Genomic DNA, 115,343 nt, shown 5'->3' on the forward strand with positions numbered 1-115,343 from the left:
ATGAAAGTCCATAAGACAACAAAAGTGAGTAAAAAGTATCTACATATACAGTTTACACCAAAAAGCCGGGAGAACCGGAATATAAGAGAATGCTCGTTCATATCCATAAACATTGGTTCCTAAATTCTCTCCTGTTCTTTTTGCTAAATCAATTTTTCTTCGAGTTGCAATGGGATCGCCATGAATTCCTAAAACGTGAAGAAACTTTTTCTGGTCAGCATCTGCAGGTAATAAAGAAGCTAAAACCGCAGCGCGTGACGCTACTAGCGGACGTCTTGCCCACCAAACATGAAGATAATAAATAGGAGGTAAAGCTGTCATTGAGCGTCTTTCTCTAAGACTTTCTAAGCCAATTTCAGCTACGGGTAACCACTCTTCAATTAAACGTCGTGTCATTCTTTATTCCTCTAATCTTTATGTGGATCTGTTAACAAACACCGCAGCGCCATTAATACCCGTTTGGGATTTTTACGGTGCATGGACATTCCCAGCCAATAAGCTGCTTCTTCCTTACTCATCTCTTCAATTCCCTCAGCACAGCAGCGCATATTTTCCCGATTTCGCATTGGTGCTAATACCCGGAACATTAAACCAATTCTCAAAGCATTTTCTTCATCAAGCTCAAACTCTTTCTGTTTATCTTGTTGCAAATTAATTAAATCAATATCGATTTGCTTAAGCTGTCGCAATAAACGATATTCAATTAAAGCTAAATTTCTGCCTTTAAGTCCGGCAACACGTTTGGGGTTTTTGAGATGAGGTGTAGCAGGCGTTGGTAACTGCCAAATTTCTAAGGATAAATCGCTTCCGGGCAGTTTTTCTACTTTTAACTGATAGTGAGGTTTACTCACATTTCTAGTGAAAGAATTATGGTGATTTGAAAATTGAATGAATGGAAGAACAGAACTAACCATTGTTTAACAAGCCTCTGCATATGCTTCTACAAAAGCAGCACCAGTTGCAAATCTAGTCAGCTTTTCCGTCATCTTTTTCGGTTCGTCTCCGTTGAGATCTAGCCCACTCGCATAGGTTAAGGTAAAGGTGATCTCTAGTTGAGTTTCTGAAGCTGCACGCAGTTGAGGTTGTAAGAAATCTTTAATCGGTTGAGCATCACTTACCTGCCCTTCAAATTCGATACTGAAACTACTGCTATTAGTAGTTTCATATTCAGCAGTCAGTTTTACTTGTTTATCTGCACCTGATACGGTATTGATTGCCCCAAGCAGCTTAAACCCATCACTATTATCAAAAATCCTTAAACTCAGCAGGCTAATTTTCTTAATTTGTGCGCCCTGTGCATCTTCCCAGATTTTAGTCAGTGCTTCCCGCAATGGTGCTTCTGCTTTAAACACACGAGGATGAGAAAGTGAAAGTGTAGGGGTTTGCTCTGAGTTGGTAGAAAGAATGCTACCATTACCATAACTTCCACCTTGTTCTCCTGCGTTGAATATTTTAGTTGGACCAACTTTATAGGAGCTACTTTCCAGAGAAGTGTTTTGGTTCTCAGTCGGTTTCGTTACAGCAGGACGAGGCCAAATGCGATGTTCTTTAGCATAAGTTGTTGTGTAAATAATCGACTGCTCGTCAATTTTTATTTCCGCGTAGGGGTCGCCCTTTCCTAACAATAAATCTCCACTTTGATAAACATAAAGCTCCTGTTCAATTCCCAACCTTACCATCTTTACAAAGGGGTCATTACTGAGCATGATAGGAAAACGGGGGTTTTTGCGAAACTCTGCTCTCAATTCTGCTGTACTGATTTGTCCTTTTTTTAATTTTGTCTGATCCCTGACATATTTCGGCGCAGGAGGGTCATTATTAGGGGGAAGCAATTTTTGATTATCCATCAGCGCTTTGACGATTTCTTGCTGTCCATTTCCTGGTCGTTCGGAAGCAGAAGGTAAATCAAAGGCTGTATGAGCTAAATCAACGCTTGCTCCATCTAGGCGATCGCGTGACGGATAAAAAAGATGGCGATAACACTGCTGAATCACAATCGCTACTTCCTGTTCAGACTTCTTGTAAAGCTCGTTAACTTTATCCTGCTGGTGTTCTGGTAATTGCCCTAACCGATCTGGTTCGCGCATCGCTTCTAATGCCAAGCGATAGATCATCTTATTTTTCATCTCATCACGGCTGGCATCATCGGCGACCAAAAACACCAAATTATTTTGTAGCTGACGGAACTTTCCTTGAGAACCTTGAGTGCGGAAAATATTCTCCACCAAATGTGGCACAGTCACCGCGTCATTCCGAACAGTTTCAGCGTCATAACTGATCAGAACCAAATAAGGTCTTCCATCCCCTACATCGTCCCCTACATCATATGCACCACCGGCAAAAGGAATTAAATTAAAGGTTTTTCCAGTAAAAATCTCACGAATACGGTCTTGTAATTGCGTTCTTGCCTCGCTAGTATCTACCAACTTCATCTGACGACGAATTAAAACACCAAGATTAACTTCCGTTAAAAACCGTAAAGGAGCAACCGGACGGTCATCTAGATAGGCTGATTCAGCGATAAACTTGAGACGTGCATCGTTGATAAAACTGACATCTAAGCTAGGAGCGAGAATAGAATAACGCAAATTCAACTCATCTATGCCTTGTAAATTCTCATTAAATGCAAAGGTATTCCAGAGAATATTACGAGCTACAAAACAAGCATAGGGAGCTAAACCTCTATACCATCTCGCATCTAACTGTTGTGCTAACGAAGTTCCTCCATCAGTAGCCGTCACATCATTTTGAATCACGGGGTCAAACCGTCCTAATTCCAGCCGAGTGTTAATCTCATCTCGAATCGGAATGTAACCTGGTGAGACGTGGTGTAAATGAATTGCGTAGGTATTTGTGGGTTGTTCTTGCCACAGGTGAGCGATCGTGCGTGTCAACAGCCTTAACATTCCTCTAACACGCTGAAATGTACTCAGAGTAGAGATTTTATCCGTAAGTAAATCCATCAATGCTGGATGAAAAGGAAAGCCATTGCTAAAATCTGCTCCGCGATCCACATTCACCCGTTCAGTCGGTAAGTCACTGCGATAAGTCATCCATAACTGTTCATAAGCACGAATCACCTCACAAGCTGCATGATCATCAATACGATCAAATAATCTACGGCGCAAAACCTGTACAGTTTCCTGTTCAGTAGTAGGATTGAGCAAAGTTGCCAGTCTACCTGCAACTTTAGTCGCTTCGTCGAGTTTTTCTGCTACAAATTCATTTTCTTGAGAATATGCATCTGTCGCTTTCCCTTCCTTGCCAACTGCTAGAGTAAAAACCACACAAGCTCGTTCTGAAGAACTGACAGCTTTAAATAAAGCAGTAAGAAAGGGCGTAAGTTGTTCTTGTTCTTGTCTCCCCTTAATTTTGCGTAAATATATAGATAACTCATCTAGAAGAATTAAAACTGGCTTATTGCCAAATAACTCCCGAATCGTATCTGCCCCTGGTGCAACTCGTTCAATATCACTTTGACGAACCTTTTCATATCCAGCTACCCCCGCTAATCCATAGGCTAGTTCCCCCCAAGGAGTATAAGCCCTTAAACCATCACCAATCGGTCTACCGTTGACAGGATCTGCATTTTCCCCATCAAAAGCAGCGAGTCTAACTGTGGTTGTAGGAACGAGGTTAATGTCAATAAATTCAGCGATGTTATTGACTCCTTTCATTCCCTGTGCTGCATGAGTTAAAGCTATCAGACTATGGGTTTTGCCACCACCGTATTGAGTGTCCAAACGCAACACGGCACAACCGCCCACTCCTTGCAATCGTTGACAAACGGTTTTTAATAATGCTTTTAATCCTTGAGTAGGGTGAGTATTGGCAAAAAATAGGTTTGGCAGAGCATATTCTAGAGGGGAAGTGCCATTAATAACTTGAGCTAAATCTGCGGCAAAATCAGACTCTCGAATATCTCCTTTTAATATGTCAGAACGAGGAGTACAAATTTCAAATAAAGTTTTCATTATAATTATGTCTGTGTTACTTTAAAGTTTGTAGAGCGCTTGTCCACATGACGGTTTTTTAATTACCACTCGGTTTTTGATGATCGTTCATCCTTCACTACGACTCCCATATAAAGTTAAATTTGTTACTTTATATCCTATATACTAGGCAAAAGAACGTCTTCAGAATATACACGAACACGAGCTATTTTTTTAACTGTAATTACTGCGAGAAATTCCGTAGATACTGACTAAATACGATTTTTATCTACTGTTATTAATACATAAGTTACGTACAATTACTGCTATAGACCTATAGTTAATGAATTTGAAAACTATCAAATAGTTCTTAGAACGTGAATTATCGATTGGAGGCTTTGCGCTAGAATATACTAGACATTACTGAGATATCTACTTCGGCGAAGTGATTGGATCAAACTCGCAGTTAGAAGCTGTTATAGAAAAAGGGAGACAAATGACATACAAGATTTACGATATTGTAGGAGAATACGCCATTACAGCAGAAGGTGGGCAGAAGATATACGACAAAATTCATCCACAACTACTTGCAGGCAAACCTGTAGAATTGGATTTTACTGGAGTAAAAGTATTTGCGTCTTTGTTCTTTAACTTTGCGATCGCTCAACTCTTGAAGGACATTCCAGCAAGTAACCTTAACCAACTGGTGAAATTTACTGCTCTGGGTTCTCATGGGTTGAATGTTCTGGAGCGTGTTATTGTTAATGCTAAACGTTACTACTGCGATCAGCAATACCGCAATGCGGTTGATACAGTGATGGCACAACAGGCGGCAATTCTTTAAGGTATGGCGGTTAATCTCAACATCCAAGCTGATGTGATCGACATCAGAACTGATACTCCACAGCAGGATGACATTTTCCTTGTAGATACCAACGTTTGGTTTTGGCTGACTTACGCAAATGCCGGATTTGGTGCGAGAACCTACCAAATCAGGAATTATCCCAGCTATCTCATTCAAGCTCTTTCAAATGGAGCCACCCTGACTTACTCCGGGCTGATTTTGGCAGAGCTTGCTCATATCATTGAGAAAACAGAATATGAAATTTATATCCAGTCTCATGGAAATATACCAATCAAGGAATATCGTCACAATTACCCTAATGAACGAGCAAATATCGTTGCTGAAGTTCAATCAGTGTGGAGTCAGGTTAAGGCATTTGCTGTTCCTGTCAATCTTACAGTAGATGAAGCAACAACTGACGCAGCTTTGAGACGATTCCAAACTCAAGCTGTTGACGGCTACGACTTACTGCTCCTTGAAACCATAACCAGAGCAGGCGCAGGGCAAATCAAAATTATTACGGATGACATGGACTATACTGTTATTCCAGATATTCAGGTCTTTACAAGCAATAGCTATGTCATCCAGTCAGCTACTGTACAAAACAAGTTAGTATTGCGTTAAGAAACATTACACAGTTATCTTTTTCACCAAAATAGATTTAAAGCTAGAATGCTACTGGAGTACGCCCCAATAACTGTCACAGCTCACCAGTGCATATGCTTGTATCGAGTTGATGATTTAAGTATCGCGCTGGGGGGCGCAACTTATGTCATCGACAAATCGCTTACTCAAAATAGAAATCAATCTTAATTCTTACCATCCTGAGTTATTGTCAGGACTCGATATCTGGCTGCGCTTAGGTTTGATATCCGATGCTCAAGTCAGACAGATATGTCGAGAGCTGGTTTGTTCTGTGGTATTACAACAAAAGACAATACCTGCACAACAGGAGATAGCCACTGTAGAGACGTTGCCGGCATTACCAGCAACCAAGAAACCCACCGTCCTAGCTAGGATGTTACAGTCTCTGGGAGCAGAATTGAGTGTCCGGTGGCTACTGTTTTTAGGAATGTTCCTCGTAGTGCTTTCCTCTGGAGTACTAGCCGCCAGTCAGTGGGAGAAGTTTCCCCCATCTTTTCAGTATGGGGTTTTGCTTGCTTATACCTCAAGTTTCTCTGGGTTAACTTTTTGGGCTGGCAGACAACCTAATTTAAGCTTGACATCTCGGACATTGCTCATTGTCACCCTTTTATTAGTACCTGTGAACTTTTGGGCAATGGATAGCTTCCGGCTTAACTGGATTGTGGTTGGTTCAGCCTCTGTTATCCTCACAGCTATTACTGTTTTAATGTGCAACCATCGGCTATTTATTGGCGACAAGCCAATGAAGAAATTGCTAGCCGTGAATATTCTGGGACTGTCGTACTTAAACTTGGGTTGGCAGATACCTGGATTTCCCTTGATTGCTATTTATGTGGCGATCGCACTCACATCCATTGTTACAATCTATCACACCCAGCAAAGGCAGATAACTGCTGAAGGGCAAACTGGCTTGGGTATCGTACCTTCATCTGTAATTATTTATGCTTTAGCTCTGCTGATGTTACGGGCAATTTTTATTGTCCACGTAGATGTTCAACAACTAGGATTAGCGATTGGTATCTGTGGCGCTCTTGTAGCTTTGGTGGCACAGCCCTGGGAATTCGTCGGCGCTGTTTTGATGTTCTGCGGTTGGTTAGTATCGGTTGTTACAATACCCTGGCAAGCAACAGCTGTAAGCATCTTGGGTTGGTGGTTTTGCCATCGCCGCTTGCAGCGACATGGTGTATGGATGGATGTAGCGGCAATTTTCGCGATTGGGTTGGAGACGATTTGGTTGGGTTGGCGATTAGTGCCTTCCCCAATTCAACAGCAGGCTATCGCTACTGCTACTCAACTGACTCATGCTCAGAATACACCTTGGGCATTGCTAAGTGTAGCGTTGTTTCCCTACGTGATTTTCATGTTGGCGAAAGCGGATAGACTTCAACGCTGTAACAAGTTGCAATTGGCTGATTTTGCCGAAGAGTTAACGCTAGTTTTTGGGAGTTTGCTCACCTTAATTAGCTTGGTAAATCCCACCTTGCGATCGCTAAATTTGCTATTTTCCACAATCACTTTGGTAATTGTTAACCAGCGCCACTCCAGAATCAGTCTGGTGTACATGACTCAAATTGCTTTGGTGCTGACGCTTTGCTCAATCATTGATTTGTTCAAACCCAGTCTAACACAACAAGTCTGGGCAAGCATTTTGTTAGCTTTAGCAGTTGCAGAGTGGTTATTTAGTTTACGCAATGGGATATGGCAACGTAGTAGTTGGCACATTGGTTTAGGGCTAGCGACACTAAGTTATTCACTACTGTGGGTAAATGCTGGCACTTGGTATGGTTCTGGTGATAATAGTGATTGGGGTTTAATTTGGTTAATCACTCCTATGACTCTTACAGGCATCGCCAGCTTGGGATTTAAAAACCCGAATAGGGCGATTCATCCCATCACAAGCAGTTGGTTGAGTGTTGCTGCCATATTTGTTTCTCAGTTACTAACTTTACCGCTACCGGGAGCCAGATTAATTGGTTTGGCTGTTGCTACCGCTCTAATGTTTGTTAATACTAGCAATTTAAAATACTTTTCAAATTCGGTAATTACTGTAGGTTATGGGCTGAGTTTCATTGCTGCTGTGCTGTGGGAGGGGATGCCTGGTTTACCGCGACTGTCATTACAGGGGTGGTTTTTAGTTGGCGCCATCTCTATCTTCGGTTTATGGCAAGTCAGGAAATTGTCTCGTCGGGGCAATAATGAATTGGTAGCAATTTATGCAACGGCAACAGACAAGTGGGCGATCTCATTATGTAGCGCCCAGTTGTTGCTGCTGAGTGTGCAAAGTTTCCTAGTTTACCAAGGATTGGCTAAGCCGGAATTTTTGTACTTAACTTCAGGGGCGATAATTTTAGCAGCGATTTTTGATCGCAGTTGGCAGCAACTTACAAACTGGGGGTTCTATGGCATCGCTTGGTGTATAGAATTATTGATTGCTCAAGCATTGGGTTTCGGCAACCATTCTCCGATTAAGATGGCGATTGCTAACATTGCCTTGGGTTTAATAACTCAACTTTTAGGGGAATGGTGGCAACGGCGACACCCACAGTCAAAACTTACAAACCATTGGCACATTCTGCCCTTATTGTACAGCGTATTTGGTTTAGCGTTACGCTCTTCTACCTTTGCTAACTGGACTGGTTTATCTGAGTTAGCTGTAGCTTTAATTGCCATTGGCGTAGGGCGACGACAGAGAGAATTGAAACCCCTAGTTTACTTGGGACTCGTAGGGGTATCTATTTCAGCATATGAACTTTTGTTATATCAACTGTTACAAGTTCCCGGAGGGGCTTTTGATCGCTTAATTGCCATGTCTGTCCTCGGTACTAGTATCATGTATGCCTATCGCGTTCTCTCACCTTGGCTTTTAGACTATTTACGCTTTACCAAAGAAGAACTCAAAGCAGTCGCTCATATTCACTGGGCTTTCAGTAGCTGCTTATTACTGTCTGCCACTTTCACTCCCATTGCAAACCACCTCACGGGCTTGGGAGCAGGGGTGTTTTTGATACGCTATGCCATCTTTCAGGGACGATGTGAACCCCCCAAGCAGTCAGTAGCAGAAATCTGGGTTTACCTGGGCTTGTTAGAGGTAGCAGGTATGAGAAGTTACTGGCTTTCTACTGCCATAGGACGCTTGTTCGCAGAACCATTACTTCCTTGGAGTGCGCCTTTAGCCTCGGTGGTAGCCTATTTTCTCTACATCCTACCTTGGGAACGCTGGGGCTGGTCAAAAAAACCTTGGCAAAACACAGCGTATATCCTGCCTATAATATTTTTGTGGGAAAGTAGAGAGCAAATTTCCCCAGTCGGCTTGCTGATTGTGGCTGCCTTTTATGTCTTTGTTGCTCTCCTGACCAAGAAATTCCGTTTTACCTATATCAGCGTAATTATAATTGATTGGGCGCTGTTCCGTTGGTTTTCACACTTAAATCTCACTGATGCTTTGTGGTACGTAACACCATTTGGTTTATCGCTACTGTACATTGCCCAATTCGATCAAAACCTCAAGTTGCCCAAGAATAAAGACAGCCGCCACTTCCTGCGGCTACTAGGTAGCAGCGTCATTTGTGGGTTGGCGATTATATTTCATCAAGATACAGCACTGATACCAGGAATTTTCAGTCTCATAGCCATTTTTGCGGGATTAGCTTTGCGAGTGCGGGCTTTTCTTTATGTTGGAGTAGCCACATTTTTCATCACTAGTGTCTATCATTTAGTGGTTCTGAGCTTGCGCTACGCCTTCTTAAAATGGATTGTTGGCTTGCTAGTCGGGATCGTACTGATTGCGATCGCTGCCAAATTTGAAACCCGTCGCGAACAGCTTAATTCCCTGATTCGCAATACTACTCAAGATTTAGAAACATGGGAATAACCACAGATGAACACAGATGAACACAGATAAGAAGAGCCTTGCTATTATGATAATGATTATCATAACTATTGGCTCAAGATGGAAGACACTCGACCATCCTTACCTAGTAAAACTGATCTAGCAATTATCGGTGCTGGTCCTCATACCTTAACATTGGTAACTCACTTACTGCAAAAACGCTCCTCTATGCGGAGTCGATTTCTGGTGTTGGACAAGAGTGGCAAATGGATAAGTCGCTGGCAGAAACAATTTGCAGCTTTGGAAATTCCCCATTTGCGTTCTCCCGCTGTACATCATCCCGATCCGAACCCTTTTGCTTTAAGGAAATTTGCTGAATCTCGTCAAGATGAACTATTTGCTCCCTATGATTTACCAGGAACTAAGTTATTTGAGGATTTTTGTTTTGATGTGATTCGAGTTCATCAGTTGCAAGAGCAAGTTATTCCTTTGGATGTGGAAAGGATTGAACTCTTACCTGATTTCTCCCGTCCCCAGTTCCGCCTGTGGTTGCAAGATGGACAATCAATTATTGCACGACGGGTAGTACTGGCAACAGGTAGTAGTAAACTACAGATGCCGGAATGGGTAAACAAGCTCACTCATGAGTATCCTCAAGAGCGGATTTGTCATTCAAGCACAGTAGATTTACGTAAACTATCTTTAATGGGAGAAAGAGTATTAATTGTAGGTGGCGGCTTAACAAGTGGACATTTAGCAGTAGGCGCTATTTCTCGTGGTGCAAAAGTTCATTTGATGATCCGACGCCAGTTGCAAGAAAAATTATTTGATGCCGAACCAGGTTGGTTAGGACCAAAGTATCTCAAGGAATTTTTTGCCCAACAAGATTATGAAAAGCGCTTTGAAATGATTGTGCAAGCGCGTAACGGTGGTTCCATGACAGGGGCGATGGCAATGCAACTACGCAGAGAAGTACGTAGGGATAATCTCAGAATTGATGAAAACTGTCAAGTGGTAAAAGCTGATTGGTTGGGTGAGAATTGGCAAGTCACATGTAGTGATGGTAGTCAACATGAGTATAGTAGGATTTGGTTATCAACTGGTACTAAATTTGATGCTACATCTGATGCGTTATTACAATCCGTTTTAGAAGCTTACCCAATTAAGATAGTTAATGGTTTGCCAGTGTTGGATGAATATTTACGCTGGTGGGGTTGCGAGTTATTCCTGATGGGTGGGTTAGCAGCTTTACAAGTAGGACCAACAGCGCGAAATTTATCTGGTGCGAGAATGGCGAGCGAAAAGATTGTTTCAGCAATTTTGAAGCCGAGGATCGCGCTTTCCCACCCTATTCGTGCTTAAGCAACATAAAAACTATTATCATTATCATATGCTTAATCCCAAAATTACTGTTGTCGCAGGTCCTGCTGGCGTTGGAAAAACCACTTGGATTGCTCAGCAAATTGCCAATAGTGGCGCTACGAGTCGTGTATCGTATTTTAGTCCGGGAACCGGGAATGTTCCTATTGACCAAACCCTCATTGCGACAAAGTTTCCTACTGTCAAAGTTTTTAATGACAAACAAGTCGTTGAGTTCAAAGCACAGTTAGCATTTTCTGAGGATGCTGTTTATATTGAACTGGGGTTTTATTTAGAACTAAATGCCATAGCGCAAATACTCGACAATTTACCATATAGTGCGATCGCCATCCTGCCTGCCCATGAACAAGACTCCGAGTATCATGCTTGGGCAAAACAAATTATACCTAGTGCGGTGATTGATAACAGTATCACTACCACCCAATTATGGCGCGTCCCAACCACTGGTCAAGTTATCGATGAAGATAGTTTACAGGAGTTTTGGTATGAAATTACTCATGGTGCTTACGGTACAGTTACCCGCGCTAAGGCAATTTTTGATGTTGGGGATGGGCGATGTGTTTACGCAGATTATGTCAAAGTGCCATCAACTGATTTTTTAGAATTAGACCTACCACGTCATTTGCAAGGTAGACCCCAACGTTTTAGTGGTATAGAAGTTTCGGGGCAAAACATGGATGAAGCAGCGATGGGGCGAACCTTAGAAGATTGCTGTTTGTCAGATGCTGCAATTTGGCAGTACCAACAACAGGTAAAACAAATTTTACTTCAAGAGGGAAGACAATGAAAATAGCGGTTATGTCATGTATTCATGGTAACTATGAAGCCTTAGATGCTGTTTTGCTGGATATCGACAAGCACTCATGCGAAAAAATCTATTGTCTCGGTGATCTGGTGGGATATGGTCCCTACCCAAATGCAGTAGTTGCACAAATTCGCTCCCTAAATATTCCCACATTAGCTGGTTGTTGGGATGAAGATATAATTGAGGGTCTAAATGCGTGCGATTGTAGTTATCCCTCCTTACTTGCTGAGAATAGGGGAAAATTAGCACATGAGTGGACTAATAAAGAAATTCATCCAGAAAACCGTGAATTCCTTGCTCAGTTACCTCATAGTTTATCTGAAGGTAACTTAGCTTTTGTTCACGGTAGTCCTCACAGCAACCACGAGTATTTATTACCAGAACTTGACGCTTTTGCAGCGTTAGAACGAGTACTTTCCACAGGAGCAGATGTGCTGTTTTGCGGTCATACTCATGTACCTTACGTCCGTACTCTAGAAGCAGGAAATTTGCAAGTTCGCGTTACAGGCGATCGCGAGGCTAGAAGTTTTACCACTCCCTTGAAGCAAATTGTCAATGTTGGTTCCGTAGGAGAACCCCGACATGGACGACCAAATGCTACATATGTGATTTATGACACTGATACTGGGGCAGTGACGCTGCGAGAAGTTCCCTACGATTATCAGAAAACCTGTGCAGCAATTCTGGAAAAAGGGCTACCAGCAATTTTTGCTTGGCGTCTAGCACATGGGTTAGAGTTTGCAGAACGTGCTGATGACCCAACTCATGTTTGCACAAGGTAATGGGGAATAGTTAATGGCTAATTGCTAATTGAAGACTGGTAACAATTGACAATTAGCAATTAACAATCAACCAATAACAATCTAAAATCGATATGAAGTGGGCAATTTTAAGTGGAATTGAGGGGAACTTGGCAGCTTATGAGGCTGTGCTGGCAGATATTAAGCGTCAGCGTTCGGTAGAGGCTTTGTATATTCTGGGGGATTTGGTTGGACCAACACAAGAATCTGAACAGTTGGTGCAACGGGTACAGAACCCTCAACGCGGCGAGTTAGAACCTTCACTCTGTAAGGGATGGTGGGAAGAACAGTGTTTGATTTTGCATGGTCTTGGTGCTACGGGCGAAGCTACTGAGTTAATCTCTAAATATGGTGGAGAAACAGTTAAGTTGTTGTGGGATTGTGTTTCTCGTCAAACTGTGCAATGGTTGAGAACGCTAGATTTTGGTTTCTTTGAACTAGATTGTTTGTTAATTCACGGCACAACTGTATCTGTATGTGAGGAACTCACAAGCGAAACTTCGCCAATTATTATGTGCGATCGCCTGCAACGAATGCAAGCTAACAACTTGTTCTGTGGTAGATCTGGTTTAGCTTTTCAATACCAGTTGCAAGCAGGTTCTATCACCACAGGAGTTACCACCCTCGATCGCCAAGATCCTCGCCAAACCATCAACATTACTCCACGTCAAGTCATTGGAGTGGGGAATGTGGGACGCACTCAAGGAGAAGCAACTTATACCCTATACAACCCAAGCACAATAAGCGTGGAATTCAAAACAATCCGTTACGGGATCAATAAAGGTTTTGGAGTCAACAAAACCAAAACTTTCTAAAGTCTGCTTCCGGCACACAGATTTTCTCTCAAAACGATTATCATTATCATTAGCTAACAATCAAGTTTCTTACCCATGTCATCAGAAAATTCTGCACCCAATCAAGCTGCATCCACAGCTACCACCTTAATTCATCGCCCCCGTCGCCTGCGTCGCACTGCTACCCTACGTCGCATGGTGCAGGAAACTACTCTGACTGTAGATGACCTCATCTATCCTATGTTTGTGATGGAAGGTGAAGAACAGAAGATGGAAATTACCTCCATGCCTGGGTGCTATCGATATACTATGGATTTGCTGCTCAGAGAAATAGCACAAGTGTATCAACTGGGAATTGGTGCAGTTGCCTTGTTCCCAGTCATTCCGGAATCAAAGAAAGATGATACTGGCAGCGAAAGCTACAACCCAGAAGGATTGGTACAGCGAACCGTAAGGGCAATTAAACAAGCTGTGCCAGATATACTAGTAATTACCGATGTTGCTCTTGACCCTTTTACTACCCACGGTCACGATGGTATTGTTGATCCTAAAGGTATGATTCTCAATGACCCCACAGTAGAAGTTTTGGTGAAAATGGCTGTTTCTCAAGCTGCGGCTGGAGCAGATATGGTTGCACCCTCAGACATGATGGATGGCAGAGTCGGAGCAATTCGCAAAGCTCTTGATGCATTCGGATACATTGATGTACGCATTCTAGCATACTCGGCAAAATATGCTTCTGCATACTATGGTCCATTTCGGGATGCTTTGGATTCTGCGCCTAAATTTGGGGATAAGAAGACTTACCAGATGGATGCGGCAAATGCTAGGGAAGCGATTAAGGAAGTTACCCTAGACATTGCAGAAGGTGCAGATATTGTGATGGTCAAGCCTGCTCTATCATATTTAGATATCATCTGTCAAGTTAAAAACTATACGCAATTGCCTGTAGCAGCGTATAACGTTAGCGGTGAGTACGCCATGATTAAAGCTGCTGCTCAAAACGGCTGGATTGATGAAAAAAAGGTGATTTTAGAAACTTTGACTAGCATGAAACGGGCAGGGGCAGATTTAATTCTGACGTACTTCGCTAAGGAAGTAGCGCTGATGTTGATGTAGCAAAATCCTTTTTTGGATGAGTAAGAATTCTTTTGAATTGAAATTGATTGATATGACTAACACAGTAACAAAAACACAAACAAACACCGAAGAGATTGATATTCCTAAATATGGAATGCCAGTCACAATCATTACAGGTTTTTTGGGTAGTGGTAAGACTACGCTGCTTAACCAAATCCTTCAAAACAAGCAAAACTTAAAAGTTGCTGTCCTCGTTAACGAATTTGGTGATATCAACATTGATAGCCAATTGCTCGTTGAGATGGATGAGGATATGGTAGAACTGAGCAATGGCTGTATTTGCTGTACAATTAACGATGGATTAGTTGATGCTGTTTATCGAGTACTCGAAAGAGAAGACCACATTGATTATCTGGTGATTGAAACTACTGGCGTTGCCGATCCGCTGCCAATTATCCTCACCTTTGTTGGTACAGAACTGAGGGATTTAACTAGATTGGATTCTATCATAACTGTGGTAGACTCTGTTGCGTTTACTCCTGACCATTACGAAAGTGAAGCAGCATTAAAACAGATCAGCTATGCAGATGTAATTCTGCTCAATAAAACTGACCTTGCTACTCAACAAAAGCTGGAAGAATTAGAAGCTTATATCCAGGATATTAAAGTGGGAGCGAGAATTCTGCATACTCAATATGGTGAAGTGGCTTTACCATTAATTTTAGGTGTGGATTTGACTCCAGTACATCAGTATACATCTGAACTGGAAGAAGATACCCACGAGCATCATCACGACCATGATCATCACGATCATCATCACCACGATCATGAGCATCACGATCATCATCACCACGATCATGAGCATCACTCTAATCATTTAGAAAATGATGGATTTGTTTCGATGTCTTTTCAAAGCGATCGCCCTTTTGATGTCCATAAATTTCAATCATTTCTGAATAATCACTTGCCAAAAAATGTCTTTCGTGCTAAAGGATTACTATGGTTTAGCGATAGTAACTTGCGCCATATTTTTCAACTGAGTGGTGCGCGGTTTGACTTAGATGCAGATGAATGGAAGAGTTCGCCTAAAAATCAGTTGGTTTTGATTGGACGAAATCTGGATACTAACAAAATTTCTTCCCTACTGAACGAATGTTTAATCTGATTCATAAATAAAAAATATCCCACTCGCACTGTCGCTTGCTCTCCCCTTGGTAAGGGGAGGGTTGGGAGGGGTATCGAAAATCTGCCTGAATCAAATCTCCAACAACAATCATTGGCAGAATTACTTCCGGTAAAACCAATACCCTTTCAATAATTGTCACGTCTCCATTCAAAAAACGAACAGCAGTAGAGGTATCAAGCGCAATCTCACCACTCATTCCAATCCACCTGCCGACATTCTGCCGTGATTGTTCGCTGTAGCTCTTCCGCCTCTGAATCACTTAAAATTCCTGCAAATTTTGCCAGAGGGTGGTTCTTGCGTCTAGCTTTAACCCGATGTAAAAAATCCAGCACTGTCTGTACTAAATCATCGGGAGCCTGTTCGATTTCCTGAATCAATTGCTCACGGTTTGTCATGTACTCGAGGTTCTCCGGTAAAGTGAGATATCTAGCCCTATAGCGTTTCTTGATTGAATGCACTACACATGCTTCTTGTGGAGTGGGCATCCTGCCCGCACTGGGACGGGCTAGAAGCCCATCCCACAAGACCTGTATTTCATGCAAATGAGAACCGCTATAATATACCTAAATACTAAATTCTCATCCTGAGTTTGGATGCTCACAGATAACCTTGCAGTGCTGCCCCAACCAAGAACTAAGCCAGCTAACGTTCAGCTTCACCCGCAGCAAATGACCTTTCGGACTCAACCAATAACCTCTCAACGGTCGGGTGCAAGCGGATTGTTCTACTGCATCAACCATCTAAAGGAATTTGGATGGGATACGTCTTAGAAAGCCTTCATAGCAAACTTGAGGTTGTCCTACAAATTCTCCATCAGAATCTTGGTTATAAAATAACAGCGCAATTCCAAATTCTTCTTCTCCGAACGTTCGTTGCAAATCTCTCCACCGCTCAGATAGATAACGGGCACTACCGAACGTAGCACTGGAACCAAGCCCAGCGCAAATAAACACAGTAGTTTTGCAATCTACATCGTGAATTCGCTGAATGAATGCAGGTTCTACATGATTATCACGTCCTTCATCTATAGGTGAATCTTCAAAGCCTCTACGATGAATACCTATAATGCGTTGCCCCTTACTATCTTTTGCATGGTAAAAATGCCAAGGATAAAGATCAGAATGCTTTATGAAATATTCTTTCAGATAGTAATGGGACAAACTGTTGTATACACCAGTGCCTAAAATAATTAAATTATTATCAAATGCCGGATCTCTATTAGTAATTTTTGAAGGACTTAGCTTGATTGGTACGTCTACAGTTCTTAATTCAATATTTTCTTGACCTAACCAGTCTTGTAGATTTATAGGCAGCAATGCCAAAGGTTTTGCTTTTAATTCGTGCTGTATTAGTAATGCACCATCATATTCCAGTTTATTTATTGCTGCGCCAACATATCCCTTATCAATCATCTCAATACCTGTTGTACCACTAGGTTTAATATTTAGCGTTGATAGATAGATGGAAACATTTGGCTTTGCGTTGCTAATGCCAAAGAAATGTAGAATCTCTTTCCTGTTTTTCCAATAAAAATATGCATAGGCTATGAAACCTATTAAAGCAAGAATTAGTGTGGAAACTATGTTTACTGCTACATTGATCCAAAACTCTAGCATAACATTTCAATACATAACTTTTTACTATTGGATTTCAAGAAAATGAAGTTAGACAAGCCTGCTTCCATCTCGTCAAAAACTCAATGAGTTCTTTAGGTGGCTTTATCCATAAATCAGCATTAGTTGAACGTAATTCTTCACGTACTAAAACACTTAGCCCTCTGGTCTTAAGGACTCTAAATGCATCTTCGTCTGTAGCATCATCTCCGAGATACGCAATTTTAGCTCCTTTACTCAAATTGCAAATAATAGACTCTACTGCTGTGCCCTTATCTTTACCCGAAATACGTAACTCTACTCCGCCATCGAAAAAATGTATCTTAAGATTTGATTTCTTTTCTAATTCTTTCCACTTCTCTTGAATTTGACTTTGTATTAAATTTGCAGATTCTGGTTGTAAACCTCGCCAGTGAATTGCTAAGCTGACAGGCTTTTGTTCACAAAAATCCATTAGACCTAACGCCTCAATGCAATTCTTAGCTTCGGAGAGTGCTTCACTTGTAGCTTCATCAAACGATGTGATTGTGTATTGACCTTTGCTATCTAAATGCTCCCAACCATGAGACCCCCAAATTTCGGGAGGAGGATCTAGATTCAAAAGTGGTATAAGGTCTTGGATGGCACGTCCACTAATAATAACTAGCTGCGTTGTTTGAGTCTGGCGAATATCACTTAGTAAGTTTGTGACACCTGAATAGGGAATAGCTTGATCCCTCTTTATGCAAAAAGGTGCAAGAGTTCCATCATAATCTAGCAAGAGAAGACGCTCTTGAGCCTTTGCAAGGCTATCAAAAAACGAATCTAGGTCAAGTTTTGTTGACAGAAACTTCATGCTCTTAATTTTCTACTGCTTACTTTACCTGAACCTTCCATAGTGTAAACCCTTTATCTAAGACACCACAACCTTTACTAGGAGGGCTTGCGGCATAACGTCGTGTTCAGCGGACGCAGACCAAATGCCAATGCAATAGATAAGTTCCCAGTGGGAATACTAAATCTGGAAGTCTTCAGAATTTAGTAGTATGGTTAGCACTCAACTCAGTATAGCTCGGATATCACGTAGGCGTTGAACTTTACAACGGTTCTAGAACCTTAGTTTATCGCGCTGAGCGAGAAACTGACCAAAAACCTGTAGTGATTAAATTGCTGAAAAATCCTTATCCCAGCTTCAGTGAACTGGTACAGTTTCGCAATCAGTACATCATTGCTAAAAATCTTAACTTCTCTGGAATCATTCAACTTTATGGCTTAGAGGTTTACCAGAATGGCTATGCATTGGTAATGGAATTTGGCGGAATTTCCCTGAAGGATTATTTCACCCCTGTAGAGACGGGATATATCGCGTCTCTACAGGAGTTTTTGCCGATCGCGATCGCCTTGTGCGATATCTTAGACAACCTCATTCGCCACCGCGTCATTCACAAAGACATCAAACCCGCCAATATTCTCATTAATCCAGAAACTCGTGAAGTAAAACTCATTGACTTTAGTATTGCATCTCGGCTGCCACGGGAAACTCAAACACTCATGAGTCTCAATGTGCTGGAAGGCACACTCGGTTATTTGTCTCCAGAACAAACTGGAAGGATGAATCGCGCAATTGACTACCGCACTGATTTCTATTCTTTAGGTGTCACTTTTTACGAATTACTAACCGGACAATTACTGTTCCAATCAAATGACTCGATGGAGTTGGTACATTGTCATATTGTTAAACAACCGTCTTTAGTGCATTCTATTAATCGAGCAATTCCACCCGTACTCTCCGAGATTGTCAGTAAACTGATGGCAAAAAATGCCGAAGACCGCTATCAGAGTGCATTAGGACTGAAGCACGATCTACAAACTTGTTTGGCTCAACTCCAGCAAACTAGTAAAATTGAGGGCTTCCAAATTGCGCAAAGGGATGTGTGCGATCGCTTTATCATTCCCGAAAAACTTTATGGTCGTGAAAATGAAGTTCAAACTCTGCTAGAAGCCTTTAACCGCGTGACTAAAAATCAGACGGAATTAATGCTAGTGGCGGGTTTTTCTGGTATTGGTAAAACAGCAATTGTTAACGAAGTCCATAAACCAATTGTCGAAGAACGTGGCTACTTCATCAAAGGCAAATTTGACCAATTTAATCGCAATATTCCCTTGTCTGCTTTTGTGCTGGTTTTTCGAGATTTAATGGGGCAATTACTCAGTGAAAGTGATACCGAATTGTCAATTTGGAAAGCAAATATTGTAGATGCATTGGGTGACAATGGGCAAGTTATTATTGAAGTCATTTCAGAACTAGCGCAAATTATCGGTCAACAACCGCCTGCAATAGAACTTTCTGGAACTGCGGCGCAGAATCGCTTTAATTTACTATTTCAAAACTTTATTCAAGTATTTACTACAAAAGAACATCCTTTAGTGATTTTCTTGGATGATTTGCAGTGGGCTGATTCTGCTTCATTAAAGCTGATGCAGTTGCTGATGAGCGAGTCTGAAGTAGGATATTTATTATTAATTGGGGCTTATCGCGACCATGAAGTTTGGGCTGCTCATCCTTTGATGTTGACGCTGGAGGAGATTGGCAAAACCAATGCTACCATTAACACAATTGCATTAGAACCTCTGAGTGAAGCTTGTTTAAATCAACTGGTTGCTGACACCCTAACTTGTTCACGAGAAGTCGCAAAACCACTGACTCAATTAGTCTATCAAAAGACCAAAGGAAATCCCTTTTTTAGTACTCAATTTTTAAAAGCGCTGTATGAAGATGGGCTGATAAAAATTGACCTCCACCCCCTTCTGTCCCGCCAAAGTTCGGGGGGAAGTGAAGGGGGGTGGCGATGGCAATGCGATCTTGCTAAAGTGAAGATGTTAGCGCTGACGGATGATGTCGTTGAATTCATGGCGATGCAATTGCAGAAGTTACCTGAGGCAACGCAGAATGTGTTGAAATTAGCAGCGTGTATTGGTAATCAATTTGACTTAATGACCTTGGCAATTGTATCAGAAAAGTCAGAAACCGAAACCGCAACAGCTTTATGGAAAGCTTTACAAGAGGGGTTAATTCTGCCTCAAAGTGAAGTTTACAAATTTTATCAAGATGCTTCACTGTTGACTGCTCACTGTTCACCGTTAACCGTTAACAGTCAACCGTCAACAAATTACAAATTCCTACACGATCGCGTTCAACAAGCCGCATATTTTCTGATTCCTCAAGAGGAGAAAAAACTCACTAACTTGAAAATTGGTCAACTGTTGTTGAAAAACACTCCAGTTGAAGAGCGAGAAGAGAAGATTTTTACAATTGTCAACCAGTTGAATATTGGCAGAGAGTTAATAAATAATCAGACGGAGCGAGATGAACTAGCTGATTTGAATTTAATTGTCGGACAGAAAGCCAAGGTAGCAACTGCTTATGCTGCTGCTGTCGAATATTCAACTGTGGGTAGGGAACTATTGGCAGTAGATAGTTGGGAGAACTATGAACTGACACTTGCACTTGATGAGTTAACAGTAGAGGCAGCATACCTCAGTGGTAATTTTCAGCAGATGGAAACAGCAATGCAAGTTGTACTGCAACAAGCGAAAACTTTGCTGGATAAAATCAAAGTTTATGAGATTAAGATAACTGCTTGTGGAGGACAGAATCAGCTTTTTGAAGCTATTAAAACCGCGCTAGAAGTTTTGCATCTTTTAGATGTAAGTATTCCAGAACAACCTAGGCAGTTGGATATTCAAAAGGGATTGGCAGAAGTTACGTCAAGTTTGACCGGGAAGCAAATTGAGGATTTAATCTACCTGCCGACTATGACCGATCCCATTGGGCTAGCAACAATGCGTATTCTATCAAGTGTCGTTGCTCCTGCTTATCAAGCAGCTCCTGCATTATTATCACTAATAGTATTTAAGCAGGTTGCTCTCTCACTCAAATATGGCAATGCTTCCGAGTCTATTTATGCCTATGGGACTTACGGACTCATTCATTCATAAAATCTGTAGGCAAGCAGTCTTGAATTTACTAGCTAAGTCAGAAAATCCTTGTCTGCTTGTTGGTGAAGCGTACAACGAAGAAATGATGCTGCCACTTCACATTGCTGCGAAGGATAGAACGGCAATTTTCTACTTATATTTCCACAAACTTATTCTTTGTTATCTGTTTAGTGAATATTCTCAAGCAGTGGAAAATGCTGTAATGGCAGAAAAGTATTTAGACGGGGTAACAGCAGCCTTATTAATTCCTGTATTCCATTTCTATGATTCTTTGGCACAGGTAGCGGTGTATCGTGACACTACGTCTGCGTCTCTTGCAGAGCGCATTCTTAGTAAGGTGAGTACTAATCAGCAAAAGATGAAAAAATGGGCTGATAGTGCCTCAATGAATTATTTGCACAAGTTTTATTTGGTGGAAGCAGAGAAACAACGGGTTCTAGTTAACAATGTCGAGGCGATGGAATTGTACGATCGCGCCATCGCTTTAGCTAAAGAAAACGAATACCTTAATGAAGAAGCTCTTAGCAATGAACTAGCAGCTAAGTTCTACCTCAACTGGGGTAAAGAAAAAGTGGCTCAAGCATACATGCAAGAAGCGTATTACTGCTATGCCCGTTGGGGTGCATTAGCCAAAATTGATGACTTAGAAAAACGCTATCCCCAACTTCTTGCTTCGATCTTGCAAGCGCAACGCGATCGCGTTTCAACCGTCGATAAATCCTCATTCCAACATCAAACTATTCAAACAACCCGTAGCAGCAGCAATATTTCCGCAGCCCTCGATTTCGACACCATCCTCAAAGCATCACTTGCCCTATCAAGTGAAATTCAACTACAGCAATTACTTTGCACTTTAATGCAAGTGGTGATGGAAAATGCTGGAGCGAAAAAAGCTGCCTTGGTCATACTCCAAAATGGTAATTTAATAGTTGAAGCCGTAGCTATTTCCAATGAAGGCATTCAGCTGCTATCTTTACCATATGAAAGCAGCCAAGCCATTCCCATCACACTGGTAAACTATGTCAAACGTACCTTAAAAACTGTCGTGTTGGATGATGCCACTACACAAACAGATTTTATCGCTGACCCATATCTAATGCAGCAAAAACCCAAGAGTGTTATGTGTGTGCCTTTACATTCTGGCAAATTTATTGGCTTGCTGTATTTGGAAAATCCCCTGACAATTGGTGCATTTACACGCGATCGCACTGAAGTCATCCAAGTGTTATGCGCTCAAGCCGCCATCTCACTAGAAAATGCGCGTCTGTACCAACAGGCACAGGATTATGCTCAACAGTTAGAGCGATCTCTAGATCAATTAAAGCACGCCCAACTGCAAATGGTGCAAAATGAAAAAATGGCAACTTTGGGCAACTTGGTTGCGGGTGTGGCACACGAAATTAACAATCCCATCGGATTTCTCAAAGGTAGTCTCAACAACATCGAAGAATACATCCAAGATTTACTTGCCCACCTACAATGCTATCAACAATATCATTCCACCCCTGCGCCCGCAGTCATCGACCATGCCGAAAAGATTGACCTAGAATTTCTCACCGAAGACTTACCCAAACTGGTAACTTCAATGAAGGTGGCATCGGAACGGATTAAAGACATCAGCACTAGCCTCCGCACTTTTTCTAGGGCAGACACAGCGGAAAAAGTTGCTTGTAACCTTCATGAAGGGATTGAAAGTACGCTGTTGATTTTGAAGTATCGCCTTAAAGCCTCGGAGAAACGTCCGGCAATTGAGGTAATCAAAGAGTATGGTGAGTTACCAACTGTAAAGTGTTTTTTAGGACAACTCAATCAAGTATTTATGAACATTCTTGCTAATGCGATCGACGCTATTGAAGAAGGTGTGGAGTTTAGGGGAACCAGTACCCCTCAAATTCGCATTAGCACAGAAGTATCCAGCCGCACAGTAGTAACTCGCATCACGGATAATGGTCTGGGGATGCCAGAGGAGATTAAAGCACGTATCTTTGACCACCTTTTTACTACCAAAAAAGTTGGCAAAGGAACGGGATTGGGATTGACGCTAGCCCGTCAGATTGTTGAACAAATGCATAGTGGGAATTTAAGTTGCAACTCCGTTCTGGGTGAGGGAACAGAGTTTGTGATTGAGATTCCTTGTACTTAGTTACCTCAGGCAATGGTGGAATAGATAAAGCTACTGGCGATCGCCACGCAAGAGATTGAGCGTTGCAGAATCTAGAGATGATTCTTATGGGGTAGGCACTTATCTGCCTTGACATCAACATTCAATTCGCGGGCACGTTTATTCGCAGAAGCAATCACGCGGGCAACTGTGACAGCAACATCATCTTGAAGCACATCTGAACTCAACGCTACACTCATAGTTAATCTCCACTCTATAAACCCAAAATCAACGATGTATCCCCGATCTCACTGACTTGTCCATTCGGTTCAATCCAATAGATTTTTGCCTGAGAGATGACAAATTCACCGATGTAAGAAGCTTCCTTCAAATCAGGATCATCTCTCACAGCACGCTTATCTGTTTCACTTGGTTCTTGAAGATAATCGCCTCCAGTGTTGGGATGAGTATGAAATGACGCAGCAATGGCAGTTCCTTCAATCTTAGACCCTGGATGAGAAGGCAGAAAAATGCTGGATTTACGAGCGAGTGATCTCAGCAGGAACACATTTTTAAAGACGCGATATATCACGTCTCTACATCTAAACCAATAATAAACCCCTCTTAGAAATCATCCCAACCTTCAAAACCATATTAAACGATTTGCTGTATCATCATTTCCATTCTGATTGAATACGGGATTAATTGGCATTAATGATTGTCTTGGTTGGTACATTTGTGAGTTATCAGTTATGGCTATTTACTAAAAAGTGTGCACTCGTTGAAAAATAGTCACAAGAATTGTCCAATAACAATTCAGAGCAAGCTTTGGTAAAAGATGAAACTTGCCCCGATGAATGACGAATGCCAGTATAGATCGGACATTAATTTTTATGCAAGCAAATCACAGTTGTGTTAATATGCAAAGGTATCTCGGTTCTAGTGGGAAACAGCCACTAGAGGAAACGGGGAAAGTCCGGTGTGAATCCGGCGCTGTCCCGCAGCTGTAATCAAGGCTTGCCTTGTAAGTCAGAATGCCCACCGAAGTTAACTTGTAAATTTTGTACATCTGCGAGGCACAGGTAAGTACTTTTATGAAAATTTTTACGACTACTAAGCTTTACATTCTCATAGCCCCACATGTCAAGACGCCACAGATGACGGCTTTCTATGAGACGGTAGGCGATTAATTCATGGTACAAATTTTATATTTTGTAATTGGTTTTGTTCTGCTAGTGGTAATTGGAATTGCGGCTTATCTCCTGACTGCTCGCAAGTATCAATCCTCAGCCACAGTTGCTAATTCCTACGATCAATGGACTCTTGACGGCATCCTAGAGTTTTATTGGGGGGAACACATTCACCTCGGTCACTACGGTTTGCCGCCACGACGGAAGGATTTTCTGGTTGCTAAATCTGATTTTGTACATTCCATGGTTAAATGGGGTGGTTTAGATAAATTACCTCCTGGTACTACCGTCTTAGATGTAGGTTGTGGTATCGGGGGCAGCAGCCGAATTTTAGCGAGAGATTATGGGTTTGCTGTCACAGGGATTACGATCAGTCCTATTCAGGTGAAGCGTGCTATGGAGCTAACACCCCAAGGGCTAAACGCTCAGTTTGCAGTTGATGATGCGATGGCATTGTCGTTTCCCGATGCCAGTTTTGATGTAGTCTGGTCAATCGAAGCAGGACCCCATATGCCCGATAAAGCCGTTTTTGCTCTTGAGTTAATGCGGGTGCTAAAGCCTGGTGGAGTGTTGGTTGTAGCTGACTGGAATCAAAGGGATGACCGCCAAAAGCCGCTAAATTTTTGGGAGAAATTAGTAATGCGGCAACTCCTCGATCAGTGGTCTCATCCAGCTTTTTCCAGCATTGAAGGCTTGGACGAACTTTTGGCAGCGACGGAATTAGTTGAGGGGGAGGTAATTACGGCAGATTGGACGAAAGAAACGCTTCCTTCTTGGTTAGATTCGATCTGGCAAGGGGTGGCTCGACCGAGCGGATTTCTGCGTTTTGGACTGTCTGGTTTGATCAAGTCTGTGCGCGAGGTGCCAACGTTTTTACTGATGCGTTTGGCGTTTGGTGCAGGGCTGTGCCGATTTGGAATGTTCCGCGCTGTGCGAGCGAACTCACGCACAGAATTGATGGACACAAATGCTAACCAAACTTCCTCAAGCTTGGTTAGGTAGCGATCGCCTTAAATAACCAATTTTGATGTTAATTGAAACCTCTGCTTCATTATCAGTACTCACGCAGAATTAATTAGACAAAATTTTCTCCTGACTCCTGACTCCTGACTCCTGGCTCCTGACTCCTGACTCCTGACTCTACTACTATCTGACAGTACTGACTAATTCTTGAGAGCTATCTCTGTTATAAAATTCAACTCTGGCAGTTATCAATTCATGAGGTTAATCAAGATGACCGCAGAAACAAACATCCAAGATTGGCAACAAGCTTTTATCGCCACCAATTTATTGGCAATTGGTTATAACGCTTGGGTTGGTTATTTAGGAGGAGAACGCGGTATGGTAATTTGCAGCACCAATTCTCCGCATTTAGGTATTGCTGGCGAAACATTTAAAGCATATTTTATTCCACGCCGTCATCTTGCACCTTTCTTAAATGCGTGGTTAGCCACACCAGATACCGTACTGTTGCAAAGACACTTCATGAACGCTCATATTCTCGAAGCTGTAGATAAGTATAATCCCCAAAAAGATGTTGTATTTTTGTTGGAGTACGGTAATCAAGCTGGGTTTTTCTATTTAACTAATTTACCAATTACACCACCGCAATGTTACCAAACTGTATGCAAAGAATGGGTAGAATTCCAACCGATATTCACCCCCTTGAACGGAGAAAGAATATGTCAAGATTAATTCAACATAAAAATGTTGCTTTTTGGTTTTATCGTTCAATTAAAAACATGCTGGAAGCAGCTAAAATCTTGTGTTCAGAAGTCAATGTTTCTAATAAACAATAATTGGTGAGAGCAATTGTTTAATTTTACAAATTTTTTACTGATTAGCTACACCGCTTGGAAGGGTTTTTTAAAGTCAGGGCGTGGTGTTGTTGTTTGTAATATAAATAATACAGTAGATTTACCCGATACCACTTTTACTACAATCACCGGGAACAAAATTTCACCTGACGAAATCTTGAATATAGGCTTTGTTACTAAAGCCAGATTGCCGGAACATTTGAGTGAGTGGATTGTGCCTCCAAAAGAAGCTACACTGATCCTTCAAGCCGTGGATACCTACAATCCGCGAAAAGACATTATTTTGTTAATAAAATTTAACTCATATTTTGAGGTTAATGTTTTGCAAAATCTTGTCATTTCTCCACCTGAATGTTATGAATGTGTTTACCGAAGATGGAAAGAGTTTATGCCAAATTTGTCATAAATTATACGGTTTGTGCGATGGATGATGAGAATACCTATCTAGGCAGTTAATTTATTTTTAGGAGAATTGAGTGAAGAAATTACTCGTAGCTTTGACTTCTAAACCCGCAGCTTTATTTTCTGTGGCTTCCTTATTAATGACTGGTAAAGTTAGCATCGCTAATCAATCGGTACCGCAACCTGTAGATCGTCCTGACGCTAAGATTACACCAGTATCAGCAGAAAGCCAAAAAGCTTGTGTAAAACATCCAAAACTCGGTAAACATTTTTGCGCTAATGCTCAACAATTGTCTCATTTGAAGAAGGGTGTACCAGAGATTGACGTAACCGACGCGAATAATGAAAAGGCTCTGCTTGGGGTTACAGATGCAGAAAGCGATGCTGCTGTAGCTATGTTTGGTTGTGATTGTGCTGCATCGATAAATTGCTTGCGCCGTCTGCGGAATAGCCTTCCGTAAAATTGATTTTCCTTGATTTTTCATAATCTGTAAAATCTGGAAGTGGGAGAGTAATTTGTATTTTTTCACTCTCCCTATGCGAATTTTTTACTATTAATAATATGAATCGTCGTGATTTTATTGTCTTATTTAGTATAGGTTGGTTTGTGAATTGCTTACCTGTAGTATTCGCAATGACTTATGCGACACAACCTAAACCCATTAAACCCAAATCATCTACATCTGAGAACTGGTTTCTTGTGGGGACGGTAGCGGAGTTAGATAAAACAGGTCAAATCTTCAAAGAAAAATCGCCTTTTGGTCCCATTTTGGTAATTGGTACATCAAAAAGTCAAAATTTGATTGCTGTAAACCCTACTTGCACACATCTTAATTGTAAGGTGGAATGGGAAGTTAAAGAAAAAATATTTTTATGTCCTTGTCACGCTTCAGAATTTGGAGTTGATGGTAAGGTGCAAAATGGTCCAGCCACAAAACCACTCTCAACTTACTTGACCAAGATAGAGGATAATTCCGTTATGGTGAGACGTATTTAGTTGAAAATTTTTAAAAGGTAATTTTAAGTGCCAAATTTCAATCATTTCTTAATAATCACTTGCCAAAAAATTTCTTTCGTGCTAAGGGACTACTTTGTTCAGGTTTAGTATAATTAAGAAGTGTTAATTTTTTGTTAGTGCAAATCATGTAGAAACCGTACAGTAAGGTTTCTACATAACACTTCAAACAGCTCGTCCTGACAATTAATTATCAAAAAAATTCACGTTAAGCGCTTCAATTATTATATGATGATTAACTAGACGGTTCTGGTGGGTGTCAGCCATCAGAGGTAACGGGGAAAGTTCGGTGTGAATCCGGCACTGTCCCGCAACTGTGAAGAGACTTATGTCTCTAAGTCAGAATGCCCGCCCTTGGTAACAAAAAACTCACACGCATCTGCGAGGTACAGATGAATACTGCAATGAATATTTCAACAATCAGTCAGTTTCACGTTGTCATCGTGCTGGAGATACGCTACAGCCAGTACTTTGCTATGAGATCATAGACTAGGAAATTTGGGCAAGGGTTCCGCTCCTAAGTAAGTGGGCGAAATTAAACATAACTTGTGGTTAGTGAAATGGTAAACTGTCCTTTTCTGACTGTTAATTGTTCATTGTTAATGGCTTTGAACAATTAACGCTCTCGTAATGAACCATTAACAATTCAGTTAATAATTTGTTAGGAGAATTCCAAAAATTAGGATTGACAAGCTCAAAAATGAGAATGATAATCAAAATAATGATAATCATTGCATACTCAGTTGCTGAAAGGCAACTGTAATCAGATGTATAGTAATCCTAAATCATTTGTAAACAACAAGATCAACAAGATCCCCGACTTCTTAGAGAAGTCGGGGATCTGAGCCGACAAAACCACTCTTTTATTAGTCAAAGAAGTAAGGAGAGGATTGAATACTATAAGTGTTTCAGATTGGGGAATCCAATTGATGGTGTCTAGTTTGACTGTCTGTTTGCTCATGCTCTATGAGGGTAAAGATGCGATCGCCCAAGGGGCAGCAGCGAAGCTGATCGCTCAAACCATCCCAGCACCAACAGATCAACAAGAACCCGATATTGAACTGACAGTAACGGGTGAGATATTAAATCAGCCTGTATATTCTCCCTTCCGCCGGGAAGGGACAGTAAAAGATTCTACCCGTCCAATTTATGTAATTACCAAAGAAGAAATTGAAGCGCAGGGGGCGAAAACTATCAGAGAAGCGCTGCGTTTTCTTCCTGGAATCTTACCTGATGGTACTGTTGGCACAGAAGTGAATGCATTAAGCGGTCAATTTATCCGAGGTTCCAACACTTCACAAGTACTGATTTTGCTTGATGGTAGACCGATTAACAATTTGGGATCTGGTGGCTTTGACCTTTCAGAGATTACCACCGATAACGTTGAAAGAGTAGAAGTCTTACCAGGAGGAGGTTCTACCCTTTATGGTTCCGATGCAATTGGAGGAGTGATTAACATTATCACTCGTCGTCCGACAGAGAAAGTGACAACATCTGCAAAAGTCATATTTGGTGCTTATGGACTAAATCAACAAAGCATCCAAAATAGCGGGAAAGCAGGGGATATTTCTTGGGTTGTGGGTTACAACCGTACTGAAGCTCAGTATAATTACCCTTTTTCCATCCCTGAAGCTAATTTTGAAGGAACGCGGAAAAATAATGATGTTCTCTATAACAACTTTAATATCAAATTGGAGGCAAATTTAGATTCGCGCAACACCCTCGCCCTCTCAACCTTGTACTTATCAAAAGAGCAAGGAGTTCCTGGAGGAGTCCCTGTTCTTGTACCAGAATTTGGACAAGGTTATTTTAATCGCTTAACTGACAACAACCGCAAATACACAGACCAAGTTCTTACCGATTTAACCTGGAACTCAAAACTGGGAAATGGAAATGATTCCCTTTTAACAGCAAGAGTTTACGCTGATTTTCTCAACACCCGGTTTGATAATCTTACCCTACCACTTTCATCCCAGCAAAGGTTTGATAACAAACAAAATTCTTACGGAATTCAAACGCAACACAGTTGGAAATTTGCTAAAAATCAAACCTTGGTTTATGGCTTTGATTACCGCAACGTGTCAGCACGCAACAGTACTTTCAGCTATTTTACCAACCAAAAAACTGTCAGTTACGACGATAGCATCTCTCAAGGAGCGCTATTTGCCAGATATGAAATTAACTTCACTCCTGGTTTTGCTGTCAATTTAGGCTTACGTCAAGATTTCAACAGTTTAGCAAATGGCTCCTTTACATCACCTAGTGTCGGCGCACGTTGGGCAATTTCTGACTCCACGACCATCAGAGCTAATTATATCAGGAATTTTCGCGTACCCACTCTTTTTGACTTATATGCTCAAGGTTCTACCTTTGTTGGAAACCCAAATCTGCGTCCTGAAAATGGTGATAGTTATGATGTAGGAATTGATCAGAAATTTGGAGATATTGGTCTATTGCGTTTAACCTTCTTTAGCAACACAATATCAGACTTGATAGCTTATAACTTTGCTGTTCCCATAGCCACTTTCGAGAATATAGGCTTAGTTCGTACCAGAGGAATTGAAGCAGCTTTGAACTTGCAACTAGCAAAGAATGTCTACGCCTTTGTTAATTATACCTTAAATGATCCCCGCATCTTAAAAAGTACCAATCCTGCCGAAGTTGACAACGAATTGCGATTTGCAGGTGCGGACAATTTAAATATAGGAATTTCTTATGAAAATCCTCAAGGTTTGTACTTAGGCTTGATTATGCATTCTCTTGGTTCATATCCCACAAATAATACAAACACCGAATCTTTGCCTGGTTACACGACAATAGATGTTAAAACGCGAGTTCCTTTAAGTGATAATATAGTATTGACTGGCAGTGTAGATAACATCTTTAACCAGAGATATCAATTATTCTCGGGTTATCCTGATGCAGGTAGACTTTTTCAAGTTGGAATAAATGCAACATTTTAAGTGCTAATTGTTGATAGCTAATAGTAAAATAACAATTATCCATTAACAATTAGCTATTAACAAAATTTTACAATTCAAAACCACTATGTCACTAGGTAATTCTTGGGTAACACCATTAAATCGAGTCTCCACCGAACCTACACCTACGGGAGGGTACATCGAATATGAAGATTTTGATTGCAGTTGCGACGTTTTATCATCCCTACTTTACACCTTATTTCAGCAGAATTGGCAACAGGTTGGGGTAGGACATATTGTACAAGGTGGCGTATTGGAATTAGAGTTTACTGCTGCACCAAAAATTTGCATTCTTTATGATGGATATCTGACTGTAGTAACAGAAGGTTGGCATCTTCACTTATGTATAGAAGCAAACTTAGGTGGTCCCCATTGTAAGACACCTTTGGAATTAAGAAAAAAGCGTCAAGTAAATCGTGCTGCTTTTTATCGACGGTTTAATGCAGAAAATATCCCTAGAAGTTGGGGAATTGATTTTTGGAATGGTGCAGACGAGAATTTGATGACGATTTTCTTGCCTAATCCATATGTAGAGGGAGAAAATTTATTACCAGAAGGCAAGCCTAACTTAGCAAAATTAGCCTTATACGAAGAACTGCGGGATATTTATGTGTTAGGCAAAAAGCAAATACCGTTTCATAAAAATCCCCTAAAGCATCCTTATATATCAGTTTGTACTTCTAGCCGTTGTCTGCCTTCCCAACATTGGCAACCCACATTTGAATCACTAAAAGCAGCAGTTGAAAAATCTGGTTTAGATGTAGAGGTAAGAACTTCAGGCTGTTTAGAAGTGTGCAAATTAGGTCCTGTAGTATTTTATTCTGAAGATAGAACGTGGTACACTCGCGTTAATCCCAATATCGCTGAAATTATTGTTGATGAGCATTTGATTCAAGGTAAGAAAGTGATTGCAAATTGCTATCCTCCAATGGTTGAAAAAAATTAACCACAGATGCACACAGATGTACACAGATAAGAAGAGTGCGCATACAGATTTTATATTTCTTCGTTAAGATCAACTTGAGTCATTTGTGACAGGTAACAAATAACTCATGACAATCCGAACAATTAAGTATGAAATTTTATGTATCTTCTTCTCTGTGTCCTCTGCGTCTCTGCGGTTCATTTATCTAAATATTTATTACTACTATTAATTAATATTAGAGCAAATTAATTTTATTACCATGTTTATAAAAAAGGATAAATTAAAAAAAATAAATTACTATAATCCAAAAATATTAAGGAAAATACATTTAGTTTTCTCAACATTACTAATAGCCTTAATCTTAGCTTTCCTACTAAACTTAGCGTTAGGTTCGGTTCACATTCCCATCCAGCAAGTTATCACTATATTACTAGGAAAAGAAGCAGAAAAAGCAACTTGGAATATGATAATTTTAAAAATTCGCCTACCAAAAGCTTTAACAGCAACTTTCGCTGGTGCAGCTTTGGGAGTAAGTGGATTGCAAATGCAAACTTTATTTAGAAACCCTTTAGCGGGACCATTTGTATTAGGAATTAGTTCCGGTGCTTCTTTAGGAGTCGCATTAATAGTGTTAACAACAAGTGTAACGGGTGCAGGTAAATTATTAAGTAATTTAGGAGTAATTGGTGATTTGAGTTTAGTAGTAGCGGCAAGTTTAGGTGCAGCAGCAGTATTGGGGTTAGTATTAATCGTATCTCGCCGCCTTCAAGATACGACAACGTTACTAATTTTGGGGCTATTATTTGGCTATGCAACCAGTGCTATTGTCAGTATTTTGTTGCATATAAGTGAAAGTCAGCAAATCCAATCATACTTACAGTGGACTTTTGGCAGTTTTGGTGGTGTAACTTGGCAACAAATGCTAGTTTTAGCGCCTTTGGTACTGTTAGCATTGTTAGTATCTGTAATGCTATCTAAAGCTTTAAATGCACTGCTGCTTGGTGAAGCTTACGCTCGCAGTCTTGGTTTAGGCGTGCAACAAGCAAGATTTTGGATTATTACCAGTGCCTCTATTTTAGCAGGTGTGATTACTGCATTTTGTGGACCGATCGCCTTTCTAGGAGTAGCCGTTCCCCACCTTTGTCGTAGTCTTTTCAACACATCCGATCATCGAATATTAGTTCCTGCTGTAATTTTTGTTGGTGCAATTTTAGCGTTAGTTGCAGATTTGCTGTCGCAGATAAACGGAAGTCAAATAGTATTACCTTTAAATTCTGTCACTGCTTTAATTGGTACTCCAGTTGTTACCTGGGTAATTTTGCGTCGTAATTCTCGCTCCTGACAAATGACTTTACTGCAGTCAGTGTTACTGCTGACTGCTTTTCTCTAGCCTTTTAGTCCAAAGTCCAGTTACTTTTTCAAGTAGTATTTAGCTATAATAATTCAAAAGCAAAAGGCAGGTGTAATTATGCAGGCTATTTTTTGGACTGTAGAAGAAGTCGCCCAAAGAGCTAAACAATTTTACGATCAGGGTATTCGCTCAATAGTTGAGCATGGCGATAATATTGGCAAGATGATTGTGATTGATGCTGAGACTGGCGAGTATGAAATTGATGAAACTGGTGTGGAATCAATATTGACGTTAAAGCAGAAGAACCCAAACGCTAGATTATTTATGATGCGAATAGGTTATGATGTTGCATTTAGCTTTGGTAGTGCTTCTATGGAGCGTACAGCCGAATGATTTATGGAAGATTAATTGGTGGTAAGGCAACAGTTCCAGTAATTTTTCGTTTACCTGAGCAACCTGATTTTTCACTGGATTTTGTCATCGATACTGGATTCAATGGCTATCTCACTTTGCCGCCACAAGCAGTCAATGCAATGAATCTTCCTTTACGTGCCAGTACACCTGCAACATTAGCTGATGGTAGCCAAGTTTTATTATCTATACATTTGGTAATAATTGTTTGGGACAATGTAGAAAAAGTAGTCCCGGTTTTGGCCTCTGGTAATAAGCCTTTACTGGGAGTTGCGATGATGAAAAGATATCATCTAGAGATAGATTTTGAGGACAATGGTTTGGTTTCGTTAGAAAAAATACCATCTTCAATATTATAGAAGAATGCATTACACTGGAGTAATATTCTCATGTTTGCTCTCATTTCGCGGGAAAAAATTCAGCTACCACCAGGAACAGTTGTGCGAATGCCTGGTTCTTGGCTTGACTATCAAGAGTTATGCTCTAGCAGAGGGGATTCAGCCATTCCCCGTATTAAGTACAGTTCTGGAGAAATTTTACTCATGTCCCCTCTCCCCAAACACGGAAGAGATGCTCATTTGGTTGCTAACATAGTTACTACTTTACTTGATTGCCAAAATCGCAACTACGAAGCTTTCACACCCATTACAATGGATTTACCAGAATTCGGGGGGATTGAGCCAGATTACTGCTTTTACATCGACAATTGGCAAGCAGTCGTCGGGCGAGACAGATTAAAATGGGGTACTGATTCATCACCCGATTTGGTGATTGAAATTGATGTAACCACCTACACTAATGCTAGCGATTACTTGCCATATCGAGTCCCAGAGGTTTGGTTGCTCAAAAGAAATCAACTTGCCATTTATAGGTTACAGGAAAACGAATACCAACAGCAAACTACCAGTCGTTACTTTCCAGCGATTGATTTGCAAACAATAGTTGCTCAATGCCTAGAAGCTGCAAGTGAACGTGGTACTGGAGTAGCTATTCGAGAATTACGCCAACGTTTGTCTAATGATGCAGGCTAATCGCTGTCTAGTTTTCTCAAATGAGTAATGCAATTCTCACAACTCATAACCTAACTATTGGTTACAAAACAGCGCTGCGTACTACTCGTACTGTGGCATCTAATATTTGTGCATCTCTAAGTGCTGGTGAACTTGTTTGCTTACTTGGTGCTAATGGTGCGGGGAAGTCAACTCTGCTGCGAACCTTGGCGGGAATGCAACCCCCCATTAGTGGTGAAGTGCAACTTCTCGGAAACAACGTTTACAAGTTAGCGCCGCAGGAGTTAGCCAAACGCTTGAGTTTAGTACTCACCGAGAAAGTTGATGTGGGAATGCTGTCAGCATATGTTTTGGTGACAATGGGGCGCTATCCTTATACTGACTGGTGGGGAAACTTGACACCTAAAGATGAAGAAATAGTCAATTGGGCAATTGACGCTGTGGGAGCTAAACATTTAGCGGTTCGCAATGTGTTAGAACTCAGTGATGGTGAACGGCAAAAAATCATGATTGCTCGTGCTTTGGCACAAGAACCTGTTTTAATGCTATTGGATGAACCAACTGCTTTTTTAGATTTACCCCGCCGCGTGGAAATTATGCAACTGTTGCGGCGTTTAGTGCAACAGACAAATCAGGCGATTTTACTTTCCACTCACGATTTAGATTTGGCTTTGCGTCTTGCTGATAAGATTTGGCTAATGGCAGAAGGTGGTTCTTTACACATTGGCGCACCGGAAGACTTAGTTTTAAGTGGTGTATTTGCTGATGCATTCAGGAGTGAGGGTGTGGAGTTTGATGCACTTACTGGAGAATTTCATCTGCATACGCCAATTCGTGGCACAGTTAATTTGGTAGGTGAAGGTGTAGAGACACAGTGGACAAAGCGTGCTTTGCAAAGAGTAGGATTCCTTGTTGTATCTCATAACAATTGTTCACATCGTGTAGAGGTAATGTCGGCAATCAAACCAGTTTTTTGGCAAGTTACTTGTGATGGTGCTGTGTCAAAACATGACTCAGTGCATGATTTGATTCAATTTTTGAAGAGCGACGATTAAATAAAAACCCTCGTAGAGACGTTCCGGCGGAACGTCTCTACAATCGTGTGAAATGACGAAAAATCCTTGTGTGAGGGGCGATACCTATGATTTGCCAACAGCATCATTTATTTCTAGGCGGACAAAAAGCGTGTGCAAGATTTGAGAGTAGACAGACGCGCAATTTCATGTCTCTACATACCATCAATTATAACTAATAACCTTAATCGAATTCTATTGGGGATCGACGTGCATTGGTGAATTATCAACTTTTCTAAGTAAAATTACTGAATAAAATTTGACTAATTTAATTAAAAATACACTTTTATTTTACTTAAATAAAGTAGCATTTTTAACTTTTAGCGTTTAGGATTGTGAAGTACAAATTACACTTTCACATCTATACAAGTGCAAAAGCTACTATTGAAAAGGAGCATTTGCTTTACGACATTTTGCTACCTTAATAAGAAGAATCTAATGAATACAAATGTAATAAATAACCTATTTGAAAGAGTCTGGACATATATCTATGATACTTGTTACGAATTTTATAAAGGATTGACTACAAATCCTCAATGGCTGTTGATGCGTAAAATTGGTAGATTTAAGATTGGACGAGATATCATGAGGTATCTGTCTTCTGGCTCCGCTAAATCATCTCAATTGTCTGTATGTGAGAGAAATTCTTTGTTCACAGGTGTTAATGTCGATGAAGCAGTCAACTACCTCAAAACTGAGGGGTTTTATTTGGGGATCAATTTGCCGCAAAACGTTGTTCAAGAAATAGTTGAGTTTGCTAAATCTACTGCTTGTTATGGGAATCGCAAATCAGAATTGGGGTTTTATTACGATCGCAAGCAACAAGCCCAGAGTAAGTCACTCAAGAAATTTTTACAAGGCTACTATTTTAACACGGCATTGCTTTGTCCGTTTAATGTTACAAATAGAATACGCCACAACTGATTACGGATTACAGCACGATCGCAGAGAAACTTCTCTATTGAAGGTTTTGAGCTAATCGTTTTATTGTAATGGTTAACTAGTAGCCACCAATTCCTCATGTACCTTCAAACCCTCCATCTACGACAATTTCGTAACTACAAAGAGCAGCAAGTTGAGTTTACTGCTCCTAAAACGATTCTTGTAGGTGATAACGCGCAAGGAAAGTCAAATTTGTTAGAAGCGGTGGAATTGCTGGCGACATTGCGATCGCATCGGATGGCACGCGATCGTGATTTAATTTGTGAAGGAGAGGAACTTGCCCAAATTCGTGCCACCTTACAACGACAAACTGGTATTAGTGACCTATTATTAACTCTACGTCGAAATGGTCGCCGTACCGTTAACCTCAATAGCGAAAACATTCGGCGTCAAATGGACTTTCTCGGAGTTCTTAACGCAGTACAATTTTCCAGCTTAGATTTAGATTTAGTGCGTGGTGGTCCAGATGGTCGCCGTAACTGGTTAGATACGCTGTTAATTCAACTTGAACCAGTTTATGCTCATATTTTACAACAATATAATCATGTGTTACGTCAGCGCAATGCTTATTTAAGAAGGAGTCAGGAGTCAGGAGTCAGGAGTCAGGAGTCAGAGTTGGCGATATGGGATGCACAGTTGGTAAACGCAGGTATACGAGTAATTCGCCGACGAGAGCGTGCCATACAACGACTAGCCCCTATCGCTGCTACTTGGCACGCTAGTATTAGTGGTAGGCAAGAAACTTTGAAGGTAAAATACTTGCCTAATGTGCCAATTGAATTAAATCCAACTCAAGCACAACAAATTTTTTTCGACAAGATTCAACAACGAGCTGTGGCGGAATTACATCAAGGTACTACCCTTGTCGGTCCCCATCGTGACGAAGTAGAATTAACTATTAATCAAACACCTGCTCGTCAATACGGTTCTCAAGGTCAGCAACGTACTTTAGTACTTGCTTTGAAACTAGCCGAATTGCAACTAATTGAAGAAGTTGTTGGCGAAGCGCCGCTGCTACTACTTGATGATGTTTTAGCTGAGTTAGATCCTTCGCGCCAAAATCAACTACTTGATGCGATACAAGAGCGCTTTCAAACTTTAATTACTACCACTCATCTTAGTGCTTTTGATTCCCAGTGGTTGAATTCCTCGCAAATTTTGTATGTTAAGGCGGGAGAAATATTAGTGAACTAGGATGAACAATTGTACTACTAAATCTCCTTCTTACTTTTGATGCCGTACCTCAATTACGGTGTGTACATTACCACGCGGAGTAAAATCCGCTTTCACCGTGAGTTGTAGGGGATCGCAAGCCGCAACGAAATCATCTAAAATCTGATTGGCTGATTCTTCGTGAGAAATGTAGCGATCGCGATAACTATTAATATATAGTTTCAGTGCTTTCAATTCCACCACTTTTTCATCTGGTACATAGGTAATATGAATCGTGGCAAAGTCTGGGTATCCTGAAAATGGACATTTACAGGTAAATTCTGGCAAAGTAATATTAATATCGTATCGCCTACCTACACGTGGATTGGGAAAGGTAATGAGTTTTCCGGACGCTATTTCACGTTCACCATATTTTACTTCTTGGCTTGTCATTTGTCAAAAATTTCTGTTTACTTTTTACTTTACTCTTCTTGTTCCCAGTCTGGACAACTTTCCGTCTCCCATCCATGCGGATGCATCCCGCACACTAACATATTACCACCATATACTTGACCATGATAGTGATGACAGCCGATACAGGCAGAGTTTTTTTCTGATGTCGGCTCTACATAGTAGGGAAAACCATGATCTACATCATCTGCGACAACTTCTTCCAGTTCCCAGTAAACTTCCATCAATGGTTCAGCTAAATCATGCAAATACTGATCTACTTCTGCGATCATGTTATTTTGTACTTGCTCGGTAAATTCTTCTGTCAATTCAAACAATGAATCTACCATTTCCGTCATCCCCACGAAAAAGCCTTCTACTTCTTCAGCTACGGTTTGGAGCATTTCCCATACATCTTTTTGCCACTTTTCCATAAAAATTTGTGTGCCTATAAGCCCTCTTTTTACTCAGGAGGATAGACACCCCTCCAATTTTAAATTTGGTATATTTATATAATTAACACACCTAACCTAGTAATTTTGGCAATACCGAAATTACTGGTTGCGTTGAAGTTTTCTCAACTCTTCTTGTAGTTCTAGCACTTGTGTGCGTAATTCGTCTACATTATTAGTAGTTGATGTATCTTTCGCTGTAAAGTTCTCGTCTTCCTCTAGGATTTCGATGCGGCGAGGCTCAGAAGGAGGTGTACGCTCATCAACTGCTACGCCAGATGTTGGTTGCTGTGCCTGCTTCATCATATCTTCAACGAAGCGGCGGGCTTCTTCTGTAGTCATTTCGCCCCGCGCTACCATTTCATCTGCCAGCTTTTGGACTTGCGATCGCAGTTCTGCTAATTTTCCGCCTGCTTTCTCGCCCGCGAAAGAAGCTAACCCAACACCAAGGTAAACAGCCTTTTTAACAATATCTCCAAAACCAGGCATTGTTGCTTTTGCGCTCCTAAAATGGGGCGACCCGGAGACTACGCCTACTATAAGCATCCCGTGTTGCTGCTACCTTCCGGTCCTGACAAAGTTTAGGCGTTACAGTCGCATAGGTCCAGGTCTTAAATTAGCATAGCACTAAATTTTCTAACTGTGTATTATTCCATCACAATTTGCCATTGATAAATTTTCTTTTCTTAATTAACGTGCAATAGCTGAGTAATCTAAAATCTAAAATCAAAAATGATATGAGTCGTTTTTTCATTGCCCTCCTGCCTTCAAGGGAAATCCAAGATTCTGCTCATCAGATTAGGCAGTACTTTAGCGATCGCTATGCCAGTCGCGGTGCTTTTAACTCACCACCCCATATTACCCTGCAACCACCCTTTGAATGGCATGACACCGATTTACCTCGCCTAGAAGAATGTTTAAGAAACTTTGCCAGTACACGAGAGTCAGTACCCATCACTCTCAGTGGTTACGGAGCCTTTGCTCCCCGCGTTATCTATATTAATGTAGTGAGAAGTCCTGAACTGTTAGCACTGCAAGCTGATTTAATGGCTCATCTAGAAACTCACCTCTTAATTGTTGATCAAGTTGGCAAAACCCGCCCCTTTGCTCCCCACATGACAGTTGCGTTTAAGGACTTGACAAAGCAAAACTTTCGTGCTGCATGGTCAGAATTTGAAAATCGACAGTTAGAGTTTGAGTTTACGGCTTCTGAGTTAAGTTTACTACTGCATGACGGTAAGAGATGGAACGTTAAAACTGAGTTTCCTTTTTTATCTAACGTGTTGTGATTAACAGCTATTGCCACTTAAAGATTTATTGGTTATAAAGTAACAAAATAGACATAAACTTTAAGTATTATAAATCATGCATAAAACATTGATTAGCGCCTTGATACTGATGGCAAGCGTTACTAGCACCAACAATTTAACCAAAGTAGATGCGCAGAAACCAAAAGTTAATTGCGCTAAGGCAACAAATACAGTGGAAATGAAGTACTGTTCGCAACAGTCGTATCAAAAAGCCGATGAAAAATTAAATCAGGGGTATAAAAAAGTTATATCTACTATCAGTGGTGAGCAAAAGCAATTACTAGTTACTGCACAGCAGGAATGGATTAAGTTTCGCGATAATAACTGTAATTTTGAAACCTACCTCTCTCGTGGTGGCACAGGTTATGAAATTTTTCGCAACGGTTGTCTTGAGCGTTTGACGAAACAACGCACAAAAGATTTGCAGGAGTATCTATCTTCTCGTTAATCCGATTTAATGTAGAGACGTTGCGACGAACGTCTCTACAAAATATGTGGGTTTAAGGTACGGATGCGCTTATTACATCCAGTTGAAGACTGTTTTATCGACTACCAATGCCGTTGGGGCGTTGAATGATTGTTTCTACTACCCGCCGCTTTGCCTTGGGATCAATTCCTACTAAGCGCACGTATTCGCCGTTATGTTCGGCTAGACAAGATTCTAAAGTGGCGATCGCTTCTGCCATATCATTAATTTGGTGAGTAGCAAAACTTTGCCAAGAGCCAGTGCGGAATCGTCGTTCATTTACATACTCAATGCCCACACGATATCCTTGAGCAAAAATCTGCCGCATCTGTTCTAATGTTTCTTGGCTAACTGGGGTACTCGGTATTTGATTGTTGTGGTTGTCATAATTACGAGCGGTATTATCAATTGTTGAACCATTAGGCGACGACTGATAATTAACTGGTACTTCGGCAAATTTCGGTGCAGTAGCTGGTTGATAATTTTTTCTATTTAGTCGATTGTACTCATCAACTAACTGGGAATTTTCCACCCGTTTTTGTTCACCAACCATCAACTTACCCATCTCAATTAAATGAGACAAGCTGAAATCTGGCTTTTTAAATGTTGGTGGTCCTTCCACACTATTTACCACACGTAGGGATACACGCTCAATTCCGATGTCGTGAATGAAGTGGCGGATTTGTTCATCATAGATACGCGATCGCAAAGCACTAAAAAAGTCAATAGACTGGTTAGCAAAAGTATCAACAAACTGTTCAACCTCCCGACGCGACAATCCATCAGGAGAGAAAATTCCCTCAACAATTCCCACCTTGTCATCTCGGTTAGGTTCCCAGTAAAATTTCTCCATCCGACCATCGCGAATCAACGGTGCATACAAAGTGGAAAAATCGTTACCTGTGACAATTATGGGCACGCGATGTAAAGGCGTTGAATCGTAACTACCAGGAAGCTGTACATCAGTAGGATTATCAGCGATATTCATCAGCGTGGCATTCACCAACTGAGTATTTACCGTATACTGAGTGCCTTCATCAAAACGTCCCGCACCTGCATCTAAATCATTAATCATCAGCACACACATTCTCCCGCGCACCCGAATAAGTTCCGCAGTTTCGCGGTAGCGCAAACGAATCAAACGTGCTGGATCTCCTGCATCTGGACTTTCCAATTCTCCGCCGGATATGTGAGTAACTTCGACACCCATTCTCTCGAAGACTAACTCACATTGAAAAGACTTACCCTCCCCCTTGCGTCCATGAATACCTAGAATCAATGGTACTCTTACACCAGGAAGATCGAGGTAGTTTTTGGTAATATGAACGGCAAGTTTGTCTTGAAAGCGAGGAGAAATATAATAGCTCATGTATATACCTGGAAAAGCAAACTTCTGCAAATAATGTTAAGTTTTTTTGGTTACAAATGTTCATCTATCTTTGGTAGCAAGCTATTGCTACTTACCACAGTCTCTGAATAGGATAAGCATCAAAAACTCTATCCGCGCTAATTATGGGTATCTGTTCCACCATTGCCTGTGCAATTAACATTCTGTCAAATGGATCGCGATGATGCAAAGGTAGTGTTGCAACAACAGTAATGTGGTCTATTTTTAGATCTAGTAATTCAATCCCATTAGGACTAAGTTGTTGCTCTATAAAAACATGAAAAGGTATACCAAAATTCAATTTACCGATACTAAGTTTAATTGCTATTTCCCAAATACTAGCTGTGCTGAGAAAATTTTCGTTATTTTCAATTTGCGATCGCACTTCGACACTGATTTTTGGATTTCCCATAACAAACCAAATGAAGCTATGAGTATCCAGTAGTTGTTTCATTACATGTAATCCTTAAAGTCTTCTAGTGGTGCGTCAAAGTCATCCGATATTGTAACTAAACCTTTTGCGCTTCCAAATGTTGGACGACGTTTCACTGGAGACACCGGAGTTAGTTTGATCACGGGGCGCTCGTCTTTGGTAATTACGATTTCTTCGCCACTAAGTGCTGCCTTTATTAAGTCTGGCAGATTTTGAGAGGCTTCGGTAACAGTAATTTGTTGCATAAGTGTCACCTCTATGTAGCTAGATAGTTGAGTTGATTGCTGCCACTATCTTAACACTTCGACCAATAAGGAAAAGGTGCGTTACGCTATGCTAACGCACCCTCCGAATTAATTTGAGCGTGAGATGGTTTTAGTATCTGCTGCTGTTGGGTTTGTGAACGATAAAGCTAAGAATTTGGCACTGCTTAACGTTATCGAAACCTACAACACGGATATAGCAATTGCCATACTGAGAACGGCAAGATTGCACTTCGTTGAGTACTTCTTGAGTGCTTCTAGCACTGAACAAAGGTAGTTTCCACATTGTCCAGTAGAACTCTGCAGGTTCAGATTTTTCGTTGAACTCAATTGCTGGAATGTAACCTTGGTTCAGGATGTACTGGATTTGCTTAGCAATTTGAGCATCACTGAGGGGAGGTAGGTAGGAAAGGGTTTCGTAACGACGCTCTTTTGGTAGGGTTTGCATAATTGATGTAATTGGTTGGTATTTTTGTTGATTGTTAATTGCTGATTGTTAATTGTTAATTGCCAGTCTTCCAGTCTTCCATTAACCATTAACAATTAACCATTAGCCATTTTCTTCTGGAGTTGCTTGCTGTTCTGATTCTGGGCTGGGATTTGATGTGTCTAATTGCGTAATTCGCTCCAAATGCTTGCGACGATGCTCCATATTTGCCTGCTGAATGCCAGTGCGAACCATTTCCGGTAAGTATTCAAGTACTTCTTGCGCTATGTGTTCCCTGACAGTCATAATCCGCAGCGCCAAATCTGGCTTTTCTCGGAACAGTGCCTCAATATATGCTTCTCCGTCTTGAATTTTGTCAGCGGAAAAGCTTTGGAACCAAAGTGCCAAGGGAGGATTTGTTTCGCTCAGTTGAGCCAAAACGGTTCTCAACGCCTGGTAAGTCAGGTAGCTTGAGAGCGTTTTGGCTGTGTCCTTCGCAATTTGCTTTATATTCATGCTTGATCCCAGCCCTCAAAGAAGTCAAAAGTTAAAAGTCAAAAGTAAAAAGAAAGAAGGATTATTTTCTTTTACCTTTTAACTTTTTACCTTTTACTTAATTATCAGACGGTATCAACTGGTTTGAAGTCGAACTTGATTTCCTTCCACAGTTCGCAAGCAACAGCTAGTTCTGGACTCCACTTAGCGGCTTCGCGGATTACGTCGTTGCCTTCTTGTGCCAAGCTGCGTCCTTCGTTACGTGCTTGGATACAAGCTTCTAGGGCGACGCGGTTAGCGGTTGCACCAGGAGCGTTACCCCAGGGGTGTCCTAGAGTACCACCACCGAATTGTAGTACGGAGTCATCACCGAAGATTTCTACTAGAGCAGGCATGTGCCATACGTGGATACCACCAGAAGCAACAGCCATTACACCAGGCATAGAAGCCCAGTCTTGGGTGAAGTAGATACCGCGAGACTTATCTTGCTCAACATAGTTTTCACGCAACAAGTCAACGAAGCCCATTGTGATACCGCGTTCACCTTCCAACTTACCTACAACGGTGCCGGTGTGGATGTGATCGCCACCAGACATGCGTAGAGTTTTAGCTAATACACGGAAGTGGATACCGTGGTTCTTTTGACGGTCGATCACAGCGTGCATAGCGCGGTGGATGTGCAGCAACAAACCGTTGTCGCGACACCAACGAGCTAATGTGGTGTTAGCTGTGAAGCCTGCGGTGAGGTAGTCATGCATGATGATGGGCTGTTTGAGTTCCTTAGCGAACTCTGCCCGTTTGAGCATTTCTTCACAGGTGGGAGCGGTGACGTTCAGGTAGTGACCTTTGATTTCACCTGTTTCAGCTTGTGCTTTGCTAATAGCTTCAGCAACAAACAAGAAGCGATCGCGCCATCTTTGGAATGGTGCGGAGTTGATGTTTTCGTCATCTTTGGTGAAGTCTAGACCACCGCGTAAGCACTCATATACTGCACGTCCGTAGTTCTTAGCAGACAGTCCCAATTTGGGTTTAATTGTACAACCCAATAGAGGACGACCGTACTTGTTGAGTTTGTCGCGCTCTACTTGGATACCATGAGGAGGTCCTTGGAATGTCTTTAGGTAAGCTACAGGAATGCGTAAGTCTTCTAGACGTAAGGCTTTGAGAGCTTTGAACCCAAACACGTTACCTACGATTGAGGTCAACATGTTGGTTACAGAACCTTCTTCAAATAGATCTAGAGGATAAGCTACGTAAGCAATGAATTGGTTGTCATCACCGGGTACTGGCTCAATGTCATAACAACGACCTTTGTAGCGGTCTAGGTCAGTAAGCAAATCTGTCCATACAGTTGTCCAAGTACCTGTGGAAGACTCAGCAGCCACAGCAGCGCCTGCCTCTTCAGGTGGAACTCCGGGCTGGGGTGTAACGCGGAATGCCGCTAATATATCTGTATCTTTGGGTGTGTAATCTGGTGTGTAGTATGTAAGTCTGTAATCCTTTACCCCTGCTTGATACCCTGTTTTCGACTGAGTCTTCGTTTGAGAGTAAGACATATTTTCCTTCCAAGAAGTCACTCTTTTTATCAGCAAATTACATCCCGCGCAACTTTTGTCCTCCTCGCTTTACAAAAATTTGGAGGAGTAATGAAGGAAAGACAAAAATTGCACTTCGCGTAATATGTATCTTGTTTCACAATATATCAAGAATGTAATAAGTTATCCTTTGAATATTTTTAACTCTTATATTTAAATTTTTTATAAAAAGATTTCTTAAGCTTTATGTTAGAAAACTTTACAAAAACTAATAAAAAGTTGAAATGTTAGAAAAATTACAAAGTAAGGGAACACTAACTTTAACCAAAAGCCACTAAAGGCAATGGTTAGAGAAACTGTTTCCTTTTGAAGTATGAGTGTGGTGTTATTCTGCAAACGTATTAATTTATTAATGTGTTCTCTGCTGGTAAGTCTATTGGCTGTGCCAGTGAAGGATACTGTCACGATGGCAATTCCCGTAAATAGCCAAAAAAGTAGTCATCTATTGCTACAAACTAATGTTGAGGTTGAGCCATCAGATTTAGGAACTGCTTACCCTGCTTCGCCACCACCACCGCGACAAGATCCCGTACCAAATGAACGCATACCACAAGAGCGATCGCTTGATGAGATCGATTATCGCGTTAGTGCAATGCAGGAAGATTATGCAGGTAATCTTTGGATTGGTTTTTGGCGGGGGTTGTCAAAGATTGACCCAAATACTGGTAATATACTAGCTCGTGTTAGTTTACCAAATCTTGCCATTGGTGCTTTAGCTCAAGACAAAGTTGGACGTTTGTGGGTCGGAACTTATGAAGGACTAAAGCGAGTAGATCCTCGTACTAGCGAAATTACAGCGGAGAACTTATTTTTGCCTTCTAAACGAGTATTGTCAATGCTTGTTGACAAACGCGGCTATTTATGGGCAGGAACAGATAACGGTTTAAGCTTGATTAGTCCCGATCAAGGTTTAATCAAAACAACATTAAAGAATCTACCAGGTGTCAGCGCCAATGCTCTCACTTTAGACGCAGAAGGTCAACTTTGGGTGGGAACTCTTGATGGCTTAGTTAGAGTGAACACTGCTAGTGCTTTGCTAATGAAGCGCATTAACAATCTTCCCGGAACGACTGTTCAAGCTCTAGCTATTAGTCCACAAGGATTAATATGGGCGGGAATGCCCAACAATTTATTAGTAATTAACCCGAAAAATGGTATAGTTTTACGGTCTGTAACTCCCTTACGGGGAAAGAATGTCACAGCCATACGCTTTGCCCAAGATGGTAGTGTTTGGGTCGGTACTAATAATGGTTTGCTAAGATTAAATCCTAACACTGGAGCATTGCTTGACCAAGTTGCAGGTCTTCCTTCTAGCCGTGTGTTTGCCCTTGCACCAGACGCGGGTAACAAATTATGGATCGGCACTAGTGAAGGTTTAGCTTGGTTAATGCCTAAAATGGTAGGTGCAAAACCCCATCTTGCCTTCAGTCGCGCCGTTAAATAACATTCATCGCCAAATGCCAGTTACCACCCAGCAATTAATTCAATTTAAACAACAGGGGCGTCCAATTGTGGCGTTGACAGCCTGGGATTATGCTCTAGCCCAAATATTGGATGTTGCTGGCGTGGACTTAATTTTGGTGGGTGACTCAATGTCGGTAGTGTTGGGGTATGAAACGACACTACCAATTACTCTTGATGAAATGCTGTATCATGCCAAATCAGTGCGTCGTGGTGTGAAACGAGCATTGGTGGTAGTAGATTTACCATTTTTAACGTATCAAGAAAGTATTCAACAAGCGATGCACTCAGCGGGACGTGCAATTAAGGAAACGGGTGCGCAAGCAGTAAAGTTGGAAGGTGGGTATCCAGCGATGGTGGAAACTATTGCTCGTTTGGTACAAGCAGGAATTCCCGTGATGGCGCATGTGGGTTTGACACCACAATCTTTACATCAAATTGGTTTACGACAACAAGGGAAAACCGAGGAAGCAGCACAGAGGATTTTTCATGAAGCGATCGCTCTAGAACAAGCGGGTGCATTTTCCATTGTACTAGAACACATCCCCGCTGATTTAGCATTACAAATTACTCAAAAACTCCGTATTCCTACGATTGGCATTGGTGCAGGAGTAAACTGTGATGGACAAGTTTTAGTCACATCTGATGTACTGGGACTTTTAGAAAAGCAACCACCATTTGCTAAAGTTTATACCAACTTACGCGAGACAATTACCAAAGCCGTGCAAGATTTTAGTGTGGAAGTTAGGGAGCGAAAGTTTCCACAATAATAAGATGACAACACTATTAATATTTGGCGAGTATTTCATTGTATACACGAACACCATGTATTGAAGTACATGGCGGCGTGGGGAAGAATGAAATAGCCCTGGTAATTGGTATTAAACGCTTATCGCTTGATATGCTGGGCGATCGCCTGCTCCACTATACGAATATTTTCTTCTATTGGTCTCAATTCTTGTGTGGACATTTCTTCAAAATTAGGTTTCATTTATAAATCTCCAACTTCCATCACGAAACACAAGGATTTGTAGTTCATCACCTGCTAAAATGAACACATTTCCCGTTTTGTCACTAAAACGGAATAGCGCTATTTCTCGGTATAAGTCGGACAAGGACTGGGAAATGATCACACATATAAGGGCTTGTCGCGCTGTAGGGTAAATGGTTACGAACTCAATTGTACTTGCACATTATAAGACTAGAGTATATGTGATCACCAATCATCTCCCCGTGAAACTAAGAAATTTTCATAAAGATATAGGTTTTGGATATGGGTTTTGGCGAACAAGATGGTTTATATTACCCAGTGAGTAGAGAGAAAAGCCACTTATGTTCAGATCAGGGAGGAAACGCTGCACTATCCTTATAACTGAGACTTTTATAGTATAACTAACAAGCGTGGGCGCCGCGCAAATCGCGCTATGAGATATTGCAACTAATCATTCTCGCGCTTGTTACATGCATTTGATTCTCAACTGGAAACACCACAAGAAATATCCCTAACTTAAAAATTAGCAATCATGTCCAAGGTTCTTGTCTCCGATCCAATTGACCAAGTTGGGATTGACATTCTCTCCCAAGTTGCTAGTGTTGATGTGAAAACAAATCTCAAGCCGGAAGAACTAGTGCAAATTATTGGTGAATACGATGCACTAATGATTCGTTCTGGTACTCGCGTTACTCAAGAAATTATTGAAGCTGGCACACAATTAAAAATTATTGGTCGTGCTGGTGTAGGTGTAGATAATGTGGATGTACCCGCAGCAACGCGCAAAGGAATTGTCGTTGTTAATTCTCCAGAAGGAAACACCATCGCCGCTGCAGAACATGCTCTAGCCATGATGCTATCGATGTCGCGCTACATTCCTGATGCTAACGCTTCGGTAAAACGCGGTGAGTGGGATCGGAAAACTTTCGTTGGTGCTGAAGTTTACAAAAAAACTCTGGGCATTGTTGGCTTAGGTAAGATTGGCTCTCATGTTGCCGGGGTTGCTAAAGCATTAGGAATGAAATTGTTGGCTTTCGATCCTTTTATTTCTACAGAAAGGGCAGAACAAATTGGTTGTCAATTAGTAGATTTGGAGTTGTTGATCCAGCAAGCAGATTACATTACACTACACATACCCAAAACTCCAGAAACAACTCATTTGATTAATGCAGAACGGTTGGCAAAGATGAAGCCTACCACCCGCATTATTAACTGCGCTCGTGGTGGCATTATTGACGAAGAAGCTTTGGCAGCAGCTATTAAAGAAGGCAAAATTGCTGGTGCGGCATTAGATGTGTATGAAATAGAACCACTAGGAGAATCTTCGTTAAAATCAATTGGCAAAGAAGCCGTTTTGACTCCCCACTTAGGCGCATCTACTGCAGAAGCTCAGGTGAATGTGGCAATTGACGTAGCCGAACAAATTCGCGATGTATTATTAGGATTACCAGCACGCTCGGCTGTGAACATTCCTGGGCTAAATCCTGATGTACTCCAAGAACTCAAGCCCTATATGCAATTAGCAGAAACCTTGGGCAAATTGGTAGGACAATTAGCTGGAGGAAGAGTAGAATTACTTAACGTTCGTCTTCAAGGCGAATTGGCAACCAATCGGAGCCAGCCTTTGGTGGTAGCATCTCTCAAAGGATTGCTTTACCAAGCTCTGCGGGAACGTGTCAACTACGTTAACGCTAGCATAGAGGCAAAAGAGCGGGGAATTCGCGTAATTGAAACGCGGGATGCCTCAATTAAAGACTACGCAGGTTCACTCCACCTAGAAGCCACAGGTTCCTTGGGTACTCATTCTGTCACAGGTGCTTTATTGGGTGATGGAGAAATACGTTTGACTAACTTGGACGGTTTCCCCATTAACGTCCCGCCTAGTCAACATATGCTGTTTACTCTCCACCGGGATCAACCGGGAATTATCGGTAAACTCGGTTCCTTACTCGGCAGTTATAACGTTAATATTGCTAGTATGCAGGTAGGACGTAAAATTGTCCGTGGTGAGGCAGTAATGGCTCTCAGTTTGGATGATCCCTTACCAGATGGCATTTTAACTGAGACGATCAAAGTACCTGGAATTCGTGATGCTTATACGGTAACACTATAGTGTAGTCGTCGTAGAGACGTTCCGCCGGAACGTCTGTACACAAATCGTAGAGACGTTCCGCCGGAATGTCTGTACAGAATGCAACACCAAGAGTGCATAATCAGAAATCAGAAGAATTAATTGCTCCTGTCTCCTGTCTCCTGTCTCCTGTCTCCTGAATTCTAAAATATGGCAAACACTTGGTGGGAACTACAAATTCTGTGTGAACCAAATCTGGAAGATTCTATCTTCTGGCGGTTGGAAAATTTTGGCTGTCGTGGAGCGGCTAGTGAAAAAAGAGGACATTATAGTTTAGTCAGAAGCTATTTGCCAGAATTTCAAGCGCAGTTACTAGATTTGGCAGCACTATCCTTATGGCTGCGTCAAGATGCTTTATGTCTTGGACTGTCTGCACCTGTGGTAAATTGGCAGTTGATTGATGAACAGGATTGGGCAAGTAGTTGGAAACAACACTGGCAACCACAGGAAATTGGCGATCGCTTCTTAATTAACCCTGCTTGGCTACCAATCCCAGAAAATTCTCAGCGCTTAATTCTCCGTCTTGATCCAGGTGTAGCATTTGGTACAGGCGCTCATGCCACAACTCAATTGTGCTTAGAATCCCTGGAAATGAGATTAGGTAAAGAAAACACATCTTTTTTTGACAATAAACAAGAAAAAAAACATACGGTAATTGCGGATATAGGTTGTGGTTCTGGTATCCTTTCCATCGGGGCTTTGCTATTAGGTGCAGACAGAGTTTATGCTGTAGATACCGATCCCCTAGCGGTGAAATCAACTTTAGAAAACTGCGCTCTCAATGGCATCAGTTCTGAATCCTTGGTAACAGCACAAGGCAGTATAGAAGTTGTGACGAAACTAGTTGAACAAGTAGATGGAATCGTCTGCAATATTTTAGCTGATGTAATTATTGAGTTAGTTCCGCACATGAGTGCAATCTGTAAACCTAGCACTTGGGGTATTTTCAGCGGTATATTACTTGAGCAGTCGTCATCTGTTGCTGATGCACTAGAACAAAGTGGTTGGGTAGTTGCTACTCTGTGGAAAAGAAAAGAATGGTGTTGCATTAATGTGCGGCGATCGTAAAAGTTGTTACTTTTTCTACTCAAGTTGGGAACTATATAGTTAGCCCACCTGCATTCACCAGTTGAGCAATGCCTCACCCTTTGAAAATAATTAAACAGGTGCCACTCCGCCTGCTTTTGGTTGTCCCATTTGTGCTGCAAATATTTGCAGCAGTTGGGTTGACAGGATACCTGTCACTACGTAATGGGCAGAAAGCAGTAAATGATCTTGCGGATCAGTTAATTAATAAAGCTAATCAATTAGTGAGTGTGCATTTAAATACATACCTAGCTTTGCCCCATCAAATCAATCAATTAAATGCAGATGCTATAGCCTCTGGGCAACTCGATCTCAAAAACCCCAAAGCAAGTGAAAAATATTTCTGGAGGCTAGCCAAAGTCTTCAAGAGTACTAGCTACATTGGTGGTACTTTAACCAATGGTAGAGAATCAGGCGCTGGACGTTGGTTAAACGGTGTAGATCTTTTAGTCTTTGAAAATTTTCATAGAGATAGTAAAGCCTTCGATTATCTTGCCGATAATCAGGGAAACCGGGCGCGGCTTTTGCAAAGATATGAATACAACCCGTTGTTACTGTCGGGATACAAAGAAGTAGTTAAAGCAGGCAAGCCAATTTGGAGCCAAATCTATACTCTTGATGTGAATAATGTGCTAATTACTGACGATGGCAAAACTGCAAAAACCCAAGATAAAAGTTCCAATATTGGTTATGAAGCATTTGTAAGCTTGGCTGCCAGACGTCCACTCTATGATCAAAACGGCAAGCTAGTTGCTGTTTTCGTTGTTGATTTGCTACTTACAAATATTAGTGAGTTTCTTCGTAACTTAAAGGTAACTCCCTCTGGGCAAGTTTTCATCATTGAACGTAATGGTTTATTAGTAGGTTGTTCCGGTACTCATCCCATTTTGCATAAGGTTAAAAATAAACCAGAACGTTTTAACGTACCAGAATCAGACTTCATGGCACAAATTAACGCCAATACGCAAATGACAATTCTATTATGTTTAAGCGCGTTAGTTGTGGCAACGTTATTGGGAATTTATACTTCTCAGTGGATTACTCAACCGATTCTGCGTCTTGCTCAAGCATCAGAAGCAATTGCTACTGGCGAATTAGAGCAGAAAGTAAAACCTTCAAATGTCAAAGAGTTAGGAGTTTTAGCTGGTTCATTCAACAAAATGGCGACTCAATTGCAAGAATCGTTTACAGCTTTAGAAAAAACCAATGAACAATTAGAACAACGAGTTGAAGAACGCACCTCCCAACTTCAAGCCGCTAAAGTAGCAGCAGATGTTGCAAACCTTGCCAAGAGTGAATTTCTCGCCAACATGAGTCATGAATTGCGAACTCCTCTCAACGGTATTTTAGGGTATGTACAAATTCTCCAGCGTTCGCAAAACCTTGCGCAAAAAGATCGTCAAGGAATTAGTATTATTCATCAGTGTAGCTCTCACTTACTCACATTAATTAATGATGTTTTAGATTTAGCTAAAGCGGAAGCATTATTAGAACTACTGAAGAACCTTTTGCAGTTGGAATGGATTTATCAAATAAAGCCAGAGGATATAAAACAAAAGTTAGAAGAGGAGAATACTTTCTATAGAGCGAACGAAATTGTATCTCCAGAGGCACAAACCCTTGCCGTACTTTATGATTTAGCGATGCAAGGGTTGATTCATGATTTGCTTCAACAGTGTGATGTAATTGAAACATCAGATCCAAAGTTTGCTTCCTTCACTCACCAACTGCGTCAATTCGCGCAAAAATTCCAATTAGGGCAAATCCAAACATTTTTAGAACAGTACTTGGAGTAGTATTCATGATATCAACTGTAGGATCGGGAGCCATTTTAATTGTTGACGATCATCCTACCAATCTGGAAGTTCTTTCTGAAGCTTTGACTAGTGTTGGTTTCCGGGTTGCAGTTGCTGTGGATGGTGAGAGTGCTATTAAACAAGCCAAATACCGTCCACCTTCTCTAATTTTACTTGACGTAATGATGCCAGGAATTGATGGATTTGAAACTTGTCAGCGTCTCAAAGCTGATCCTGTGACAAAGGATATTCCTGTAATTTTTATTACTGCTCTTTCTGATACAGAAATCAAAGTCAAGGGATTAACTGTTGGTGGAGTTGACTATATCACTAAACCCTTTCAACATCAAGAAGTAATTGCTAGAGTTAAAATACACATACAATTACGTAATCTCAACCAAACTTTAGCAGCACAAAATAAACTTCTTCAACAGGAAATTGAGCAGCGTGAACAAGCCCAAATAGCTTTAGAGCAAGCTTTACATCATCAAAAGCTTCTCAGTATGCAACTGATTCAGAGTGAAAAAATGTCTGCACTTGGTCAACTAGTTGCTGGGGTTGCCCATGAAATTAACAACCCGATTAACTTTATTTATGGGAATCTCACTTACGCTAATAATTATATCCAAGATCTAGTCGATCTACTTAATCTCTATCGCAAATACTGTCCCTATCCAGCACTAGAAGTACAGCATAAGTCAGAGGCAATTGAGCTAGATTTTTTAATTAATGATTTAAATAAATTGCTTTGTTCTATGAAGGTAGGAGCAGAGCGGATTAGTGAAATTGTTGTATCTTTACGCAATTTCTCCCGTAAAGATGAGGCAAATATGAAGCTAGTTGATATTCATGATGGTATTGACAGCACTTTAACACTTTTGCAAAGTCGTCTGAATGCAACATTTGATCGCTCTGCCATTGAAGTAGTGAAAGAATATGGAAATTTACCCAAAGTGGAATGCTATGCAGGACAGTTAAATCAAGTATTTATGAATATTCTGACTAATGCGATTGACGTTTTGGAATCATCTGTCATTAGTGATTTGCAAATTCGCATTCGTACTGAATTTCATGACAATCAAGTCTTCATTTTGATTGCTGATAATGGTGGTGGTATTTCTGATGAGGTACTTCATCAAATATTTAACCCCTTTTTTACTACTAAGTCTGTGGGTAAAGGTACTGGTTTAGGTTTGTCGATTAGCTACCAAATTATCGTAGAACAACATGGGGGTAGTTTGAACTGTACTTCCACTGTTGGCGTGGGAACAGAATTTACGATCGCTATTCCAGTTAGTCAATCTACAGTTAGGTAATTATAAAATTAACCTATGTGTGATTTAAGTTAGGTAATGCCGTTGAAAGTCGCAAACAATCGTCAAAAGACAATTAAACAAGTCTCACTTCGCTCACTTTTAATTGTCCCTTTTGTGCTGCAAATTTTTGCTACAGTTGGGATTGTCGGATATCTATCGCTCCAAAATGGACAAAAGGCAGTCAACGAGCTTGCCGAACAGTTGATTGATAAAGCTAATCGGCTGGTTAGTACACATCTAAATACATATTTGGCTCTACCTCAGCAGATTAATCAACTAAATGCAGATGCCATCGCCGCAGGGCAACTCAATCTTAATAATTCTAAAGCAAGTGAAAAATATTTCTGGAGACAAGCCAAAGTCTTCAAAAATACTAGCTATATAGGCTTTACCTTAACTGATGGTAGAGAATCAGGTGCAGGGCGTTGGCTGAATGGTATAAATCTTTTAGTTTACGAAAATTTCCCTAGAAATGGTAAGGCTTTTGATTATAGCGTAGACGAGCGCGGAAATCGCCATCGACTTTTGCAAAGCTATGAAATTGACTCTTTATCGCTGCCAGTATACAAAGAATCAATTAAAGCAGGTAAGCCAATTTGGAATCAAATCTTTACTTTGAATGTCAGCAATTTACTAATTACTGATGATGGCAAAGCTCTAAACATTAAAGACAGAGCTTCTAATGTTGGTTATGAGTCTTATATCAGCTTACCAGCTAGACGCCCATTTTATGATGAAAACGGTAAACTACTTGGTGTTCTCATTGTCGAAATACTGCTAACTAATATTAATGAGTTCCTCCGCAGCATTAAAGTAACTCCCTCTGGGCAAATTTACATTATTGAAAGAGATGGGTTATTAGTGGGTAGTTCTGGTTCTCATCCTATCTTACATAAAGTTCATAATAAAGTAGAACGTTTTAGTGTCAGTAACTCTCCTGATCCAATGATTCGCGCTATTTATAGTGATTTACAAAAACGATTTAGCAATCACAACATTAAAGGAGATCAAGAACTTAATGTCATATTTAACCAGCAGCGTCACTATGTGCGGGTAACACCTTGGCGAGATCAATATGGTTTGGATTGGCTGGTAATTATTGCTGTACCAGAATCCGATTTCATGGCACAAATTAATGTCAATACTCAAATCACAATCTTGTTGTGTTTAGGTGCGTTAGTTGTGGCAATTATTTTGGGCATTTACACCTCTCAATGGATTACTCAACCAATTCTGCGTCTTGCCCAAGCATCACAGGCGTTAGCGAAGCGAGCCGCGCTAGCGGATTTCGCCACTGGCTCACTTGAGCAAAATGTAGAACCTTTAAATGTGAGAGAGTTGGTAATTTTAGCTGATTCTTTCAATCATATGGCGACTCAATTACGTGAATCATTTACTGCTTTAGAAAAAACCAATGAACAATTAGAACAATGGGTTGAAGAACGTACAAGCCAACTGAAAATAGCTAAAGAAGAAGCAGATATTGCTAATCAGGCAAAAAGTGATTTTCTCGCTAACATGAGTCATGAATTGCGTACTCCTCTCAACGGTATTTTAGGATATGTACAAATTCTACAACTTTCTCAAAACCTTAATGATCAAGATCGTCAGAAAATTGATATTATTCACCAGTGTAGTTATCACCTGCTCACCTTGATTAATGATGTTTTAGATCTATCTAAAATAGAAGCACGCAAATTAGAATTATATCCTGTAGAGATACATCTTCCTTCTTTTCTGCAACTAGTCGTAGATATTTGTCGCATTAACGCTGAGGAAAAAGGTATTATCTTTAATTATCAAAGCGATCGCCAATTACCAATAACTGTTATTATAGACGAAAAAAGATTACGTCAAGTGTTACTCAACTTATTAGGTAATGCGATTAAATTTACTGACAAAGGAGAAGTGACGTTTAAAGTAGATGTACTGGGGACTGGGGACAAGGACAATAACCAATCCCAATCCCCAATACCTAATCCCCAATCCCCAATCACCAAGATTCGCTTTCAAATTGAAGATACAGGTGTGGGTATAACTCCAGAAGAAATGAATAATATTTTTCTACCTTTTGAACAGGTAGGTGATGCTAAAAAACAAGTAGAAGGAACAGGATTAGGATTAGCAATTACTCAGAAAATTGTCTGTTTAATGGGTAGTGTTTTAGAAGTAAAAAGCCAACCTGGGAAAGGAAGTACATTTTGGTTTGATGTTGAGTTAGCAGAAGTTAAAAATTGGACAAAAGCGAATAAATTAGTATGCGATGGTACAATTAGTAATCATCGGGGACCACTTCAATATGTAACTCAGGGTGCGGAGACTACTTTAAGTGGAGTGAAAGAGATTGTACCTCCGGAGGCAAAAGAGCTTGCTGTACTTTATGATTTAGCGTTGCAAGGGTTGATTCATGATTTACTTCAACAATGCAATGTAATTGAAAAATTAGATCCAAAGTTTGCCTCTTTCACTTGCCAACTGCGTCAATTTGCTCAAAAATTCCAACTAAAGCAAATCCAAACATTCTTAGAAAAGTACCTGGAGTAGTAACCATGACACTAACTGTAGCATCTGGAGCTATTTTAATTGTTGATGATCATCCCACCAATCTAGAAGTTCTTTCTGAGGCTTTGACTAGTGCTGGTTTCCGGGTTGCCGTCGCTGTGGATGGTGAAAGTGCTATTAAACAAGCTAAATATCGTCCACCCTCTCTAATTTTACTAGATGTAATGATGCCAGGGATTGATGGGTTTGAAACATGTACACGTCTTAAAGCTGATCCTGTAACCAAAGATATTCCAATCATTTTTATGACAGCTCTTTTAGATACAGAAGTTAAGGTGAAGGGATTATCTCTAGGAGTGGACTACATTACTAAACCCTTTGAATATCAAGAGGTAATTGCGAGAGTTAAAATACATATACAGTTATGTAACTTTGCTCAAACTTTAGAGCAGCAAAACAAACTTCTTAAAAAAGAAATAGCACAGCGTGAAAAAGCAGAAACAGCATTACAGCAAGTAAATCAGGAATTAGAGCAGGCTTTGCGTAAACAAAAGCTTCTCACCGTGCAAATGGTTCAGAGCGAAAAAATGTCTGCACTCGGTCAAATGGTTGCTGGAGTGGCACATGAAATTAACAATCCGGTAAACTTTATTTATGGAAATATTAGTCACGCCAAAAATTATATTCAAAATATACTCGATTTACTAAATCTTTACCGTCAATACTGTCCTCATCCAGCATCAGAAGTACAGGCTATGACAGAAGCAATTGAACTTGATTTTTTAATTGAAGACTTGTCTAAATTGCTTGGCTCAATTAAAGTTGGAGCAGAGCGTATTCGCGAAATTGTGGCATCTTTACGAACTTTCTCTCATATGGATGAGACGAAGATGAGGCTAGTAGATATCCATGAGGGCATTGATAATACTTTAATGATCTTGCAAAGTCGCTTGAAAGCAAAACCAAACTTTCCTGCTATTGAAGTCGTTAAAGACTATGGAAATCTCCCTCGAGTGGAATGCTGCGTGGGACAGTTGAATCAAGTATTTATGAATATTCTGACTAATGCAATTGATGCCCTTGAAGAGAGTGTGGGATGTACTCCGCAAATTCGTATTCGTACTCAACCCCGTCACAATCAAGTCGTCATTTATATTGCTGATAATGGTTTGGGCATTCCACAGGCAGTAGTTCATCGTTTATTTGACCCTTTTTTTACTACTAAATCTGTTGGTAAAGGTACTGGTTTGGGTTTATCTATTAGTTACCAAATTATTGTCGAACAACATAAAGGTAGTTTGAACTGTACTTCTACTGTTGGAGTGGGAACAGAATTTGCGATCACCATCCCAATTAGACAATCAACCTAAGTGGAAGAAATTCCTCTAAGACTTGTTCAAGCGATCGCAATCTATTGCTTAAATCTTTGTTTTGAGACGCTCGACTAACTGCGGGGCTTGTAATACACCCTCAATCCGATCTACAGGCTGACCCTGTTTAAATAATACCAGTGTAGGTAAAGCCTCAATTCGATACTGTCCTGCCAATTGCGGGTATTTTTCTGTATCAATTTTAACTACTCGTATCCGTCCTTGAAGTACAGAGTTGACTTGTTCTAAAATCGGACTCATCATGTGACAAGGACCACACCAGTCAGCGTAGAAATCTACCAACACCGGAACATCAGAGCCAGATAGCATCTCTTCAAAGCTGTTAAATTGCTTTTTTGTGGACATAGGACATGTACCAAGTATCTATTGTTGAATTTCTTTAATGGTAATTCTGAAGAATAAATATCAGCTTAACATCATATTATTTTCATTGTGTTGCCCCGTCACCTTATGATCATTAGCGCTGTAACATCAAGAGTAATTATGGAAGTATTGCCAGAAAATTTACAAACTTTACGCGGACAGGTAGCAATTGTTACAGGCGCTTCTCGAGGGATAGGGCGAGCGATCGCACAAGAGTTAGCACGACTCGGAGCAAACGTAGTTGTTAACTATGCTAGTTCTGGTAATGCCGCAGAAGAAGTTGTTAATACAATTACACAAGCAGGAGGAAGTGCGATCGCACTTCAAGCTGACGTGAGCAAAGCAGATCTTGTAGACGCACTGCTTAACTCAGTGATGGAAAAATTTAATCGCGTTGATATCTTAGTCAACAATGCTGGTATTACACGTGACACTCTTTTATTACGTATGAAACCAGAAGATTGGCAAGCTGTGATTGACCTTAATCTTACTGGTGTCTTTTTATGCACACGTGCTGCCAGTAAAATTATGCTCAAGCAACGTTCTGGAAGGATTATTAATATAACCTCTGTTGCCGGACAAATGGGTAATCCTGGGCAAGCGAACTATAGTGCGGCAAAAGCAGGCGTCATTGGTTTTACGAAAACAATTGCCAAAGAACTTGCTTCTCGCGGTATTACTGTTAACGCTGTCGCGCCTGGTTTCATTGCTACCGACATGACAAGCAATCTCAATGCTGAAGAAATTCTCAAATATATCCCTCTCAATCGTTACGGACAACCAGAAGAAGTTGCCGGAATGGTACGCTTCCTCGCCGCCGATCCTGCCGCTGCCTATATCACTGGACAAGTCTTTAACGTCGATGGGGGAATGGTAATGGCGTAGCCAAGGCAAAAGTAAAAAGGCAAAAGTCAAAAGAAGTTTCTTTTTCCTTTTTACTTTTTACTTTTTACTTGTTAAGTTGCTCGTATCCTTTGCCAGATAGTAAAGCTCAAAAGGACCGTGATGCCAATAGTTGTAGCTAGCATGACTATAACGGTCATGCCTTGTATTCTCATTGCCAGCCAGTTGCATATTAGAGTAATAGACCAAAGAATGAGCGCCGCATGACGTTGGGATAAACCCCAAGCGAGCAAGCGGTGGTGTAAGTGGTCTTTGCCTGGAGTACTCATAGGATTTTTACCTGCCATTAGTCGCCGCACCACCACTTGTGTGGTGTCTAGCACTGGTAGCAGGAGAAATAAAACTGGAGTTACCAAAGAAAAAACTGTGGTGACTTGAAGTTTACCTATAATACTGGTAGCAGCTAGCACATACCCAAAGAAGTATGCCCCAGCATCACCCATGATAATGCGCGAGGGATGGAAGTTGTGGCGTAAAAAGCCTAGCGCTGCACCCCCCAATGCTGCCAAAACTAATGTTGCTGCCGCACGATTAGGAAATTGGGCAGACACCGCCAACAAATTCATAGCAGTGATAAACCCGATTCCTCCCACTAAACCGTCCATCCCATCCATCAGATTGATGGCATTGGTAATCGCTACTACCCATAACACCGTCAAAATAATTGAAAGTGTAGAGTCGATAGGAGTCCCAAAATCAAGTTGGATCTTAATGCCATTTGCCACCAGCAAAAGAGCCGTGAGTATCTGAATTAACATCCGGACATTAGCTGGTAAGCTAAATTGGTCATCGATAAAGCCGACAAGAACTAATATCGAACCTCCCAGCAAAATAGTTAGTACCTGAGCCAATACTTTTTCAATTTCAATCGGTCGTAGGAGACTAGCTAGTACTACTGCGGCAATTACTCCTGCGTAGATAGCTAAACCCCCTGCATTAGGTAAGGGTTCTCGGTTAAGCCGCCGTGCGTTCGGTTGGTCTGCCCAACCTACTTGCAAGGCAAATTTGCGTACTATGGGCATTAAACGCCATGTTACAAAACAAGCCAACCCAAAAGTGAATACTACCGCCAACCAGCCGGAACCGCTGGGGTCAGCAATACCGAGAGATTTAAGCAAGCTGTCTAAATTCATCTCCCGATCCAGCCATTTTTGCCAAGGTCACATGTATATTAATCAATTTTTTTGCCATATATCCGCAAGTTATTTAGATTAAGTAGTTAGCACTCTTGAGCTGTGAGTGCTAAATTGTCTATTGGAAGCATTCAAATGTAGAAACATGGCTAAAATTGTTGCGTTTGATGATGAGTCGCGGCGATCGCTAGAACGGGGTATCAACGCCCTTGCTGATGCCGTGAAAATTACTTTGGGACCAAAAGGCCGCAACGTTCTTTTAGAGAAGAAGTTTGGCGCACCTCAAATTGTCAACGATGGTATCACTGTTGCCAAAGAAATTGAACTAGAAGATCCTTTGGAAAATACAGGCGCACGATTAATCCAAGAAGTGGCGTCAAAAACCAAAGATGTCGCAGGCGATGGAACCACCACCGCTACTGTTTTAGCACAAGCAATGATTCGTGAAGGGCTAAAAAACGTCGCTGCTGGTACTAACCCCATCAGCTTGAAGCGGGGAATAGACAAAACCGTTGAAGCCTTGGTACAAGAAATTGCCGCTGTCTCTAAACCAGTAGAAGGAAGTGCGATCGCTTCTGTGGCTACCGTATCGGCTGGGAACGACGAAGAAGTCGGACGGATGTTGGCCCAAGCAATGGAGAAAGTGACCAAAGACGGTGTAATTACCGTTGAAGAATCCAAGTCTCTGACAACCGATTTAGAAGTTGTGGAAGGGATGCAGATTGATCGGGGTTATATTTCTCCCTACTTCATCACCAACAACGAGCGGATGACAGTAGAATTTGAAAACACTCGCATCCTAATTACCGACAAAAAAATCAGCAGTATCCAAGATTTGATTCCGGTATTGGAAAAAGTTGCCCGTTTGGGTCAACCTTTGCTGATTATATCTGAAGATGTCGAAGGAGAAGCTTTGGCGACTTTGGTAGTGAACAAAGCGCGGGGTGTACTTACTGTAGCGGCAATCAAAGCTCCTGGGTTTGGCGATCGCCGCAAAGCAATGTTGGAAGACATTGCCATTCTTACAGGTGGACAGTTAATTTCTGAAGAAATCGGCTTAAGCTTAGATACCGCTTCTTTGGAAATGCTTGGTACTGCCCGCAAAATTACCATCGACAAAGAAAACACCACAATTGTGGCTAGTGGTGAAAAAACAGCCGATGTACAAAAGCGGATTGGGCAAATTCGCAAACAACTGGACGAAACTGACTCTGACTACGACAGAGAAAAACTGCAAGAGCGCATCGCTAAGCTAGCTGGTGGAGTTGCGGTAATTAAAGTGGGTGCGGCGACTGAAACCGAACTCAAAGATCGTAAACTTCGGATTGAAGATGCTCTCAACGCTACCAAAGCTGCTGTGGAAGAAGGTATCGTTCCTGGTGGTGGTACGACACTAATTCACTTGGCGAAGAAAGTACAAAACTTTAAAAACAGCTTGAGCGAAGAAGAAAAGATTGGTGCAGAAATTGTGGCACGCAGTCTCGAAGCTCCCTTACGGCAAATCGCCGACAACGCTGGTGTCGAAGGTTCTGTAATTGTTGCTAGAGTGCGCGAAAGCGATTTAAACATCGGCTACAATGCTGCTACTGGCGAGTTTGAAGATTTGATTGCCGCTGGCATCATCGATCCTGCCAAAGTAGTGCGTTCTGCTTTGCAAAACGCCGCTTCGATTGCGGGTATGGTTTTAACCACCGAAGCTATTGTTGTCGAAAAACCTGAGAAAAAACCCGCTGGTGGCGCTCCTGACATGGGCGGCATGGGCGGCATGGGCGGCATGGGCGGCATGGGCGGCATGGGGATGATGTAATCAGAATTGCTAAGATAGCTAAACAACAAGATCCCCGACTTCTTGAAGAAGTCGGGGATCTGAGCCTCCTGGTTAACTATTAGCTATTAGCCATCCCAAATTTTCCTTTGCCTATAGGGCGGCTTGGGTATAAGTTAGCAGAGGTTGTATTTACATCTGTGTAACTCAAGCCGCCCTTGAACTTTTCGTAAAGTTATAATTTTTCATTAATTTCCATTTTTTTTCTGTGTTAATCTCTGGTTAGCATTGTTTACCTTTGTACAAATATCCCAAGTGCAATGTATATAATTTTATGAACTATGTCTTAGGGGAGATGAAATAAGGCATGAAAAAATGCTTTGTAAAAATTGAGACATAAGTTACAAAATATTCAATTTTTATAAAAAATTATTGAGAGGGTTTAAATTAATGACTAAACTAAACGAGCAAGACAAAAATAACTTTCTCTACCCTCGCAGTCGCTATCGAGGTCAATTTAAGCCACAAAACTTAGTATTTAACGCCAATCTCCAAGAGTTTGCCCAAAAAGTTGGCTATATCACCAGTTTACAGACAGGTGGGAAACTTTCTGCTGAAGAAGCATACACGCAAATTCAGGTACTTTGGAAACAGTTGAAGAAGAGCAAAAAACAACTAAGTATTGGTAATAATACTGAAAATTTGTCCATGTAGTATTAAAGTTAGCATATAAATCATCCTCGCTCTTAGAAGCCCGATTTCTTGAAGAAATCGGGTTTTTAGTTGATGGGCTGCTATTTTAGCTTGCAAAAGCAAACAGTTTTTTCTTAAGATGGTTGACTTAGAGCCAGACGAACTTAGGTAAAATCTATGGCAAAAAAAAATCGTCGTCCTTCTGGGAAGAAAACTAAAGCATCTAAAATGGACTCCTATATTCAACCAGGAAGTGTGCCTGGTACGATTATAATTGACCAAGATGCTCCTCCTCCAACTATTTTCTTAATTGACTATAACCAAACTAGCTTGACGCATAAGCAAATAAACACACCCGAAGAGTGCGTTCCTTATCTAGATACGATATCTGTTTCTTGGGTAGACGTACAAGGTTTAGGCAGTGCAGATATTTTACAAAGATTGGCTAATGTCTTTAGTTTACATCCTTTAGTATTAGAAGATGTAGTTAATGTAGCAGAGCGTCCAAAAGTTGAGGATTATGAAGATCAATTACTGATAATTGCCCGCATGGTAGTTCCGAAGGAAAGAATATGTGGCTTTTATAGTGAGCAAGTAAGTTTTGTCTTAGATAAAAATTACTTATTGACAGTCCAAGAAGAACCAGAACATGATTGCTTTGAATCAGTGAGGATGCGAATTGATAAAAGCAAAGGTATTATTCGTAAGCAAGGAGCAAATTATTTAGCTTATGCTCTATTAGATGCAATCATTGATGGTTTTTTTCCTGTTTTAGAGCGTTATGGCGATCGCATTGAAGAGTTAGAAGAGGAAGTCATGAATAAACCTTCTCGGCAAACACTACAGGAAATCTATCAAATTAGGAGAGAATTATTGCAGCTACGTCGCACTATATGGCCGCATAGAGATGTGATTAATTCGTTAATTAGAGATGGCTACGAATTGATCAATGAAGACATGAAGCCATACTTACGCGATTGTTACGATCATGCCGTACAAGTAATGGATATGGTGGAAAATTATCGGGAAATTACAAATGGATTGATGGATGTGTATCTTTCGGCTGTAAGTAACAGAATGAATGAAGTAATGAAGTTTTTGACCGTGATTTCATCAATTTTTATACCGTTAACTTTTATTGCCGGAATTTATGGTATGAACTTTAATACAGAAAAATCACCATACAATATGCCAGAGCTAAATTGGTATTTTGGTTACCCGCTCTGTCTGGCATTGATGGCTGTAGTCGCCGGAGGGTTGGCTTTAGCTTTTTGGCAAAAAGGATGGTTCAGTAAATTTTAAGCATAAATATATGTTAAATATTTCTAGTTGCTCAATAGCAAAATATTAAAAATTAACAGAGGAACACTAGGTGTGAGTTATGAGAAATAGTGACAATAATCTACTAGTCTTGACGGTTTACTTGATTGGAGTCACCTACACATTGAACCGGATGGTGGAATCAATTGACGACCAAGTTAAGATAGAATTCAAGAAAGCTGAAGTAGAGCAACAACTTAAAGACCAAAATCTTCAAGACATTGTGGGAATCAATTTTACGCTCAAGAGTTTATATCCAATTGAAGAACCAAAAGAGTTATCAATGGGTATAGAAAATAAATCGGAAAAACTCGCTATTTATGTTGACTGGGACAACAGCGCTTTTGAGGAATTTGATGGTGGTTCGCGTCGAGTAATTCGGAAATCACCAGATGTGACACGAGACTTAGGCGTACCTCAAATTCCAAGTCTCATTGTTCCCAAGAAAACACTCAAAGAAGCAGTGACATCTGAAAGTGTTTTTCGGTTAGATAAAGAGTCTGGCACTTACACACCACAAACCCCATTAGCTAATATCATTAAACTAAAAAATGGACCAACAAAAGCGCAAAAAAAACAGTTCGCCGAGTTTATGGAAAGAAAACTCACTTTTAAGTTTTCATTGGATCTGGTGCTTAGGGTAGCTGAAGCAAATGTCGGACTAGAGTCAGGTAGAAGTACACCTCCCATACATATAATCAAGTGTCCCTTCGAGGTGAGAAAACTACCTTGGACTTATGCTCTACCTTGGAATAAAAAGAGGTAAGCAAAGCGTACACTTGGTAAATCCAAGATTAAACTGTATATAAGGAGAGAGTAAGCGCAGGCGGTTGCAAACCAGTTCCTGGTGGCAACTGGTTTGAGGAAAGTCCGGGCTCCCGAAAGACCAAACTTGCTGGGTAACGCCCAGTGCGAGCGATCGCGAGGATAGTGCCACAGAAAGATACCGCCAATTAGTCATTAGTCATTAGTCATTAGTCATTTGTAAAAAAACAAAGGACAATTGACAAAGGACAATTGACAAAATTGGTAAGGGTGCAAAGGTGCGGTAAGAGCGCACCAGCAGCGTCGAGAGGCGCTGGCTCGGTAAACCCCGGTTGGGTGCAAGGCGAAGGAACTAAGGTTGGTCTTTTACCAGTTCCATTTTAGAGCCGCTAGAGGCGTCTGGTAACAGGCGTCCCAGATAGATAACTGCCCTCACAAGAGAACAGAACCCGGCTTATGTCTAACTCTCTCCCCTAATTTTGTCATTAGTCAAAAGTCCTTTATCATTTGTAACTAATGACCAATGACCAATGACCAATGACCAATGACCAATGACCAATGACTATCGCTTATCCCCGTCGTCAACGGCAACTAGAAAATTTAGTCCAAAAATTTGGGTTAGCGAAAACTGCCCCAATCAAATGGCAACTGTTAGACTTAGCGCTGACTCATCCAACTGTATCTGAGTCCGCAAACTATGAGCATCTGGAGTTTGTGGGCGATGCTGTTGTGCGATTGGTGGCAGCTATTGTATTGTGGGATAATTATCCCGAATGTTCAGTGGGAGATTTCGCCGCCATCCGTTCGGTATTGGTGAGCGATCGCGTCCTCGCCCAGTTGGCAAAAGAATATGGCTTGGAGCTATACTTACTAGTTGCCGGCAGTGCCACCGCTGACAAAATTGGTCAAGAATCGCGGCTAGCGGATGCCTTTGAAGCAGTTTTGGGTGCGCTTTACTTGAGTACTCATAATTTAGAACTCATCCGCTCTTGGCTAGATCCTCACTTCAAAAAACTAGCAGCCGAAATCCGTCTCGATCCAGCCAGACTAAATTACAAAGCTGCTCTACAAGAATGGACTCAAGCCCATTTTAAAATTTTACCAGAATACCGAGTCGTGGAAATTCCCCAACCACAATATATTCAAGAACGTTTTAGTGCTGAAGTCTGGCTGCATGGAGAAAAGTTAGGTCAAGGCAAAGGACGCTCAATTAAATTCGCCGAACAAGCTGCTGCAAAAGAAGCTTTTTTAGCACTTAACACTCCGGACAATTCCTGAAGTTAGAAGTATAATGATTAGCTAGCACCGCTGCGCGGAAGTCACTCATTCAAAAGTTTTATATTTTCATGCTGACTATAACTAATGACCAAAAAAATTAAAATAGCTGTCGTTGGCATTGGACGTTGGGGTGTACATTTACTGCGTAATTTCCTACAACATCCAACTGCATTGGTAGTGGCGGTAGTAGATCCGAACCCAGAACGTTTAGCAGCAGTAAAACAGCAGTATAAATTAGATGATGTACTACTAACAACCGAGTGGCAAGCTCTCAAGCAACTAACTGGTTTAGAAGCGGTAGTCATCGCCACGCCTGCCAGCACTCATTATTCCTTAATTACCGATGCCTTATGTTGGGGATACCATGTTTTAGCAGAAAAACCCTTAACATTAGATCCTGCAAATAGCTGGGAACTTTGCCAATTAGCAGAAAAACAGCACTTGCACCTAATGGTCGATCATACCTATTTATTTCATCTAGCAGTTGAGCGAGGACAAACTGTAGTTCAATCTGGGCAATTAGGTGATTTACGCTACGGCTATGCTACCCGTACTAATTTAGGTCCAGTGCGTCAAGATGTTGATGCACTTTGGGATTTAGCTATTCATGATATTGCCATATTTAATACTTGGCTAGAGCAAAAGCCAGTAAAAGTACAAGCAACAGGTTCGGTGTGGCTACAAAAAGAATTAGCTGATTTAGTTTGGATAACACTGACATACCCAGATGGTTTTCAAGCTTATATTCATTTATGTTGGCTTAACCCCGACAAACAGCGACGACTTGGAGTTGTCGGTAGTAGTGGTAGTCTAATTTTTGATGAAATGTCACAGTCTCCTTTAACTTTAATAAATGGTGAGTTTGAACAAAGGGGTAATCAATTTATTCCTGTGAATCAAAACCAACAAGTGCTGGAAATAAATTACACTGAACCATTAGGGCGAATGTGCGATCGCTTCATTACCAGCATCCTGACTGATACTCCTTCGGTGATTTCATCTGGTTGGGTTGGTACACAGTTAGTACAAATTCTTGCTGCCCTCACAGCATCCCTCAACCAAGGAGGCGAACCTATATTTATCGATCCTTAACCTTTAACCTTGAACCGAAAGGTAGTACCTTCACCTTTAGAGCTTAACTCCAGTGACTCTGTTTCTAGAGTAGGAACTAACAACGAGGTATTCATCAAAGGCAAAGTAATTGTTACAGTTGTACCTTGGTTAATACCTGCACTTTCCAGAGTAATGCTACCTTTCATCAATTCCATTAAGTTGCGTGAAATTGCTAATCCCAAACCTGTACCACCAAATTTACGGTTAGATGCACCTTCTACCATGACAAAAGGACGGAATAGTTTTTGTTGTTGAGTGGGTTCAATTCCTATACCTGTGTCTTTAACTTTAATAATTACTTGAGATGACTTGTCACTATGTTGAGTTTCTGTAGTAATGGTAATACTTCCCTCATCGGTAAATTTCATTGCATTGCCGATGACATTGATTAACACCTGCTTGAATTTAGCTACATCAACATTAACCATCATTGGTTCTGAAGCTAGGAAAACATTTAACTGTAAACCTTTTTGTTGAACTGTAACTGATTGTAAATTAACAACATCCTTAATTAATTTTTGTAAATCAATAGTTTCTAAAGTTACTGAGAGCTTACCTTCTTCAATTTTAGAAATGTCAAGTAAATCATTGATAATACCAAGTAGGTGAATTGCTGTTTCATCGACACGGTTAAGAAACTCAATTTCTTCTTCCCGATTATCACACATGTCATCTCGCACTAGACGAACACAGTTAATAATAATATTTAATGGATTTCTTAACTCGTGAGAAGTTGTAGCCAAAAACCGGCTTTTAACATTATTGGCAGCTTTTGCCTCTTGCCACGCTATTTCCAATTCTTCAGCCCAACTTTTCAGTCGCTCAACCATTTGATCGAGTGCTTGAGCCAATTGATTAAACTCGCGAATTTTAAAGTTATGAGGAACTGGTTGTGCTGATTGTTTCAGATGAAGGTTAAGAGCGTAATCGCGCAATTTCTCTACAGGATTTGCTAAATAGCGAGCAACATATAAAGACGCCAATATAGTAGCACCAACCAAACCACCTGTTAAAACTACCAAAATCATTTGAATGTGACGCAAACTATAAAGAGCGTTATCTAAACTCGTAACTGAGACTATTACCCATTTTTGCGGCTGCTCTTTAGTAGTTGGATCTTCAATGGCGGTATAACCTGCAAGTAATTCTTCACCCTCTTTTTCCCAGAAGAAATGTAAGGAGTTTTGTTGCCCTGCAATTGCATTTTTCACAATTTTTTTAAGTCGTGAGGCATCTGCATGTTGTTCAATATTAGTACCTACACGGCTGATAATTGGGTGGGCTAAAATTTTTCCATCTTCAGCTATTATGACTGTAGAACCTGTAAGTAGACCAGGCTTATTTTTCGGTTTTTCTTGTAATAGCAATGAACGAAATTTTAAAGTGTAGCGTAATTGTTCATAACTATCATATACCGGAGTAGATAAAAGTAGTTTTAGTTGATTTTGTGGTTTTCTTGTACTAGTTATTCCTATATTAGAAGGTAATACTGCTACATCAATTTTACTAATAGGAACTCGTTGGCTACCAAGAGGTTCTTCACCACAGGTACTAGCAACTATCTCACTTTCTAAGTTGAGAACTTGTATACAATCTATTTGTCTTGGTATTTGTCTTGCTAATTGCTTAATAAATTTTTGTATTTCTTGAGGAGAGCCTGACTGAATAATGTTAGTTTGGCTAGCACTAAGTAAATTACTTTTTAATAATACACTTGTATCTTTAATTTTTTCTCCTTTGAGAATGGCACTTTCTGTTAAATTTTGACGTGCAGTTTCTAATAGGCTCTGGCGTGCCTTCTGAAAAGCTACTACCTCTCCTATCAATAAAACTGGGACTGATAGAAGTAAAATCCTCGATACTAAAATGCGACGAAATGATGATTGACGGGGCTTAGCCATCAGCGGACTCTCTTACTATGTGCCATTCACTACAGCTATGACATCTAATTAAATTAATTAAGTGATCAAAGCTCCTTACAACCATATTAAAAATATAAAATAGTTTAATAGCAAAAAGAAGTACAGTATACAAATACCTACATACACTCTTTGAGAGTTTGTTTTTGCTTTCAAATACAGTTATAAGGTAAGAAAAGTGGGAAAAGTAAAAAACACAAAACAAAACGGTTTGTTTAATTAATCAAATGCTAATCTCATGGTGCAAAAACGTCCTCATACCACAGTAGTTTTGGCGATGAGCGCAGACGGAAAGATTTCAGATGTCATGCACTCGCCTGCTCGATTTGGCTCAACGGCTGACAAAGCACATCTGGAAAAACAAATTGCTGCTGCTGATGCCGTTTTATTTGGTGCTGGTACTCTCCGCGCTTATGGTACAACGCTAACTGTATCACATCCAAATCTGCTACAACATCGGCAACAAGCTGGGAAATCTGCCCAGCCGATTCATATAGTTGTTACACAATCTGCTACCCTGAATCCTAATCTAAAATTCTTTCAACAGCCAATCAAACGCTGGCTAGTTACCACATCAGCAGGAGCGCAAAAGTGGCAACACCAATTGAAAGTTTCCTTACCCAAACACATCCCTCCACAGGAGTATTTTTCTAAATTTGAGCAGATTTTGGTTTTTGAAACACCAACAGGAAATATTGACCTTGACGCTACCCTACGACATCTTACCACATTGAACATAAAACGCTGTTCTGTTCTAGGTGGCGGTACATTGCTAGCTTCAATGCTGGAGTTAGATTTAATCGATGAATTTTGGTTGACCATTTGTCCTTTAATTCTGGGTGGAGCTAGCTCACCTACTCCAGTGGAAGGCAAAGGATTCTTAGCTGAGTTGGCTCCAGCGTTGCAATTGATGGAAGTTCACACTGTAGAGCAAGAAGTGTTTGTGCATTATCGGATGCAACATAAACAAAGAATAGATTACGCTAAATAAAGTTTTTGCTTTGAGCAGTAAATCTCTATCGCTGATGGTGGAACAACTAAAGCCTCGTTACTCGATCGCTTGGATGAACAAAATTGCTGAAGTACCTCAAGATGCGTGGGATGCTTTGGCAATACCATTAAAAACTCCGTTCTTCGAGTGGGAGTGGCTCTCAAATATGGAAAGCTCCCAAAGTGTTACAGCTAAAACTGGGTGGATACCAAATCATTTAACGGTATGGCGAGATAGAATGCTGATTGCTGTTGCTCCACTCTATCTCAAAGGGCACAGTTATGGCGAATTTGTCTTTGATCATCAGTGGGCAGAGTTAGCACAACGTATTGGTGTAGAATATTACCCAAAAATGCTGGGCATGTCACCGTATACCCCAGCTCTTGGTTATCGGTTTTTAATTGCCCCAGGGGAAGATGAAGATGAAATCACAGCAATGATGGTACATGAAATTGATGCCTTCTGTACCAAGCACCGCATATCCGGCTGTCATTTCCTTTATGTAGATCCCGAATGGCGCCCTGTTTTGGAACGTCATGGTTTTACCGCTTGGCTACATCATAGTTATATCTGGCAAAATCTTGGGTTTAAGACGTTTGATGATTATTTGGCAGTTTTTAACGCTAACCAGCGTCGCAATATCAAACGTGAGCGTAAAGCAGTGGAAAAAGCTGCTTTGCAAATCAAACCTTTGTCTGGTGATGATATTCCCTCTTCACTGTTTCCTTTGATGTATCAATTTTATGCTGATACTTGTGATAAATTTGGCTGGTGGGGGAGTAAGTACTTGACAAAACGGTTTTTTGAGCAGCTACACAATGGTTATCGTCATCGGGTGGTGTTTTTTGCAGCATATAGTGAGCAAGATTGTCGTCAGCCTATGGGTATGTCTTTTTGTCTTTTTAAAGGCGATCAGATGTATGGGCGCTATTGGGGTAGTTTTCAAGAAATAGATTGTTTGCATTTTGATGCTTGTTATTATTCTCCAATTGAATGGGCGATCGCTCACGATATTCAAGTTTTTGATCCTGGTGCTGGTGGACGGCATAAGAAACGTCGCGGTTTCCCTGCAAGTGAAAATTTTAGTTTGCACCGTTTTTACAATGCTCGTTTGGGACAAATTTTACGTCATTATATTAGTGAGGTTAATGAGATGGAACGGCAGGAAATTGAGGGGATTAATTCTGAGTTGCCTTTTAAGGAGGGGGGAGGAGGATTTTGAACCGCTAAGACGCCAAGGACGCAGAGGAAGAGAGGAAAAGAGGTTTTACACTCTTTGGAAGGTTGAAGAAGTTTTTGTTGGAAGTTGATTTTTTTGGTGATTATGAGTTTGACTGTTCACGATTTGGCAAGTATTGATGATAAGCTTTCACAGCGTCATATTGATCTTGATCCTGGTGGGTATTTTGTAATTTTTTTGAATCGGGAGGAGGGTTTGATTTGTGCTAAACATTTCACTAGTGTGATTGATGAGCGTGGTTTGGCTGTTGATCCTGATACGGGCAAGGTTATTCCGGCACGGGGTAGGGTGGAACGAATACATACTACTGTGTTTGATGGCAGGACTGCTAAGGAATTATGTGTGAAAATTTTTGAAGAATGTCAGCCTTGTCCGGTGACTTTGTTGGATCATGCTGCTTATTTGGGTAGGGAGTTTGTCCGCGCTGAGTTTGCTTTGGTGACAGGGCAAGAGTATGTTCAAGATTAAACTGCTAATTGTTAATAGCTAATGGCTAATAGCTATTAACAATTAGCCATTAGCTATTGGCTATTATCCGTTAGATGATGGTTGAAACACTTGGTAAATGTAGTAGGTTGCCATGGGAATTACTGTGGCAGCAATTAAGAGTCCGATTACCCAGGCTGTGGCATTTCCTTTGTCTGTTTCTTCGGCTTTTTTAAATGTGCCTTCTACTTGTACATTTTCTACTATTTGGGGTGGTCCTGGATCTGGTTCGCCGGAAAGTACTTTACTTAAGCGATCGCTTGCATCTAAAAAGGCTTGGTTATATTTGTTATCTTTACGCAATGGCACTAGTACTGTTTCATTTGCTACGCTTTGCGCTATTTCTTCTGGTAGCACGGTTTTGACTTTATCTCCTGTAATGATCGCGGTTCCATTGGTCACGGTGTCAATCATTAGTATGGTTTGATTGGCTTGTGCTTCTTTGGTGGGAAACCATTTTTCAAATAGTGCTTTGGTAAAACTCTCTGGGGTTTCACCATAATCTAGGCGTCTAACTGTAATAATTCTTACTTCGTTGCCTGTTTGTTTTGCTAAGTTCTCGAAGGTTGTGCTAATCGTACCTTCATTTGCACGACTGATGACATCAGCTTGATCGATTACCCAAGTGCTTGAGCCTGATGCAATGTTGGGCATTTGATCTGCTCCTGTAGCTAAAACTGGTGTAGCAAACAGGGAGCAAGTGAGAATTATCATTGTTACTAGTCGTAGAACTAGCCATGTGATGTGCTTTCTATAGCTACATACTTGGTTGAGGAGCTGTTTCATGTTTATTCACCAAAAGACACACTTTCAATCAAAATACTATCAAAGTCATGGTAAAGTCTTGCTTTTATTGTTGATTTTCAGTTTGTTTGAACGGACTTGAGCTATGCAGCCCTGTACTTGAGTACATCGCAGTCATGTACGGGATGAAATTGCCCTGCCTGCTCAATTCGGTTAAAACCGACGCTGATTGTTGATTTTCAGTCCGTTTGAACTGACATCTTGCACCATTCTCAACAAGCCCTAAGAAACCCGGTTTCTTAACGAAAAATCAAGGTTTTGAGTCAGAGTCGTTCTTAAGAAACCGGGTTTCTGACCTAGTAAAAGTGCAAGAACCTTGGTAATATTACATATAATTAAATGCAAATTTTGAGAATTAAATAAAATAACTAAATTAAAAGTAAAATCCTGAAAATTGAGTAAATTAGGTCAAAGTGATGTAAGACACCATTTTCTGAAAGTATTGAGGGGTGAGAAAATTCACAAAACAAAAACTAAATTTCACTAAAAGTTTAAATTCAATCAATCATTTTTGGCGGATAGAACAGCGTGAAGAAGAAGAAAAAAAAGACAGGGAACATCAATAAATTCAGAAAAGTCAAGATTAAAATGTTTATGCAGTATATTGCTAAAAGTAGCTTTAAGTAAACATGCTCGATACAGTAAGAGTGAAATTTTTTGCCCAACCAGTTATTGGAGTGGCTTTGTTAGCCACTATGACGGTAACCTTACCACTCAAGAGTCTAGCTCAAACCCCAACCGCAGCACCATATGTAACTTATACACTGGGGGGAGGCGATCGCATTCAGGTGAACGTCTTTGAAGTACCTGAATATACACGAGATTACCAAATTCCTCCTGGTGGAGCAATTAACTTACCTTTAATTGGTAGCGTATCTGTGTTAGGGCTGACAACAGAAGAAGCAGCTGAGGAAATTACCAAAAGATATGCTCGTTATCTCAAACGTCCCCTGATCTCGGTGAATCTCCTCTCCCCACGTCCGATCAATATTTTTGTCGCGGGAGAAGTGACACGTCCTGGAGCTTATACTCTCAGTTTACAAGGCGGTGCCGGAGATAATCCAGGGGTACAATACCCAACGGTAATATCGGCTTTAACAACCGCTCAAGGTGTGCTAGCCAGTGGAGATATTACGAGAGTAGAATTACGACGTAAGCCAGGACGAAACACACGCGAACAAACAGTTACGATCAACTTGGACGAAGTCAGACGAACAGGTAGAGTACCGATAGATCTTACCTTGCGCGATGGAGACTCCATTTATGTACCACAAGCAAAGACTCTTGACTTAGCTCAGGCACGTAATTTGGCGGCAACTAGCTTTGCTGCCGATCCCGCAAGACCCCGTACAGTCACAGTTATTGGTGAAGTATACCGCCCAGGTTCTTATCTTGTTACTCAAGGTGAGGCACAAGGAGGAGGATCGAATAATACTACTGGTGGGCAAAATAGTATCTCTGGTCAACCTACTGTAACACGAGCAATGCAGTTAGCAGGAGGAATTAGACCCCAAGCGGATATTCGTAATATCGTAGTACGCCGACCAACAAGAACTGGTGGAGAACAAGCTATTAAAGTTAATCTGTGGCAACTAATTTCTAGTGGCGATACCAATCAAGACACGATTTTGCAAGACGGAGATACCATTTTTATTCCTACCTCAACAGAAATTAACCGAGCAGAAGCTACTCAATTAGCTACTACTACTTTATCTCCTTCACGAATTCAAATAGGTATGGTAGGCGAAGTGAAAAGACCAGGACCTGTGGAACTTCAGCCTAATAGCTCTTTGAACCAAGCTTTGCTGGCGGCAGGTGGCTTTAATGATGCCAGAGCTAGCAGAGCTGCTGTTGATTTAATTCGTCTCAATCCTGATGGTTCTGTTACTAAACGTATCATCAAAGTTGATCTTAAAGCAGGGCTGAATGAGCAAACTAATCCTATACTTCTCAATAATGATATTGTCATAGTTAGCCGTTCTGGTATTGCTAAAACAGGTGATACTATTGGCGCTTTGTTCAATCCTATCGGTACTGTCTTTGGTTTCTTTAGGGCATTATTTGGGTTCTAAATCGCTCGTCAACATGATGTAGAGACGTTCCGGCGGAACGTCTCTAAGGTGTAAAATCTAAAATTTAAAATTTAAAATGTTACAACTTGGTAAAAATGGGCATCTGGCATCTTGGAGCAAAGGATTATTATACAGTTTAACCTTTGCTTGGGGTTGGAGTATGGCAATCCCCTCTACACAAGCAGCAGAAACAATTACCATCCGTTTGGGACCATTTCAACAAGCAGTGGCGATCGCCGAGTTAGAAAAATTTGCCAAAACTGGAAAACTACCACAAAATTTACAAGTTTTATCACCGTTCTTGACCACAGAAGTGCGAGATCTAATGACAAAGCGTCTGGAGGTAGATCCGCGATTTGCCAACAAATTTGTTGATGAATTATTGAAAGCGCCCGCAGGCAAACAATTAATTTCATCTCTAGGAATGGCAATACCAGGTAGTACAACTGAGAGTTTACAAGCAACTCTCAATTTGGCTCTACGACAAATTAACGGTCTAAGTGTACTAAGTTTTTTACGTGCTTATCCTCAGCAAAATGTTACTGTCGATGCCACAAAAGCCCTTAGTCTAGCGTTAGAATTTAATACAAATTATCTACAAAGTCAAGCTCTAGGCTTATTGTTGGCAAGAGAATCATCAGTAAATAATACTACATTACCAAGTTTTAATCCAGCCACACAAGGCATTCAATCAGTACAGCAGCAGACGCTCACTCTTTTTGATCGACAACGCCAGCGCAACATTCCTGTAGACTTGTATTGGAGTAGCGGAAATGCCCAAGACCCACTAGTCGTAATTTCTCATGGTTTTGGCGCTAATCGGAAATTTTTTAGCTATTTAGCACGTCACCTAGCATCTCACGGTATTACAGTTGCCGCAATTGAACATCCTGGAAGCAACTCCACATCCGTTAATCAAGCCTCAGATACAGCAAGTTTAGCTCGTTTGCTACCCAGCACTGAATTTATCGACCGACCAAAAGATGTCAGCTTCTTGCTAGATGAGCTGAGTAAGCTAAATACTCAACCGGGTTTACTTCAAGGAAAATTGAATACAGAGAAAGTAACTGTAATTGGTCATTCTTTGGGCGGCTATACTGCTTTGAGTTTAGTCGGCGCACAAGTAGATTTGGAACAATTACGGCAATTCTGTAAAACTTCTTTGAATATTGGTGAATCACCAGGGGATTGGTTACAGTGCGCGGCAACTTCCTTACCACAGAGAAAACTACAATTACTTGATGAGCGGGTGAAAAGTGCGATCGCCTTCAACCCACTTGTCGGTAAACTTTTTGGCGACAAAGGTTTAACTAAAGTTACTAAACCAGTTTTAATTTTAGGTGGAACTGATGATGCCCTAACTCCAGCACTGAGACATCAAATCAAGCCTTTCACCCAACTGCAAGGGACTAAATATCTGTTAACTGCGATCGGAGGTACTCACTTAAGTATCAGCGATCCAGATTATTCGACAACTGCGACTACTACCATAGTTAGAGAGCGGCGAGGCGAAGAAAGCAAATACTTACGTCAACTAATTCAAGGCGTCAGCCTAGCATTTATCAAACAAATTACACCAGAAGCAACAATTTATCAACCATTCCTCACACCAGCTTACGCCCAATCCTACTCCACAGCCGAAATGCAGTTGCGTTTGGTTTCCGAATTACCTACCACTATTAAACCCTGGGTAGATTTTGTAATTAAATAATACTTCTTAAATACGCAGCCCTGCCATATCCCACCTCCTGATTTCTTGTACAATTGCTTGCAAGTTTAGCCACCTTGGTGGTTAAATAACCATGTCTCACGGCAAGAGGCAATGTATTTTGTAAACATTGCTAATCAAAGATTGCTTGTTACCGCGACTTATGATAGTAACATAACACATTCGAGTGATTAGACTGAAGATAGGACAAGGTATTACTTTGTTCTTAAAGTAAAATTCACACCATAGCCAAGGAGCGTATATGGAGCCAATCGTCGCCATAGTCTTAGTACTTATAGGCTACGCCTTAGGGTCTGCAAAACTTATTAATCAGGGAAATGAAGCGTTAGTAGAGCGTTTGGGGCGGTTTCATCGTAAACTTAGACCCGGACTTAACTTTATCGTTCCCTTGCTAGATCAAATTGTCATGGAGGACACAACACGGGAACAGGTTTTAGACATTAAGCCCCAGAATGTGATCACCAGAGATAACATTTACCTAGAAGTGGATGGCGTTGTCTACTGGCGCATCAAAGACATTGAGAGAAGCTTTTACGAAATTGACGATCTCCAACAAGCGCTTTCCAATCTGACTACAACCACGCTGCGCGAAATCATCGCCCAAAACTCTTTAGAGGAAACCAACGCTGCCAGATCGCAGATGAACACTGCCTTATTGGATCAGTTGAATCAAACAACTTTACAGTGGGGAGTGGAAATTATCCGAGTAGACATTCAAAGCATTACACCACCAGAAAGTGTACGCAAGTCGATGGAAGAACAGCGAGCTGCGGAAATTAATAGTCGTGCGGCGATTCTAGAAGCAGAAGGACAGCGTCAAGCGGCGATTAAGAAAGCGGAAGGAACTAAAACCTCAATGCAGATAATTTCTGACGCTTTACGTACCAGTCCGGAAAGTAAAGATATATTACGGTATCTTGTCGCTCAAGATTATATCAACGCTAGCTACAAGTTAGGTGAAAGCCAAAATGCCAAAGTTGTCTTTGTAGACCCTGGCAAAACTGGTGAGATGATGAATCAATTGGTTGCGGAGGAAACAGGTAATCGGGAAAGTAATGGCAAGGGTTCAGATGGTTAATGGTTCTGTGTGAAGGCAAGAGTTAATCGCGCCTGTATAGTGCGTCAGCCACTAAGCAGACTTCGCGCATTTCTCTAACATCGTGAACTCGGAGAATATCAGCACCTTTAAAGATAGCAGCACAACACGCCGCCGCCGTTCCCCAGACTCGGGAAGTCGGGTCTGGCTGATTTAAAATGCGACCAATGAAACTTTTACGAGATGGTCCTACTAAAATAGGGCTGTTGAGTTTACGTAATTCCGGTAAGCGGCGAAAAATTTCTAAATTTTGCTCGTAGTTTTTAGCGAAGCCAATCCCAGGATCAATGATAATTTTTTCTCGATCAATGCCCACTGTAGTCGCTACAGTGATTTGCTGTGCTAAAAAGTTATAAATCTCGTCGATTAAATTTTCATAGTTAGTCATTTGTTGCATTGTCTGTGGGTTTCCCCGGAGATGCATTAACACAATTGGTACATCTAAACTTGCTACAGTAGGCAGCATTTCTGGATCAAAAGTACCACCAGAAATGTCATTAACCATATCAGCACCAATTTCCACAGATGCTTTTGCTACTAATGCTCTAGTAGTATCTACGGATATAGGTACGGTGATTTCTTTTCGAGCTTCTTGTAATACTGGCAGTACCCGGTCAAGTTCTTCGGCAAGTGTAATTTGTTTTGCACCCGGTCGAGTAGATTGACCACCTATATCTATAATATCCGCACCATTAGCAACGAGCGATCGCGCTTGTGCTAGTGCCGCTGATACTGTGTTAAATTCGCCACCATCACTAAAACTGTCAGGTGTAACATTTAAAACACCCATTATGTAGGTTCGCTGTCCCCACTCGAAACAACGTCCCCGTATTATCAAGTTACTAGGCATAAATTTATCTGTAATTGTACGTAGTTGCGCTAAAGCGCAACTACGTACCTTAATGAAAATTAACAATTCGGGCAAAACCTTTAGGTGCTAAACTTGCTCCTCCCACTAGTACACCATCAATTTCTGGTTGAGCCATAATTTCATCAATATTATCTGGTTTCACTGAACCACCATATTGAATTGTTACATTTGGATTACGTAATTGGCTCCGAATTAAACCAATTACCCGATTGGCTTCTAAAGACTCACAAGTGTCACCAGTACCAATCGCCCAAATTGGTTCATAAGCAATTACCAAATTTTCTTGATCGACATCTACCAAGTCTTTCTCTAATTGGGTAATAATTAGAGATTCAGTTTCTCCCGCATCTCGCTGTTGTTTCGTTTCGCCAACACAAAGAATTGGGGTAAGACCATACTTTTGAGCAGCTTTGAGGCGCAGATTCACGGTATGATCCGTTTCACCAAAATATTGTCGCCGTTCACTATGACCGACAATTACATAACTTACGCCAATTTCCGCCAGCATTGGTCCGGAAATTTCTCCCGTATACGCTCCATTTTCCTCCCAGTGGACATTCTGCGCCCCCAGATTTACAAGGCTACCATGTAAACTCTTGGATAAAACGCTTAAGTCAGTAAAGGGGACGCACAATACGACTTGTCTGTCTTGGGGCGTTTTCTCCAACTCAGGCAGAAATCCTTGTAAAAACTCAACAGACTCTGCTTGAGTTTTGAACATTTTCCAGTTACCAGCAATAACGATTTTTCGCACGAGTGATGTAGTGAGTATCTTTATATGAGATGCATTTTTCACTCTAAAACATTTTGTGTCCCAAAAGCTCTAACTAGTTCTTTGGATTAAATTTTGTTCTTAATAATCTTGTTCTTAAAGATTGCAGTAGGGAGTGCGATCGTCTCTGCCGTGTCGCAGACAGTCGCATTTTCCACAAATTGTGCTGTTGCTCAGATTACCGCTCGATAAAGTCTACCAAATAATTCCAACGTCACTTTAAATGGTAGCACATTCAGCATCACTGAGGGAACACAAGCAGGACGCAAGTTCCACAGTTTCCAGCAATTTTCTGTCCCGACTGGGAGTACGGCTTACTTTAATGGTACATTCAACAGCCACTGACAGTGACAGAGGAAATGTTGCCGTATTATAAGATACAGTATAAAACCTCACCGCTACGTCCTCTTGGAGAGCTAAAACACCACAACAATGTTCGTAAAGTTAACTTAATTTTGCGACAGCACTATAAAAGAATCGCGCTCTGGTTAACTTCTACTAAAGTAATCTTTCACTGCCTGGTTTTGTGTCATCGTATATAAACCTAAACCTGATATAATTAATCCTAAAGCTGCTCCAAAAACTTGACCTTGTTGGTACGCAACGTTTAGATTTCCTTGGTTAGCTAATCTGGATAATGATGAAAGACCACCGAAAATATTCAATCCAAAAATGATGATTGAGGATGTTTTAGCCCACTTCTGCTTCTTTAAAATCCCAATTGCTGTCATTAAATAAAGACAAGCTATTCCAATCATAAGCAAAGCTACTATAGCAATCCTATTTGATTTACAAACTTTTCATTTGGGCTGTTAACTGTTAACAGTTGACAGTCAACAGTTATCAGTCATCAGTCAAAACAGGACTGTTTGGGAATCATTTAGGAACGCTATATAAATACTGCTGACGATGACACTTCTATATCTGACACAGAAATCGAAATTAAGATCGCAAAAATAAACGATAGAACTGCCAATACTATCAAGTAGGCAGATGTGAAAATTATTAGATTAGGTTTCTTTTGTGACATATAATTTTACCAGGCGTATTAGCTTACCTTGGTTGCGCTTAGTAAGTTGCACTTGATTAATAGAATAAAAAGTTACTCGAAAAATTTGTTATCCTTTTGTGTCAATTGCATTGCTTCTTTAGGAATAACTAATTGCACTTTTGTGCAATCTCAAATTTTCGATAACCAGAGGCTCTCCCGTACTTAGGGTGATAAATTTTATTAATCTATTGGTAGGTTGGGCTTACCTTGTGCGAAACCCAACGATTTCAAACTAACTGGTTGGGTTGAGGAATGAAACCCAACCTACAAGCATTACTGTACTTTGTGTAAAGTTGTGGAAAAAACGCTCTTTTTAGAGCGCGATCGCCTCAACAAAACTTATGGTACGTAGTTGCTAAAAGCGCCCCGCAACTACGTAATCATGTTGTATCAATTTATAACTATTTTTTATTGAGTACTATGAATGTGTAGTTGCAGATTAACTTCGCGATTTGCTAAAATGAGTCAAGTATCAACATTAAAGCATAAATTTGGTCTGATTCGATACTATGACATTTATTTTAACTGGATAAAAATCCATGATTAAGATATTAGTTTTTTTGATTTTCGCGCATAGAAAAACATGCATATCATCAGCCAAACCACACTCACTAAAGCTTGGACAAAACATCCTGATGAAAAACCGAGCTTGGTAGTTTGGTCTAAATTAGTAAAAGCGCAAGTTTGGAATAGTTTTACTGATTTAAAAGGTTCTATTCCTTTTACGCCAGATCGAGTCGGTAACTTTGTAGTTTTTGATATCGGAGGTAATAAATATAGATTAATTACTTACATCGACTATGAGTATAATAAAGTTTTTATCCGGAATTTTTTAACACATGCAGAATATGATAAAGAAAACTGGAAAAAAGATGAATGGTATGAAGATTAATGTTTATAATTAAACTCATAAAGCATAATGAATTCTGGAGAAATACTAAATAATTAATATAAATAATATGGGTCAAATATTTTGTCTATACTAGTGAATAAAAAATCTTTAAATTAGTAGTTAAGAAGATAATGACAATATGTTATATACTGACAGGTACATCGAATTGATCAACACTTTTCCCCCGCGCCCCATAAAATCTCAAGAAGATTTGGAAGTGACTCAATCAGTAGTTGATTCTCTACTTGACAAAAGTAAATTAACTCAAGAGGAAAGAGACTATCTCAATTTATTGGGAACATTAATTTATGAATATGAAGAACGCCAAGATATGATTCCTGATATTTTTGGCGTAGACCTTTTAAAGGTTTTGATGGCGGAATTAAATTTAAGACAAAAGGATTTAGTTTCTATTTTTAAAACTGAATCGATTGTCTCGGATGTATTAAACGGAAAACGGAAATTGACGGTTAATCACATTCAAGGGCTTGCAGAATTTTTTAATGTTTCTCCTGCTGTCTTCTTTCCATTAAATCATTCAGAAGCAGACTTTTTAGCAGATTCGTAAAGTAGAATAATTTTTGACTTAATTACCACAATCACCTTTGTTACCCCTAGTCTACGCTAGGGTATTTTGCTTTTGAGGTTTTACGTCGGCGTTTCTGGACGTTTTGCTTGGCTAGGTCTAAGTCATAAGTAAGTAGGTAAAATTAAATATACAATAAACTCTACGTTCGTAGTATCGACTCCTAGCGCTCAGGGCATAGGTTATAAGGGCTGAAGCCCTTACTACAAACGAGCATTTATTTACGCTTACCTACTTATTAGGACTTTATCATCATCAGGGCGTGCGTTACTAGCTCAGATAATATAATGTATTATTTATCACTTATATTTACATTATTGTGGCAGCAGCAGATACTGGTGGTAAGCGACTGATTGGTTTAGCTCCTGATGCTTGGGTATAATGAGTCACACAAAGTCCAGAAGTAGTAGCAAAGGAAATTCTCGGTTCTGAGTTTCAGTGGATTAGCCGTGAAACAGATGTTTTGGTTAAGGCATATAGTCCGAATCATGGGAATTTTCTCGTACTTAACGAGTTGCAATTGCGTTACACGGCACATATGCCCCTGCGCATGAGAGCTTATGCAGTTGAATCAGTTAGAACCATTGCTGGCTTTTTTTGCTAGTTTTGTGTTAGAGATGTCAATCGTACAAGAAATTATGAGGTGGGACATAGCAGTATTGCGAGAATCGCCTTGGTATCAGGAAATTATGGTACGTAGTTGCTAGTGCGATCATCTCAACTACGTAGCTTGATGTCCTGCTAAAAATTACTAGGATGAAAGTACTATTAAGCGAAAATCTAAAATCGTTATGACTTCGGCTTTACCCGATCCACAGCACAAAGATTCATCTCAAACTGGAGATACCTCCAACTTGGAAGAGGAATTAGATAGGGCAATTTTTAGCTTTGATGATATTCAAGCAGAACTTAACTATAAGGAAGCACAAACAGCGTTACAAAATTTAGTAAATAATCTCGATCTTACTCCCCAGGAAAAAGACGGATTGGAGACGGAAATTGCCGAGCTAGAAACTATGCTGGGGAAATTAGAGCGCATGGTGGTGCAAATTGCTACCTTTGGGATGGTGGGAAGGGGTAAGTCTTCTCTACTTAATGCTTTAGTGGGGCAAACTGTATTTGAAACTGGTCCCTTGCATGGTGTTACCAAGGCTGCGCAACGAGTAAATTGGAGTATAACTGAGGAGGCAGTTGGGGATGAAAGGGCGTTGCGAGTTACTTTACCAGCAATAGGTAATTCGCAGGTGGAGTTGATTGATACTCCAGGGTTAGACGAAGTAGATGGTGAAACTCGTGCAGTTTTAGCCGAACAAATCGCAAAACAGGCAGATTTAATTTTGTTTGTGATTTCTGGGGATATGACAAAATTGGAACATGATGCTCTTTCTCAGCTCAGGGAAGTGGGTAAACCAATTTTACTGGTGTTTAACAAAGTAGACCAATATCCAGAAGCAGACCGGATGGCAATCTACCGCAAAATACGTGATGAAAGAGTGCGGGAGTTACTTTCACCAGATGAAATTGTGATGGCTGCAGCATCACCACTGGTAAAAACTATGATTCGTCGTCCAGATGGGACTAAGGGTGTGCAAGTGAGTACGGGGAAAGCCCAAGTGGATGAACTGAAGCTAAAAATATTAGAGATTTTGCAGCGTGAGGGTAAAGCTTTGGTTGCTCTTAATACCATGCTTTATGCTGACAACGTCAATGAGCAATTAGTGCAGCGCAAACTGATGATTCGAGAACAGAATGCAAATCAGTTAATTTGGAGAGCGACTATGACTAAAGCAGCTGCGATCGCTCTCAATCCTGTTACTGTAGTAGATTTTCTCAGTGGTGCGGTAATTGATATTGTCCTGATCCTGGGTTTATCAAAACTCTATGGTATCCCCATGACCGAAACAGGAGCCGTAAAATTGTTACAAAAAATCGCCCTAAGTATGGGCGGGATTAGTGCTAGTGAATTGTTAGCAAATTTGGGTTTGAGTGGGCTAAAAACTTTACTAGGCTTATCTGCACCTGCTACTGGTGGTGTTTCCTTAGCTCCTTACTTATCAGTAGCTGTAACTCAAGGCGCTGTAGCAGGTGTTTCTTCTTACGGAATTGGACAAGTTACCAAAGCTTATTTAGCCAATGGAGCTACTTGGGGACCTGATGGTCCTAAAGCCGTAATTAGTAAAATCTTAGCAACCCTTGATGAAAATTCAATTCTCAACCGGATTAAAGATGAATTGAGCCAAAAAGTCAAGATTAAAGGGCGGAGGGGATCAGAAATTGGGAATAGTTAATGGCTAATTGTTAATTGCTAATTGTACCATTAGCTATTAGCTATTAGCCATTAGCCATTATCTTTGACCTTTAAAAGAGTTTAGCCATTGTATAACTTGTTCTCTGGCAATGTCACGAGCGCCCAAACCAAAGGATAAGGCAATGGCAACAGCGATCGCTCCTAGTAAAAGTCCAAAAGCTAAATTGACAATATCACTAGCTAAGCCGATTTGTTGTAGTGCCATTGCTGAGACTAAGGCAATGATCGCAATCCGTGCTACTTGCCCTAAAATTCGTGCTTGGCGATCGCCTGAACTGGTGATAATACCGTAAGCCAGATTTGCCAGAAATAAACCGACGGCAAAAACTATCAAACCCGACAGAATCCGTCCCAAGATGATAATAATGCCCGTAACCAGTACTGTGAGTGCGGGAATATTGAGAATATTGACTGCCGCTACCGTAGCAAACAGCATAATGCCGACTAAAACAATAATGCCGACAATTTCTGATGGGGTACGGGTTTGTACTGGTGTGGTTGTTGGCGGTGGGATGACAACTCGTCTTGTGGGTGTAGGTAAACCCAAGGCAGCAAAAATGTTGTCAAAGCCTAAATTAGTGAGAATATTTGTGACTAATTCTGACACAAACCGTCCAACAAAATAAGCAACAATCAAAATTGCTATAGCGGTAAAGATTGCCGGCAGAGCATTGAGGATCTGTTGCAGCATCGCGATTGCCGGAACCGAAATCGCATCGATTCGCAGAGCATTAAGTGCGGCAATCGCTACAGGAATCAAAATCAAGACGTAAACAATCGTACCGATAATCGACGATAAAGATTGTACGCTTGATGCTGAACTTAATCCAAACCGAGTTCCTAATTGATCGATTCCGGTTGTTGCTAGTAAATTTGTAACAATCCGGCGTACCACATTAGCGACAAACCAGCCAATGGCGGCAATTACTATTGCACCCAGAATATTCGGTAAGACAGAAAGAATCTGTGTAATTAGAGTTTGTACTGGTAGTAGTGCCTGTCTCAGTTCTAAAGTGTCTAGAATGGGAATGAGAAACAGTAGAAAGATAAACCAGTACAAAGCGTTGCCAATTGTCTGTGCCAGAGACAATTGATTTAGACTGGGGGGAGCGTTATCTGCTGGTGGGTTGAAACGTTCATCGATCCGCAATGCCTCTAATCCGCGTATCGTCACTAGTTTGACGATTGTCGCTAATAGCCACGCTATTCCCAAAAGGATAAGCGCACCCACCAATTTGGGCAAGAAATAGCCAATTTGGTTGAGAAAACTATTCAGTGGCTGAGAAGCTACCCGCAAATCTAAGGTATCTAAAACGGCAACTACCGTGACTAGGAAAATTGCCCAAAATACCAGACTGGAGATAATTTTCTCTATTTGTGGAACATCTCTACCACCAGTTACCCCTGAGGCAATGCGGTTATCTATATTAGTACGATTGAGTAGGGAGCGTGTTACGCCTGCGGCAATTGCCGCAATTACCCACCCAATCAGTAAAATTGCTACTGCCCCTAGTAGGCGAGGCAAAAACTCAACTAACTGTCTTAGAAGTCCCTGTACGTAGTTGATCCCACCGTTTGCTTCTGGTGGCAAAGCTGGCGATTGCGCTAACAATCGCAGCACCTTCATCGACAAACCAACTTCCATCACCTGGGTTATTCCTTGCCAAGTTGTGTTCATGGTTTTCTGCCATTAAGGTTAAGTGATATTGCAAACAACATTGCTACTTCTGGAGTAGGTTGCCCTGAACAAGCCTACATTCCATAAAGTGCATTAGTGTTTTGCCTATCAATTTACCAGTAAACTCCTACAATTCGTTGAAATCAAGAGTAATTTTTTTACTTTGTGATTTTATATATAATTTTTCTCCTGAATGTTTCTAGAAGTATTGATAATACCTCATGTTTGACTATTCCCTTAGACATAAACCTAGTCTCAAATACAATACAGTAATGTCAAATGCTCGGCCATACCCGATTTTAGGTTAATCTGAGTGCAGATAGCATAAAATACGTCCAATGACGCAAATATTTGAACAAACAATTCAAATCAATACCACAGCCGCAGTGGTAGAACGTTGTATTACCGAACCTTTGCTCATGCAGCGCTGGCTTAATCCTCTACTTAGTTATGAACCTATTGGAGACAGTTCAACTCATTTAGGTGCTAAAAGTCGGTTTGTGATTCAAATACCGATCATAAAACCTACATTGAATAGTACTATTGTGGAAAGACAACCAGGTTTGGTAGTGTGGAGTTTTGATGGTTTTTTTAAAGGACGCGATCACTGGGAATGTCAACCAATCGAAAACGGAACACGCTTAATTAATCGCTTTGAATTTGAGATTCCCAACCCCATAGTTAGTTGGGGGTTTAAAGTTTTTGCCGAACAGTTGACAAAAGAAGATATGAATGCTCAACTACGTCGCCTCAAACTAGTTGCAGAAACATTGACAAATTAGTTAATTGTTAATTGTTAATTGCTCCCCTACTCCCCTACTCCCCTACTCCCTTACCCAACTTCGCCAGTAACTCTCGAATCATCAGCGCATCTTGTGCTTGCGGAACTTTTGTGAGATAATTTTCTAAATCACTAGCAGCTTGAGAAAATAAACCAAGTTGATAACTCAAAAGACCGCGATCACGCAATTCTAAAACCACTTCAGGAAACAGCAGTAAAATTCTTTCCACTGCTGCTAAAGCTTTTTCTAAGTCTTTGTTGTGCAAGTAAATGTATTTGAGATTAGTTAGTAAGCGTGCCAAAAATTGGCGATTGCTTACCGTAGCTAACATTTCTGGCTGTAGTGTGATGGGACGCTGATAAATTTGTGTCAGTCGTTCTTGACAATCTTGTGCAAATATCACCTCGCCATGATTGAAAGCATCAACAAAAATCTCCATTTCGGGAAGATTTGGACGGATGAGGAAATGTCCTGGCATTCCTACCCCTACCATAGGAAAATCAATTCGTCGAGCCAATTCCATATAAATAAGCGATAGGGTGATGGGAATTCCTTTTCGGCTGTCAATTACATCATTAAGGAAACTATTACAAGGATTATAGTAATCGTCTACATTCCCAGCGAATCCTAAATCATCATAGAGATACTGGTTAATAATCTGAATCACTCGCAAAGGATATTGTTGAAATGGTAAACGCTCTTGTAGCTCTTGCGCCATTGTATCGAGTGCATTCAAGTATTCTTCTGTGTCGAGGTAGGGATATTCTTCTTGAGCAATGTACAAAGCCGCCTTCGCTAAGTTAATATACTCATCAGCTTGCTGGATCTCTTGGTAAAAATATTGTCGCCCCGACGAGAAATTCATAACTAGTCACAGAATAAGTATCTTAGGACAAGCAAAGCTTTTTTTGTCCCTAACCTCTTATTATAAAGAGTCCCATAATTTTAAAATCTAATTTTTTGTAGATGTTTCCATCAAGTTAGTCTACTTTGAGCTAGATTTCCGAAATCGAGTTGAGAGTAGCTGTATCTCATAATTAAGTGAAATGGCATGGCAATGCTCTCTCTACACTCATGTGGAGGGGGCACTTTTTTAGTTAATGCCGATATTCAGGAAATCGAAGCATTCTTTGTTGAGGAAAAAGATTCACACGTTCACCCCATTGGCATTAAAGGCGTGGGCGAGATTGGTAATGCCGGCTCAGGCGCAGCAGTAATCGCAAAATGTAGAAACGTTACATGTAACGGAGCCACTTGCGTGCGGGGGTTCCCCCCGTTGAGCAATGTGGCGTTCTCTACAGGTATTGTGGTTTTAATAGCGGATGCGTATATAAAGTCAATTTCGTTCAATTAGAACAATATACTTATGAGCAAACCAGCTAATTCGCTTCCAGTCAAAGTTACGCTACTGCTTGTTAGCACTTTGACAGTCATGTCTAATGCGACAATCGCCCCATCGCTGCCACTGATGCGGGAAAGTTTCATTAATGTTAATAACGTAGACTATTTAGTTAGGCTAGTTCTGACGGCTCCATCTCTTTTTGTTGCCATCGGGGCACCCTTTGCCGGCTTTATTATCGATCAACTTGGGCGCAAACCGCTGCTAACTATAACCTTACTGGTTTATGGATTGGCAGGTAGTTCTGGCTTGTGGTTGAATTCCTTGGGGCTGATTCTGGTGGGAAGAGCGCTTTTGGGCTTGAGTGTAGCTGGAATTATGACGACTGTGTTGACGTTGATTGCTGATTATTATGTGGGTTCAGCTAGAACGCAATTTCTTGGTTGGCAATCTGCCTTTTCAGCGTTGGGAGGAGTTGTGTTCCTCTCTGTAGGTGGCTTCTTAGCTGATATTGGCTGGCGTCTACCATTTCTCATCTATTTAATCGCTTGGTTGTTCGTGCCACTAGTGCTAATGTTCTTGCCTGAACCCAGTCGCACTAGTCAAAGTGCAACGCAACAGAACACACCAATTGAGCCAACCACCCTGCCGTTAGGAATTGTGGTGTTTACTTACGGGATTGCTCTGTTGGTTCAAGCCGTATTTTACATGATTCCGGTGCAATTGCCCTTCTACTTAAAGAGTTTGACCAATGCTACTGCCTCTGAAAGTGGGCTTGCGATCGCCTTTGGTAGTTTTTTTGTGGCAGTTGGCTCTCTATTATACCAGCGGATTAAAGCCCGCTTGACTTTCATTAGTGTTTACTCCATGGGTTTCATCAGCATGGGAGTTGGCTATGGAGTCATCAGCTTGGCAAATAGCTACGCCATCGTTCTTTTGGGGTTGGCTATCGCAGGTTTTGGACTTGGTTTGCTTGTTCCAAATATGAATCTGTGTCTGACTTCCATAACCCCGGCTGTGTTACGTGGACGAACTTTAGGTGGACTAACAACCTGCTTTTTTCTCGGACAGTTTATTTCACCACTGCTGAGCCAACCGTTGGGTCAATTAGTTGGTCTAAGTATAGCTTATCGATTAGCTGGTATTCTACTGGTTGTATTAGCTTTAATGACTTTAGCCGTCATGTCGAGACATAAAAACTGGGCATAGAGATAGTTAATTCTTCCAGGAGAACAGATAATGGTAACAATGAAAGCAGTGCGTATTCACGAACATGGTGGACTGGAAACTTTAGTCTACGAAGACGCCCCGATACCCAAACCAGGGGAAGACGAAATTTTAATTCGCGTTCATGCAGCAAGTGTCAATCCTGTTGACTGGAAAATTCGTGACGGCTTTGGCAAAGACAACTTCAAGCACCACTTACCTTTGATTCTCGGTTGGGATGTAGCTGGAATCGTGGAAGAAACTGGTGCAAAAGTAGAGCAGTTCCAACTAGGAGATGCAGTATACGGCTACACTAGCTTATTCCGTGATGGTGCTTACGCAGAATTTATGATTGCCAAGCAAACTGAGATTGCTCTAAAGCCTAATTCCGTTGATTTTATTGAAGCAGCCGCCATCCCAGTTGCAGCAATGACGGCATGGCAAGCAATATTTGATACAGCAGGTTTAGATGCAAATCAAAGAGTGCTGATTCACGGGGCATCGGGTGGAGTTGGTTCAATGGCGGTGCAGTTGGCAAAGCCGAAAGGTGCTTATGTCATCGGCACAGCATCAGCACGTAATGCCGACTTTGTGCGTGAGTTAGGAGCCGACGAAATCATTGACTACCAGAAAACCAAGTTTGAGACAGTTGTACGGGATGTGGATGTAGTCTTAGACACAATCGGAGGTGACACTCAAGAGCGTTCCTTTGGCGTGTTGCGAAAAGATGGATTTCTTGTCTCTATAGTCTCTCCTCCATCAGAAGAAACAGCAGCAAGTCATGGCGTGAGATGCGCTATGGTTGGGGTTCAATCCAATGGGGCACAACTCAAAGAGATCGCCGCGCTAGTGGATTCTGGAAAACTTAAGATTTATGTCGAAACGGTGCTGCCATTAAGTGAGGTAAGACAGGCACACGAGATGAGCCAGAGTGGACGCACAAGGGGTAAAATCGTTTTGCAAGTGGTGTGAAATAATGGACTTGTTGCAATGCGGAATTGATGTGGAACCACAGATGGACACAGATAAACACAGATAATAGACACAGCAGTGAAAAACAATGTAGAGACGTTCCATGGAACGTCTCTACAAGGGTTGTAGACAACTTTGAGGAATAAGAGCATGGAGAACACTAATACCGCTACTACAAAGCGCGTATCTATACTTGAGCAAATGCCTTCGCCAAGTTCGCTCACTTCTACGTCTTCTCAGACTATCCCGGTGACGTTAAATATCAATGGCACAGAACACACTTTGCAGATCGATCCGCGTGTAACTTTACTAGATGTGCTACGAGAATACATCGGTTTGACGGGGACAAAAAAAGGGTGCGATCATGGGCAGTGCGGTGCATGTACTGTACTAGTTGATGGACACCGCATTAACTCTTGCCTAACGCTAGCTGTTTCCTACGAGGGTGAGGAAATTACAACTATTGAGGGTTTAGCTGATGGTGAAGAGTTACACCCTGTACAAGCAGCATTCATCCAACATGATGCTTTTCAGTGTGGTTACTGCACTCCGGGACAAATTATGTCAGCTGTGGGAATGCTGGCGGAAGGACACGCTGAAACAGATGACGATATTCGCGAACAAATGAGCGGTAATATCTGCCGATGTGGTGCTTATGTAAATATACTCGCTGCTGTTCGTCAGGTGTATGAGCAAGAGCATAGTTAAAAAATTGCTAATTGCTAAATGCTAATTGCTAAATGCTGATTGCCATTAACAATTAGCCATTAGCCATTAGCTATTAACCATTAACCATTAACCATGAACCCATTTACATATTTACGCGCCGCTAACTCAGAAGAGGCGATCGCCACAATCATCCGCGAACCAGAGGCAATGTTTATCGCGGGTGGCACTAATATACTTGACTTGATGAAGGAAGGTGTGCATACGCCGAGTCAATTGGTTGATATTCGCAAACTCCGGGGGGCGGAAATTGTCAACAAAGATGACGGTGGTATCCGAATTGGAGCGACTGCACGTAATAGCGATGTCGCTTACCACTCTTTAATTCGCTCTAATTATCCCGTGTTGTCGGAAGCTATTCTTGCTGGAGCTACTGCACAATTACGGAATATGGCGACTGTGGGTGGCAACTTGATGCAGCGCACCCGCTGCTCCTACTTTCATGATACTGCTTTTGCCTGTAATAAACGTCAACCAGGTTCTGGCTGTGCTGCATTAGAAGGTTTCAATCGTATGCACGCCATTCTTGGCACAAGCGAACATTGTATCGCCGCTAACCCCAGTGATATGTGCGTTGCTCTTGCTGCCCTTGATGCAGTTATACTAACCCAGGGACCTAGCGGTGAGCGCCGTATTCCTATTACTGAGTTTCACTTATTACCGGGTGAGACACCGCATCTGGAGACGGTGCTGGAACACGGCGAGATGATTACAGCAGTTGATTTGCCTTCTATGCCTTATGCTCATCGATCGCACTACTTAAAGGTACGTGACAGAACTTCCTATGCTTTTGCGTTGGTGTCTGCTGCTGTGGTACTTGATATAGATGGTGAAGTGATTCGTAATGCACGAGTTGCACTTGGCGGTGTGGGGACGAAGCCGTGGCGCTCTTTAGAGGCGGAGCAGGTTTTAGTTGGTGCAAGAGCTAATGAAGGAACTTTTGTAGCGGCAGCAGATGCAGCAGTACAAGGAGCTAGTCCACGCCATTTTAATCAATTTAAAGTTGAGTTGGTGCAGCGGACTTTGGTGGAAGCTCTCAAGGTAGTAGCAGCAATGGAAGGAGGAATTGTATGAGTACACAAACAATCGAGCAGGTTGTAGGTAAGCCGATTAATCGGGTGGATGGACGATTGAAGGTTACGGGTATGGCTCATTACTCGGCGGAGATTGAGCTTGAGAATGTAGCTTATGCTGTGCTGGTTAAGAGTACTATTGCTAAGGGTAGTATTACTAACATTGATGTGACGGGGGCCCAGAAAGCTCCTGGGGTATTAGCGGTGATTACTCATTTGAATGCCCCGAAGTTGAATAATTTAGAGGAGGAAAACTTTGCCATCGGAAAACTGGGCGAAAAGCTGATGCCGCTGCAATCAGACCAAGTGTATTATGATGGGCAAAATATTGGTATTGTTGTTGCTGAAACGTTTGAGCAGGCACGGTACGCTGCTTCACTTGTTCAGGTAACATATGACGAACAAAAGCCAGTTTTTGAGATTGAACAGGGGTTATCACAAGTATATAAACCGACTCAGTTCTTCGGTGAACAACTGCAAGTGGAGCGTGGTGATGTTGAGCAGGCGCTGGCGGAAACAGATGTGCGGGTGGAAGCAACTTACACTACCCCAATTGAACATCACAATCCGATGGAGCCAAGTGCATCCACCGCTATTTGGGATGGCGATCGCCTAACTATTTACGATACGACCCAGTGGGTACAAGGTACAGGTCGAATCGTTGCTTATATTCTTGGTATTCCTGACGAAAGCGTTAAGATTATATCACATTACCTTGGTGGTGGGTTTGGGTGCAAAGGTTTTACATGGTCGCACCCTGTTTTGGCGGCGATCGCTGCACGTAAAATCGGTCGTCCAGTCAAATTGCCTCTCACGCGCCAGGACATGTTTACATCCTGCGGACATCGTGCCCGCACAATTCAAGAAGTGACGCTGGGCGCAACTAAAGACGGAAAGCTCACTGCCATTCGCCATGTGACGACAACCGAAACGTCGCCAGTTGATGAATTCGTTGAGGCGTGCGGGTTGACAACTCGGATGCTTTATGCATGTCCCAATTTACAAGTAGCCCACAATATCGTTCCACTTAACATCGCCACCCCAACGCCCATGCGTGCGCCTGGTGAAGCACCTGGTACTTTCGCGCTAGAATCGGCAATGGATGAGTTAGCGTACAAGTTGGGAATTGACCCGGTTGAACTTCGCCTCATCAATCATGCTGATGTTCATCCCCATACTAACAAGCCGTGGTCGAGCAAATATCTCAAGGAGTGTTATCAACTTGGTGCCCAAAAGTTCGGTTGGACACGTCGTAATCCTACACCAGGTTCAATGCGGGATGGTGAAAACCTGATTGGCTGGGGAATGGCAACTGCAACCTATCCAGGCTACCGCACTCCAGCAGCAGCAAAAGCGCAAATCTTTGCTGATGGTCGGGTTGTAGTGTCAAGTGCAACACATGATATCGGTACAGGTACGTACACAGTGATGACGCAGGTTGTTGCTGATGTACTTGGGCTGCCTGTGGAACAAATAGAGTTCAAACTGGGCGATTCATCAATGCCTATGGCACCGGTAGCAGGTGGTTCTCAGTCAGCCGCTAGTGTTGCCCCGGCTGTTAAAGGGGCAGCAGAGGAAGTGCTCAAGAGATTAATTGATATTGCCATTGCTGATGAAGCTTCTCCATTGTATCAAGCTTCCCCAGAGGCGATCGCCACAGATTCAGGACGTATCTTTCGTAAGAACTCACCATCAAGAGGAGAAACCTACACCGAGATTCTCCGCCGCAATAACTTGCCGTTGGTAGAAGTTGAAGCGTTAGCAAATACCGCTTCATCTGAGTCACAGGAAGCTCGCAACCCAGCGGTAAGAATCTGCGCTGGCAAAGATGAAAATGCCGATATGCAGCAGTATGCGTTTCAATCCTTTGGCGCACAGTTTGCTGAAGTACGCATAAACCCGCGTTTAGGTCAAGTGCGGGTTACACGTTTGGTTAGCGCTATCGATGTTGGACGCATCCTCAACCATAAAACTGCACGCAGTCAAATTCTGGGTGGTGTCGTCTTTGGGTTAGGTATGGCATTGATGGAAGAGACAGTAGTTGATTCCCAAAGCGGTCGTTTGCTTGTACGTAATTTAGCTGATTACCATGTGCCTGTTAATGCTGACATTCACGAAATGGAGGTGCTATTCATCGATAAACCCGATCCGCGCATTAGTTCGATAGGTGTGCGTGGTGTAGGTGAGATTGGTATTACAGGAGTTGCGGCGGCGATCGCCAACGCTGTCTATCACGCCACAGGTAAACGCATCCGCGAGTTACCAATTACACCAGACAAGCTGCTGTAAAACATAACGCAGGCGACAGAGATTGTCGGGTTGACATCAACCAACCGTCAACCACTATAGACATCTCTAGAAATTAATTGTGCTTTGTCTGTAACCCTTGTAGAGACGTTCCATGGAACGTCTCTGAGCTTGTTTTTCACTGCTATGTCTTATGTTGATATTTTGATTTACTGTACTTGGGACAGTCCAGTTTCTTCTTCTCTTTGAGCCAGATGAGCGCGATATTGGGCTTCACGACTGAGCCAAAAAGCTGCTGTACTCCCCAAAACCCGCTCTAGCTTCAAAGCAGTTTCTTCATTGATAGGTGCTTTGCCATTGATGAGCAAGCTGATATGCTTTTCTGTGTAGCCTAAACGGTCTGCTAACTGTGCTTGTGTCCAATCACGCTCTTCTAATAAATCAGCAATGGTATCACCAGGGGGAGATACCCAATCTGGAGTGAATGTTCGGGTTATCTCAATCATGGTAATTCCTAATGAAAATAATACAAACTGTAGTAACTTCTGAGCAATCAATGCTTCCACCCTTCTTCCCTGATAACAGTTGAAACATGTTATAATCTCCAAACTCTACAATTGGTGTAAGATGTGTAGTGAATTCACTTTAAAGCCGAAGCTTGCCGTCCGCCTAAACGTTGTTCTTGTGCAGCAGGTAGGACTTTGACAGAGATAGTTGCATATGAGCCTTGTTGTTGACCAATCATGATTAGGCGAATGAAATCTCCCAACCCTTCCACCAATCGAGCATTACGTAAAACACCGCAATCCATCGGGGCAAATCCAATTTCAAGAGCAAGCTGCATGACTGTTTTTCTAGCTTGTTCGTCATCTCCGGCAACAAAGACCGAAACTTGATAATCCTTGAGCGGTTCAGGTGCTAATTCAAACACCTCCTGTGCCATTGTATTGAATGCTTTGACCACGCGACTATTTGGAACATATGAAGCAAGCTTTTCTGCTAGCGATTCCTCAATTGCGGGATAGGCAAATCCTTCCGGTATATCCTGGTTGTTGCAATCGATGATAATCTTACCATTTAAAACGTCAGCGTTAGATAACAATTCCTTTGGCATAATGCCGCGTGCTGTCCACAAAATCACATCAGCAAACGCCGCCGCCTCATCATTTGTACCACCTTGCGTTCCGCGTCCGGCGAATTCAGCCACTGCCCTTCCTTTTTCGGCATCGCGGGAACCAAAAAATACTTGATGTCCCTGTTGCGCCCAGAGAATACCTAAAGAACGTCCCATGTTGCCACTACCGATGATTCCTATTTTCATAACTTGAATTCCTTGAGCCTTCCATCGACGTGATTTAGCGGTTTGTTCATTCCTCCATCAACCTTTCGCTTCATCAGTGCGCAGTTCATTTAATATGGCGCTACCGTTGTTAAGTGGACCTAATGCGACAACAGCAGATGCTAACTCTGCTACCTTGTGCAGTTCTTCCCAGGTTGCACCTGCTTTCCGGGCGGCAATAGCGTGAAATTTGGCAGCGCCAGCGCCTGAAGTCAAAAGCATACCAAAAAGCATCAATTGTGTCGTTTTAGTATCAAAAATATCAGAGTAAAAGGCATGAGCGCGGAGTTGTTCAGCAAGGCGTAGAGCCTCTGGATCGACATCGCCACTAAACTCAAACTTTGCCGCAGGTAGCGGTGGAACCGAGCCGAACAGTTCGGCATAGCTGTTGCGAAAGACAGCGAGGTCTGAAGGTAATTGATTATTTGTGGTCATAACTAAGATCCTTGACTTTTTTTACAAACATGTAATATTATTGACCAGGAATTTGCAAATTACTGTAGTAATTCTTCAGAGAGAGCAACGTTACCGCGTGCAAGCAAGTCTTTACCGCGTAGTGCAGATGTAACTCTGGCAATGTTTGCACCATGATGCCTGCCAACGAGCATCATTTCCTTAGTAATGCCGACTGGTTCCATACCCGAACCACCAGAAATGTATACAATTAGTATTTTCGTCATCTGCTTTGTTTTCTTTTTTGTGTAACTTTTTAACACTCCATAATAAACACCTTATAGATCGAAGTTCTTTTTGTCCAATACTATTTTTAAAGTGAACTAATACCTTTAAAGTATGAATTAACTATGGTTGAGTTTGACTGTGGGGCATTACGCAATGCCCGCATGGTAGAAGCCTTAGGAGACTTCATCCTTTTCATGAGCGGTGGAATGCAACTTGGTTCCTACGTTACCATCAAAGTACTGATAGCCCATCAACCTGAATCTTATGAAAGAACTTGACGATATAGTTACTGCATACGAGCAAGTTAAAAATAGCTGTCAAACCGCTGCCCTTGCTACTGTTGTTAAAGTCAAAGGCTCTACTTACCGACGACCGGGCGCTCGAATGCTCATGACCTCAGATGGTAAGATGGTAGGCTCTATTAGTGGGGGCTGTCTGGAAAATGATGTTTTTGAACAAGCAAAACTTGTTATGACTTCTTTTGAACCAATTTTGCTGAAGTACGATCCAGAAGTTACAGAGGATATTATTTGGGGACTAGGCTTGGGTTGTAATGGTGCAGTTTATGTTCTCATTGAACGCTTGGATGGACAAATAAAATTCATCAGTGAGTGTTTAAATAATAGAAAACTAGGTGTTTTGGCAACAGTGTTTTGTGTAGAGGGTGATGTACCAGTAAAGGTTGGAAATCACCTGATGTTTCAGGACAAAGTTGTAGAAAGTGAAATTGCTGATTCTATTATCACCCAAGCTATAATTACCGATGCTCAAGTAGCCATAAAAAACAGAAAGTCCAAGGTGAGAACTTATCAACTATCAACAGGTAGTGCAGAAGTTTTGATTGAAGTAATCAAACCACCAACTCCGCTACTTATATTTGGGGCTGGTCAAGATGCTATACCTGTGGTAAGCTTTGCCAAAGAATTAGGTTGGGATGTCACTGTAGTTGACCACCGTCCTGCCTATGTTACACAGGAACGTTTTCCTATTGCTGATAACCTAGTTCTCTCTAGTGCTGAGGCAGCTCATCAACATGTGTCGCTCGACGATCGCACAGTAGCCCTCATCATGACACATAATTACTTCCACGACCGAGAGCTTGTGAAAATGCTACTACCTTCTGCTGTACGCTACATAGGTATCCTTGGTCCAAAAAGCAGAACTAAAGAATTACTTGAAGATTTGCTTGCACAGGAAATAGTTTACAGCGAAGAACAACTCAACCGAGTATATGCCCCAGTTGGGATTGATATCGGGGCTGATACACCAGTAGAAATTGCTCTTTCGATTGTAGCGGAAATTCAAGCTGTCCTCGCCCATCGTTCTGGTGGTTTTTTAAGAGATAGAATTGGTTCAATTCATCAAAATGTTGACGAAACCGTAGAGACGTTCCGCCGGAACGTCTCTACATAATCCAAAATCCCTAATCTAAAATCCAAAATGGTATCAGTTGGTGCAATCATTCTTGCCGCAGGCGCATCCACTCGCATGGGTACTCCTAAACAACTATTACAATTTCAAGGACACAGCTTTTTAGAGCGCACTGTAGATGCAGCGCTTGCTTCTGTTTGCCAACCAGTTGTAGTTGTGCTAGGGGCATATGCTGAAAAAATACGCCCTTGTATCGATCATCTTCCCGTCATGGTTGTACATAATCCCCACTGGAACGAGGGGATGGGTGCTTCGATTCGAGTCGGTGTCACTGCCATCAACGCTACTTGTGAAGAAATAGAAGCAGTAGTTTTGGCACTTTGCGACCAACCATTCGTTTCTTTTGATCTGATCAATCAACTTGTAGACGCTTATTATACCACACGCAAAGATATTATTGCTTGTGAGTATGCTAGAACATTGGGCGTACCCGCTCTTTTTAGCCGCAAGTTTTTTCCAGATCTGATAAATTTAAATGCTGTCGCTGGGGCAAAACAAGTGATCAAACAACATGGACATGAGGTTTTCCCCCTTCTTTTTCCGGCAGGGAAAGTAGATATTGATACACCTGAAGATTACGAACAATTGCAGGAAACACACCTTTAAATAACTTGGCAAAGTGATGCTGTTGCTTGTCAGCTGTGTCCAATGGATCACCAAAGCTGTCTATCACGCCACAACCCTCCTATGGCGCTAGCTTCTCTGCGATTACTTAATCATCAGCTATATTATAGATATGCAACTTTAGTATTTAACTATGGAAAAACAACCGATACAAGTAATTGGAGGTGGACTAGCTGGAACAGAAGCAGCGTGGCAAATAGCACAGGCTGGAGTGCCAGTAATTCTGTATGAAATGCGACCCAACCGCTACAGTGGTGCTCATCATACAGAACATTTAGCAGAATTAGTATGTAGTAACTCCTTTGGCGCAATGGCAAGCGATCGCGCTACAGGTTTATTGCACGAAGAATTACGTCGGCTTGGTGCGATCGTCATCGCCAAAGCAGACGAACACACAGTTCCCGCAGGTGGAGCGCTAGCAGTAGATAGAGGAGTATTTAGCCAAGATTTAACTCAAACCCTCGCTAACCATCCCTTAATTGAACTTCGTCGCGATGAAGTACGTATTATTCCAGAAGGGATTGTAGTTTTAGCAACTGGACCATTAACCAGCCCAGACTTAGCTGAAGATTTGCGCCGCTTCACAGGGATGGAATACCTCAGCTTTTTCGATGCCGCCAGCCCCATCATTGTGGGAGAATCAATCAACAGGGACATTGCTTTCCTTGCCTCGCGTTACGACAAAGGCGAAGCAGCTTACCTTAATTGTCCCATGAACAAAGAACAGTACCTGCGGTTTTGGCAAGCACTTTGTACAGCCGAACAAGTCGAACTGAAAGATTTTGAGCGGGAAACAGCAAAGTTTTTTGAAGCTTGTCTACCCATAGAAGAATTAGCACAGCGGGGCGAAGATACAATGCGTTATGGTCCCCTTAAGCCAGTTGGTTTAACCCCCCCCTCTGTCCCCTCCGTGAACGGGGGGGATGCAAGGGGGGGTGAACGTCCTTACGCCGTAGTGCAGTTGCGACAAGAAGATAAAGCAGGTCAACTTTGGAATATGGTAGGATTCCAAAGTAACCTGCGCTGGGGTGAGCAAAAGCGAGTGTTCCAAATGATACCAGGTTTGGAAAATGCCGAATTTGTGCGTTTAGGAGTGATGCACCGCAATACATTTATTAATGCACCTCAGTTAATGTTGCCAACTCTACAATTTAAGCAACGTCCAACTTTACTCGCTGCAGGTCAATTAATTGGTACAGAAGGTTACACAGCAGCTTCTGCTGGTGGATGGTTAGCAGGAACCAACGCAGCGCGACTTGCTTTGGGGAAAGAACCTTTGACACTACCAACAACAACAATGATGGGATCGTTGTTTGAATTTATTAGTTCAGCTTCGCCCAAGCATTTCCAGCCAATGCCACCAAATTTTGGTATATTACCAGAACTAGGCGAAAAAATCAAGAATAAACAGGAACGTTACGGACGTTATCGCGATCGCTCTCTGGCTGATTTAGCAAATTGGCAATATCTGTAGAGACGTTCCGGCGGAACGTCTCTACGGGAATGCAAATTTTACGCATATCAGGATTGAGGTTTCTTGCGTTGGTCTTGAATGGTATCATCTTTCATGGAAGCTATGCCATGTACCCCCAATGCAGCGATCGCACCACCGATAAATCCCCAAGTTCCATCGGCGAGAGCATCCAAACGATGACCTAAACTACGATGATAGGCAAGCTCTAACTGCCGATTATTAGTTCTGTTCTCTCTAGTCAGCTTTTCTACATATCTTTCTGTTCTTTCCAGCGCTTCGTAATCAACATTGAATGAATATATTGATGATAACGCGATTAATAAACCAGGAATAACTAGGGAAATCAAAAGAATTGCTCTGCCTGAACTCATAGAACCTCATAAGGCAAATGATTTGAGTTAATGCTGGCACAGCTAAAACTTTTTATTAGTATCTGGCAAACAATATGCATTTGGTCAAGTGTATTTTGGGAACAATAACGTGGTATTTGTCGCCATTGCTTTGCTCAAAACCACATGAGAGCGCTTTTTTTCCCCAAACCAAGTAAATATTTGTGTTTACAGCTTGTTTTTTGCTGTATTTTATGCGTATGGATATTATTTTTTTTCATACCAGTTGATGCGGAACCCCCCCTGTGTCCCCCCCGTGAACGGGGGGGATGCAAGGGGGGGTTGATTGCACAGTCTAAAGAAATTGACACTTTGCAAAAGCAACAAAAACAGATTAATCAACAAAGAACAGGAGTAATTGAAGAGCGTAATCGCTTATCCAATATTCAACAAGTAGCACAAGATCGTCTCAATGGCTTGCAGCAAAATCTACAAATTACTGACAATAATATTCTTGATAGCAATCTGCGACTGCAACTGGCAACTGAACGTCACAAACAATTGTCAGCTTCTTTAGCGGTGGCTCTTCAAGCATATGTGCAACATCAAGCCGCAACTATTGCTCGTCTACGTTTTCTCCAACGTTCTCACACTAATCAAGGATGGGCAGTTTTGTTGCAAAGTCAAAATTTGAGTGATTTTTTAGATCGTCGTCGTCAGTTACAGCTAGTATATCAAGCTGACCAACAAGTGTTGGTAAAACTTGGTCAACAGGCAAATAGGATTGACAAGCAAAAAATAGCCGTTGAAGAACAAAAAAACGAAATCGACTTGATTAGAGGGCAACTACTAGCACAAAAAGCCGATTATCAAGCTCAATCGCAGTTACAGGATGAGTTAATTCAACGCTTGAATAGCGATCGCCTTGCATTAGACGCAGCCCAATCTCAGTTAGAAAGAGATTCACAGGCTATTGGTATTTTAATTCAAAAAAAGGTAGCACAAGCGAAAGCAAACAGTGCTAAAGGTATTTTCATTCGCGGCACTGGTATACTAGCATATCCAACTGATGCTCCGGCTAGCAGTGCTTTTGGTTGGCGGGTACACCCAATTCTTGGCTACAGCCGCTTTCATACCGGATTGGACTTTGCCGCCAGCTACGGTAGTACAATTCGAGCAGCAGATTCTGGAACTGTGATTTTTGCTGGTTGGTATGGCGGTTATGGTAAAGCAGTGATTATCGATCACGGCAAAGGCATCACTACTCTCTACGGTCATACTAGCGAATTGTTGGTTGGGGAAGGTCAAACAGTACAGCGCGGAAGTGCGATCGCCTCCGTTGGTTCTACGGGTTTATCCACCGGTCCCCATCTCCATTTTGAAGTACGTCGTGATGGTACACCAGTAGATCCCGCAAATTTCCTTTGACCCAGAAACCCGGTTTCTTAAAGAAACCGGGTTTCTAAAGTGCAAGTTTTCTGCAAAAGTGCTATACTATAGAAGAATAAGGGCGCGTAGCTCAGTGGATAGAGCAACAGATTCCGGTTCTGTTGGTCGGGGGTTCAAATCCCTCCGCGCTCGTTGATTTGAATTAACTAATTACTCCAGGTTTGCCCATTTTTTTAGGAGACAATAGGTTGAAAGCTATTGACGGTTCACTGTTGACAGTCAACCGTTAACTGTTAACAGTCAACATTGAAATTACTATGCTACCTTCTGTATTTAAAACCTGCGTTCCTAGAGAAGAAATCTTAGCAGGAGAACTTTCCCTAGATTTATTTGCAGCTAAGTTACGACTGGTTGTGGAGGGGAAAGCGCCCCATGTCTACCAGGACTCCACAACCTTTTTTCTCAATACGTTTGCCACTGATGGCTTAAAAACCTTGATTGCAGAAGTATTTGGGCGTTTGGTGGGTGCAGCGGTGGGTTCCCCCATTATCCGCCTGGAAACCAGTTTTGGCGGTGGTAAAACTCACGACGAAATTGCTTTATGGCATATTGCTAAAAAAGGACGAGTTATATCAGGATTAGAACGTTTTGCCGATCTGAATTTAATTCCAGATCGCCCAATTCAAGTAGCGGCGATCGCCTGTCAAGATCTCGATCCGGTAAACGGGGTTTATCATCGAGACACGGGTATTACCACTTACACATTATGGGGTGAAATTGCTTATCAAATCGGTGGCATTGCTGGTTATAGTTTGCTTAAGGGTTCCGACGAACAGCGAGTCAGTCCTGGTACTGTCGTCTTAGAAAGGATAATTCAAGGAGAACCCACTGTAATTATTCTTGATGAAATTGCCAGACACCTGCGTGCAGCCAAAGCTACCTTAGTTGGGAATAGCAATTTAGCCGAACAAGTTGTTGCTTTTTTGTTTTCGTTAATGGACTTAGCTGCTGCAAGCCATAACTTGGTATTTGTTTATACGCTTGCATCTTCTAGCGACAGTTTTGGTGAAGAAACCACCGAAATCCGCGAAGCAATTTTAGCATCAGCGCGGCAAGAGCGCGTACTCAAACCCAGTACTGATATTGAAATTTACAACATTGTCAAACAGCGGTTATTTAGTAGTATTGATGCAAATGCAGCCCAAAACGCTGCCAAAGAATATTTACAGACTTATAAAGCTAGTCGAATTACCTTACCGGATGGGTGTAAAGATTCACGTTACGCTGAAAGTATCGAAGCGAGTTATCCCTTCCACCCCGAACTGTTTAACCTGCTGACGAAAAAAATTGCCTCAATTCCCAACTTCCAACGTACTAGAGGCGCTTTGCGGTTGTTTGCCAGAGTTATCCGATATCTGTGGAATACACCGTCAACAATTAACAGTCAACAGTTAACATGGATACCGCTAATTCACCCGCACCACATCCCCATCGGTATTGAGGAAGAAGTTACTAGCGATTTGACTTCACGCTTAGAACGCCCTTTGATGCGCATACCAATCGTCGCTGACATTTATAATCCAGATGGGAGAGAAGCGCACGCACAATTGCAAGATGGAGAATGGACGGCAGCGGGTAAACCTCCCTTTTCCACTTGGGTAGCGAGGACTATATTTTTGCATTCTATCAACCAAGGTATAGTAGCAGGAATTCGTCGTGCAGAATTAAATTTATCGCTGCTGACACCAGGTTTGGAAATTGGTTTTGTTGATACAGCCTTAGAAAGGTTATCTACTGTTGCTTGGTATTTAGAAAATGATGCAATAACTTCAATTGCCCGTTTCAAAGAAGAACCTTCAATTAATAAGATTATTGCCGAAGAGAAAGCACAAATTGGTGTGACTGAGGCAAAAGAAGATTTGCGAAATCGCCGCGATACTATTTTTGCCGAGAAGTACTTTAAAACCATTTCTGCCCCAGATTCGGCTGCGGATGTGGATGATACAGCAGATAGCATTGCCCTGTGTCTGATTGATTTTCAAGAAGCAACAATTTCTGCAACTACTGAAGGTTCTCCCGATATTGTTGAGCGAATTTTTAACAATACGGGAGAGTCGGGAAAGTTTCGTACTTATCGCAATCGCTTATTATTTTTAGTTGCTAACAAGCATGAGTTGGAACGAGCGATTGAGAATGCTAGGGAATATCGGGCGATTTTAAATATCCTTAATTCACCCAATCGCCTGCAAGATTTATCAGAAAATCAGCAACAGCAACTTAAGCAGAAAAAAGGTGATTTGGATTTAAATGTAAGAATTTCTTTAACTAATGCCTACCGTCACTTATTCTACCCGGCTTCTGACTCGGTAAAAGCGCCGAAAGGCTTGATGCACTATACTCTACCAGCACAAGATTCAAGCGAGGTGAAGGGGAAAAATAATCAACAGGAAGTGATATTAAAGGCACTAAAAGATTGTCAGAAAATTCGTTCTGAAGATGCGCCCCCCTATGCGCCTGCTTATATTCTACAGAAAGTTTGGTTATCTGGGTTAGACCATTGGACAACTAAAGCGCTGCGAGAAGCTTTTGCGAAAGACTTGAGTTTAAATATACTCCTTGATGCAGATGTTTCTAAGTTGCGAGATAGTATTCGTCAAGGTTTGCAGACAGGACAATGGGATATGAAAGTGTCGGAGAAGGTATTTATTAAAACTGATGATGGCAAGTTTACTTTACCTGACACTATAGAATTTTCTGACAGAATGGTGCTTTACCGCCGGGGTATTTTGCAACCGCCGAAACCACGAGAAATTGAACTTAATGCCCAAGTTATGTCGAGTACAGATGCGCTTAAACCCGTGCGGGTAAGGTGGAAAGCAGCAGGGGCGTTGACGATTCAGCTTTATCAGGAGGGGAATTTAGTAGCAGGGGAGTTTCGCCCTAGTGATGAGTATGAAACGGAGATCGCTTCCATTACTACCTTCAAAATTGTAGCTGACTACGGCAATGGCGAAGTTGTGGAGAAGGAAACTCAAGCAAAACCGTTAACCTACGGTACTGGTACACCCCGCACACCAGGCGGTAGCGAAAATAAAGACGATTCGTGGAATAATCTTTCTCTATTTAAAGCCAAACCGGAAGAATTTGACTTGGAGGGAACAGTTAATGGGGTGTTTAATGAGTTGAGCGATCGCGTTCACGACAACAAAGTTCAAGGAGTACAATCTCTAGAAATCTCGGTTTCCCAAGCAACAGACTATCGCAGGTTAATGACGGCGTTACCATTGTTGATGAAATTTTCCCTACAAATCGACCAAACGGCGACAATTAGCACTAAGGAGCAATTCGTCAGGTTAGAATACCTTGGTCCTGTTAAAGGATTTCAAAGTTTCCAGGGAGCTGTTAACGCTTTGCTTAATACTACAGATGTTACAGCAGATGTGTCACTGAAGCTAGAATTTAAATTTTCCTCACCAGTGCAACCAAATGGCACAGAAATCGCTACTATCAAAAATGCCCTTAATCGTAACCCGGTTGAGAGATTGAACTTGATGGTGAAAGTGACTTACTGAAGATGCAAGAATTTCAACTGCGTGTAGTGGGTACAGACAACAATAACTTTGCCCTGGAATTATACCAGTGTGCCTATAAAAAAGCTGGAGAAAAAAAGCGTCCATCTGCCAAACGCATTGGGCGCTTAAAGGGCAATGCGTTAGTGCAGGCGAGACAGGCAATTTATGATTGTTTGAAGGCAAATAATTATGATCCTAAAACTTTAACTCATAATCGCCAAAGTCCTTATATTTTAAATGAGGAATCTGGGACTAATTTGGCGTTATTATTTCAAACTTTGCAACCACTTTCTAAGCCTGAACGCATTATTAATATTACTAAAGGAATTACGGCAATGAGTAATGAGGAATCGCATTATTGGTTTGCCAAGATTAGTAATGGTAAGCGCAGTCAGGCTTTGAAGGCGATTCGGATATTATTGGGGGAGTAGTTGACTACATCAAGTCTGGGTTTGTTGAAGGTACTCCCGCACGGTTAAGGGTTTGATGTTGGGATAGCAATCGTTTTGAAGATCTAAAACACACCAATTGCTGCCTGAATTGCCCGTTGAATTTGCTCTAGAGATTCAGAGCTAATTTGACCATAAGGACCTCTTTCTAGATAGCGTTTTTCAACATTGGTAATAACCTCACACATAGCAACAGAAGTTAGTTCTAGTCCACCCTCACCAGCCTGAATCAAAACACGACTAGGATTATCAACGGCGCTTTGAGTATTGGAGGAAAATGGAACAACTAAAACGGTTGAACTGTATTCGTTACGAATATCCAAGGAAACAACGACAACAGGACGTTTTTTAGTGTCGCCCGACTGCCGCAAAGCTCTACACAGATAAATCTCTCGCTGACGTGGGAAATTACCTGTATTGTTCATTTCTATTCATCCCAACTGGCGATCACTGCATCTTGGGTGTCGATTGTCCATTCTTCCTCAAATTTAATATCAGCTTGAGTTCGAGATTGATAAAATCTCCGCAATTTGTCTTCAATTTGTTTAGCGTACCAAAGACGCAGTGCTTCTTCAAAAGCAGCAGAGCGGTTGTCTGTCAGTTTGTCAATTTCATCTAGTAAGTGTGAGTCAACGGTAATCGAAACTCGTCGCTTTTGCACTGAGTTGGACATGATTGATTTTAGTTTTAGCTATAAGGATTTTAAAGAGTCGAAATTGTATATGATTAAGATAACATTAATAGTATTACTTTTTATCATACCATAAGCTTAAACCACAAATGTTTCAGCTGCTGATATTGTTGACACGAAAATGATTGATGAAGGCGATCGCTCCCCGCTGCCCTACGAAAATGGCATTTCTAGGTATCTCAATCCATAATATTTAAAAGAAACCGTATTATTATCAACATCTGATGCCCAACCCAACTGTCGTCATGGGCGATCGCTGCTTTGCGCTACAAGAAAGCGGCAGGAGATACGCCAAATCGCGCTGCAAGTAGCTTGGCTTGCCGCGCATTGATCTTGCGCTTTCCATTGAGAATGTCACTGACAACAGATTGACCACCAATTTCTTCAGCCAAATCGGCTTGCTTTAAGCCATTTTGTTCCATCAAGAAACGCAGCGCGTCATGTGGTGCTGCATCTTGGATCGCATGGTGGCTATTCTCGTAATCTTCTACCAGTTGACTTATAAGGTCAAGAAACTCGATGAGTTCATGATCTTCGTCGTCGCCCACAACATCAAGCAGATTATTCATAAAGTTGACTACCTGCTCATACTGCGCATCGTTGCGAATAATACCGATTTTTATCGGCAGTGCGCTTTGGAAAGCTTTCCAGGCTGGCGCAATAGTAGCAACATTGATGAACTCACTCATAATTTTTTACTCCTGTAAGCTATATTCCAGCGGTCATATTCGGCGTGGGTGAGTACTTCACGGATATAGAGCTTTTGCCGATTGTAGTGAATTACTGCTATGATGCGAAAATTGTTTCCGGCTATATCGAATATGGTGTAAGGTGGCACATAGTCGGCTGAATTGAACGATTCTTGACCTCAGTGAAGGTGCTAAAGCTGGACGTGCTGACAAGCCGATACCATGCTTCTAAAGGCGACTTAGCCGTAGAGTGACTCTACCAAAAGTCTTTAAGAGCTTTTTTGGAAATGACGTGCATAAACACATAATATAGTAAATTGCTATATTATGCCAGCGTCAATTGTTGTCTGCTGCTGATGCTAATTTGCAAAATCGAACTAAGCTACAGGAAATTAATCAAGCGTTGGATGAAGGTTGGCTGCAAACACCATCAGACGCGGTTAATTCCAATGATGATGCTGTTTAGTTACGGTTAACTATAGAGTACAGTTTCTAGTTGCAGCTAGGGGCTGTTTCTTAATTTTAGTAAGACAATATAATTTTATGCTAGCAGATTCTAACACTTCTGTTGTGATGCCTGTTTACTACCAGGTGGCTTTACGTCAAGGAACTCAGTGGGCTTTTATACATGGAGAGACGTTTTACAATCCTTTCAATTTACCGCGATTTTCAATACAGGATACCTTTATCGGTTTCGGAACTTCCATGACAAAAGTAGCAAGAGAGTTTTTCAAAATCAATGGTGGCAAAGAGGGATATTATTTAGCTAACATTATGGACAAAAAATATTACTACTGTGGCAAGTATCCTCTTGATGTGAAAGTCAAATTAATTGAGTTAGGCATCGGTAAACCTGACCCATTTGTTGACTATTGATTGTTGACTAAAGGCGGTTAACGGTTAGGGGTTAACAGTTAACCAATTGCAGAAACTGCTCTTTTCTAAGAACAAGATAATGCTGTGTTACTGTGAAACTTAAAGTACACTACCGTCAACCGTAAACAGTTATTTCGATTGATTTAAGCAAATATTATATCAATAATGTCAAGAATATTTTAGGGATTTTAACAAGTGCAATTAGGCAAGGTGAAAGCAACAAATAGCCTACAGATGTTATTTTCTGAGGCTAGATAAGATATTCGCGTTGATGCAGTTACAACGATTTTGGCAATCGGCAAGGAAGACGGTAGCGATCGCCTCTAGCCCGACGACTGCGAGAACTGTCGCTACAGTCCAAGCAATCTTTGTTTGCACGCGGTTCCACATTAATAACGTTGCGTTCTCGTGCAAATCTTAACTGATGGCGCAGTTGGACTTCTGGTTCATACAGCAGAGTAAACATCATCATGAAATCGTTCACAGCTTGTTCGGCGGACTTAACGTTAAGTGTAATAACGCTGGGTTGAGCAATATCTTCATCCTCAACATACCGCTGATTTCGTCGTTCCTCTTCACTTAACGTTTCTTGCTGTAAACGTCCGGGCGGAATTAATTCGTGGCAGTGCAAGCAACCACCATAAGCATAAGGAAGTACGGGGCGAGTGGCAGTAAAAATATCGCCGACTTGCTTTGAAAGCTTATCGACAGGAACTTTAGCACCAATTTGAATCCCAGGAATCAGGTACTGATGCACCAGCGCGTTAAAAACCAGACGGCTTTGCATGGAGTCCGCAGCCAAAAACAAGAAATCGGTGTCTACCAGCAATTTTGCGATCGCTTCATCAACGATGTTCCCCACAACAGCGTCGTAGCGGATGGAGGGATTCGCTTGCTTGGCAACCCGGCGGGCGACATGGACTTTATCAGCAGACAACCACTTACCCAGTTTTTGCAACCAGGGAATGGGTGACTTGGTTAAAGTCGTCATTGCATCCCAAGGCTTTGTGCCAACAATACGGGGGAGATTGGTTAATTCAACTCGGTCAAAGTCGATGGCGACGATATGTCCGACTCCCAAACGAGACAACCATTCATTAATCAGCGAACCTCCCCCGCCAAGTCCGATAATTCCCACCTTTAAATTGGAGAAAATTTCTTGCCCAACATCGCCAAACATTCGCGCATGGCGGTCATACATCGGGTTGGCGACACGCGATGCCTGCGGCGGGCTACGCCAACGCGGTTGAGGAGAGGGATAAACTCGGCGGATCTGCGAACCAATGATAGTCATGTAGTCAAGTTGAAACCGACCGGAAGGAGTCCAAATATCTCCTGCTACGGCGTTTTTGGCAAATACCAACGCCCCCACGGGTCCACCACGGGTAATATCAAGCAGCGCCGGATACCCTCGTTCGTGGGATGCCAGATCATCACTGGAGAAGCAAACCTCGTCCCTACCGCCATGACAATGTACGGCGATGTAACAGAGGTTCTGTTCTGCACAGTAACCTGATACCTCAGCTACAAACTTTGCTGTCAACGCCCTGTAGCCCCGCGTGCCTGGTACGTAGTCAATCCCATCGCGTGCCAAGAAAACTTCCCGCGCCAGCAGGCGGATGCCGCGAGGGGTTTCGACAATACCTGCTGCAATGACTGCACCATGTTCGTCCCCATCGCCAGGGAAGAGATGGTTGTCAAGCTTTTTAAATAATGGCGCATCAATTCGGAACTCGATTGGCTTATTCATAGGCTTCCCAACCATGTAAGAACCTTAGTTAACTTCGTTGCAGCCGTGTCTATAGCGGCGTTCCATCGGTTTGAGCGCCGCGACACTTGGATTACCTGTCTATTTCTCCAAGTAGCCAAGGATAATCCAGCACCTTGGACTAAACCATTAACCCGGCGCAACTCGGCGTTAAGATAGTGCGGGTAGACATCCGCGTAAGGATATTGATAGGAAATTGTGAAGCCAACCCAAGTAGTGAAAGGCACGTATTGTTCGCCAATGAGTAAATCATGGACAATAACGTGTGCCCCACCTTGCCCCTCGGCTTCCACTTCGACAGTATGTCCGGGAAAAGCCTGCTGAATTTCTGTGATCGCTTGTTGAACTTCTGGTGTCATTGGTATCTCCTACGAGTTGTCATCGGGTGCAGTAGAGCGAAACCGTTGCCCCTCATGCAGGGTAATAGTTTCGCAATCTCCAATTTGCTTGAGGGATGAATCGCATTTGACCTCGAACAGTACGAAATCTTCTTGAATCGCTATGCCCTGCTTGATGGCAGCCTGTTTAATTTCTAAGCCTGTAACCTTATGTTTCGAGAAGGTTACAAAGCGTTCGTTAAGGGTGACAGTAATGGTTTTTGGCTTTTTCGCCAGTAGTTCCGTGTTATTTGTTACTTCAATCTGCATGGCAATACTCCTTATGTATTGAACTTTTGATTACTGATTGCCTAAGAGTGATAGTTAGCAGTAAAAATACTTAAACAGCTTTATCATCCTGTTGGCGTTGAATTATCTTCCTACTTTAGGATGATAACTTTTGCTACAAGGAAACGTCAACATTAAAAGGAAGTAATATCCTTTAAAAGGATATTCGAGTAAATGAGGAAAGTTGCAAAAAGTACAAAGCACATGAGTTTGATGGAGTACATCGGAGAGCGAATCCGAGATTTACGGACGAGTTATGGAGGAGGTAAGGGGCTGTCCCAGGAAGCAATAGCCAAGGAACTGGGAACTGCTGCGAACACAATCTCTCGGTGGGAAACTGCCACTTATCGCCCAACCATTGAAGACCTTGAACGCCTTGCGCGGTTCTTTGGAGTGTCAATTTTGACTTTTTTCCCACCAGAGGAAGCTCCAGCTAATGACCAACTCACTGCATTGCTACGCGCAGCTAAACAGTTGTCTCCTGAAGACCTAGAGGAATTAAGTAAATACGCAGAATTTCGTAAAGCCCGAAGTCTTCACAAACAAGGAGATAAGCCTAAACCAGGGCGCAAGAGGAAAAAACAGGATGACACGGAATAAATACTATGAGGAGATGAAGGAACTTGCACGCCAGATTAGGGGCGAACATGGTTTGACGACTCCGCAAGTACGCAAGTCTGATATAAGACGTATATACAAGGCGTACAACATCAAATGTGATTTGTGGCCCCTAAAAGATGCACCCCCTACAGTAAAGTTCAAAAAGTTGCGGGGGACTTTCTTTTATGATGAGTGCGGCGCGACTATTATGGTCAACCGTTCGCTTCCTGAAGCACCTGCTCTTTTTACGATGTGCCATGAGTTGAAGCATTATCTAGTTGACCGCGATCTGAGATCCCTCGTATGCGCCGACTACAATCAAACCGAAGAAATAGAGGTTGGTGCTGAGGTGTTTGCCGCAGAAATGTTGTTTCCAGATGAGGATTTCATTAATGGGTTGGTTCAGATGGGGGTAAAAGAAGGTGAATGTACCGCCGAAGATTTGGTAAGGTTGAAGCACGCAATGCAAGCAACAATTTCCTACGCTGGAATGGAGAAGAAAGCGGAGTTCTTGGGATTTGTATCTTATGGCTCGTTGAAAAACGTCAAATGGACAAAACTTGAAGAGCAAATGTATGGTGTTCCAGTGTACAAGCAGTTCCAACGTCAGCGCAAGCAGGCAAAGGAGCTAACCAGGTAATTTTGTAAAAGATTTGCTAAACAGTGGTTAGTGTTTTATCTAATCTATGACAAACCCAACCTCCAAACGCCCCGCTGTCTTCATCGAAAAAATGATGCCCGTGCAACTGCTGAACGAGCAGGTACACTACGAGCATGGGGGAAACCCATTCAAAGGGCTGCATCGCTGGTACTCACGCAAGCCGTTATCATTTAGTCGCGCCAGTGTGTTGGCTTCTTTGTTACCAGCAGATGTGACAATGGAAGAGTTTGAATATTTGTTGGGGTTGGAACCGGGTAAGGAAGTAAAACTTTACAAAACGCCGCCAAGTTCGACAAGAATTAAGAAGGTACAGGATTATTGCGAAAAGGTTTGGGGAACTCGCACGCCTACAGTTTTAGATGCGTTTGCGGGTGGTGGAAGTATCCCTTTTGAAGCGGCGAGGTATGGGTTAAATGTGCTGGCTTCTGATTTAAATCCTGTGGCGGTGGTGACAATGAAAGCGGCGATGGAATATCCATTGAAGTTTGGTCCCGATTTACAGCAAGATATTGATAAATGGGTGAAGTGGGTAGGGGATGAGGCAGAGAAAAGATTAGCTGAGTTTTTCCCTTCTTTACCTGGGGAAACTGTGCAAAATTATTTATGGGCGCATACGGTTGTTTGTCCAAGTTGTGAATCTGTCGTACCGTTAAGTCCAAATTGGTGGTTGTATAAGCGTCCGGAAAAGCAAAATTTACATAAATGGTGTGCGGTAAAACTAATTACTAACCTTGAAAATAAGCGAGTTGATTTTGAATTGGTTAGGGGAAGAAAGGGAAAGGGGACGTCGATTGAAACTTCTGATGGGGAATATAACCCAGATACTACAATTACTATTAGCAGAGGTGTGGGTAGATGTCCTAACTGTTCGTCAGTAATTGAAAATGACCAGATTTATAAACAAGGTAGGTCAGGAATAATGAATTATCAACTTTATGCAGTCGCGTATCATAAAGGTCAAGGTAATTTAGAGTTTAGACTTCCACAACACATAGATTTTGATGCTTTAAAAAAAGCCGCAGATTCTTTAAATAAGAATTTAATATACTGGCATAATTTAGATATTATACCAAATGTCCAAATTCCTTATGGTCATCAATTTGCGGAAAGAAGTTCTTTATTACAGCAAGGAATAGATAGATGGGATAAAGTGTGTAATCCACGTCAGCTTTTAACTCTTATAACATACGTAGAAATTCTTAATGAAGCCAAAGCACTGATTCAGGCTAAGTATGAATGGGAGAAAGTAGAAGCAATAGTAACTAATTTAGGTTTAGTATTAGACAGGTGTATTGATAAGAATTGTCGTTTATCAATGTTTGATTCTAGTCGTGCATCTTATAGAACTGCATCAGGAATGCACGCTTTAAATTTAATGTGGAATTATCCTGAAGTTAATGGTGCTATTGAACTTTGGCAATCTTGTTTAGAAGATACTACAAAAGACTATACGAAACTATGTGAATTATTTGGCACTAAATCTGGTTCAACAGGAATCCCTGGAATTGAGCAAGATAGTCCAAAATCGATAAAAATAAACTTAGCATCAGCTGATAATTTAACTCACATCCCTGATAACTCTGTAGACGCAGTTATCACCGACCCACCTTACTACGCTACCATTCAATACGCTGAACTTTCAGACTTCTTCTACGTCTGGCTAAAACGCACCCTTGGCGACATCTTCCCCGAATTATTCTACCTAGAACTCACCGACAAAGACAGAGAAGCCGTTGCCAATCCTTCCCGCTTCCGCAATATGGGAGTATCCCCGGAAGAACTAGCCAACCAAGATTATGAAGCAAAAATGGCGCTCGCCTTCGCCGAATACCATCGAGTCTTGCGTGACGACGGGGTGATGACAGTACAATTCAACCACAAAGACTCTGGCGCGTGGGATGTTCTCGCAAAATCCCTCATCGATGCTGGTTTCGAGATTACCGCATCTTGGGCAGTCAGTACCGAAAACCCGCAAAACTTGCACCAAGCACAGAAAAACGCAGTTTCTAGTACCGTACTATTAGTATGCCGCAAACGCGATCCCGAAGCAGCACAAGCTTGGTGGGATGACGTGCGAATTGACGTGCGAAATATCGTCTTTGAAAAAGCACCAGACATCGAAAAATCCTTAACAGAAGATTCCCGTCCTGCTGCTGATAGAGTAGCAGATCCGCGCCGCCGCATCAAACCTCCTGGTATTGACTTGTGTTTAACTGCTTACGGTTGTGCTTTAAGCGTATTTACCAAACATAGTTGTATTCTTGACAGCGCAGGAAATCAAGTCGAACCCAAAGCAGCATTTGAAGAAGTGCGTCAAGCGATTGTCGAATACCGACTGCAAAGTTTATTAGAAGGAAAAGACTTCAACGGTATCGACCCCTTAACTCAATGGTACATTCTGGCGTGGGACACATTTGAAGCACGAGAATTTCCCTTCGACGAAGCCAGACAACTCGCCTTAGCAGTAGGCGGCTTTGATGTTTCCGACTTAGTAAAAAAACACAAATTACTCGACTCTGCTAGCGGTTACTGTAAATTACTCACTCCCGAACAACGCTTGAAAAAACGCGCCTTCTCTGTCATCGACACCGAATTTTCTACCCGATTTTTAGTAGACGGACTTCATGCCATCATCGCCCTTTACCTGGAAGAAGGCAATACCGAACCCGTGCGGAGATTTATGAAAAGCACTGGGTTAGTCAGTAACGATTTATTTATGCGGACATTTGAAGTCGCTTTGAAAGCAATTCCGCGCATTGGCGATGAAAAGAAACGCATTCCCGAAGAAAAAGCGTTGTTAGATTTGTGGTTGGCAATGGATGAAATTAAAGCCAAGGTATCTTACAAGCAGATTGAGTTACCGTTAAATCAAGGAGGGCAAATGAGTTTAGATTTAAATTTTGGGAATAGTTAAAAGTCAACAGTCAACAGTCAACATTAAGCACCTATCGTGTTATGTTCAACTACAATCCCTTAGACTGCCTACCATCATCAGCAGAATTACCTGATTCTGATGATACACCCGTGGATAGCGAACTGCAAATATTAATACCCAACTTACTATTAGCCATTTTGTCAGCAATTTGGTTTCACCGTGATGATTGGTATTTTGGTATTAACATGGGAATTTATTATGAACCTAGTCAAAATGCCATTGTTCCCGACGGATTTTTAAGTTTGGGTGTAGAAAGATTTATTGGCGAAAATGGACGTTCCAGTTACGTACTTTGGGAAGAAGATAATATCCCCCCAATTTTAGCTTTAGAAATTGTTTCTCAAACTTACAACGGCGAATACGAACAGAAAAAAACTGATTATCCTGAATTAGGAATTTTATATTACGTCATTTATGCACCCACTCGGCTACGACGTAAACGCCAAAGATTAGAAGTGTATCGCTTAATTGACGGTCAATACATTTTACAGCCAGGTGATAAAACTTGGATGCCAGAAATAGGTTTAGGTATTGGACGCGAACAGGGTACTTATCAAGGACGGACACGAGAATGGTTGTATTGGTACGATCAAAATGGTACGCGATACATAACACAAGAAGAACAATTGCAAAACCTTTTAGCCAAATTACAGCAACAAGGAATTGATCCAAATACACTTTAAATATTTGAGATGCCGTTAACCGTTAACTAACATTAAACAGTCAACAGTTAGATAGGATCGACAAGCGTTACAATAATACGTCTATGCAGAAGTATAGACTCAATTGATAGACAGGATAACGGCATGTGTATCTAGTATATACTAACAAAGGAGTCAAATAAATCATGTTACTTTTAGATCCTAAAACACTCCAACCAACTGAAGACCAACGTATAATTCTTTATGATGTTGCCTGGGAACAATACGAACAACTATCTGACATGTTTGTTGATTCATTTCCCAGGATGACTTATTTAGAAGGAACACTAGAGATTATAATGACTACCTCCCCTGAACATGAACGTCTCAAAAAAATAATTGCACGATTACTAGAAGCTTACGCAGAGGAAAAAGATATTAATCTTAACGGTTATGGTAGCGCTACCTTCCGCAAACAAGCTGTTAAAAGAGGTGCAGAACCAGATGAATGTTACTGTCTAGGCGAACTCCGTGAAGTTCCAGATATTGCAATAGAAATTGTTTTAACCAGTGGGGGTATTGATAAATTAGATGTTTATCGCGGTTTAGGTGTAAAAGAAGTTTGGTTTTGGGAAAACCAGCAATTTTATTTTTATTCTTTAACTGAAGAGGTCAAATATATTCAAAGCGATCGCAGTGTATTACTACCCGATTTAGACCCCGTTTTGTTAGCCAGTTTTGTTAGCGAAATCAATCAAACACAAGCAGTTAAACAGTTTAGACAAGCGCTACAATAATAGGTGTAGCTAATGGTTCACAATTATTTAACAATTTATAGGAGGAAATTAGATATGAAAATTAGAGGAATCAAACGCGGTCAAACTATCGAACTGTTAGAGCAACTTAATAATATACCAGATGGAACAGAAATTATCGTTGATATTCAGCAGATTCAGCTAATGAGTGATGAAGAAAGACGGTTGAAGCTGAAAGAGTTTTTTGAGACAGATTGGGAAGGTAGAGAGGATTTTATCAAAACAATGGAAGAATTGGAGAAAGAGAAAGATGCTGAACGGGAAAGACTGTATAAACATTCCTCATAACCAGAGGAGCGACTTGTGTATCTGTTAGATACTAATATTTGTATT

111 protein-coding genes, 1 tRNA gene, 2 other RNA genes, 3 pseudogenes and 2 riboswitches (1 of these 119 running past the window's edge) are annotated in these 115,343 nt (G+C 41.5%); of the genes and pseudogenes, 76 read left to right on the forward strand and 41 right to left on the reverse strand.

The window, feature by feature from the left end; all coding sequences use genetic code 11:
- Positions 1 to 39: 39 nt before the first annotated feature.
- The 3 genes from ICL16_RS08675 to ICL16_RS08685 all read right to left on the reverse strand — a co-directional run bounded on the left by ICL16_RS08675 (position 40) and on the right by ICL16_RS08685 (position 3,974).
- Entirely contained in the window at positions 40 to 396 is a 357-nt protein-coding gene (locus ICL16_RS08675) for a DUF1156 domain-containing protein (protein ID WP_190826446.1), read from the reverse strand.
- Positions 397 to 407: 11 nt separating this feature from the next.
- A complete protein-coding gene (locus tag ICL16_RS08680; RefSeq protein ID WP_190826447.1) occupies positions 408 to 851 on the reverse strand; it encodes a DUF7680 family protein in 444 nt (147 codons plus the stop codon).
- 66 nt (positions 852 to 917) lie between these two features.
- Positions 918 to 3,974 carry an ATP-binding protein gene (locus ICL16_RS08685; protein WP_202895460.1) on the reverse strand — a complete coding sequence of 1,019 codons (3,057 nt, stop codon included), beginning with the start codon at positions 3,972 to 3,974 and terminating at the stop codon, positions 918 to 920.
- A 454-nt stretch (positions 3,975 to 4,428) separates the two neighbouring features.
- On the opposite strand from ICL16_RS08685, the gene ICL16_RS08690 reads away from it, so the two are divergent.
- The 9 genes from ICL16_RS08690 to ICL16_RS08730 all read left to right on the forward strand — a co-directional run bounded on the left by ICL16_RS08690 (position 4,429) and on the right by ICL16_RS08730 (position 15,274).
- A complete protein-coding gene (locus ICL16_RS08690; protein WP_190826448.1) occupies positions 4,429 to 4,776 on the forward strand; it encodes an STAS-like domain-containing protein in 348 nt (115 codons plus the stop codon).
- Positions 4,777 to 4,779: 3 nt separating this feature from the next.
- The gene (locus tag ICL16_RS08695) at positions 4,780 to 5,400 is read left to right on the forward strand and encodes a hypothetical protein (protein WP_190826449.1); all 621 of its coding nucleotides are present in this window, start codon (positions 4,780 to 4,782) and stop codon (positions 5,398 to 5,400) included.
- Between the two features lie 145 nt (positions 5,401 to 5,545).
- Positions 5,546 to 9,292, forward strand: coding sequence for a DUF2157 domain-containing protein (locus ICL16_RS08700; protein WP_190826450.1), 3,747 nt, complete (start codon positions 5,546 to 5,548; stop codon positions 9,290 to 9,292).
- 78 nt (positions 9,293 to 9,370) lie between these two features.
- A complete protein-coding gene (locus tag ICL16_RS08705) occupies positions 9,371 to 10,612 on the forward strand; it encodes an FAD-dependent oxidoreductase (RefSeq protein WP_190826451.1) in 1,242 nt (413 codons plus the stop codon).
- Positions 10,613 to 10,640: 28 nt separating this feature from the next.
- Entirely contained in the window at positions 10,641 to 11,417 is a 777-nt protein-coding gene (locus ICL16_RS08710) for a GTP-binding protein (protein WP_190826452.1), read from the forward strand.
- Complete coding sequence (locus ICL16_RS08715) at positions 11,414 to 12,217, forward strand: metallophosphoesterase family protein (RefSeq protein ID WP_190826453.1); 804 nt, start codon at positions 11,414 to 11,416, stop codon at positions 12,215 to 12,217. The genes ICL16_RS08710 and ICL16_RS08715 overlap by 4 nt, the downstream gene beginning before the upstream one ends.
- 92 nt (positions 12,218 to 12,309) lie before the next feature.
- Positions 12,310 to 13,050, forward strand: a complete 741-nt coding sequence (locus ICL16_RS08720; protein ID WP_190826454.1) for a metallophosphatase — start codon at positions 12,310 to 12,312, stop codon at positions 13,048 to 13,050.
- 75 nt (positions 13,051 to 13,125) lie between these two features.
- Positions 13,126 to 14,148, forward strand: coding sequence for a porphobilinogen synthase (hemB, locus tag ICL16_RS08725; protein ID WP_190826455.1), 1,023 nt, complete (start codon positions 13,126 to 13,128; stop codon positions 14,146 to 14,148).
- Between the two features lie 52 nt (positions 14,149 to 14,200).
- A complete protein-coding gene (locus ICL16_RS08730; RefSeq protein WP_190826456.1) occupies positions 14,201 to 15,274 on the forward strand; it encodes a CobW family GTP-binding protein in 1,074 nt (357 codons plus the stop codon).
- A 1-nt stretch (position 15,275) separates the two neighbouring features.
- Here ICL16_RS08730 and ICL16_RS44785 read toward each other — a convergent pair whose 3' ends face one another.
- The 4 genes from ICL16_RS44785 to otsB all read right to left on the reverse strand — a co-directional run bounded on the left by ICL16_RS44785 (position 15,276) and on the right by otsB (position 17,743).
- Positions 15,276 to 15,491 (reverse strand): PIN domain-containing protein, encoded by a 216-nt coding sequence (locus ICL16_RS44785; protein ID WP_202895461.1) that lies wholly within the window; start codon positions 15,489 to 15,491, stop codon positions 15,276 to 15,278.
- Complete coding sequence (locus ICL16_RS45475) at positions 15,481 to 15,837, reverse strand: DUF2281 domain-containing protein (protein WP_238360678.1); 357 nt, start codon at positions 15,835 to 15,837, stop codon at positions 15,481 to 15,483. Before ICL16_RS45475 ends, ICL16_RS44785 begins: the two co-directional genes overlap by 11 nt.
- A gap of 198 nt (positions 15,838 to 16,035) precedes the next feature.
- Positions 16,036 to 16,911 (reverse strand): hypothetical protein, encoded by an 876-nt coding sequence (locus ICL16_RS08745; RefSeq protein ID WP_190826457.1) that lies wholly within the window; start codon positions 16,909 to 16,911, stop codon positions 16,036 to 16,038.
- Between the two features lie 34 nt (positions 16,912 to 16,945).
- Entirely contained in the window at positions 16,946 to 17,743 is a 798-nt protein-coding gene (otsB, locus tag ICL16_RS08750) for a trehalose-phosphatase (RefSeq protein ID WP_190826458.1), read from the reverse strand.
- A gap of 218 nt (positions 17,744 to 17,961) precedes the next feature.
- Between otsB and ICL16_RS08755 the strand changes: the two are divergent.
- A pseudogene (locus tag ICL16_RS08755) lies at positions 17,962 to 23,029 on the forward strand (trifunctional serine/threonine-protein kinase/ATP-binding protein/sensor histidine kinase); the annotation flags it as partial.
- Positions 23,030 to 23,100: 71 nt separating this feature from the next.
- Here the strand turns inward: ICL16_RS08755 and ICL16_RS08760 are convergent.
- Both ICL16_RS08760 and ICL16_RS08765 read right to left on the reverse strand, forming a co-directional pair.
- On the reverse strand, positions 23,101 to 23,247 hold the full coding sequence (locus ICL16_RS08760; RefSeq protein WP_190826459.1) for a hypothetical protein: 147 nt from the start codon (positions 23,245 to 23,247) through the stop codon (positions 23,101 to 23,103).
- A gap of 14 nt (positions 23,248 to 23,261) precedes the next feature.
- Positions 23,262 to 23,555, reverse strand: a complete 294-nt coding sequence (locus ICL16_RS08765) for a hypothetical protein (RefSeq protein WP_190826460.1) — start codon at positions 23,553 to 23,555, stop codon at positions 23,262 to 23,264.
- A 349-nt stretch (positions 23,556 to 23,904) separates the two neighbouring features.
- Positions 23,905 to 24,047, forward strand: a riboswitch (cobalamin riboswitch).
- 133 nt (positions 24,048 to 24,180) lie between these two features.
- Here ICL16_RS08765 and ICL16_RS08770 point away from each other — a divergent pair.
- The 14 genes from ICL16_RS08770 (at position 24,181) to recF (ending at position 37,298) form a co-directional block, all read left to right on the forward strand.
- Complete coding sequence (locus ICL16_RS08770; protein WP_190826461.1) at positions 24,181 to 25,179, forward strand: methyltransferase domain-containing protein; 999 nt, start codon at positions 24,181 to 24,183, stop codon at positions 25,177 to 25,179.
- Between the two features lie 231 nt (positions 25,180 to 25,410).
- Positions 25,411 to 25,872, forward strand: coding sequence for a hypothetical protein (locus ICL16_RS08775; protein WP_190826462.1), 462 nt, complete (start codon positions 25,411 to 25,413; stop codon positions 25,870 to 25,872).
- A gap of 117 nt (positions 25,873 to 25,989) precedes the next feature.
- Positions 25,990 to 26,400: a hypothetical protein gene (locus ICL16_RS08780; protein WP_190826463.1), complete on the forward strand. Its 411-nt coding sequence runs from the start codon at positions 25,990 to 25,992 to the stop codon at positions 26,398 to 26,400.
- A 70-nt stretch (positions 26,401 to 26,470) separates the two neighbouring features.
- The gene (locus tag ICL16_RS08785) at positions 26,471 to 26,857 is read left to right on the forward strand and encodes a hypothetical protein (protein ID WP_190826464.1); all 387 of its coding nucleotides are present in this window, start codon (positions 26,471 to 26,473) and stop codon (positions 26,855 to 26,857) included.
- 101 nt (positions 26,858 to 26,958) lie between these two features.
- On the forward strand, positions 26,959 to 27,393 hold the full coding sequence (locus tag ICL16_RS08790; RefSeq protein ID WP_190826465.1) for a QcrA and Rieske domain-containing protein: 435 nt from the start codon (positions 26,959 to 26,961) through the stop codon (positions 27,391 to 27,393).
- A 255-nt stretch (positions 27,394 to 27,648) separates the two neighbouring features.
- A riboswitch (cobalamin riboswitch) is annotated at positions 27,649 to 27,781 on the forward strand.
- Between the two features lie 589 nt (positions 27,782 to 28,370).
- Positions 28,371 to 30,374, forward strand: coding sequence for a TonB-dependent receptor plug domain-containing protein (locus tag ICL16_RS08795; protein WP_420485264.1), 2,004 nt, complete (start codon positions 28,371 to 28,373; stop codon positions 30,372 to 30,374).
- A gap of 85 nt (positions 30,375 to 30,459) precedes the next feature.
- Positions 30,460 to 31,338 (forward strand): (2Fe-2S) ferredoxin domain-containing protein, encoded by an 879-nt coding sequence (locus ICL16_RS08800; protein ID WP_190826466.1) that lies wholly within the window; start codon positions 30,460 to 30,462, stop codon positions 31,336 to 31,338.
- A 238-nt stretch (positions 31,339 to 31,576) separates the two neighbouring features.
- Positions 31,577 to 32,659 (forward strand): iron ABC transporter permease, encoded by a 1,083-nt coding sequence (locus tag ICL16_RS08805; protein ID WP_190826467.1) that lies wholly within the window; start codon positions 31,577 to 31,579, stop codon positions 32,657 to 32,659.
- 126 nt (positions 32,660 to 32,785) lie between these two features.
- Positions 32,786 to 33,061, forward strand: coding sequence for a hypothetical protein (locus ICL16_RS08810; protein ID WP_190826468.1), 276 nt, complete (start codon positions 32,786 to 32,788; stop codon positions 33,059 to 33,061).
- On the forward strand, positions 33,058 to 33,438 hold the full coding sequence (locus ICL16_RS08815) for a clan AA aspartic protease (protein WP_190826469.1): 381 nt from the start codon (positions 33,058 to 33,060) through the stop codon (positions 33,436 to 33,438). Before ICL16_RS08810 ends, ICL16_RS08815 begins: the two co-directional genes overlap by 4 nt.
- A 30-nt stretch (positions 33,439 to 33,468) precedes the next feature.
- On the forward strand, positions 33,469 to 34,110 hold the full coding sequence (locus ICL16_RS08820; RefSeq protein ID WP_190826470.1) for a Uma2 family endonuclease: 642 nt from the start codon (positions 33,469 to 33,471) through the stop codon (positions 34,108 to 34,110).
- Between the two features lie 20 nt (positions 34,111 to 34,130).
- On the forward strand, positions 34,131 to 35,144 hold the full coding sequence (locus ICL16_RS08825) for an ABC transporter ATP-binding protein (RefSeq protein ID WP_190826471.1): 1,014 nt from the start codon (positions 34,131 to 34,133) through the stop codon (positions 35,142 to 35,144).
- Positions 35,145 to 35,600: 456 nt separating this feature from the next.
- Positions 35,601 to 36,086, forward strand: a complete 486-nt coding sequence (locus ICL16_RS08830; RefSeq protein WP_190826472.1) for a hypothetical protein — start codon at positions 35,601 to 35,603, stop codon at positions 36,084 to 36,086.
- Between the two features lie 96 nt (positions 36,087 to 36,182).
- Positions 36,183 to 37,298, forward strand: coding sequence for a DNA replication/repair protein RecF (gene recF / locus ICL16_RS08835; protein WP_190826473.1), 1,116 nt, complete (start codon positions 36,183 to 36,185; stop codon positions 37,296 to 37,298).
- A 30-nt stretch (positions 37,299 to 37,328) separates the two neighbouring features.
- Here the strand turns inward: recF and queF are convergent, their stop codons facing one another.
- From queF to ffs, 4 genes are all read right to left on the reverse strand, one after another.
- The gene (gene queF / locus ICL16_RS08840) at positions 37,329 to 37,709 is read right to left on the reverse strand and encodes a preQ(1) synthase (RefSeq protein WP_190826474.1); all 381 of its coding nucleotides are present in this window, start codon (positions 37,707 to 37,709) and stop codon (positions 37,329 to 37,331) included.
- 29 nt (positions 37,710 to 37,738) lie between these two features.
- Entirely contained in the window at positions 37,739 to 38,140 is a 402-nt protein-coding gene (locus tag ICL16_RS08845; RefSeq protein WP_190826475.1) for a hypothetical protein, read from the reverse strand.
- A 120-nt stretch (positions 38,141 to 38,260) separates the two neighbouring features.
- Complete coding sequence (locus ICL16_RS08850; protein ID WP_190826476.1) at positions 38,261 to 38,647, reverse strand: phasin family protein; 387 nt, start codon at positions 38,645 to 38,647, stop codon at positions 38,261 to 38,263.
- 25 nt (positions 38,648 to 38,672) lie between these two features.
- Positions 38,673 to 38,769: signal recognition particle sRNA small type (gene ffs / locus ICL16_RS08855), an RNA gene on the reverse strand.
- 126 nt (positions 38,770 to 38,895) lie between these two features.
- Here ffs and ICL16_RS08860 point away from each other — a divergent pair.
- Together ICL16_RS08860 and ICL16_RS08865 are read left to right on the forward strand one after the other, a co-directional pair.
- Positions 38,896 to 39,447, forward strand: coding sequence for a 2'-5' RNA ligase family protein (locus tag ICL16_RS08860; RefSeq protein WP_190826477.1), 552 nt, complete (start codon positions 38,896 to 38,898; stop codon positions 39,445 to 39,447).
- A gap of 76 nt (positions 39,448 to 39,523) precedes the next feature.
- Positions 39,524 to 39,916, forward strand: coding sequence for a lysozyme inhibitor LprI family protein (locus tag ICL16_RS08865; RefSeq protein WP_190826478.1), 393 nt, complete (start codon positions 39,524 to 39,526; stop codon positions 39,914 to 39,916).
- Between the two features lie 94 nt (positions 39,917 to 40,010).
- On the opposite strand, the gene ICL16_RS08870 is transcribed toward ICL16_RS08865, so the two are convergent.
- The 6 genes from ICL16_RS08870 to ICL16_RS08895 all read right to left on the reverse strand — a co-directional run bounded on the left by ICL16_RS08870 (position 40,011) and on the right by ICL16_RS08895 (position 44,495).
- Entirely contained in the window at positions 40,011 to 41,303 is a 1,293-nt protein-coding gene (locus tag ICL16_RS08870) for a RuBisCO small subunit-like domain-containing protein (protein ID WP_190826479.1), read from the reverse strand.
- Between the two features lie 91 nt (positions 41,304 to 41,394).
- Positions 41,395 to 41,775, reverse strand: a complete 381-nt coding sequence (locus ICL16_RS08875; protein ID WP_190826480.1) for a type II toxin-antitoxin system VapC family toxin — start codon at positions 41,773 to 41,775, stop codon at positions 41,395 to 41,397.
- Positions 41,775 to 41,999, reverse strand: coding sequence for a type II toxin-antitoxin system Phd/YefM family antitoxin (locus ICL16_RS08880; RefSeq protein WP_190826481.1), 225 nt, complete (start codon positions 41,997 to 41,999; stop codon positions 41,775 to 41,777). The genes ICL16_RS08875 and ICL16_RS08880 overlap by 1 nt, the downstream gene beginning before the upstream one ends.
- 130 nt (positions 42,000 to 42,129) lie before the next feature.
- On the reverse strand, positions 42,130 to 42,465 hold the full coding sequence (locus tag ICL16_RS08885) for a ribulose bisphosphate carboxylase small subunit (protein WP_190826482.1): 336 nt from the start codon (positions 42,463 to 42,465) through the stop codon (positions 42,130 to 42,132).
- Between the two features lie 102 nt (positions 42,466 to 42,567).
- The gene (gene rcbX / locus ICL16_RS08890; protein WP_190826483.1) at positions 42,568 to 42,960 is read right to left on the reverse strand and encodes a RuBisCO chaperone RbcX; all 393 of its coding nucleotides are present in this window, start codon (positions 42,958 to 42,960) and stop codon (positions 42,568 to 42,570) included.
- Positions 42,961 to 43,064: 104 nt separating this feature from the next.
- Positions 43,065 to 44,495: a form I ribulose bisphosphate carboxylase large subunit gene (locus tag ICL16_RS08895; protein WP_190826484.1), complete on the reverse strand. Its 1,431-nt coding sequence runs from the start codon at positions 44,493 to 44,495 to the stop codon at positions 43,065 to 43,067.
- A gap of 352 nt (positions 44,496 to 44,847) precedes the next feature.
- On the opposite strand from ICL16_RS08895, the gene ICL16_RS08900 reads away from it, so the two are divergent.
- Together ICL16_RS08900 and panB are read left to right on the forward strand one after the other, a co-directional pair.
- Positions 44,848 to 45,978, forward strand: coding sequence for a ligand-binding sensor domain-containing protein (locus ICL16_RS08900; RefSeq protein WP_190826485.1), 1,131 nt, complete (start codon positions 44,848 to 44,850; stop codon positions 45,976 to 45,978).
- Between the two features lie 13 nt (positions 45,979 to 45,991).
- Positions 45,992 to 46,765: a 3-methyl-2-oxobutanoate hydroxymethyltransferase gene (gene panB / locus ICL16_RS08905; RefSeq protein ID WP_190826486.1), complete on the forward strand. Its 774-nt coding sequence runs from the start codon at positions 45,992 to 45,994 to the stop codon at positions 46,763 to 46,765.
- Between the two features lie 210 nt (positions 46,766 to 46,975).
- Here panB and ICL16_RS47650 read toward each other — a convergent pair whose 3' ends face one another.
- Entirely contained in the window at positions 46,976 to 47,176 is a 201-nt protein-coding gene (locus ICL16_RS47650) for a DUF6888 family protein (protein WP_420485265.1), read from the reverse strand.
- A 342-nt stretch (positions 47,177 to 47,518) separates the two neighbouring features.
- Between ICL16_RS47650 and serA the strand changes: the two genes are divergently transcribed.
- From serA to ICL16_RS08935, 6 genes are all read left to right on the forward strand, one after another.
- Positions 47,519 to 49,099 carry a phosphoglycerate dehydrogenase gene (serA, locus tag ICL16_RS08910; protein ID WP_190826487.1) on the forward strand — a complete coding sequence of 527 codons (1,581 nt, stop codon included), beginning with the start codon at positions 47,519 to 47,521 and terminating at the stop codon, positions 49,097 to 49,099.
- A 168-nt stretch (positions 49,100 to 49,267) separates the two neighbouring features.
- A complete protein-coding gene (prmA, locus tag ICL16_RS08915; RefSeq protein ID WP_190826488.1) occupies positions 49,268 to 50,185 on the forward strand; it encodes a 50S ribosomal protein L11 methyltransferase in 918 nt (305 codons plus the stop codon).
- Positions 50,186 to 50,253: 68 nt separating this feature from the next.
- On the forward strand, positions 50,254 to 51,999 hold the full coding sequence (locus ICL16_RS08920) for a PDC sensor domain-containing protein (RefSeq protein WP_190826489.1): 1,746 nt from the start codon (positions 50,254 to 50,256) through the stop codon (positions 51,997 to 51,999).
- Between the two features lie 5 nt (positions 52,000 to 52,004).
- A complete protein-coding gene (locus tag ICL16_RS08925) occupies positions 52,005 to 53,315 on the forward strand; it encodes a hybrid sensor histidine kinase/response regulator (RefSeq protein ID WP_190826490.1) in 1,311 nt (436 codons plus the stop codon).
- A 36-nt stretch (positions 53,316 to 53,351) separates the two neighbouring features.
- Positions 53,352 to 55,859, forward strand: a complete 2,508-nt coding sequence (locus tag ICL16_RS08930; RefSeq protein ID WP_190826491.1) for a hybrid sensor histidine kinase/response regulator — start codon at positions 53,352 to 53,354, stop codon at positions 55,857 to 55,859.
- 5 nt (positions 55,860 to 55,864) lie between these two features.
- A complete protein-coding gene (locus tag ICL16_RS08935) occupies positions 55,865 to 57,187 on the forward strand; it encodes a hybrid sensor histidine kinase/response regulator (RefSeq protein WP_190826492.1) in 1,323 nt (440 codons plus the stop codon).
- A gap of 48 nt (positions 57,188 to 57,235) precedes the next feature.
- On the opposite strand, the gene trxA is transcribed toward ICL16_RS08935, so the two are convergent.
- Positions 57,236 to 57,553: a thioredoxin gene (gene trxA, locus ICL16_RS08940; protein WP_190826493.1), complete on the reverse strand. Its 318-nt coding sequence runs from the start codon at positions 57,551 to 57,553 to the stop codon at positions 57,236 to 57,238.
- A 138-nt stretch (positions 57,554 to 57,691) separates the two neighbouring features.
- On the opposite strand from trxA, the gene fabG reads away from it, so the two are divergent.
- Entirely contained in the window at positions 57,692 to 58,456 is a 765-nt protein-coding gene (fabG, locus tag ICL16_RS08945; RefSeq protein ID WP_238360680.1) for a 3-oxoacyl-[acyl-carrier-protein] reductase, read from the forward strand.
- 71 nt (positions 58,457 to 58,527) lie between these two features.
- On the opposite strand, the gene ICL16_RS08950 is transcribed toward fabG, so the two are convergent.
- Entirely contained in the window at positions 58,528 to 59,607 is a 1,080-nt protein-coding gene (locus ICL16_RS08950) for an MraY family glycosyltransferase (protein WP_190826496.1), read from the reverse strand.
- A 145-nt stretch (positions 59,608 to 59,752) separates the two neighbouring features.
- On the opposite strand from ICL16_RS08950, the gene groL reads away from it, so the two are divergent.
- The 7 genes from groL (at position 59,753) to ICL16_RS08985 (ending at position 66,520) form a co-directional block, all read left to right on the forward strand.
- Positions 59,753 to 61,414 (forward strand): chaperonin GroEL, encoded by a 1,662-nt coding sequence (groL, locus tag ICL16_RS08955; RefSeq protein WP_190826498.1) that lies wholly within the window; start codon positions 59,753 to 59,755, stop codon positions 61,412 to 61,414.
- Between the two features lie 408 nt (positions 61,415 to 61,822).
- Entirely contained in the window at positions 61,823 to 62,086 is a 264-nt protein-coding gene (locus ICL16_RS08960) for a DUF7219 family protein (protein WP_190826500.1), read from the forward strand.
- Positions 62,087 to 62,242: 156 nt separating this feature from the next.
- Positions 62,243 to 63,367, forward strand: a complete 1,125-nt coding sequence (gene corA / locus ICL16_RS08965; protein ID WP_190826502.1) for a magnesium/cobalt transporter CorA — start codon at positions 62,243 to 62,245, stop codon at positions 63,365 to 63,367.
- Between the two features lie 79 nt (positions 63,368 to 63,446).
- Positions 63,447 to 64,151 carry a hypothetical protein gene (locus ICL16_RS08970; protein WP_190826504.1) on the forward strand — a complete coding sequence of 235 codons (705 nt, stop codon included), beginning with the start codon at positions 63,447 to 63,449 and terminating at the stop codon, positions 64,149 to 64,151.
- 47 nt (positions 64,152 to 64,198) lie between these two features.
- Positions 64,199 to 64,622: RNase P RNA component class A (rnpB, locus tag ICL16_RS08975), an RNA gene on the forward strand.
- Between the two features lie 86 nt (positions 64,623 to 64,708).
- A complete protein-coding gene (rnc, locus tag ICL16_RS08980; RefSeq protein WP_190826506.1) occupies positions 64,709 to 65,428 on the forward strand; it encodes a ribonuclease III in 720 nt (239 codons plus the stop codon).
- Between the two features lie 84 nt (positions 65,429 to 65,512).
- Positions 65,513 to 66,520 (forward strand): Gfo/Idh/MocA family oxidoreductase, encoded by a 1,008-nt coding sequence (locus ICL16_RS08985; protein WP_190826508.1) that lies wholly within the window; start codon positions 65,513 to 65,515, stop codon positions 66,518 to 66,520.
- Here ICL16_RS08985 and ICL16_RS08990 read toward each other — a convergent pair.
- Complete coding sequence (locus ICL16_RS08990; RefSeq protein WP_190826510.1) at positions 66,517 to 68,442, reverse strand: HAMP domain-containing sensor histidine kinase; 1,926 nt, start codon at positions 68,440 to 68,442, stop codon at positions 66,517 to 66,519. The genes ICL16_RS08985 and ICL16_RS08990 overlap by 4 nt on opposite strands.
- 256 nt (positions 68,443 to 68,698) lie before the next feature.
- Between ICL16_RS08990 and ICL16_RS08995 the strand changes: the two genes are divergently transcribed.
- From ICL16_RS08995 to ICL16_RS09005, 3 genes are all read left to right on the forward strand, one after another.
- Positions 68,699 to 69,451, forward strand: a complete 753-nt coding sequence (locus ICL16_RS08995) for a RibD family protein (RefSeq protein WP_190826512.1) — start codon at positions 68,699 to 68,701, stop codon at positions 69,449 to 69,451.
- Positions 69,452 to 69,485: 34 nt separating this feature from the next.
- Positions 69,486 to 70,673, forward strand: coding sequence for a GNAT family N-acetyltransferase (locus ICL16_RS09000; RefSeq protein ID WP_190826706.1), 1,188 nt, complete (start codon positions 69,486 to 69,488; stop codon positions 70,671 to 70,673).
- A 102-nt stretch (positions 70,674 to 70,775) separates the two neighbouring features.
- Positions 70,776 to 71,159 carry a DUF4346 domain-containing protein gene (locus ICL16_RS09005; protein WP_190826514.1) on the forward strand — a complete coding sequence of 128 codons (384 nt, stop codon included), beginning with the start codon at positions 70,776 to 70,778 and terminating at the stop codon, positions 71,157 to 71,159.
- 63 nt (positions 71,160 to 71,222) lie between these two features.
- On the opposite strand, the gene psb32 is transcribed toward ICL16_RS09005, so the two are convergent.
- On the reverse strand, positions 71,223 to 71,963 hold the full coding sequence (gene psb32 / locus ICL16_RS09010; RefSeq protein ID WP_190826516.1) for a photosystem II repair protein Psb32: 741 nt from the start codon (positions 71,961 to 71,963) through the stop codon (positions 71,223 to 71,225).
- A 647-nt stretch (positions 71,964 to 72,610) separates the two neighbouring features.
- Here psb32 and ICL16_RS09015 point away from each other — a divergent pair.
- The 3 genes from ICL16_RS09015 to ICL16_RS09025 all read left to right on the forward strand — a co-directional run bounded on the left by ICL16_RS09015 (position 72,611) and on the right by ICL16_RS09025 (position 76,860).
- On the forward strand, positions 72,611 to 74,053 hold the full coding sequence (locus tag ICL16_RS09015; RefSeq protein WP_190826518.1) for a polysaccharide biosynthesis/export family protein: 1,443 nt from the start codon (positions 72,611 to 72,613) through the stop codon (positions 74,051 to 74,053).
- 76 nt (positions 74,054 to 74,129) lie between these two features.
- On the forward strand, positions 74,130 to 75,764 hold the full coding sequence (locus tag ICL16_RS09020) for an alpha/beta hydrolase (RefSeq protein ID WP_238360681.1): 1,635 nt from the start codon (positions 74,130 to 74,132) through the stop codon (positions 75,762 to 75,764).
- 259 nt (positions 75,765 to 76,023) lie between these two features.
- Entirely contained in the window at positions 76,024 to 76,860 is an 837-nt protein-coding gene (locus ICL16_RS09025) for an SPFH domain-containing protein (protein WP_190826520.1), read from the forward strand.
- A gap of 22 nt (positions 76,861 to 76,882) precedes the next feature.
- Here ICL16_RS09025 and folP read toward each other — a convergent pair whose 3' ends face one another.
- The 3 genes from folP to ICL16_RS09045 form a co-directional block, all read right to left on the reverse strand.
- Positions 76,883 to 77,728: a dihydropteroate synthase gene (folP, locus tag ICL16_RS09030; RefSeq protein WP_190826522.1), complete on the reverse strand. Its 846-nt coding sequence runs from the start codon at positions 77,726 to 77,728 to the stop codon at positions 76,883 to 76,885.
- Between the two features lie 49 nt (positions 77,729 to 77,777).
- Positions 77,778 to 78,503, reverse strand: a complete 726-nt coding sequence (gene tpiA / locus ICL16_RS09035) for a triose-phosphate isomerase (protein WP_190826524.1) — start codon at positions 78,501 to 78,503, stop codon at positions 77,778 to 77,780.
- Positions 78,504 to 79,009: 506 nt separating this feature from the next.
- On the reverse strand, positions 79,010 to 79,279 hold the full coding sequence (locus ICL16_RS09045; protein WP_190826525.1) for a hypothetical protein: 270 nt from the start codon (positions 79,277 to 79,279) through the stop codon (positions 79,010 to 79,012).
- Between the two features lie 876 nt (positions 79,280 to 80,155).
- On the opposite strand from ICL16_RS09045, the gene ICL16_RS09050 reads away from it, so the two are divergent.
- From ICL16_RS09050 to ICL16_RS09065, 4 genes and pseudogenes are all read left to right on the forward strand, one after another.
- On the forward strand, positions 80,156 to 80,464 hold the full coding sequence (locus tag ICL16_RS09050) for a type II toxin-antitoxin system HigB family toxin (RefSeq protein ID WP_190826527.1): 309 nt from the start codon (positions 80,156 to 80,158) through the stop codon (positions 80,462 to 80,464).
- Between the two features lie 217 nt (positions 80,465 to 80,681).
- Positions 80,682 to 81,032 carry a helix-turn-helix domain-containing protein gene (locus tag ICL16_RS09055; RefSeq protein WP_337906955.1) on the forward strand — a complete coding sequence of 117 codons (351 nt, stop codon included), beginning with the start codon at positions 80,682 to 80,684 and terminating at the stop codon, positions 81,030 to 81,032.
- 334 nt (positions 81,033 to 81,366) lie between these two features.
- Positions 81,367 to 81,742: pseudogene (locus ICL16_RS09060) on the forward strand (hypothetical protein); the annotation flags it as partial.
- 99 nt (positions 81,743 to 81,841) lie between these two features.
- The gene (locus ICL16_RS09065; RefSeq protein WP_190826531.1) at positions 81,842 to 83,338 is read left to right on the forward strand and encodes a GTP-binding protein; all 1,497 of its coding nucleotides are present in this window, start codon (positions 81,842 to 81,844) and stop codon (positions 83,336 to 83,338) included.
- Between the two features lie 57 nt (positions 83,339 to 83,395).
- Here ICL16_RS09065 and ICL16_RS09070 read toward each other — a convergent pair whose 3' ends face one another.
- Positions 83,396 to 85,036: a mechanosensitive ion channel gene (locus tag ICL16_RS09070; RefSeq protein WP_190826533.1), complete on the reverse strand. Its 1,641-nt coding sequence runs from the start codon at positions 85,034 to 85,036 to the stop codon at positions 83,396 to 83,398.
- 338 nt (positions 85,037 to 85,374) lie between these two features.
- On the opposite strand from ICL16_RS09070, the gene ICL16_RS09075 reads away from it, so the two are divergent.
- A complete protein-coding gene (locus tag ICL16_RS09075) occupies positions 85,375 to 85,818 on the forward strand; it encodes an SRPBCC family protein (protein ID WP_190826535.1) in 444 nt (147 codons plus the stop codon).
- A 34-nt stretch (positions 85,819 to 85,852) separates the two neighbouring features.
- Here ICL16_RS09075 and ICL16_RS09080 read toward each other — a convergent pair whose 3' ends face one another.
- Entirely contained in the window at positions 85,853 to 86,683 is an 831-nt protein-coding gene (locus ICL16_RS09080) for a SirB1 family protein (protein WP_190826537.1), read from the reverse strand.
- A gap of 186 nt (positions 86,684 to 86,869) precedes the next feature.
- On the opposite strand from ICL16_RS09080, the gene ICL16_RS09085 reads away from it, so the two are divergent.
- The 6 genes from ICL16_RS09085 (at position 86,870) to ICL16_RS09110 (ending at position 93,423) form a co-directional block, all read left to right on the forward strand.
- Positions 86,870 to 87,172, forward strand: a complete 303-nt coding sequence (locus ICL16_RS09085; RefSeq protein WP_190826539.1) for a hypothetical protein — start codon at positions 86,870 to 86,872, stop codon at positions 87,170 to 87,172.
- A 12-nt stretch (positions 87,173 to 87,184) separates the two neighbouring features.
- Positions 87,185 to 88,366 carry an MFS transporter gene (locus tag ICL16_RS09090; RefSeq protein ID WP_190826541.1) on the forward strand — a complete coding sequence of 394 codons (1,182 nt, stop codon included), beginning with the start codon at positions 87,185 to 87,187 and terminating at the stop codon, positions 88,364 to 88,366.
- A 30-nt stretch (positions 88,367 to 88,396) separates the two neighbouring features.
- Positions 88,397 to 89,335, forward strand: a complete 939-nt coding sequence (locus ICL16_RS09095; protein ID WP_202895462.1) for an NADP-dependent oxidoreductase — start codon at positions 88,397 to 88,399, stop codon at positions 89,333 to 89,335.
- Between the two features lie 150 nt (positions 89,336 to 89,485).
- On the forward strand, positions 89,486 to 90,043 hold the full coding sequence (locus tag ICL16_RS09100; RefSeq protein WP_420485262.1) for a (2Fe-2S)-binding protein: 558 nt from the start codon (positions 89,486 to 89,488) through the stop codon (positions 90,041 to 90,043).
- A 93-nt stretch (positions 90,044 to 90,136) separates the two neighbouring features.
- The gene (locus tag ICL16_RS09105; protein WP_190826543.1) at positions 90,137 to 91,135 is read left to right on the forward strand and encodes an FAD binding domain-containing protein; all 999 of its coding nucleotides are present in this window, start codon (positions 90,137 to 90,139) and stop codon (positions 91,133 to 91,135) included.
- Positions 91,132 to 93,423: a xanthine dehydrogenase family protein molybdopterin-binding subunit gene (locus tag ICL16_RS09110; RefSeq protein ID WP_190826545.1), complete on the forward strand. Its 2,292-nt coding sequence runs from the start codon at positions 91,132 to 91,134 to the stop codon at positions 93,421 to 93,423. The genes ICL16_RS09105 and ICL16_RS09110 overlap by 4 nt, the downstream gene beginning before the upstream one ends.
- Before the next feature lie 167 nt (positions 93,424 to 93,590).
- Here ICL16_RS09110 and ICL16_RS09115 read toward each other — a convergent pair whose 3' ends face one another.
- The 4 genes from ICL16_RS09115 to ICL16_RS09130 all read right to left on the reverse strand — a co-directional run bounded on the left by ICL16_RS09115 (position 93,591) and on the right by ICL16_RS09130 (position 95,400).
- Complete coding sequence (locus ICL16_RS09115; protein WP_337906956.1) at positions 93,591 to 93,947, reverse strand: HigA family addiction module antitoxin; 357 nt, start codon at positions 93,945 to 93,947, stop codon at positions 93,591 to 93,593.
- A gap of 74 nt (positions 93,948 to 94,021) precedes the next feature.
- Entirely contained in the window at positions 94,022 to 94,702 is a 681-nt protein-coding gene (locus ICL16_RS09120) for an NADPH-dependent F420 reductase (RefSeq protein ID WP_190826547.1), read from the reverse strand.
- Between the two features lie 57 nt (positions 94,703 to 94,759).
- Positions 94,760 to 95,155: a carboxymuconolactone decarboxylase family protein gene (locus ICL16_RS09125; protein WP_190826549.1), complete on the reverse strand. Its 396-nt coding sequence runs from the start codon at positions 95,153 to 95,155 to the stop codon at positions 94,760 to 94,762.
- A gap of 59 nt (positions 95,156 to 95,214) precedes the next feature.
- Positions 95,215 to 95,400, reverse strand: coding sequence for a hypothetical protein (locus ICL16_RS09130; protein ID WP_190826551.1), 186 nt, complete (start codon positions 95,398 to 95,400; stop codon positions 95,215 to 95,217).
- Between the two features lie 123 nt (positions 95,401 to 95,523).
- Between ICL16_RS09130 and ICL16_RS09135 the strand changes: the two genes are divergently transcribed.
- The 4 genes from ICL16_RS09135 (at position 95,524) to trmFO (ending at position 98,930) form a co-directional block, all read left to right on the forward strand.
- Positions 95,524 to 95,679, forward strand: a complete 156-nt coding sequence (locus ICL16_RS09135; RefSeq protein WP_190826553.1) for a hypothetical protein — start codon at positions 95,524 to 95,526, stop codon at positions 95,677 to 95,679.
- Positions 95,666 to 96,814, forward strand: a complete 1,149-nt coding sequence (locus ICL16_RS09140) for an XdhC family protein (RefSeq protein ID WP_190826555.1) — start codon at positions 95,666 to 95,668, stop codon at positions 96,812 to 96,814. Before ICL16_RS09135 ends, ICL16_RS09140 begins: the two co-directional genes overlap by 14 nt.
- A 27-nt stretch (positions 96,815 to 96,841) precedes the next feature.
- Positions 96,842 to 97,438 (forward strand): nucleotidyltransferase family protein, encoded by a 597-nt coding sequence (locus tag ICL16_RS09145; protein ID WP_190826557.1) that lies wholly within the window; start codon positions 96,842 to 96,844, stop codon positions 97,436 to 97,438.
- A gap of 151 nt (positions 97,439 to 97,589) precedes the next feature.
- Complete coding sequence (gene trmFO, locus ICL16_RS09150; RefSeq protein WP_190826559.1) at positions 97,590 to 98,930, forward strand: FADH(2)-oxidizing methylenetetrahydrofolate--tRNA-(uracil(54)-C(5))-methyltransferase TrmFO; 1,341 nt, start codon at positions 97,590 to 97,592, stop codon at positions 98,928 to 98,930.
- A gap of 47 nt (positions 98,931 to 98,977) precedes the next feature.
- Here the strand turns inward: trmFO and ICL16_RS09155 are convergent, their stop codons facing one another.
- The gene (locus tag ICL16_RS09155) at positions 98,978 to 99,301 is read right to left on the reverse strand and encodes a hypothetical protein (protein ID WP_190826562.1); all 324 of its coding nucleotides are present in this window, start codon (positions 99,299 to 99,301) and stop codon (positions 98,978 to 98,980) included.
- Positions 99,302 to 99,445: 144 nt separating this feature from the next.
- On the opposite strand from ICL16_RS09155, the gene ICL16_RS09160 reads away from it, so the two are divergent.
- The 4 genes from ICL16_RS09160 (at position 99,446) to ICL16_RS09175 (ending at position 104,651) form a co-directional block, all read left to right on the forward strand.
- Entirely contained in the window at positions 99,446 to 100,687 is a 1,242-nt protein-coding gene (locus tag ICL16_RS09160) for a murein hydrolase activator EnvC family protein (protein ID WP_190826564.1), read from the forward strand.
- 80 nt (positions 100,688 to 100,767) lie between these two features.
- Positions 100,768 to 100,840: transfer RNA gene (locus tag ICL16_RS09165), tRNA-Arg, on the forward strand.
- Between the two features lie 125 nt (positions 100,841 to 100,965).
- Complete coding sequence (locus ICL16_RS09170; RefSeq protein ID WP_190826566.1) at positions 100,966 to 104,220, forward strand: ATP-binding protein; 3,255 nt, start codon at positions 100,966 to 100,968, stop codon at positions 104,218 to 104,220.
- Between the two features lie 2 nt (positions 104,221 to 104,222).
- Entirely contained in the window at positions 104,223 to 104,651 is a 429-nt protein-coding gene (locus ICL16_RS09175; RefSeq protein WP_190826568.1) for a DUF7680 family protein, read from the forward strand.
- A gap of 83 nt (positions 104,652 to 104,734) precedes the next feature.
- Here the strand turns inward: ICL16_RS09175 and ICL16_RS09180 are convergent, their stop codons facing one another.
- From ICL16_RS09180 to ICL16_RS45480, 4 genes and pseudogenes are all read right to left on the reverse strand, one after another.
- A complete protein-coding gene (locus ICL16_RS09180; RefSeq protein ID WP_190826570.1) occupies positions 104,735 to 105,094 on the reverse strand; it encodes a type II toxin-antitoxin system PemK/MazF family toxin in 360 nt (119 codons plus the stop codon).
- A gap of 2 nt (positions 105,095 to 105,096) precedes the next feature.
- Positions 105,097 to 105,342 (reverse strand): ribbon-helix-helix domain-containing protein, encoded by a 246-nt coding sequence (locus ICL16_RS09185; protein ID WP_190826572.1) that lies wholly within the window; start codon positions 105,340 to 105,342, stop codon positions 105,097 to 105,099.
- Between the two features lie 284 nt (positions 105,343 to 105,626).
- A complete protein-coding gene (locus tag ICL16_RS09190; protein WP_190826573.1) occupies positions 105,627 to 106,049 on the reverse strand; it encodes a helix-turn-helix domain-containing protein in 423 nt (140 codons plus the stop codon).
- Positions 106,046 to 106,210: pseudogene (locus tag ICL16_RS45480) on the reverse strand (type II toxin-antitoxin system HigB family toxin); the annotation flags it as partial. The pseudogene ICL16_RS45480 and the gene ICL16_RS09190, both read right to left, overlap by 4 nt.
- 182 nt (positions 106,211 to 106,392) lie before the next feature.
- On the opposite strand from ICL16_RS45480, the gene ICL16_RS46705 reads away from it, so the two are divergent.
- Positions 106,393 to 106,515, forward strand: a complete 123-nt coding sequence (locus ICL16_RS46705; protein WP_273038619.1) for a hypothetical protein — start codon at positions 106,393 to 106,395, stop codon at positions 106,513 to 106,515.
- 77 nt (positions 106,516 to 106,592) lie between these two features.
- On the forward strand, positions 106,593 to 106,925 hold the full coding sequence (locus ICL16_RS09205; RefSeq protein WP_190826575.1) for a hypothetical protein: 333 nt from the start codon (positions 106,593 to 106,595) through the stop codon (positions 106,923 to 106,925).
- A gap of 277 nt (positions 106,926 to 107,202) precedes the next feature.
- On the opposite strand, the gene ICL16_RS09210 is transcribed toward ICL16_RS09205, so the two are convergent.
- The 3 genes from ICL16_RS09210 to ICL16_RS09220 are packed head-to-tail and all read right to left on the reverse strand — an operon-like array spanning position 107,203 to position 109,340.
- Positions 107,203 to 108,675, reverse strand: coding sequence for a ThiF family adenylyltransferase (locus ICL16_RS09210; RefSeq protein ID WP_190826577.1), 1,473 nt, complete (start codon positions 108,673 to 108,675; stop codon positions 107,203 to 107,205).
- The gene (locus tag ICL16_RS09215; RefSeq protein ID WP_190826579.1) at positions 108,672 to 109,052 is read right to left on the reverse strand and encodes a hypothetical protein; all 381 of its coding nucleotides are present in this window, start codon (positions 109,050 to 109,052) and stop codon (positions 108,672 to 108,674) included. Before ICL16_RS09215 ends, ICL16_RS09210 begins: the two co-directional genes overlap by 4 nt.
- A gap of 9 nt (positions 109,053 to 109,061) precedes the next feature.
- Positions 109,062 to 109,340 carry a multiubiquitin domain-containing protein gene (locus ICL16_RS09220; protein ID WP_190826581.1) on the reverse strand — a complete coding sequence of 93 codons (279 nt, stop codon included), beginning with the start codon at positions 109,338 to 109,340 and terminating at the stop codon, positions 109,062 to 109,064.
- Between the two features lie 192 nt (positions 109,341 to 109,532).
- Between ICL16_RS09220 and ICL16_RS09225 the strand changes: the two genes are divergently transcribed.
- From ICL16_RS09225 to ICL16_RS09255, 7 genes are all read left to right on the forward strand, one after another.
- Entirely contained in the window at positions 109,533 to 109,958 is a 426-nt protein-coding gene (locus tag ICL16_RS09225; protein WP_190826583.1) for a helix-turn-helix domain-containing protein, read from the forward strand.
- On the forward strand, positions 109,945 to 110,598 hold the full coding sequence (locus tag ICL16_RS09230; RefSeq protein ID WP_190826585.1) for an ImmA/IrrE family metallo-endopeptidase: 654 nt from the start codon (positions 109,945 to 109,947) through the stop codon (positions 110,596 to 110,598). The genes ICL16_RS09225 and ICL16_RS09230 overlap by 14 nt, the downstream gene beginning before the upstream one ends.
- A gap of 46 nt (positions 110,599 to 110,644) precedes the next feature.
- Entirely contained in the window at positions 110,645 to 113,533 is a 2,889-nt protein-coding gene (locus ICL16_RS09235; protein ID WP_190826587.1) for a DUF1156 domain-containing protein, read from the forward strand.
- A 41-nt stretch (positions 113,534 to 113,574) separates the two neighbouring features.
- Complete coding sequence (locus ICL16_RS09240) at positions 113,575 to 114,237, forward strand: Uma2 family endonuclease (RefSeq protein ID WP_190826589.1); 663 nt, start codon at positions 113,575 to 113,577, stop codon at positions 114,235 to 114,237.
- A 164-nt stretch (positions 114,238 to 114,401) separates the two neighbouring features.
- Positions 114,402 to 114,992 (forward strand): Uma2 family endonuclease, encoded by a 591-nt coding sequence (locus ICL16_RS09245; RefSeq protein WP_190826591.1) that lies wholly within the window; start codon positions 114,402 to 114,404, stop codon positions 114,990 to 114,992.
- Between the two features lie 54 nt (positions 114,993 to 115,046).
- Positions 115,047 to 115,298: a hypothetical protein gene (locus ICL16_RS09250; protein ID WP_190826593.1), complete on the forward strand. Its 252-nt coding sequence runs from the start codon at positions 115,047 to 115,049 to the stop codon at positions 115,296 to 115,298.
- A gap of 15 nt (positions 115,299 to 115,313) precedes the next feature.
- Positions 115,314 to 115,343, forward strand: partial view of a PIN domain-containing protein gene (locus ICL16_RS09255; protein ID WP_190826595.1) — the 5' end (the start) only. Its footprint extends 360 nt past the window's final position; the window shows 30 of its 390 coding nt (coding positions 1–30); it begins with the start codon at positions 115,314 to 115,316; the stop codon falls past the right edge of the window.

This window comes from Iningainema tapete BLCC-T55, from assembly GCF_014698965.1.
Lineage (GTDB): Bacteria > Cyanobacteriota > Cyanobacteriia > Cyanobacteriales > Nostocaceae > Iningainema > Iningainema tapete.

What these genes read in the sequence shown, in the direction of transcription:
- serA (WP_190826487.1), top strand. Translation starts at nt 47,519, where the DNA reads ATGTCCAAGGTTCTTGTCTCCGATCCAATTGACCAAGTTGGGATTGAC.
- prmA (WP_190826488.1), top strand. Translation starts at nt 49,268, where the DNA reads ATGGCAAACACTTGGTGGGAACTACAAATTCTGTGTGAACCAAATCTG.
- ICL16_RS09120 (WP_190826547.1), bottom strand. Translation starts at nt 94,702, where the DNA reads ATGAAAATAGGAATCATCGGTAGTGGCAACATGGGACGTTCTTTAGGT.
- ICL16_RS08870 (WP_190826479.1), bottom strand. Translation starts at nt 41,303, where the DNA reads ATGAGCTATTATATTTCTCCTCGCTTTCAAGACAAACTTGCCGTTCAT.
- ICL16_RS09020 (WP_238360681.1), top strand. Translation starts at nt 74,130, where the DNA reads ATGTTACAACTTGGTAAAAATGGGCATCTGGCATCTTGGAGCAAAGGA.
- ICL16_RS08990 (WP_190826510.1), bottom strand. Translation starts at nt 68,442, where the DNA reads ATGGCTAAGCCCCGTCAATCATCATTTCGTCGCATTTTAGTATCGAGG.
- ICL16_RS09105 (WP_190826543.1), top strand. Translation starts at nt 90,137, where the DNA reads ATGAACCCATTTACATATTTACGCGCCGCTAACTCAGAAGAGGCGATC.
- ICL16_RS08935 (WP_190826492.1), top strand. Translation starts at nt 55,865, where the DNA reads ATGACACTAACTGTAGCATCTGGAGCTATTTTAATTGTTGATGATCAT.
- ICL16_RS09135 (WP_190826553.1), top strand. Translation starts at nt 95,524, where the DNA reads ATGGTTGAGTTTGACTGTGGGGCATTACGCAATGCCCGCATGGTAGAA.
- ICL16_RS09160 (WP_190826564.1), top strand. Translation starts at nt 99,446, where the DNA reads ATGAGAGCGCTTTTTTTCCCCAAACCAAGTAAATATTTGTGTTTACAG.
- ICL16_RS09085 (WP_190826539.1), top strand. Translation starts at nt 86,870, where the DNA reads ATGGCAATGCTCTCTCTACACTCATGTGGAGGGGGCACTTTTTTAGTT.
- ICL16_RS08745 (WP_190826457.1), bottom strand. Translation starts at nt 16,911, where the DNA reads ATGCTAGAGTTTTGGATCAATGTAGCAGTAAACATAGTTTCCACACTA.
- fabG (WP_238360680.1), top strand. Translation starts at nt 57,692, where the DNA reads ATGGAAGTATTGCCAGAAAATTTACAAACTTTACGCGGACAGGTAGCA.
- ICL16_RS08930 (WP_190826491.1), top strand. Translation starts at nt 53,352, where the DNA reads ATGCCGTTGAAAGTCGCAAACAATCGTCAAAAGACAATTAAACAAGTC.
- otsB (WP_190826458.1), bottom strand. Translation starts at nt 17,743, where the DNA reads ATGAAGTTTCTGTCAACAAAACTTGACCTAGATTCGTTTTTTGATAGC.
- ICL16_RS08865 (WP_190826478.1), top strand. Translation starts at nt 39,524, where the DNA reads ATGCATAAAACATTGATTAGCGCCTTGATACTGATGGCAAGCGTTACT.
- ICL16_RS08845 (WP_190826475.1), bottom strand. Translation starts at nt 38,140, where the DNA reads ATGGAAAAGTGGCAAAAAGATGTATGGGAAATGCTCCAAACCGTAGCT.
- ICL16_RS08875 (WP_190826480.1), bottom strand. Translation starts at nt 41,775, where the DNA reads ATGAAACAACTACTGGATACTCATAGCTTCATTTGGTTTGTTATGGGA.
- ICL16_RS09145 (WP_190826557.1), top strand. Translation starts at nt 96,842, where the DNA reads ATGGTATCAGTTGGTGCAATCATTCTTGCCGCAGGCGCATCCACTCGC.
- ICL16_RS09080 (WP_190826537.1), bottom strand. Translation starts at nt 86,683, where the DNA reads ATGAATTTCTCGTCGGGGCGACAATATTTTTACCAAGAGATCCAGCAA.
- ICL16_RS09235 (WP_190826587.1), top strand. Translation starts at nt 110,645, where the DNA reads ATGACAAACCCAACCTCCAAACGCCCCGCTGTCTTCATCGAAAAAATG.
- queF (WP_190826474.1), bottom strand. Translation starts at nt 37,709, where the DNA reads ATGACAAGCCAAGAAGTAAAATATGGTGAACGTGAAATAGCGTCCGGA.
- panB (WP_190826486.1), top strand. Translation starts at nt 45,992, where the DNA reads ATGCCAGTTACCACCCAGCAATTAATTCAATTTAAACAACAGGGGCGT.
- recF (WP_190826473.1), top strand. Translation starts at nt 36,183, where the DNA reads ATGTACCTTCAAACCCTCCATCTACGACAATTTCGTAACTACAAAGAG.
- rcbX (WP_190826483.1), bottom strand. Translation starts at nt 42,960, where the DNA reads ATGAATATAAAGCAAATTGCGAAGGACACAGCCAAAACGCTCTCAAGC.
- groL (WP_190826498.1), top strand. Translation starts at nt 59,753, where the DNA reads ATGGCTAAAATTGTTGCGTTTGATGATGAGTCGCGGCGATCGCTAGAA.
- rnc (WP_190826506.1), top strand. Translation starts at nt 64,709, where the DNA reads ATGACTATCGCTTATCCCCGTCGTCAACGGCAACTAGAAAATTTAGTC.
- ICL16_RS09045 (WP_190826525.1), bottom strand. Translation starts at nt 79,279, where the DNA reads ATGATTGGAATAGCTTGTCTTTATTTAATGACAGCAATTGGGATTTTA.
- ICL16_RS09230 (WP_190826585.1), top strand. Translation starts at nt 109,945, where the DNA reads ATGACACGGAATAAATACTATGAGGAGATGAAGGAACTTGCACGCCAG.
- ICL16_RS08820 (WP_190826470.1), top strand. Translation starts at nt 33,469, where the DNA reads ATGTTTGCTCTCATTTCGCGGGAAAAAATTCAGCTACCACCAGGAACA.
- ICL16_RS08850 (WP_190826476.1), bottom strand. Translation starts at nt 38,647, where the DNA reads ATGCCTGGTTTTGGAGATATTGTTAAAAAGGCTGTTTACCTTGGTGTT.
- ICL16_RS09225 (WP_190826583.1), top strand. Translation starts at nt 109,533, where the DNA reads ATGAGGAAAGTTGCAAAAAGTACAAAGCACATGAGTTTGATGGAGTAC.
- ICL16_RS09095 (WP_202895462.1), top strand. Translation starts at nt 88,397, where the DNA reads ATGGTAACAATGAAAGCAGTGCGTATTCACGAACATGGTGGACTGGAA.
- ICL16_RS08710 (WP_190826452.1), top strand. Translation starts at nt 10,641, where the DNA reads ATGCTTAATCCCAAAATTACTGTTGTCGCAGGTCCTGCTGGCGTTGGA.
- ICL16_RS08730 (WP_190826456.1), top strand. Translation starts at nt 14,201, where the DNA reads ATGACTAACACAGTAACAAAAACACAAACAAACACCGAAGAGATTGAT.
- ICL16_RS09175 (WP_190826568.1), top strand. Translation starts at nt 104,223, where the DNA reads ATGCAAGAATTTCAACTGCGTGTAGTGGGTACAGACAACAATAACTTT.
- ICL16_RS08920 (WP_190826489.1), top strand. Translation starts at nt 50,254, where the DNA reads ATGCCTCACCCTTTGAAAATAATTAAACAGGTGCCACTCCGCCTGCTT.
- trxA (WP_190826493.1), bottom strand. Translation starts at nt 57,553, where the DNA reads ATGTCCACAAAAAAGCAATTTAACAGCTTTGAAGAGATGCTATCTGGC.
- ICL16_RS09185 (WP_190826572.1), bottom strand. Translation starts at nt 105,342, where the DNA reads ATGTCCAACTCAGTGCAAAAGCGACGAGTTTCGATTACCGTTGACTCA.
- ICL16_RS08695 (WP_190826449.1), top strand. Translation starts at nt 4,780, where the DNA reads ATGGCGGTTAATCTCAACATCCAAGCTGATGTGATCGACATCAGAACT.
- ICL16_RS08995 (WP_190826512.1), top strand. Translation starts at nt 68,699, where the DNA reads ATGGTGCAAAAACGTCCTCATACCACAGTAGTTTTGGCGATGAGCGCA.
- ICL16_RS08830 (WP_190826472.1), top strand. Translation starts at nt 35,601, where the DNA reads ATGAATACAAATGTAATAAATAACCTATTTGAAAGAGTCTGGACATAT.
- ICL16_RS09070 (WP_190826533.1), bottom strand. Translation starts at nt 85,036, where the DNA reads ATGAACACAACTTGGCAAGGAATAACCCAGGTGATGGAAGTTGGTTTG.
- ICL16_RS08880 (WP_190826481.1), bottom strand. Translation starts at nt 41,999, where the DNA reads ATGCAACAAATTACTGTTACCGAAGCCTCTCAAAATCTGCCAGACTTA.
- ICL16_RS08810 (WP_190826468.1), top strand. Translation starts at nt 32,786, where the DNA reads ATGCAGGCTATTTTTTGGACTGTAGAAGAAGTCGCCCAAAGAGCTAAA.
- ICL16_RS08760 (WP_190826459.1), bottom strand. Translation starts at nt 23,247, where the DNA reads ATGAGTGTAGCGTTGAGTTCAGATGTGCTTCAAGATGATGTTGCTGTC.
- ICL16_RS08815 (WP_190826469.1), top strand. Translation starts at nt 33,058, where the DNA reads ATGATTTATGGAAGATTAATTGGTGGTAAGGCAACAGTTCCAGTAATT.
- hemB (WP_190826455.1), top strand. Translation starts at nt 13,126, where the DNA reads ATGTCATCAGAAAATTCTGCACCCAATCAAGCTGCATCCACAGCTACC.
- ICL16_RS08960 (WP_190826500.1), top strand. Translation starts at nt 61,823, where the DNA reads ATGACTAAACTAAACGAGCAAGACAAAAATAACTTTCTCTACCCTCGC.
- ICL16_RS09050 (WP_190826527.1), top strand. Translation starts at nt 80,156, where the DNA reads ATGCATATCATCAGCCAAACCACACTCACTAAAGCTTGGACAAAACAT.
- ICL16_RS09005 (WP_190826514.1), top strand. Translation starts at nt 70,776, where the DNA reads ATGAGTTTGACTGTTCACGATTTGGCAAGTATTGATGATAAGCTTTCA.
- ICL16_RS09190 (WP_190826573.1), bottom strand. Translation starts at nt 106,049, where the DNA reads ATGAGTGAGTTCATCAATGTTGCTACTATTGCGCCAGCCTGGAAAGCT.
- ICL16_RS08700 (WP_190826450.1), top strand. Translation starts at nt 5,546, where the DNA reads ATGTCATCGACAAATCGCTTACTCAAAATAGAAATCAATCTTAATTCT.
- ICL16_RS08720 (WP_190826454.1), top strand. Translation starts at nt 12,310, where the DNA reads ATGAAGTGGGCAATTTTAAGTGGAATTGAGGGGAACTTGGCAGCTTAT.
- ICL16_RS08885 (WP_190826482.1), bottom strand. Translation starts at nt 42,465, where the DNA reads ATGCAAACCCTACCAAAAGAGCGTCGTTACGAAACCCTTTCCTACCTA.
- ICL16_RS08950 (WP_190826496.1), bottom strand. Translation starts at nt 59,607, where the DNA reads ATGAATTTAGACAGCTTGCTTAAATCTCTCGGTATTGCTGACCCCAGC.
- ICL16_RS09240 (WP_190826589.1), top strand. Translation starts at nt 113,575, where the DNA reads ATGTTCAACTACAATCCCTTAGACTGCCTACCATCATCAGCAGAATTA.
- ICL16_RS08770 (WP_190826461.1), top strand. Translation starts at nt 24,181, where the DNA reads ATGGTACAAATTTTATATTTTGTAATTGGTTTTGTTCTGCTAGTGGTA.
- ICL16_RS08825 (WP_190826471.1), top strand. Translation starts at nt 34,131, where the DNA reads ATGAGTAATGCAATTCTCACAACTCATAACCTAACTATTGGTTACAAA.
- ICL16_RS08775 (WP_190826462.1), top strand. Translation starts at nt 25,411, where the DNA reads ATGACCGCAGAAACAAACATCCAAGATTGGCAACAAGCTTTTATCGCC.
- ICL16_RS08675 (WP_190826446.1), bottom strand. Translation starts at nt 396, where the DNA reads ATGACACGACGTTTAATTGAAGAGTGGTTACCCGTAGCTGAAATTGGC.
- ICL16_RS09015 (WP_190826518.1), top strand. Translation starts at nt 72,611, where the DNA reads ATGCTCGATACAGTAAGAGTGAAATTTTTTGCCCAACCAGTTATTGGA.
- ICL16_RS08895 (WP_190826484.1), bottom strand. Translation starts at nt 44,495, where the DNA reads ATGTCTTACTCTCAAACGAAGACTCAGTCGAAAACAGGGTATCAAGCA.
- ICL16_RS09000 (WP_190826706.1), top strand. Translation starts at nt 69,486, where the DNA reads ATGGTGGAACAACTAAAGCCTCGTTACTCGATCGCTTGGATGAACAAA.
- ICL16_RS08690 (WP_190826448.1), top strand. Translation starts at nt 4,429, where the DNA reads ATGACATACAAGATTTACGATATTGTAGGAGAATACGCCATTACAGCA.
- psb32 (WP_190826516.1), bottom strand. Translation starts at nt 71,963, where the DNA reads ATGAAACAGCTCCTCAACCAAGTATGTAGCTATAGAAAGCACATCACA.
- ICL16_RS09100 (WP_420485262.1), top strand. Translation starts at nt 89,486, where the DNA reads ATGGAGAACACTAATACCGCTACTACAAAGCGCGTATCTATACTTGAG.
- ICL16_RS09140 (WP_190826555.1), top strand. Translation starts at nt 95,666, where the DNA reads ATGAAAGAACTTGACGATATAGTTACTGCATACGAGCAAGTTAAAAAT.
- ICL16_RS08800 (WP_190826466.1), top strand. Translation starts at nt 30,460, where the DNA reads ATGTCACTAGGTAATTCTTGGGTAACACCATTAAATCGAGTCTCCACC.
- ICL16_RS09250 (WP_190826593.1), top strand. Translation starts at nt 115,047, where the DNA reads ATGAAAATTAGAGGAATCAAACGCGGTCAAACTATCGAACTGTTAGAG.
- ICL16_RS09215 (WP_190826579.1), bottom strand. Translation starts at nt 109,052, where the DNA reads ATGACACCAGAAGTTCAACAAGCGATCACAGAAATTCAGCAGGCTTTT.
- ICL16_RS08685 (WP_202895460.1), bottom strand. Translation starts at nt 3,974, where the DNA reads ATGAAAACTTTATTTGAAATTTGTACTCCTCGTTCTGACATATTAAAA.
- ICL16_RS09125 (WP_190826549.1), bottom strand. Translation starts at nt 95,155, where the DNA reads ATGACCACAAATAATCAATTACCTTCAGACCTCGCTGTCTTTCGCAAC.
- ICL16_RS08790 (WP_190826465.1), top strand. Translation starts at nt 26,959, where the DNA reads ATGAATCGTCGTGATTTTATTGTCTTATTTAGTATAGGTTGGTTTGTG.
- ICL16_RS08795 (WP_420485264.1), top strand. Translation starts at nt 28,371, where the DNA reads ATGCTCTATGAGGGTAAAGATGCGATCGCCCAAGGGGCAGCAGCGAAG.
- ICL16_RS09170 (WP_190826566.1), top strand. Translation starts at nt 100,966, where the DNA reads ATGCTACCTTCTGTATTTAAAACCTGCGTTCCTAGAGAAGAAATCTTA.
- ICL16_RS08900 (WP_190826485.1), top strand. Translation starts at nt 44,848, where the DNA reads ATGAGTGTGGTGTTATTCTGCAAACGTATTAATTTATTAATGTGTTCT.
- ICL16_RS44785 (WP_202895461.1), bottom strand. Translation starts at nt 15,491, where the DNA reads ATGAGTGGTGAGATTGCGCTTGATACCTCTACTGCTGTTCGTTTTTTG.
- ICL16_RS09210 (WP_190826577.1), bottom strand. Translation starts at nt 108,675, where the DNA reads ATGAATAAGCCAATCGAGTTCCGAATTGATGCGCCATTATTTAAAAAG.
- ICL16_RS09205 (WP_190826575.1), top strand. Translation starts at nt 106,593, where the DNA reads ATGCTAGCAGATTCTAACACTTCTGTTGTGATGCCTGTTTACTACCAG.
- ICL16_RS09130 (WP_190826551.1), bottom strand. Translation starts at nt 95,400, where the DNA reads ATGACGAAAATACTAATTGTATACATTTCTGGTGGTTCGGGTATGGAA.
- ICL16_RS09110 (WP_190826545.1), top strand. Translation starts at nt 91,132, where the DNA reads ATGAGTACACAAACAATCGAGCAGGTTGTAGGTAAGCCGATTAATCGG.
- ICL16_RS09065 (WP_190826531.1), top strand. Translation starts at nt 81,842, where the DNA reads ATGACTTCGGCTTTACCCGATCCACAGCACAAAGATTCATCTCAAACT.
- ICL16_RS09090 (WP_190826541.1), top strand. Translation starts at nt 87,185, where the DNA reads ATGAGCAAACCAGCTAATTCGCTTCCAGTCAAAGTTACGCTACTGCTT.
- ICL16_RS08860 (WP_190826477.1), top strand. Translation starts at nt 38,896, where the DNA reads ATGAGTCGTTTTTTCATTGCCCTCCTGCCTTCAAGGGAAATCCAAGAT.
- trmFO (WP_190826559.1), top strand. Translation starts at nt 97,590, where the DNA reads ATGGAAAAACAACCGATACAAGTAATTGGAGGTGGACTAGCTGGAACA.
- ICL16_RS09155 (WP_190826562.1), bottom strand. Translation starts at nt 99,301, where the DNA reads ATGAGTTCAGGCAGAGCAATTCTTTTGATTTCCCTAGTTATTCCTGGT.
- ICL16_RS08715 (WP_190826453.1), top strand. Translation starts at nt 11,414, where the DNA reads ATGAAAATAGCGGTTATGTCATGTATTCATGGTAACTATGAAGCCTTA.
- ICL16_RS09180 (WP_190826570.1), bottom strand. Translation starts at nt 105,094, where the DNA reads ATGAACAATACAGGTAATTTCCCACGTCAGCGAGAGATTTATCTGTGT.
- ICL16_RS09025 (WP_190826520.1), top strand. Translation starts at nt 76,024, where the DNA reads ATGGAGCCAATCGTCGCCATAGTCTTAGTACTTATAGGCTACGCCTTA.
- ICL16_RS08985 (WP_190826508.1), top strand. Translation starts at nt 65,513, where the DNA reads ATGACCAAAAAAATTAAAATAGCTGTCGTTGGCATTGGACGTTGGGGT.
- ICL16_RS08705 (WP_190826451.1), top strand. Translation starts at nt 9,371, where the DNA reads ATGGAAGACACTCGACCATCCTTACCTAGTAAAACTGATCTAGCAATT.
- folP (WP_190826522.1), bottom strand. Translation starts at nt 77,728, where the DNA reads ATGCCTAGTAACTTGATAATACGGGGACGTTGTTTCGAGTGGGGACAG.
- ICL16_RS09220 (WP_190826581.1), bottom strand. Translation starts at nt 109,340, where the DNA reads ATGCAGATTGAAGTAACAAATAACACGGAACTACTGGCGAAAAAGCCA.
- ICL16_RS09245 (WP_190826591.1), top strand. Translation starts at nt 114,402, where the DNA reads ATGTTACTTTTAGATCCTAAAACACTCCAACCAACTGAAGACCAACGT.
- ICL16_RS09075 (WP_190826535.1), top strand. Translation starts at nt 85,375, where the DNA reads ATGACGCAAATATTTGAACAAACAATTCAAATCAATACCACAGCCGCA.
- ICL16_RS08805 (WP_190826467.1), top strand. Translation starts at nt 31,577, where the DNA reads ATGTTTATAAAAAAGGATAAATTAAAAAAAATAAATTACTATAATCCA.
- ICL16_RS08925 (WP_190826490.1), top strand. Translation starts at nt 52,005, where the DNA reads ATGATATCAACTGTAGGATCGGGAGCCATTTTAATTGTTGACGATCAT.
- ICL16_RS08970 (WP_190826504.1), top strand. Translation starts at nt 63,447, where the DNA reads ATGAGAAATAGTGACAATAATCTACTAGTCTTGACGGTTTACTTGATT.
- corA (WP_190826502.1), top strand. Translation starts at nt 62,243, where the DNA reads ATGGCAAAAAAAAATCGTCGTCCTTCTGGGAAGAAAACTAAAGCATCT.